Source organism: Nocardia sp. NPDC058114 (assembly GCF_042884695.1).
In the GTDB taxonomy this organism is placed as follows: domain Bacteria; phylum Actinomycetota; class Actinomycetes; order Mycobacteriales; family Mycobacteriaceae; genus Nocardia.
This window is the reverse complement of record NZ_JBHVTK010000005.1, coordinates 453760-555051: the sequence shown is the minus strand read 5'-3', so window position 1 is coordinate 555051 and position 101292 is coordinate 453760. Positions and strand designations below refer to the sequence as shown.

Genomic DNA, 101292 nt, shown 5'->3' with positions numbered 1-101292 from the left:
GGACAAAGTGCCGAAGGCACGAGTCCCGCCCCGTTTTTCGGGTGGCCCCTCAGGGGCCGCGCTCGAGCGCGCCAGCGCTCCAATAACTCAGCTCCTAGAAATCAGCGAAACCGTCGCCGACCTTGCCGTCGGCCTCGAGCGCGCGGTTCAGCGCGGACTCGACCTGAGCGGCGAGCTTGTCGAGCTTGTCGAGCGTGTCGGTCAGCTCGGTGGTGACGTTCTTGTGTGCGGTGTCGAAGGTCGAGATCGCCTGGTCACCCTGCAGGTTGTTGCGGAAATCCGAAGCGGCGCCCTCGAGTTCGTCGATTTCGCCCTTCATCTTCCCACCGTAGGTCTGCAGGTCGCTGAACAGCTCGTTCATCGCCGCGGGATCATAAAGAATGGTCATAGCTCAGTTCCTGTTCGTGTCTGAATCGCGGTCAGAGGTTGGTGTAGCCGCCGCCACCGCCGGTGGAACCGCCACCGGACAGGCCTTGGCCGTCCATGTTCACCAGGGTGGACTTGCCGGAGCTGACCGCTTCGGTGAGCCGGTCGAACTTCTTGTTCAGTGCATCGGACTCGTCGTGCCAGGCCTGGGCGACCTTCACGAACTCGTCGGAGGCGTCACCCTTCCAGCCGCGGAGCACGGCCTGGGCGGCGTCATCGATCTGCCCGACCGACGTGCGGAGGTTGCCGATGCTGCTTTCGAGCTTGGAGACGACGCCGTCTACGCCGCCTGCTTCTACACCTACTGGTCCCTGAGGGGGCATGTGCCGAACCTTTCCTACTTGATGGTTGAAACGAGAGATGGCTTAATCTGGCCGCCACCCCCCACCGGGAAGCCCCTCGAGGAGCGCACCGATCGCCTGCGTGAGGCGGTGATCGGTGCCCGGCGTGATGGTCGACCACACCTGCCCGTCGGGCGCCGTCATCGGCGCTACGACGATCCGGCCGCGCGCGGTGTCGTACACCGCGACCGCGCCAGGGGCTCGGGTGGTCAGCCCGTCGTGGTGGACTACGGCGACGATCTCGGTGTAGCCATGGCAGGTGCCGAAGGCCGCGCCGAGCACGGTCGCCTGGTGCGCGTCGATACCGAGCGCATACATCGCGTCCACGTACTGGGAAGTTGTGTCGGCCGCGTCGAGGCGCGCCGCCAGGTCGTCGGCAGCGACGCTCACCGGCGCTACTTCGGCGGGCGCGCAGGTCGGCAGCGCGGCCAGTAGCAGGCGGGCGAGTTCGCGGTCGGATCCGTCGATGGCATCGGTGGCGATCTCGAAGGTCTCGCCGGTGCGTACCGCGCTGGCGTGGCCGGAACCACGGCGGGCCAGGCAGATTCGCCGCCTGCCGTCGTCACCGTAGCCACGGGCGACGAGTTCGGCGTCGGGTTGGGCCAGGGTGTGCAGCGCGCCCGCCAACTCGGGTTCGACATCGCCGTAGCTGTCGAAGATACCGGTGGCCGTGAGTTCGGTGACCGCGGCGTCGCGGGCCGCGCGCCAGGCGTCGAAGGTGTCCTGCTGCGGGCCGACGGCGAGCACCAGCGGCAGGGTCTGCACACCGAGCCGGTCGGCGACGGCGAGCAGCGCGTCGTTGGTGAGCGTGGTCATGGCCGTCCCTCCGCGGTGGCGGTGCCGCCGGTCTGCGCGGCGGCGCGCTCGGCGACGCCGAGCACCGCGGGCGCGGCCTGGATCTCGCCTTCGGCGACCAGCTGGTCGGACTCCTCGTAGGCCAGGCCCGCGCGCGGGAAGCGGGCAGCCGAGTCCTGGCCGCCGCCTTGCGCCATCGCGCCGGGGACGAGCGGCGCCGACTGCCCGGCCGGGGTGGTGGTGACCGGCGCCGCCTGTGCCGTGGTTCCGACCGTGGTCGCTGGCTGAACGAAAGTCGGTGCGCGGTACGCGGTTTGGACCGGAGTCGGCATCGACGGCAGCGCGCCGAGGCCGATCGCGCCGATCCCGGGCATCGCCCCGGCGCTCGGCGTCGGCGACGCGCTCTGACCCGACTTCTCGCCGGTGAGCGCGGCTTCCGGGGCGATCGGCGGTGGCGGTGCGTGCAACCACGGCGTCGCCAGCGGTTCGGTGGCCGCCTCGTAGCTGCGCATCACCCGGGAGGCAACGGCTTTGGCCATGTCGGCATCGGCGTCGGTCTGCGCCGCGATGGCCTTGATCGGCGCACCGAGGGCGGCGCCGACCTGTTCCAGTGCCTGCTGCATCGCCGTGATCGCGGCGATGTCGGCGGTATTGGGCATGGCGATGGCCGCCACCTCGTAGGCGAGGACCTGGGCTTGCATCCTGGCCGCGTTGGCGGTAGCGGCCGCCGCGGTCTCGAGCAACCACTCGCGCAGCGTCGAGATCCGTTCCCACACGAGCTCGCTGCTCCCGGACTTCCAGGAACCACGCAAGGTCTGCAGCACCTGCTCGTAGTCGAGCACGGCCGCGCCGAAGGCCGCGGCGAGCCGCGTCCAGGCGGCGGCCGCGTCGGCCATCGGCATCGGTCCGGCACCGGCGGTGAGGTCGGTGGCGAGCTTGTCTGGCTCGCGCGCCTCCCACACCACTCCGGTGAAGCCGGGCTGCGGTGGTTCGATCATTATCCGTTGAAGCCGCTGGTGTTGTCGGTTTCCATCTGGTCGAACTCGCTCACCTGCGCGCGCAAGGTGGCGGCGAGCTTGTTCATCTCGTGCGCACCCGCCTCGGCGCCGGTCAGGTAGTCGTCGGCGACGCCGTTGGCCGTGTTCGCGGCGCGCACCGACACCTCCTCGGTACCGGCCGGTGCCACGTGCAGCGCCGGTGCCACGGCGGTCAGTTCGGTGGTGAGCCGGTCGGCGATGCCGTCCAGCGCTGCCGCGGCTTTGCTCGCCGCGGCCGAATCGAATTCGAAGGTGTTACTCATCTGCCACTCCTGTCATGGTCGTGCCGCGTCACAGTGAGAGTTCTTTGTCCGGCGGAGCATCGGTGACCACCGGTTCGGCGGCGCCGACGACCGGGGTCGCCACCCCCGCGATCTGGCCGACGACTTCGTCGCCGTGGTTTCCGGTGACCAGCTGCGAGTGCACGGCCTCATTGCCGCCGCCCTCCACCGCGCGCGCCATCGGCATGCCCGCGCCGGCACCGCCCATCGGCATCATTCCCGGCGACGAGCCGCCTGCCGATGCCGTGGTCGTGTTCGCGCCGCCGGAGGTGGTGCCGCCCGCGCCGCCGACCGCACCGGTGGCACCCACAGTGGACAGACCACTGGCGCGACCGCCCTGCCACGGACTCAGTGGTGACGACGACGACCCGACGCCGCCGATCGCACCGACCCCACCGATCGCACCGCCTCCGCCGCCACCGCCACTCGCGGCGGCCAGCTCCTCGGCGGATTCCTCACCGGTCGCGGAGATCTCGGTACCGGTGGTCGTCGAGCCGGTGGTACTGGTCGACAGCGAACTCACCTGTTCGGCAAGCGAACCGAGCGAGGAGACCGCGGTGCTCGCGGTACTGATCAACGGCGTGATCAGGCTCATCAGCTGGCTCAGCGACTCGCTGCCCGCGTCGACGCCGGACGGTGCGTTGGTCACCTCGACCTTCTCACCCGCCTGCACCATCTCGCCGCTGCGCGCCACCATCTCGGCCTTGGTCTCGGCCGTGATCGCCAGACCCTCCGCCATCGCCTCCATGGTCGCCGCGATCAGCACCGCCTGACCACCCGGTGTGAGCACGTAGAGCGGAGCGAGCGCCAGGGTGGCCGAGTACCGGGCGATCACCGCGGCCAGCTTCGCGCCGCCGACCGCGACATTGCCCGCCGCCTGGGCGAGCACCGCCTTCTCCTGGGTGCTCTGGGTGGCGAGCTTGGCGCCGTCGGACTGCGCCGCGGTCGCCTTGGTGGTCGCCTCCGTCGCCGCGGCGCTCTGCCACAGCTGCATCACCGTCTGTAGCGCGGTCGAGCCGAGCGACATCACGGTCTCGAGCACCGAGGAGATATTCGTCAGTGCCTCAGCGGGATTGCTCGACGTACCGGTGCCCGAGGTCGCGCCGGTACTGCCGAGCGCACCGGTGCCGAACGCGGAGGCCAGCTCGGTGAGTGGCTGCATCAGCGCCGTCAGATCGATCGTCGGCAGCGCGGGCATTTCCGGCAGCTGGATGAACTCGGGCAGCTGCGGCAGCTGCGGCAACCCCATCGAGCCGAGCACCTGGCTCACCGGCTGATCGAGCATCGGCGCAAACGAACTACCGCGCAGCACCTCGAGCACAGTCGGATCGACCGACGCTGCCACGCCGGCCGAATCTCCCCCTGGATACGTCATCGCTACTGATCGACCGCCGAGATACCCAGCTTGGACGCGCCGTCGGCGCCCTCATAGGTAGCGGCGGCCTGGGTGGCGGTCAACGCGGTACCCGCGTGCACCGCGGCCAGCTGGGCCACCGAGGTGAGGTGGTTGGCCTGCGCGTACGCGAACGACATCAGGAATTCCTGGCCGATCAGACCGAACACGGGCACCGCGGCGGCCATCGTGGCGACCTGGTCGACCGCGCCTGCCTGGGCGACCCCCGCCGCCATCGTGGCCGAGGCACCCGCGTACGCACGAACTGCGTCCGGAACTACCGCAACATGGTTCATGGCTATCGTCCAATCTCGAAACAGCCCATGGTGTTTCGTTACTTTATCTACCCGTCCGGCCCTGACACCACACAAATCTGCGGTGAAGATCAGTTGAATCTCACGTACCGGCCCGGTTGTACGCCGTTACCAGCTCGGCTCGCTCACCGAAGGCGCGGTGCGCGGCGGCCTGCGCGGTCTGTACCAGCACCCGCTCGAAATCCGCCGGTGACAACTTGGCGATCGCCGCGCTGAACTCGAGCCCTACCAGCGCGCCCGCACCGTCGACCGTCACCGTCACCGCGCCGTCGGGCGAAACTTCCTGCGCCCGGATGCCATTGGTGGCATCGGCCAGATCCTGCAACCGATAGAGCTGACCCTGCACCTTCGCGATCAGCTCGTCCATGGTCTCGACCATCGCCTTGTCCTCCCCTCTTCGCTCGCTAGACCGACCGCAGCCAGCTGTCCGGCTCGGTGTCGTATTCCTGCTCCTCGACGATCTCCGCCGCCGCGACCTCGGTCTCGGTGGGCAGTCCCGTCGCCGCCAGCAGCGCCGGGTCGAACCCAGCCTCCGCCAGCTGATTACGCCGTGCCAGACCCGCCCGCTTGGCCGACTTCTGGCACAACCGCAGAATCTCGGCGGCCAGCTCGGCGGGGTCGCGGCGGACCTGTTCGCGATCCACCGTGATCCCCACCGGCAACCCCTGCTCGGTGGTACGCACCACGATCGCGCCCGTCACCGACGACGCGCTGAACTCGGTCGGAAACTCGTCCACGACTCCCCCTTCCGTCTGGCCCGGCATCATTACGCCCGATCGTCCCTGATGGCTCTGACAACTTCGGCGATCTGAGTGTTGATCAGCGACACCACCCGCCTGCGATCGGCACCGACCGCCACCCGCGGCGTGCCGGGCACCAGCACGTAGCGACCGTCGTCGGTCAGGTCGCGCCAGCCCAGCCGCAAGCGCACGATGCCGCGCGGACCGAATCGCGACCAGCCCTGCTCGATGTCGATGAAACCGTCGCGGTCGAGCGGCGCCTGCTGAAAGGTCAGCGTCCGCACCGCGGCATCGTCGTCGTAGTGCTGAACCAGCGAGCGGCCGTAGGAGTGATCGAGCTGGTCGTCGGCCGGTTCGTCGAGGCGGATCTCCTGGCCGCGCCCCGCTTCCGCCGGGGGCAGGTGGCCTGCGACGACGTCACCGAGAGACAGCGCATCATGGCGGGTGATCACGAATCCCTCAGCGTGGTACAGGGTGCGGCCGGGGCGCTGGCGCACCAGATAGCCCACGTCGCCCTTGCGCGCCGCGAGCATGCGCACCGAGAACGCGGGATCGGTGAGTCGCTCGCCGCCGCCGTAGCCGCGCACGATCAGCCGGATATCGGGATGGGTGAGCACGTCGATGATGTCGTCGAGCTCGTGCCCCCAGCGCTGCTTGATCGTCATCCAGTTGTGTTTCAGCGTGAACTCCGCCGCATCGGAGGTGCTCGGCTCACTGCTGTGGATGAACGGGTCCGGCATGTACTCCTCGTCGATGCCTGCCCACAGCGCATCGAACTCGTCGCCGGTGAATTCCCAGGTGGGCGTCACTGTTCCACCACCGGCCTCGCGACGATCGGCGCGTCACCGAGCGCTTCGTCCAAGTGGGTCGTCGAGTCGAGGTAGTCGGCCCGCTTGTGTTCCTTCTGCTGGCCCTGACCACCGCCGGCCCCACCCATCGGCGACATCGGCATACCACCCATCGGCGAACCGGCCGCCGACGACGCGACGCCCGTGCGGAAGCCCTCCATCCCTGTGGTGGCCGAAGCCCGCGGGAACAGCTTGGACGCGCTGTCCAGGCTGGGCGACAGCGGCGCGGCGCCCGCACCGGCGCCACCACCGCCGGAACCCGAGCCACCGCCGCCACCGCCGCCCTTGCTCGCCGCGCTGAGCGCCTTCTTGGCCTGGTCCTGCAGGGAACCGAGCGCCGCGGAGCTCGGAATACCCGCCAGGGCACTCTGTTCCGCGGCCGAGGTCGCCTGTTCCACGGCCGACTGCGCGGCGGAACTGGCCTGTTCGAGACCGGATTGCAGGGCCGAGGTCAGCTGATCGGTCGAGGACGACCCCGTCGATCCCGTCGAACCGGTCGACCCCGGCGAGCCGTTGCCCGTGGTATCCCCGCTGCCATTACCCAGCTGGCTACCGGACTTCTGTTCCTGCAGCTCCGCCATGGCCTTCTTGAACGCGGCGGAGGTGTCGCCCGAACCCGATCCGCTCCCCGAACCGGAGCCGCTCCCGCTGCCGTTTCCGGAGCCGTTCCCATTTCCGTTCCCGTTGCCGTTTCCGTTCCCGTTGCCGGTTCCGTCCCCGGAGGACGGCGCGGTCGGATCGGGCAGCGTGGGAATGTGGCTCGTGGTGCTGTTGAGTCCGGGAACGTAGGTGTTCCACATGACCTGGCGGCCGTTCTTCGCGCAGGCTTCCTTGTCGGCCTGTGCCTGCGAGCCGTTGGGATCGGAGTAGCACCGGGGCAACATGAGCGCGGTCGCCAGCCCCTTGGAGGTGGCGTTGATCCAGCCGACGGTGTAATCGAGTGCGGCGGCCACCTGTTTGGTCTGATCGACCAGCAGTCCGTTGGCCTCGTGATAGGCCGACATCGCCGACATGGCGCGCGTGGCGCCGCCCGGGCTGGTCCAGCTCTTCTTGCTCGCTTCGACTTTGGCGTTCAGGTCGTCGAAACCCGTTTTGAGCCAGCCTGCCAATCTGCCCCAATACAACGCGGTGTGAGCCAGATTCCCGGGAACCGTCGACAGGGAATTCATGATCGCCTGAAGTTCGTTGTAGTTGTAGCCGCCGGGGCCCTCCGCCTTCATTCCGGCCGGATCGAAGGTTTTGCCGTCGGACAGGATCTTCGGCAGGTTGACCGCGGTCGCCACCGCCGGAAACTGGACGACCGTGGGCGGCAGCGGCGTCTTGGCCATGCCTGCGCTTCTACCCTGCTCGATCTTGGTGCGCAGCGCGTCCAGATCCACCTTGCTGCCGTCCTCGGCGCCCTTGTAATGCCGGGCCGCGTCGAGAAAGGTGTTGGCGACATTGTCGAGTACCGTCTCGTGCTTGCCGAGCACGGTCTGCAGCTGACCGGCCTTCCCTTCGAACTGCTTCGACAGCTGTTTGCCCGACTCCAGCGAGGAGAACTCGGGCAGGTTCGAGACCATGTCCACCTGGGATTTCACCGAGTTGACCCAGTAGCGCGCGTTGTTGGCCGCTTCGACCAGGTTCGGCAGCGCCGACGGCTCGAGCATCAGCGATCCGTCCGAGGCTGCCGAACGCAGCCCCGCCCACTGATCCTGCGCCGATGGTCCCGTCATGAAGTCGACCCTCCCTGTCCGTACCGGTGTCGCCTCGCGCCCCGCCTGGCACCGCTACCACGACACCGCCGATTCGCACGGCTTGCTAACGATTCTACGGTCTGTCACATGAATTACGCATGTACAGCAGCGATCTCACTGGTGGCGATGGTTCGACCATCTCCGACCATCGCGATCACCAGCCCGCGTCGGTAGCGGGCCGCGACGGATCACGGGATCCGTCTTCTTCGTCGGTCGAGAGTCGTTCCCGCTCCGGCGAGTTGGGCGGCTCCAGCGAGGCTTCCACCGGCTGCGGAATCGCGAAACCGTCCATGTCGTCGACCAATTCGGTGATCTTCGGCAGGCGGGCGCGTTCGCTCTGGATCGGCGCCATCAGCGCCTGCGTCTTGCGGGCCACCTCGACCGAGGCCTGCTGCGCGGCCTCGGTGACGGCCTTGGCGATCTCGGTGTAGGTGAGGTCGTCGATGTCGGGGGTGAACTTCGTCTCGATGACCTTGTAGTCGGCGTTGACCGTCACCGTCACCCGTTTGCGCACGGTGGCGCTGGCGATGATCTTGGCGCGGTCCTGCTGGACCTGCGCGATCGCACGCATCTGGGTCTGGACAGTCTCGAGGATGTCCGCCATCTGTGCCTTGGCGTGCTCGTTGGCCATTCCCGGTTCCCTCCGACTCGCGGGCCGTCGCGCCCAGCCCGTCGGTTAGCGAGCACACCACAACTGCCACACCCACGCAACAGCACGACGCCGTACGTCAGGTCGCCAGGCCGACGGTGTGGGTGCCCGCCGAACCGGCGAGATTCAGCTGGAACCAGGCGGAATCGACGTTGTAGACATCGTCGGGAAAGACGCGGGTGAACGCCTCCCTGGCCACGGCCCCACGCTCGGCGGCCTCGACCAGGCCGGGGACCGCTTCCTTCTGCGCCTGACCCGCTTTCGCGCCGAGCAAGCCGGTCAGCACGTCGACAACGGTCCTGGTGTCCCACATCCCGGGGACGGCGGACGTCAGCGCGTCGGCGCCGGCCGACGCGCCCCGATACCAGCGGCCGCCCTCCCACCAATAGCAGAAACTCAGCAGACCGTTCTCGGCGCGGCGGTTGATCACCGGCTCGGCGACCCAATCGGGCGCCCCGAGGAAGAACTGCGGCATCGGGAGGTCTTTGTTGTAGACGGCGTCGAGTTCCGGTGCGTCCCACACCCCGCCGGAGAGCACCGCACGATCGCCCGGGAGCAGACACAGGGTGGAGCCGCTGTGTTTCGAGCCCTCGAAGACGTGGAAGGCCGGCGTCACCCGCGGTCCCCACTTGGAGCCGATCGCCACGAACGCGGCGGCGATCAGCGCCCACCGGCGGGCCAGGAGATCGAGCGGCGGGAATTCCACGTCCGGCGCCGACCCGATGGCGGTGCGGCCCGCCGCGGTATCGGCGCGCGCCTGCTCGGCCGCGGCCAGCGGCGTGCGGATCTGCCGGTTGCCGTGACCGATGTAGGCGGCCAGCCAGATCGGCAGCCGGTCGCGCGGATAGATCTCGATGTCGGTGCGGTACACCGTCGGCGGGAAGAGCTGGTCGTCCGGGAACGGGTCGTCGCCGTAGTCGTATTCGACGTTCATCCGGCCCGCGTTGCTCAGGGTGAGCAGGTAGCGCCACCACGGCCCGTCGCCCATCGACGCGGAGAGGTGCCGGTGCTCACGCAGCAGATCCAGCAGTTCCGGGCTCGGGAACACCCGGGCGAAACGCTCCTGCTCATCGTGGAACACGACCATCGACACCTCGGCCGCCGCCGTCAGCGCGAAGGAAGCCTCGACCTTGGTCCAGCCCGGCGGACCCAGCGCCGCCAGCGTTTTCGCGATGCGATGACTCAGGGCGGCGGCCCGATCCGTGATCCCGTCGTCGTCGGCCACCACCGTGGTGAGGGTGAATCCGACATCGGGATCCCCGGCCAGCTCGTCAGCCACTGCGCACTCCTGTTGCCTAGTCCTGGTTCTCGCCGTACCGCGCCGTCACGGTGCCTGCCTCGTCCCACACAGTCCGGGTGAGCAACGCGCCGCCGGGGGCGAAAACGGTTTCTTCCTTGCGATTCCCGGTGGGGAACCAGGTGCACCATCGGCCCACCTCGTGCCGATCGGCGTACTCGCCGGTGTAGCGCGGGGTGCCGTCGAGGTACCAGCCGCGCGTCGGACCGTCGGGGTAGCCGTCGGTGTAGCCGGCCAGGTCGGTGATGGGGCTGCTCGGTGCCGGGCGGCGGAACTGCCTGCCGGTGAACGGCTCGGCACCGTAGTACATGCGGCCTTCCTCGTCGTCCCAGCGGAACGCGGGATCGTCCGCGGGCACCGCGTCGGCCGCGATGCCCTTGCGGGTGCGCTCGTCCTCGAATTCGATCACCTCACCCGCCTGGTTCCAGACCGAGTGGGTGAGCAGCGTGCCCTCGATGTCGTAGACGTCCTCCAGGCGGCGGGCGCCGTCGGGATACCACTCCTGCCAGGTGCCCACGGGCCGGTTGCGGTAGAACTCGCCGTTGTAGCGCATGGTGCCGTCGGGGTACCAGCCCGTCCAGTCACCGTCGCGGTCGCCATCGTCGTAGCTCCAGTACTCGCGCCAGGTGCCGTCGGGGCGGGTCTGGGTCACCGCACCGCTGTAGGGCTCACCCCGATACGACAACCTGCCGGTCGCCGCGTCGATCACCACATCCGGATCGCTCAGTTCGATCGGATCGTCACTCACCTTCGAAACCTCTCCGATCGCATCAGACTCGGTCGCTGAAGATTGTCATCCGGCCCGCCGGATCGGCAACCACGTTACGGATCAGCAGGCCGAGGTCCAGCTCCGGCGGCAGCGAACGGTAGATCAGCTCACCCATCGGCCTGCCGTCGACCGCGACCGTGAACCGCGTCATCCGCTGCCGTGAACGCTCCCAGCCCACGTGCGCGGCCCAGGTGAGCTCGATCGGCTGAGCACCGACCTGCACCATCAGCCGATCGGCGAGCCGATAGAAGATCACCGTCACCCCACCGAGATCGGCGTACAGGCCGTCGGCGCCGAGCTGTCCCGGCGCCGCGGGCCGCAACGAACCGGACCGCGGATCGAACTCGGCCAGCACGCCACCGCCGTACGGACGGACGAGCAGCACGATGTGCTCGGTCGGCGGCTGATACTCCGGCCGATAAGGCCTGCGGGTATCGCCCTGCCCGCCGGCAGGCGGCATCGCGGGCGGCGGATACATCGGCGCACCACCCTGCGGATTGCCGGTACCCGGCTGCTGCCAACCGGATTGGTCGAGGGCCGGGTTTCCGCTCACCGGAGGGTAGAGCTGGCCATTGCCCGGCGGGTGACCATTACCCGGCACGTACGGCTGACCGTTACCGGGTGGGTACGGGTGACCACTTCCAGGCGCGTACGGCTGACCGTTGCCGGGGTACGGCTGACCGCTACCGGGGAACGGCTGACCGTTACCCGGCTGGTACTGCTGCCCACTTCCAGGCGGGAACGGCTGACCATTACCCGGCTGGTACGGCTGACCATTACCCGGCTGGTACGGCTGGCCACTACCCGGCGGGAACGGCTGACCACTACCCGGCGGATAGGGCTGACCATTGCCTGGCGGGAACGGCTGACCGCCTCCCGGCTGATCCGGCATGCCCGAGCCAGGGGGTTGCGTTCCCCACGGCGGAAGAGACGGCAGACTTGGATTTCCGCCCGGCGGTGTCGGCTGGACCGGCCACGACGGCACCGTCGGTTCGTTCGGAGCCGGCTCAGTCGGCGTCGGCTCAGTCGGCCACGGCGGCACAGGTGGCAGCGGCGGCTCAGTCGGTACCGGCGGCAGCGGCGGTACCGGCGGCAGCGTCGGCGCAGGCGGAAGCGTCGGCGCAGGCGGAAGCGTCGGTACCGGCGGCGCGGGCGGCAACGGTGGCACGGGTGGAACCGGCGGCAGCGGTTCGCCCGGCGGCAGCGGTTCGCCCGGCGGCAGCGGTTCGCCCGGCGGCAGAGGAGGTTTCGGTGGCACGAACGGATTCGGCTGATCCGGCGGGCACGGCGGATTTGGCTGGCTCGGCGGGCGCGGCGATTCCGGCTGGCTCGGCGGTTCCGGCGGCAGCGGTGTCTCCGGCGTCAGAGGAGGTTTCGGTGGCACGAACGGATTCGGCTGATCCGGCGGGCACGGCGGATTTGGCTGGCTCGGCGGGCGCGGCGGTTCCGGCTGGCTCGGCGGTTCCGGCGGCAGCGGTGTCTCCGGCGTCAGCACCAGCGGCGGCACCGGCCATTGGACGGCGTCGAACACCGGCACGTCGAGCTCGACCTCGTACTCGTGCGGTGGATGCGGAATGTGCGAACGCATCGCCGACCCCGGCAATTGCCTGCGCACCCCCGGCTGCCCCTCGCCATCGGGCGACCGCGGCGGACCCTGGCTGTCCCTGTCGGAACCACCGTCCCGATCCAGGTCGAAGCTCTTGTCGGGATCCCCCGAATCAGCGTTGTCCCCACCCTTGTCCGAGTCTCCGGCCGTGGTCGGCTCACCGTCATCGACACCCGAATCCGGATCGTCCACCGACGGCCGACGCGCACCCTGGCCCGCCTCCGAACCTTCTTGTTCGGCCCGGCCGGTGTCGCCCCGGTCAACGCCCGATGTCGGCTTGCTCGGATCAGCTTCGCCCACCACTACATTCGCACCAGTACCCACTGGATCGGGCTCACGCGGGATGACCTGCCCAGCCGCACTGCCGTCGCCGGTCCGACCCGTGCCGACGTCTCCGCTCGGATCGACTTCGCCCGCAACGACATCCGGGTCTGCGCCCACCGGTCCGGCCCTACGCGGAGTCGGCGAATTCGCCGGGTCACCAAAGTCGCCGCGCTCTCTCGGGCCCACTCGTTCGTTCGGATCCGGCGATCCCGGCCTCCGTGTCGGCAGCCCGGAGTCAGCGTTCTCGGCAGCCGGGTCGGAGCCCGGATCCTGCCGCGAACCAGCACCCGGCTGAACCTCGTTCTCACCGTCAACATCCGGACCGGCGGACACACTCGGTGGAACCTTGTTGTTGCCGTTGCCATCCGGCCCCACACCCAATGCCGACGGAACCTGGTTGTTGCCGTCAGCATCCCGCCCCGCAGACAGCCCTGGCGGAACCTCGTTGTTGCCATCGGAATCCGAACCAGCAGGCAACGCCGGCGGAACCTGGTTGTTGCCGTTGACATCCGGACCCGCAGACAATGCCGGCGGCGCGGGTGTACCGGGGCGCGCAGGCGTGGCGGGATCAGGTGTGGGCAGTGCGGGGGAATCCGGAGTGGGGGCACCCTGGGTCGGCCCACCGTTTACCGCGGGCGGGGACGTGGGCGCGTCGATCTCGGGGTCGGTGACGAACGGTTCGTTGAGGAGCTCGCGCAGGCGGGCGATGTCGGCGGCACGCTGCCGGATCTCGTCGCGGATCTCCTCGTGCACCCGCGCCAGCTGTTCGAGGGTCAGGCGTTCGTGCTTGTCGATGCGGCCGTCGCGGAACCACTCGTAAACCTGTGCCACCCGCTTGTCGTCGGCGTCGGTGAGGTCGACGCCGAGCAGACGCGCGTGGTCGCGGCTCGGTCCGGGGACGGCGTCCTCGGGGGCGGCGGGTAGCGGCGACCGGTTGCCGAGGTCGTCGGCGCCCACTTCGCGCAGGAAGTCGAGGGCGTCGCGTGGGTGCACCGGAGGGTCGTCGCCGATGGCGCGCGGGTCGGTGTCCGGGTCGTAGACCAGGTTGTCGGCGTACGGATCGACCTTCGCGAGCGCCCGCACGTAGTCGGCGAGCGGCCCGACGAGATCGTCGATGTCACCGCGCGCGGCCCGGTTGGACAGCGCCTCGGCCAGCGCCGCCGCGTCGAGCGGCAGCGCACCGCGCGGCAGGCCCAGATGGGGGGCGAGCGCGTCACGGGCGGCGTCGACGGCCGCCGGGTCGAGTGCGCGCAGCAGCTTCGCGTAATCGGTGAGATTCGCCGACCGCTGACGGTGCAGCTCCACCCGCGTCGCCGGATCGGCGAGCCCACGGGCGATCACGTCAGGGCCGAGCGCCTCCGGCGTGACACCGAAGCGCAGCGCCAACGCACTGCGCGCATTGTGCAGCGCGTTGAAGTTGTCGATCGCGTCGGCGCTGCGCGCGTAGTCGACCAGGCCCTCCACCTGCCTGGCCCGCACCTGATTGGCGCGTTCCTGCTCGGCGAGCAGCGTGTCGAGCTGCTCCCCCGCCAGGTTCGACGGATCGTCGATGCCGAGCCGCTGCGCCACCTCGGCGATGTCGGCCCGGAGCTCGGCCAGCGAACGCGGTTCCGGCACAGGCTGATTCGTGTCATCCGCCACGGCGGGAAGACCGGCATCCGGCTCGGCGCCCGTGGGCGGCCGCTCGATCATCCGCCACGGCTGCGTCCCGTCGCGCACCATCGTCGCGTCGACCGTGCGCCCGTCCACCTCGGTGCGCAGGTGCCGCACCTCGGGCGCGTCGACCTCGAGGATGTGCACGCGGCCGCCGTCATCGATCCCGACCACCCGGATCTCGATGTCGACCTCGCCACGGTTGAGCCGGTCGATGAAGTCGGCATCGGCATCGGCGAGCGCACGGGCCAGCGCGGCCTCGTGTCCGGCCCCGGTGTCGACGATCGCGATCTTGCCGTTCTCGGGGTCGACGACGAGCCGATCGCCGCTGTCGCTGTCGTTGAAATCGGCTACTCGCTGGGTGAGTTCACCGAGTACTCCGACGTTGTCGTCCAGCTGCCCGCGCAGCCTCGCGATCTCGCCGTCGAGATTGTTGACCAGCGCCTCCAGGTCCGCCCCGGCCAGGTGTGCCCAGGTGGACCGTTCGTCACGCAGTCCGGCGCGGCGCAGCGCGTCGTCGAAGATCTTGCGTGCGTCCTCGGCGTGCACGGTCGGATCGCCACCGTCGTCGCTGAGATCGCCCCAGATGTTGACCCATTCGCCGCCGTTGTTCACCCCGCGCCAGTTGAGCATTCGCAAGCTGAACTCGTCGCCCTTGGCCGCGACGACTTCCTTGAGGTAGGCGCCGAGCGGGTCGTTGCTGTGGAAGTTGGCGGGCCGGAACGGGATGTCCGCGTGCTCGGCGTTGAAGAATCGCGCGGCCGCTTCCAGCGCCTGGATCACACCGTCGCGGCGCAGCAACCGGTATTCGGCCTCGGCGACAGCCTTGCGCAGCCCTTCTTCACTGAAATCGGTGAGCTGGACCCCGAGTTCGCGGGCCAGCGCTTCGAGCACGGTCGCATCGGCGATTCGCCCGTTGACCGCGTCGACCACATCCCGCAGCCACGGCGGCAGCGGTTCGGCAACGGCGGGAACTTCCTCGCCCTTGCTCGAAATCTGCACCGGCTCATCAGAATCCGCGAGTTCCTTCAGCTCCCGCGCAGCCAGCTCCCCGGGCGACAAGCTCTCCGGTTCGAGCAGATGCTCCAGCCCCGCGTCGCGCAGGTCCTGCTCGATCTGACGGCGCAGCTGCGGGTCGGCATCGGAGATCCACGGCTTGTACTCGCTGCCGTCGAGATTGCGCAGCGGCAGGAATTCGCCCGCCTGATCGGCGATCCGCGAGGACAGGTGCTTGAGGATCGGCACCAGCTCGCGGTTCTGCCACATGAGCACACCCTCTTTGAGGATGCGCGCCGGATTGAACTTGATCTGCAGCTGGTCGTATTCGCCACCTGGCTGGCCTGGCGTCGAGTCCTTCACCGTGGTCAACGGCAGCCCGGCACTGTGGCCGAGCATCGACTGACCGGCACCGTCCATGCTCGATCCGGACGGGTACTTCGGATTGTCGCCGTAGTAGCCGCGATTGACGAGCCGGTCCCACAGCTTGCGCAGCCAGTTCTTCTTCGGCGGCACCTCGACCGCCTTGTCCGCGGTCGAGGTGAACGGCTTCGGTTCGATGCGCGCGAGTGGTTCGAGATGCCAGGCGTCGGGCCCGTCGGCCACCAGCCGCACCAGCATCTTGTCGCCGTCGACGTCGAGCGACAGCACGCGGTCGTCGAGCTCGGTGCGCACCATCTGATACAGGTGCGCCATATCACCGGCGTCGCGCGTCACCCCTGCGCGCAACCGGTTGAGGTCGTCGGCGGCGCGGACGAGACCGGGGTCGGCAGGCAGTCCCAGCCGGGCCGCCCAGCGCCGAGCGATGGCCTCGCGCAGCGCCCGCTGCTGCGGATCGGTGGCGGCCTCGGCATGCCGGACCGCGGCGGCGAACGCCTCGACCGCACCCGCCCGCAGCAACTGGCGGTACCGGGCGGCGTCGAGGGAACCCGCATCGGTGAGATCCACACCGAACCTGGCGGCCAGGCGATCCATCGCCTGCTGCGCGGGCTCGATCCTCGGCCCGCCGGGCCGGCGCGCACCGTCTTCCGGCGGCAGTATCGCGGACGGGTGCAGCGGCGTGGCCTGCGGGTTCGGCTCCGGATCGGCGCCGACGGAGGGTCGGGCGTCGTCGAGCCCGGCCAGCCGCAGTTCCTCGGCCATCTCGGCACGCACCTGCGGATCGCCCTCGACCCGCCAGTGGTCGAGCCCGTCCTGCAACTCGTCGACGTCGAGCGGCTCGTAGTCGTCCGGATACCGCATGGGTGTGCCGAGTTCGGCGTCGGGATCCAGTGCGCTGTCGAGGAATCCGCGGGCCCGCGCCATATCGGCGATCTCGGCGAGCGCTCCGAGCGGATCACGCTGACCGGTGAGCGCGTCACCGAGGCCGAGCGCTTCGGCGAGTACGCGGACCTGCTCGGCTTGCTCCGGGGTGAGCGGTGGCGTGTCGGCGGTGGCCGAGGGCGGCAGATCGCTGAGTTCCTGCAGGAACTGGTGGACATCGTTGAGGAAGTCTCTGCGCTGGTACGCGCGCTGGGGTGCATCGCCGGCGTCGGCACCGTCGGTGACCGGCTGATCCAGCACGGCGTCGCCGGGTACGGCCAGTTCGGCGGGCGTCTTGGGCAGACCGAAGTCCAGTGGCGACGAATTCTGCGCCGGCTCTTCGGGTTCCGGGCTCGGCGCGGTCGGCGGACGCGACGGCGGCTTGGACGGCGGGCCGCCGGGCGCCGTCTGCGCCGCGGGCGGATCCCCCGAATCGTCGTCATCGCCACGCGAACCGTCGTTGTCGCGGGAGCCGTCGTTGTCGCGGGAACCGCCCTCAGAACGCGAACCGTTGCCGCTCTCGCTTGTCGACCCGTCCCCACTGTCCGGCGTCGTGGCACCACCCTGCCGTTCGACCGCGGCGGCGAACCGGGCGGCCATTTCCGCACGGGCAGCGTCGAATTCCTGCTGTGCCCGCAGATACGACTCGAGGGCCTGCGCGTCGGCCAACGCCTCGGCGTCGAGCTCGTCGGGCCGTGTCTGCGCGGCCTCGGCGAGTTCGGCACGCAGCGCGTCGAACTGCTGCTGCGCGGCGAGGTAGGACTCGAGCGCGGCCAGGTCGGCCGCGCGCACGGCGAAATCCGCGTCGGCGTCATCGCCGCGCTGCGCGGCGGTCTCCGCGTCCCTGGCCGCCAGTTCCTCGAACCTGGCGGCGATGTCCGCCTGCGCGGCGTCGAAATCCCGTTGGGCGCGCAGGTACGACTCCAACGCGGCCAGATCCGCGTCGACACCGTCGAGATCACGCAGCGTGTCCTCCAGGGCGGCATCGGCGCCGTCGGCGCGTCGCTCGTCCGCCTGGTCGTGCAGCTTGTTCTGGCGTTCGACGGCGTCGTCGATCATCGCCAGCGGATCGACCGGCTCACCCGGTCCGACCAGATCGTCCAGCGAGGGAATCGGTTCGGCCAGTTCGCCGGCGACCTCGTCCAGCTTGCGCATGGTCTGGTCGAGCTTCGCGTCGGCCCGATCGTCGAGGTCGCGGCCGCGTTCGGGCGGCACCTCGGAATCGGGTCGGCCCGAATCCGGTTGCGGGCCAACCGGTCGCGGACCCCCGCCCGGCTTGCCACCCTCCGGCGCCGCGGGCAGCCCGCGCCGCCCCTCGGGCAACGCGTCGGGCTGCGAGCCGGGGTGCTCTCTGGTCGGCGTTCCCTCGGCGGCCGGCAGGTCGGCCACCGGCCGGTAGAACTCGTCGGTGAGCGCCTTCAGCTGCTCGAGCTGCTCGGTTCTGAGGCGGATCTCCTCGCGGATGGCCGCGATCTCGGCGGCCAGCTTCTCTGGGCTCAGACCCTCGTGCTTCTCGATCTTGCCGTCGCGGTAGGCCTCGTAGATCTCGACGAACTTCGCACCGTCGGCGGTGGACACATCCACTCCGACCAAGCGTGCCCAGTCCCGATTCGGCTGTGGCCGTGGATCATTCGGGCCGACCGGCTCGTCCGCGCCATAGGAGCGGGCGATGTTGCCTGCGACCTGGGCGGCGAAATCGGCGGGATTCGCACCGGGCTCGGCGGCGCCGACCACATCACGCAGGCCGTGGATCGCGTCGCGGTCGTAGATGTGCGGGTCGCCGGTGGTGCGCGGATCAGCCGCTCTGGTGCCCGCGGGATGATCGGTGTAGGGGTCGATGCGCATCAGCGCGTCGGCGTAGGCGGCCAGCGCCTCCCGCGCATGGTCGCCCGCGCCGAGCCGGTGCATCCGCGTGACGAGTTTGCGCAGCTTGGCCGGATCGATGCCGCTCTCGGCCGGGCCGACCTTCGACCGGCCGGTGCGCGGGTCGGTCTTGCTGACCTTCGGGCGCAGCGCCTCCGGATTCCCCGGGCTCAGTGCCTTGATCAGCGCTTCCTGCGCCGCCTTGACCGCGGCCGCGTCGACGTTGCGCAGCTGCTGGGAGTAACCGGCGGTCTTGCTCGGTTCGCGCTGCTGCCCGTCGAGCAGGTCCTCGAACTGCTGCTGGCGTTTACCGCGCCGCTGTTTCGGATCAGTGAGGACCTCGGCGATCCGTCTCGGCGTGAGCTCGCTCTCCGCGATACCGAGCCGCGATGTCAGCTGATCGCGCGCGTCACCGATCAGGTAGAAGGTCTCGATGTCGGCCATCGTGCGGGCGTAATCGAACAGCGCCTCGGCCTGCCCCGCGCGTACCGCGTTGTCCAGGTGCAGCGCACGGATGGTGGCGTCGATATTGTCCGGGTGCAGCGCGGCCGGACCCAGACCGAGTTGCCGTGCCAGATCGACGATTTCGCGCACCATGTCCGCACGGTCGCGCGAGGCGGGCGGGGGTTCCGGTGTCGCCTGGACCGGGCGCCACTCGCCGTCCTCGCCGCGCATCATCGTCACCTGCAGTTCGGCGCCGTCCACGGTGCGCCGAATGTGCTGCACCTCCGGTGTGGCCACCGGATCGAGGAACTGTCTGCCCGCGCCGTCGGCGTGCACGGCCCGGAAGTCGGGCCGCAGTACCCCGTTGTCGATGTCGATCGCCAGCTCCGGGTTGTCCCGCAGCGCGCGGGCCAGCGCCTCCTCACGGTCGAGCGCACCGTCGACAACCAGCAACCGGTCCGGCCCGCCGTCGGCATCGGGCACCCGCGCGACCTGATCACCGTAGGACTTGCCCACCGGTTCGGCGCCGTCACCCTGCAGGATCGGCTGCGCGGCGGCGATGAAATCGGCGAGGTTCTGTGCCCGCTGCCGTGCCGCGTCACGCAGCTCGTTGAGCGTCGGTTCCATGCGATCGCCGGACAGATCGCTGAGGTCACGGCCGAACATCGCCGCCCAGCCGGACAATTCGTCACGCAGCTGGTCGCGGCGCAGCGCGTGTTCGAAGAACTCGCGGGCCCGCGCCTCGTCCCGGCCCGGCTCCCGATCATCGGAGAAGCTGGCCCATTCGGGCAGCCGGTCCGCGCCGTTGCCGACCCGGTCGTAGTCGCGCAGCGAGGTGACGCCCTCGAAGGCGACGATCAGGTCGCGCAGGAACCGGCCGAGCGGATCCTTGTCGAGGAAGCTGACCTCCCGCGAGAACGGCACCGGGCGTGGGGCGCTGGTGTCGCCCCAGTGACTCCGCGATGGGTCGGCGCCGCCCGGTTCGTCGTCGTCGTAATAGTCGGCGTCGTCGCGTGGTTCGTCCGACTCGAGCTCGCGCAGACGGTCCGGTCCGTGCAGTGTCCGGTCGTCAGGGGCAGGTGCCGGATCGGCGGGATGATCCGCGCGCCGGTACGGGCGGGTCTGTTCCTCGTCGGCTCGGCGTGCCGCGTCGGCCAGGCCCTCGATCGCGCCGATCTCGCGCAGCAGCCGGTGACTCTGGAGATCGATCGCCCGGCGCACATCCCGAGCTCCCTCACCGTCGAGATCGATACCGAGCCGCTCGGCCATCTCGGCCAGCGTCTCGCCCTCGGGCGGCGGACCCTGCTGTTCCGGCGGCGTCTCGACGGGCGGAACGGGTGTGTCCTCCATCGCCCGCGCTTCGTCGGTGTCGATGAGTCCGTTGAATTCCAGATCGTCGATCAGGTCTTGGCGCAGCCGCGGATCGCGAGCATCGGCGAACAGTTGCTTCAGGATGTCGCGGACCTCGTCGGCGTCCATCCGGTTGGCCCGCAGCTCGCTGAGCACGGTGTCGCGCACCGCATTCGGATCGGCGTCGGAGATCCATGGCCGGTATTCGGTGCCGTCGGGGAAGTACACCGGGCGGTAATCGCCTGCCGAATCCGCCTCGCGTCCCAGTATCCCGCCGATAACCGGAATGTGCTCACGGTTGTGGTACCAGGTGAGCCCCTCCTTGCCGATCCGCGCCACGTTCAACGCGGGATCGCCTGCGCCGGGCGGCGGTTCGCTGATCATCGGACCGTCCACCGGCGGCGCGGGATGCGCGGGTGCCGGCGACGCGGGCGGGTCGGTCAGCAGATGCGCGCCGCCACTGACGCCGTCGCGCAGCGCGGTCTGTCCGCGCCCGTCGAGACCCGATCCGGACGGGTACTTGAGATTCAGCCCCTGATACCCGGCATTGAGATCGTCGACCAGTTTCCGCAGGGCATTCCGGTTGTCGACTTCGGGAATGTCGGCGTCGTTGCGCGCGGGCACATGCTGCGTGGCCTCGTCGCCGTCGTTCCGCGCGACTACCCACTGCCCGTCGGCCAGCTGGATGTGCAGCGCGACGACTTCTCCGTTCGCACCCAGCTCGACGCGGACCTCGCGCTGCGTCGGTTCAGGCTCCGGGTCAGCGAAATCCGGTTTCCGGTTCCGTGTTTCGCCGTCTTCGTCACCCATGAAGTCGGTTTCGGCCCGCAGCGCACCGTCCCAAGAGACAAGGGGTGGCTTCCTCGGCGTGCCATCCGGATTCGCCGAGCCTTCGAGGTCGGCGCGGAGTTCGGCGTCGACAATGTCTTGCGGCACACCCTCGGCGTGCCTGCGGGAGAAGCCCTCGGCGCTCTCCGTCCCGGAAACCATTCGGGTGCAGTTCGCACAGCACACGACGCCTTCGGCCGACTTGAGATTCGTGGGTGCGTGAACGAGCGCCGCCATCGAGGCGCGATCGGTGCGCTCACCGTTTCGTTCGCGATCGTGCAGCGCTTCGTTGGTCGTGCGAACCTCGGCATGGCGAAGCGGATCGTCGCCGTGATCCCACACCGTCGCGTCCTTGTTGCCCTTGGCCAGCTCGGCCATATCTTGACCGGTCGCTTCGGCGTTTTCGTACAACCTCGGGTGCAGGTCAGCGACGCGGAGGCCGGATTCCGGCGCGCCATTCGCCGCTTCATAGACACGCCCGGTCAGACGATCGATCGTGACGGCCACCACGGGTCCGATCGGGTTCGCCCGCCCATTCGCCTCACCGTACGAGGATTTCGCCGCCGCGGCCTTCTTCTCCAAGGCTTCGAACTTTTCATTCGCCTGGTCGCGAATCTCGGTCAAGGTACTGAGATCCTCGGGCGCCGCACCTTTCAGATTGCGATTCGCGATGCCTCGCGCACGCTTGGCGGCGTCCAATTCATCAGCGAGACGGGCCTTTTCCGGCTTGGTCGCCGCGATATCGGCAGCCTTCTGCCGGTCCGCCGTTTCGCTGACCGCCGCGTACAAAGGCAACCGCTCGGCAGCCACCCGGCGCACGAGTTCGTCGACGTACTCACCGTCGACCTTGGTGATGTAACCGTCGGCATCCCGGACTATGTCGCCGGTCAGCTCGCCGAGCAGGTGCGCCTTCGCGGCGGGCACATCGCTCGAACCCAGCTCTTCGCCGACGGCGGGCACCGGTTGGACCTTCGACATCGCGGGGGCCAGCTCAGGCGGATCGCTGTCCCGTGTATCCGGTGTATCGCTGGGCGGCAGATCGTCGTCATCCATGAAATCGATGTCGTCGTCGCGCGAGTCATCGCCACGGTCGAGCGCATTCGGATCGGCGCCGAACGGCAACGGAACATCGGCGAGCACATTCACGCCGTCGCGCTGGAGCAGCAGCTCGGTGACGGTGATCGTTCCGTCGGCGGCAGTATGTACCAGCCGGTACTCGACCTGCAGGGTCCCGTCTTCCATCGCTTGCCGCAGGTCGGCGACGGCGTCGGTCAGCGCGCGCCCCTCGGCGCTGTCGGGGTCGATGCCCCGGGCCACCATCTGGTCGGGAGTCTCGTTGAGGATCTGCGCGAGATTGCGATCCATGTCCAAAGTGCGCCGCAGGTATTCCGGCGAACCCTGTTCCGCCTGCGCGATTTTGGAGCCGCCCAGGACCGAGCCCACGCCCTTGGCCTCGACGACGACCAGGGTCGGCGCCGAGTCGGCGTCCGCGCGCGGGACGTAGGCAGCGATGTCGACCACACCGGCGCCGTCGAATGCCCCTTCGAACGGCGTCAGCAGCACGGCCCGCGGGCGGGCGTCCGGATCGAGCGCGAAGTCGATTCCGGCTACCTCGCCGAGCGTCTTGGACACCTCGATCATCTCGCGACCGAGGTCGTTGTAGTCGGTGGCGGTGTCTTCCAGATCGCCGAGCAGCTCGAGCCTGGCGGTCCGTTCGTCCGGGCTCAGGGTGGCATCGGACCGGATTTCCTGGCGCAGGTTCTGGATCGCTTCGGAAAGACGCTTGGGAGCGAGCTCTTTCGCCTCTTTGATCTCGAACTCGGCCATGAGCTTTTTGAGCTCGGTCCGAACGCCGTCACGTTCGGTTTGCAGTTCGAGGCGCCGCTCCGACGCGGCTTCCAGCTCGGCCGCCCGGTCCGGATCGCGCATCTCGTGCGAGTCCGAATCACCCTTCATCGCGTCGTACAGGTAGTCGGCGCTACTCAGGTGGTCCTTGATGAACGAACCATCGGGACCGTACAACCCGAACTTCACATTGCGCTTGGTGTCCGCCGGGTCATCGACGTGATGCCAGGTCCCATCCGGATCCCGATAACTGTCTGTTCGATCACCGGGCCGGTGCAACAGCCCATCTTCCCCACGGAACATCCCCGGCGGCACCGAATCGTCGGACCCGCGATCCGAACCGGCGACATCATCGTCGTCGCCCATGAAGTCGGTCTCCGGATATTCGGGTGAGACCAAGCGGGGTTCGATGGGATTGCCGTCCCTGGCCGCCTGTTCGAGATCGGCGTGCCGCAGCGGGTCGACCCGGGGTGCCCCTTCGTCGATGATGTGGCCCGCGGTGCTCTCGGTGCCCTGCACCACCCGGGTGCAGTTGGCGCAGCAGGGCGCTTCGACGCCGCGACTGGGGACGAACGGCGAGTTGAGAATGGAGGCCAGGCCGTCGAAATCGGTCGGCAGCTGGTCGTCCGGCCCACGCTGCTGGTTGAGCAGTTCCCGGTCGTGCAGCGCGGCGTTGGTGCCGCGCACTTCGGCGTGGCCCAGCGGGTTGTCCGTGTGCGGGAAATGGGCCGGGTCGCGCCCGTTGTGGTAGGCGTCGGTGGGGTCCTGGTAGCGGGCGACGTTGTCGTGCAGCGTCGGGTGCAGCTCGCTGGGGTGGATGCGCTGCTCGGAGGTGCCGTTGGCGGCCTCGTACACGCGACCGGTCAGGCGGTCGATGGTGATGGATGTGACGTGGCCCCGCCGCTTGCCGGGCAGCCGCTCGGCTTCGGCCTTCTCCAAGCGCTTGGCGGGCGAATTGCCTGCCTCGGCTTCGGCCGCGTCGGCGGCCAGGAAGTTGTCGAGGGCGGTCTTGGCCGCCGCGGCCTGCTGCTTGGCGTCCGCGACGCCTGCTTCCGCGCGTTGCACCCCGTCCGCGGCGTCCTCGGCGGCGCGGTCGAGCGCGTCAGCGTCCGCGGCGCCACGGTTGCGTGCGTCCGCGGCGGCCTCGACCGCGCGGGTGTGTGCTGCCCGGGCGTCCTTGAGGGCCATCGCGGCATCGCGCACCGCCCGGCCCTTGTCGGACTTCGCGGTTTCCAGCGCCTGCTGCTGGGCCTTGTGCTGCTCGTAGTCGGCGACCAGGGCCGCGTCCGGCGTGGACGCGTCGACGAACGCCTGGCCACGCTCCTCGCTGAGCCGGTGGGAGAACTCGTCGATCGGCTCCCCGCCGACATGGGTGATCCGGGGTGGGTCGCCCGCGGTCTGCACCATCGGGTCGTTCGGATCCAGCACGCCCAGCAGATGCGCGTCGACACCGGGCGTTCGGCTGAACGGTGCGTTGACGGTCCCGGGTTCGGGTTGCAGGAACGACATCGCGGTCGGGCGGGTCGGCGGGTCCTGGTCGCTCATGAAGTCGACGAGGTCGCGATCCAGTGGTGGGCCGTCGCCGTCGAGAGTGTCACGATCGCGAGGATCGGACGGATCGGAATCCGTTCTGGGCGAAGGTGTATCGCTCGGTGCCGTCGCGGACTCCGGGCTGAACGTGCGCCACTTGCCACCGCGATCGATCACCGGGTCCGAGCCCGGCTCGCGCCGCACACCGACGCGATCGGTCGGCGCGGTGACGTCGACGCCGAGCTGGTCGGCGATGTACTGCGCCCAGCCCTTGCTGTTGCCCGCATGGCAGGAGAGCAGCCGGATCGGCGTTCCTGGAACGTAATTCGGGTTGCTGCGGATCGCGTCGACGATGTCGCGCGGGTGGACCGGGTCCCCGTTGCTCGGCGTCACCGAACCGTCGCGCCGCCCGTGCACGACCACGTCGTGGGAGCCGTCGTTGCGGACGTTCTCGCTCACCCGGTGTGTGCGGGCGTCCTCACCGATGGCCGTGCCGGTCGGATGGTGCACGACGCCTTGGCCATTGGGCAGCTGGGTGTCGTAGACGGGGCCGCTGTCGTTGTCGTCGGGCTGCGGTTGCCTGCGATCATCGCCGGAGTCGGCGCGGTCCCTCGGCGACGCGGCGTCGTCGGCGCCCGGTCGCCCGGGACGACCTGTCTCCGGGCCCGGCCGGGCCGGGCTCGCGCCCGGATCCGCACCGACGATAGGCACCACCGGCGGAATATCAGCCAGCGGGTCGGACTCCGGGCGAACCTCCGAATCCCCGGCACGAGTCCGGTCGGCGATTGCCTCGGGCTCGCCCGCGCGGGTCGGCGGCGCTTCGCCCGGCGCGGCCTGCAACCCCTGCAGCGGCGTCTCTGCCACACCGGCGCCGCGCTGTTCACCGACACCCGCGCGACTCTCACCATCGGGTCGACTCGTCGCACCGGGATCTTCGGCGGTGCCCTGCGGGTCCGCCACCCTCGACTCATCGACAGTCGGGTTGTCGGTTCTGACTTCCGGTGCGCCGGAACGAATGTCGGATCCGGGCTGCACACCGTCGGTCAGCCCCGCGCGGACTTCCGGAGCGCCGGGGCGGGCCGCCGGCTGCGAACCCTGCGCGGGCGCCTGCTGGCCCGGCGTGGACTGCTGCGGCGTCGACTGCGTTGGCGCAGTGGGCGATTGAGCGGGGCTCGCGGCGGGCTGACCGGTCGTCGGCGTCGCGGCCTGATTGGTGACCGGCGCCTGACCGGTCGCGGCAGGCGAGGGCCCCGCCGTCGCCGCGGGCCCGGCACCTGCCATACCCGCGCCGACCGGCGCCCCGGCCTGCGTCGCGGTGTCACGGTTGGTCGCCGGAGTGTCGTTGACCTGGGTGACCGGCTGACCACCCGACTGCGCGTCGGTGCGCGTGCCCTCGCCGACGCTCGCGCCGTCGGCCTGCTCGGCCTCGCCCGCCCGAGACTTGTCCTGCCCGGAATCCGACTGTGCCGCAGGGCTTTCCCCTTCGGCACGGCCGCTGCCGTCCTGACGACCGCCGTCGCCCGCCTGCGATTCACCGCCCTGCACCTCGGGCTTGGACTCCTGTCGCCCAGCGCCCGCGCCGCCCTCTGCCGAGGACTGTCCGTCGTCGCCGGACTGCTGATTCGCCCGTCCCTCTTCGGAATTCGTCGGCCCTTGGGCTTCGCCTTCGGGCGACTGCGTGCTACCGGCGGGGCGCATCGACTGGCCGTCGTCACCCGCGCCGGCCCGCGACTCACCCGAGCCCTGGTCGCCCATGGTGTCGTCGCCCGCACCCGCGCGCACGCCGTCGTCACCACCGGCACCGGTCGCCTCGTCGTCGGCTCCGGCCCGGTTCTCGCCCTCGCCGCCGGGACGGTTGGACGACCCGTCGCCGCCCGCACCGTCGTTCTGCCCGAACGTTCCGAGGTCGTGGCCGGGCATGGCATCGCGAACCTGCGAGCTGAAGCTGGGGCGCTCGAACAACCCGGGCTTCATCGCCGACCACGCGGAATTCGCCCCGGCCTTGTTCAGCCCCGAAAGCCCGCCGTTGGTGGCACCCGCACTCCACATGAGCGGGTCGGACGCCGCGGTCTTCAGGTTGTTCCAGGCCTGATCCCACCCCTGGGTCATGCCCTCGTACCCGAATTGGCCGAGCATGCCGCCGCCCGCGCCGACCAGGCCGGCACCGGTGCCGGTGATCGCACCCTTGAGCCAGGGCGACATCCCGTCGCCGAGCCGCTTGCCGAGGAAGTGGCCGAACGGCCCGGCCGCCAGACCACCGGCGGCGGAGGAGACCGCGGCCGCCTTGACCTGGTTCCAGTCGACCTCCTTGCGGTGGCCCTGATCCACCTGCCACTGCTGGACGCCGAGTTCCTGCAGGGTGCCCAGCGCCGTGTCGATCGCGACGTGCTGGCCGATGAACTTCAGGACCCGGGTGATCACGGCCTTCGCGCCGTGTCGCAGGATCGCGGCCAGCACGCGCCCGAAGATTCCCCGCGCCACCACGCGGGTCACGCCGATCGCGGCGGCCTCCACCGCGGGCGCTGTCGGCGGAAAGATCCACGCCGCAGCGATTTCCAGCGCCAGCAAGCCCAGCGAGGACAGGAACATGATCTTGGTGTATTCGATCTCGGTGCCGGTCTGATACACCGAGTCGCCGAGGATGTCGAACAGTTCGCCCAGCTTGGTCACCGACTGGTCGCCGCGGGCCATCCCCTCGAAAGCCTTGAGCATGTCCTCGACGCCGTCGCCCTGCGGATATGCCTTGAACGCAGCATCTTTGGCGGCGTCGACGTCGTCTACCAGGCCACGAAGACCATCTGCGGCCGTGCGCCAGTCCTCGGCCATGGCCCACATCTCGTCTTCATTGCCCTCCGGCCACTCCATGCCGGCAAGAATCGAGAGCCAATGCAGCCCAGATGGGAGATCTATCATGGAGCGCTACGTCACCAACTCGAGTCCGTGAACGTCGCCATCGCCCCTCATCCCTCAATAGTGATGCCCGGTCGAGCACACCACAACTCGTTCGCCTGCGCAACAGAGTGACAGCTACCCACGAATCCGTGGTGACGACAGAATGAACGCCAGGCAGCCGGAACGAACCCCGTGCGGGCGACTTGACGACCAGCCGGTGCGGGCGAAGGATCGGGGTCGGGGCACGCCGAAGCGCTCGCACGACGGGGCGCCCCAAGCCGACGAGCACGCCGAGCCGGACACAGACTCCATGATATCGAGAACGGGACGCACGCAATGGAATTGAAGCCGGTGGCCATGTACCGCGAGATGTACGAGCGCGGGCACGACGAGCTGCCCTCGGTCTTCGACGCGCCCACCGGTACCGTCGAGGGCGACCGCGACCGGATTCTGAACTACATGCGCAAGGTTCGCGCGATCTTCGACGTCATGGGCGAATCCCCCGACCTGTTCATCAGAGACGCCGACATCGAGGGCGGCCCCTCCCTGTACTCCGACGGCGTCTGGATCTGGCGCGAGGACTCGCTGAAGTACCTCGCCGAGCAGGCCCTCGTCCTGCCCACCGAGTTCGTAGAGCACGTCCGCGCCCAGGACTACGTCCCCCAGAACTTCGACACCCGCGACCCCGATTTCGACGCGGCGTTCCTGTCCTATTTCTGAGAAGCGAACGAGCGGGAAGGAACGTCGCGTGTCGCTGTTCATCGACATCAACGACCCCGAACTGACCACGGTGGACGGACGGGTCTACTACCGCAGCGAACCATTCACCGGTGAAACAGTCGAATACCTGCCCGACTTCACCGAAATCGAAAACACTTCCTACGAGAACGGCTACCGCGAACAAAGCTGCACCGCCTGGTACCCGGACGGAACACGGCGGCACTCAGGCTGGTACAGGCGCGGATTCAAGTACGACGACTGGCGCTACTGGTCCCCCGACGGCACGCTCATCCAAGAAGACAACTACGACACGAGCGGCTATCTCCAACACCGTAAACGCTGGGACTCCGCCGGAGTTCTCATCGAAGACTTCGACGCCGCAGCCCTTGCCAAACCCCTCCTCCCGAGCGCCGTCAACCACAAAGACCCCGGACTCGTCTACGACAAGAACCACGACGGCCTCAACACCTACCACGGCCGACCATTCACCGGCCAAGCCGTCGGATACGGCTACAACTACGCGGACGGGCCCATAGTAGAAATCGAATGGCACCTCGACGGCTACCGCGACGGGCCTGAATTCGCCTGGCACTGGGACGGCGCACGCGACCACGCCTGGGTCAACGACCGGGGAAACCCCATCGGTCTCCAGATCACCTGGAACCAGGACGGCACACCACAACACCGCGAAATCGCCGACGACTCCGGGAAGACTCTCCGCCAACAGCGCCGAGACGACAACGGCGAGCTCACCACCTACCCCGCCGAGACACACCCCGACCTGGCCCACGACGATCCCACGCTCACAGCCGCCGAATCCGGTGCCCTCCAGCACAACGGTCGCCCCTTCACCGGACGAGTCCACACCCCCACATACATCCAGGACTATCGCGACGGCTATCCCGACGGCCTCTATACCGAATCAGTCAGGGGGAAGGTCAGCCACGAAGGTGTCAACAGCCCCACCGGCCCCATCGGATCCTGGTACCGGTACCGCCCCGACGGCCGGATCAGCGAAGAACACCACTACGACAGACACCACCGGCTGTTACTCCGACGTCAATGGGATGAGGATGGCGCACTCGCGGCTCCCATGACCGGCCTCGCGCTCCAAGACAACAGGAAGGCAAGCGAATGACCACATGGCGAACGATGCCATCCGCCGACGCCGCCGATCTCTCCGGCAGACTGGCCGCCCTCGACTGGTCATGGAACATCGACGATGCCCCCTCGATTGTCGAACAATTCGGCTGGCAGACCATCTCCAGCCGACCGCGCCGAATCATGCTCGACACCGGATTCGGCCCCGACAGCGGGACCATCCAAGCCAAAAGTGGCGATGTAACCCGCATCGAGCTGCAGCTCACCGACTACGCCGAGGCGAGCGAAAAGCCCGCAGTGAAAACAGCTTTCGCCGACTACGCGCAGGCGATCAGCGAGCGCCTCGGTGAGCCGACCGCACAGGTCACAGCACCGACCCCGCAAATTCGATGGGCAGGCGCCGAAACGACCGTCGTCCTCATCCTCTCCGCCGCGTCGATCTGGCTGAACCTGGTCACCAATACCCGCCTCGCCGCAGACGACCGCAACCTCCAACTCGACAACCAGGGCCTACTGTGACCGACTGGGAAGAATTCGCCCGTGGGTTGGCAAACGAGCTCGCCGCCGCCCCCGACACCACCGTTCTGGTGATCGCCGAAGCGGCACCATCCGGTTCGCGCCGCTTCGCACAATTTCGCAAGACGAGCGAATCGGTCCTGGCCGAACTCCCCGGAAACGCTTGGCTCGACCCGGCATCCCGCCCCGACGACGCAGGCTGGCGAGCTATCACCCGGGCCGGCTGGCGCCAACCCGACCAGGACCACTGCGACAACTGGTGGGCCGAATTCCCCTGGCCGGTCGACACCGACGCCTACCGTCGGCTCGCCGCGATCACCGTCACCGGACTCCGTGACGGCTTCGGCATCGACTCCCCGCTGGCGCTGGGCTACCAGGGCTGGGTCGAGCGTGCCGGAAACAGCAGCCTGCATCTGCCGGGCCTCGGTATCCCGGACGCGAGTTGACCGACTGCCTGACTACGTCAAGCCGTCGCGGTTGCCCTTTTCCATCTTGTCGATGTAGTCGGCGCTTTCGGTCTGGCCGTCGGCGAACTCGCCCATGGACTTCGCCATCGTCTTGACGTTGTCGCTGGTGTTGGTCCACGACGAGTCGTAACCGTCGTTGCCGCCGGGGCCGTCATTGAAGCTCTGACCGAGTTTGTCGTTGCCCCAGACGTTTCCGCGGCCGTTGAGCGAGCTGTTCAGCGTATTGATGATGCCGGTGAGTTGCGTGCTGACGTTGCGCGATTTTCCGGCCGCGGTCCGGAAATCGTCGGCGTCGTACTCGAAGGTGCCCATCGCCCTCATCCCTCCACGAGTGGTGGCTCTGAGCACACCACAACTCTTTCGCGTGCGCAACAGCCTCGCACGACGGAACGAACCCGAGATGAAAGCGCTGTGAACGGTGGGTACCTCGCGGCCCCTATGCGCTTGCTTCCCAATGTGATTCCACGCGCGACATCATGCGCTGGATGGACGTGTTGACCTTCTCGGTCAGGTCCGATCGCGACATCGGGGTGGCGATGGGATTCTCGCTGGGGAGTTCGATGACATAGCGCCCATCATCGGGAAGATCACGCCACACCAGGATGTCGCGATGCATCCCCCGCGAGCCGAACATGGACTGATTCTGCAGGATATTGATGGTTCCGGTGCGGTCGGCGGAACGGCTGAAGAACTCGGTGCTGCGCTCGACGATCGAGGTGTCGGCTTCCTCGAAGAACATCGAGGACCGCTGCCCGTACTCGTCGCCGGCTCCGGCGCTCGCGTCGGTGACAAGCGGGATCATCCCGCCCGTGCCCGCACCGGTGGCCGGCATCAGGTCGACGATGGCGTCGGCCAGGCCGTGGGGACCGATGTCGACCACCGTGTAACCCCCACTGTGCGTGGGAGTTTCACCGGGGAGTTGGTAGACCAGGTATCCGTTGGCGCCGGCTCGTGCGGCCCTGGCCTTGAGCCACTGGTCGGCGTCGTCTCGCGCACGATCGTTCCAACCACGCAGCCGCACATACACTTCCGGCCGCTCCAGCACATCGAAGACCGAACGAAGCGTCGGATCGACCGTGTGTTGCAGACGCTGCCAGACCTGGTACTTCTCTTCCTCGTAGTCCTCGTGCAGGCGAGTCCTGGTCTGGAAGGTGAGCGGACGCGGCAGATCGGTGCCGACGAATCGCTGCCACAGCACCCGGAATTCGATGTCGGTGAGCTCCCACTTCCGCGTCACGCCTGCGCCTCCGGCCGTGCGTGCGCGAGCGAGCCGGCGGCGCCGACTTCCACGGATTCGACCGGCGCTTCCACAACCTGTGCGGGGGCTTCGGTCGCCATCGACTCGGCGAGCAAGCCGGTGAGCGGGGTGACGACCTCGCCCAGACCCGAGAGGTTGGAGAAGTCGGGCAGCGAGGCGCGCGGGAATGCCTCGCCCGCAGCCGTTTCGGCGCTCTCCTCCGGCACTCCCGCCCCGTCGACGGTCGTCGTCACGGTGTCGATGCCGAGCAACTCCGCCAGCGGCGAGAGGGCGGGGTTGTCCGCGATCAGCTGGTTGAGCTCGGGCGACTGCGACAGCAGTTCGGTCAGGTCGGGGAACTGCCCGAACAGGTTGCCCAGCTGGGTGAAATCGGGCAGGCCCGAGGTGGCGCCGGTACCGCTGGTGTCGGCGGACACCTGCTGCAACGCGGTGGCCAGCGAGGGCAGCGCCTGGGTGAGTGAGGAGACCGCGGACGTCACCGCCGACATCACCGAGGACAGGATGCTGGACATGTCGCCCGATCCCGACCCACTCGACCCCGCCGACGACCCGGTGGATCCAGTTGATCCGATGGAACCCGCCGTCTGACCGTTCGCGCTCTGCTGCGAACCGTTGGTGCCGTTCTGCTGCAGCTCCGCGGCCGCCTGCTGGGCGGCTTGCTGCGCCGCTTGCTGGGCAGCCACCGCGGCCGGCGACGTCGCCTGCTGTTGGCTCCCACCCCCGGAATTACCACTGCCACCGGAATTTCCGCTACCACCGGAGTTGTTGCTACCACCGGCATTGTTATTGCCGTTGTTATTACTGTTGCCGTTATTGTTATTATTGTTGTTATTATTGTTGTTGTTGTTATTGTTCTCCGGCGGCTTCACCGGCCCCTTCGGCGCCGCGGGCTCCGCGGCCGCAGGGAAGAGCTTCTCGGTCTGCCCGACACCGTCGACGTAGTGGCGCTTGTACCGATCGCGGTTCTCCTGCAGATCGTCGTCACACTTGTCTTCTTTGTCGATCGGCATACACACCTTGGTCGCGTACAACCAGTTCGCGGTGTACTCGAGGTTCTGCTGCATCATCGTGAAGGAGTCGCTCGCGGTCATCGCCGACTTGCCGAACGTGGAGATCGCGGCGAACGCGGCGTCACCGCCCTGGCTCTCCCACCGGTCGCGGGTGATCTCACCGAGCTTCTGCTCGAGGTTGTAGGCGGCGCCGTGCACGGCATGGGCCATCGCCTCCCAGATCGGAGCGTCGTTGGCCACCTCCTGCCAGGACAGCCGCTGACCGAGGTCGTACATGTCCCGCCAGGACATGTTGTCCGCGGCGCGGACGGGTATCCGCACACCGACCGATTCCGCCGTCGCGGTGCCCGCGTGCTTGGGCACGTTCGCGGTCTCGATGTCGTAGTTGTGCTTCTCCATCTTGATTTCCATGCCGGTGCCCTGCCGCACCTTGACATCGACTTCCCAGTGAGCCGGCGTGTAACCACCGGCCTGGGAGACCTCGCCCTTCATATCCTTGGCACCCGGCGAGGAGTTCACATTCTTCAGATCGCCCTTGAGCGCGGCGATGTTGTCGCCGGAGCCCTTGTCGGTGTCGGTGTACGACTCACCCGCGGCCTTGAACATGGAGACCAGATCCTCGAGCGAGTCGATATAGCGCCCGAGCAGGTCCTTGGCCTGGGTGGCCTCGGAGATGAACTTGGTCCGCAGCGGCGGACCCGCGTCGACTTGGCTGCCGCCCAGCTTGGACTCGTCGTAGTTGTTGAGGTCGTGGTCGCGGAACAGGTTCTGGCAACCCTTGAACACCTCGATCGCCGTACTGCACGCCTTGGCCGCCTCGAGCGCAGCTCCCGTCTCGACCTTGACTTTTGCCTTGCTGGCCAGTCCTGACCAGGGAGAATCGCCCACGCTAACCGCTCCTCGAAGCACCCCACCGCCGACCCTCGCAGCCGACTCGATCGCATCGCATTCTAGTGAGCAATGCGAAATATGCACAGCACCAAGGAAACACCGGCACCGATGCCGGATGAACAGCCGGTTCCGGCGAACGATCCGGCAGCCGACACCGATCTGTGACAGACTCGATCAAAGCGCTAGCGGCCGCCGGACGGCCATGAACGAACGAACGATGGGTGCCCAGCTTGACGTCGCGATGGAACTGCTCATGACCGATCTGAGCGGCCTCGAACGGCGCGTGGCAGCCAATCGCGCCAACACCCGCAGCCAGCACGCCGACGACTACCTACGCTTGGCCGGATCGCTGACCGAATTCGCCCAGGGTCTGCTCACGACCAGGGATGATCCGTCGGGGCGTGACCGCACGGCGGAGGCGCTGGAACCCGCGCAGGAAGCGGTGGCGATCCGGCTGCACTGGCTGGTCGGCGGGTACGTCTCCTACGAGTACGCGGGTGCGTTGCAGGACGCGTTGCGGTTGTTCGAGCAGGCGACGCGGCTGGTCGGGCACCGGCAGCTCGCGACCAACACCATTCGCAGTGCCTGTTCGGCGTATCGGCAGGTCGCGCAGGACTACCCGGATGTTTCGGCCATGTGCGCCGACGGGTTGTCCAAGTGCGGCGTGTGGTTGATGCGGCTCGATCACGACGCGGCGGTGGCGGCCAGTGAGTCGGCGGTCCGGATTCGGGCGGCGATGTACGCGCGCGCTTCCGAACAACCGGGCAAGTACCTGGCGAGTCTGAGCACTCTGCTGCGCACCCTGATGGTGGGGCGCTCACGCAAACAGGCCATCGCGACCTATCGCACCCTGTATTCCGAGGTGACCACCACCGCGAGCACGGCGAAACTGCGCGAAACCCGGGTCGAGGAGCTCGACCTCACGGTCAAGACCACGCAGGCGCTGGTGAAGCTGGGCGCACCGACCCTCGAACGCGCGGGACGGCTCACGCAGCAGCAGATCCTGTACCAGTCGGGTGGCGACCTGGCCACGATCGACGAGATCAATTGGCGGCTGGCCCTGGTGGGTCTCAAACCCCTTGCGGCAGGGGCGATGCCGGAGCCGCCGTCGCGACCGGTCGAGATCTCCGCGACCTACGGCGCGATCGCCGTCCGGTGCTCGGCGCCGGACGCGCTGGAGCAGGTACGCGCCGCGATCGTCGCCGCGTACGCCCAGGACGGCGCGAATCCGGTCGACGCGGGCCGCTTCGCCGGGGTGCACGACAAGCACTGGGGTGTCAAAGAACCCAAGACCAACCTCGAGACCGAGCTCGGCGCCGATGTGGTGCTCGTCGAAAAGTCCTCGGGCAGCTGGATTTCGGTGAAGAGTCTCAACTGGGAGATCGGCGCACTCGGCAAACACCCACTCGCCGTGGCCCTCTCGATGAAATGGCCGGTCCTCACCGTCGCCACGATCGAGAAGATCTCCTACGAACTATGCCTCTACGACAACGGCGTCGCCACCCAGTACGCCGCCCTCGGCAGGCCGGCGGGCCAGGCACCCCTCGACACCCCACTGGCGCCCCTGGACTTCGCGACCCTGGCCGACTACGGCGCCGACTACGCCTCCGAAACCCAGGTCAGAGCCGCCTTCGGCAATGCCGAGATGTTCGCCAAGGTCACCGAGCTCCCCGGCGCGGGCATCCGCCAGTCCGCGGAGAAGGCCCCACTCACCGACTACGGCCCGAATATCCTCTTCTTCGGCAAGGATTGAATCGTCACCGCGAAAAGCCACGGTGCCCACCAGACCCGTGGTGATCGCACCGACAGATGAGTCGCCCCCCGAACGCCGCACAGCGCGGTCACCCGGCATGATCGGAGCTGTGCGAGTACTGCTGCAACGTGTGACCAGCGCCCAGGTGAGCGTCGGCGATCAGGTCGTCGGCCGCATCGACCCGGCGGCGACGGGAGTCCCCCACGGCCTCCTCGCTCTCGTCGGCGCTACCCACACCGACACCGCGGCCAACGCGAAAGCTCTGGCCGACAAGGCCTATCGCCTGCGCATCCTCGACGGTGAACGCTCCGCCGCCGACCTGGACGCCCCCATCCTGGTGGTCAGCCAGTTCACCCTCTACGCCAACACCGCCAAGGGCCGGCGCCCCTCCTGGAACGCCGCCGCCCCCGGTTCCCTCGCCGAACCCCTCGTCGACACCTTCGCCGAGGCACTCCGCGAACTGGGCGCCACCGTCGCCACCGGAAAATTCGGCGCCCACATGCAGATCGAACTCACCAACGACGGCCCGGTCACCGTCCTGCTCGAAGGCTGACTACTTGTCGCCCGGCCGGTACGGGATGCCGTCGGCGGCGGGCGCGACCGCCTTTCCGATGAATCCGGCGACCACGACCAGGGTGACCACGTAGGGCAGCATGCCGAGGAATTCGGTGGGGATCGGGTTGCCCGGCATGGTGTTGAGGAAGCGTTGCAGGGCGCTGGAGAAACCGAACAGCAGGGCGGCCAGCAGCGCGCCGACCGGCTTCCAGCGGCCGACGATCATCACCGCTAGGGCCACGAAGCCGAGCGCGGCGGTCATGTTCTTGCTGAAGGCCACATTGTTGGCGATGGTGAAGAAGGCGCCGCCGAAACCCGACAGGGCACCGGCACAGGTGACGTTCCAGAAGCGCAGGCGGTTCACGTCGATGCCCGCGGCGTCGGCCGCGGCCGGATGTTCGCCGACGGCGCGGGTGCGCAGGCCCCAGCGGGTCTGGAACAGCAGATACGACAGCCCGAACACGCAGGCCAGCGCCACATAGACGAACAGGTTCTGGTCGAACAGCACCGGCCCGAGCACCGGGATGCCGGTCAGGAAGCCGAGGCCGATGTCGTGGAGGAACCCGCCGATGCGCGGCACCGTGCTCGGCTGGTTGAGCGAATGGTCCATGCGCATGAGCCGTTCGAACAGGAAGCCGGTGAGCCCCAGCGCGAGCAGATTGAGGATGACACCGGTCACCAGCTGGTTCACCTCGAAGCGGGTCGCGAGCCAGGCCAGCAGCAGCGTCGACAGCATGCCGCTGATCACCGCGGCCACAATCCCGGCGTAGGGGCTGCCGGTGATCGAGGAGAACAGCACCGCGGTGAACGCGCCCGCCAGGAACTGGCCCTCGATGCCGAGGTTGATCACGCCCGACCGTTCACAGACCACGCCGGACAGCGCACCGAAGATGAACGGCAGCGCCAGGAACAGCGTCGACGCCAGCACGAACTCCACCGGGAAGCCGACGCCCGGCGTCACCACCCACGACAGCGCCGCGATCACCAGGGCCGCCACCGCGATGCCGACGATCGCCCCGTGCGCGCGCCGCGAAAGCGGCCGCGCCGCCAGCACCCCACCGAGCACCGCCGTCACCACGCCAAGGATCAGCACGATCGTGAGAGTGTTGACAGTCCAGCCACTTTCGACGGTCTGATCCAGCCGGAACGTGGTCGTCCGCCCACCGTCGACGAACAGCAGCCCGAGAACGCCGAGACCGATGCCGAGCACGATGAGCACCACCCCGGCCACACCGTGCCTGGCTGATTCGGCCGTGACGACCGGTGACGCGGTGGTGGTACTCACCAGCCCCTCGCTTCCAGAGTGTTGAGACCACCGCGCGGTGTGCGCAGGTGCAGCAGGGTTTTCACCAGCGCGGGCGCGGCGACGAACAGCACGATCACCGCCTGCAACAGCGTGGACATCTCGACCGGAATGGCGGGCTACATGTGCAGCGTGCCCGATTTCAGCGCACCGAACAGCAGTGCGGCGGCGGCGATACCGCCGGGATGCGCCCGCCCGAGCAGCGCGACGGTGATCCCGTCGAACCCGAATTCGGCGACCGTGCCCGGATTCACCGTGTACGGGTTGAGCCCCAACACCAGTGCGGCGCCACCCAACCCGGCCAGCCCGCCCGACACCGCCATCGTGGTGACGAACGTGCGCCCGATATCGATACCCGCCGTTTCCGCCGCGTGCGTATTGGCACCGACCGCGCGGATCCGGTACCCGAAGGTGGATTTGCGCAGCAGCCACCAGATTCCGGCCGCGAGCGCCAGCCCGAGCAACAGCCCCGCGCTGACCCGCAGGCCCGAGCCCGCCCAGCCGAGCAGCCGGGGCAGCCGGCCGGAGAAGTCCACCTGCTTGGAGACCAGTTCCTGCGAGGTCGTCGAGTGGATGAACGTGGTGCTCAACGCCCAGAGCAGAAAATAGGTGGCGATATTGTTCAGCATGATCGACGAGATCACCTCGTGCGCGCCGGTTTTGGCCTTGAGCACGCCGGGGATGGTGCCGAGCAGACCGCCCGCGAGCGCACCCGCGAGCAGGGCCAGCGGAACATGCAGCAGGGGCGGCAGGTCGAGCGCGAACCCGACCACCACGCCGCCGAGCAAGCCGAAGATGAACTGTCCGTGCCCGCCGATATTGAACAGTCCGGCCCGGAAGGCCAGGCCGACGGCGAGTCCGGTGAAGATCAGCGGGGTCGCGTAGGTGAGCGTCTCCGAGATCGGGCGCAGCACCTGGGCCAGGGTGGCGTCACCGTCGACATACTGCTGAACACGCCCGAAGTCGATGATCGCGCCCTCGAACATGTCGCGATAGCCCGCGCTCACCGCCTGCCACGAGAAACTCAGCGCATCGGCGGGCCGGTTGAAGAAGTAGCCCCAGGCACCCCGCACCGCCGCGTCGGAGACGATGATCAACAGGGCCCCGATCGCGAAGGCCAGCAACAACGAATAGATCGTCACCATCACGCTGTTGGCTTCGGTCAGGTACCCGATGAATGTGCGGCCGACGTCGCGCCTGTCCGGTTTACGCTCGCCGGGTTGGTCGATGTCCGGCTCGATGGTCGTACTCGGCATGGGTTTCCTCAGCTCGCGGGTGCTGGATCGGCGGGACGGTGGCCCGCCATCAGCTGACCGATGATCTCGCGCGGTGTATCCGGGGCCAGGACACCTACGATCTGCCCGTTGTGGATCACCGCGATGCGGTCGGACAGGGCCAGGATCTCGTCCAGCTCAGCGGAGATGAGCAGGACGGCGGTTCCCGTGTCGCGTTCGGCGACCAGACGGCGATGGATGAACTCGATCGCGCCGACATCCACTCCTCGCGTCGGTTGCGCGGCGACCAGAACCGAACGCGGCCTGGAGAATTCGCGGGCGATCACCACCTTCTGCTGATTGCCGCCCGACAGCGCCGACACCAGCTCCCCCGGCCCCCTGGTGCGGATGTCGAAATCGGCGATCGCCTTGTCGGCCAGCTTTCGTACCGCCGCCGCGTCGACCACGCCGCGATTCGACAGGGGTCTGTCGCGGTACTGGTTGAGGACGAGGTTCTCGGCGACGGTGAAATCGGCGGCCAGCCCGTCGCGGCCGCGATCCTCCGGGATATAGCCGAGCCCGGCCACGATCCGCCGGTACGGGTTCCACCCGGTGACCGGGATACCGCCCATCTCGATCGAGCCGCTCTCGGGCGTGACGGTCCCGAGCACCGCCCTGGCCAGTTCGGTCTGCCCGTTGCCCTCGACCCCGGCCAACCCGACGATCTCACCGGCCCGCACAGCCAGACTCAGTCCGTCGAGCATCGGCGTCCCGCGCTCGCCCAGCACGGTCAGATCCTTGATGTCCAGGGCGATCTCGCCCGGCTGCGCCTGCGGTCGATCCACGGTCAGCACGACCGACCGCCCGACCATCGCCGCCGCCAACTCGGCCTCGCTGTCCTGCGGCGACGCCTCGGCCACGACCCGCCCACGCCGCAGAACGGTGATCGTGTCCGCGATCGCCTTCACCTCTTTGAGCTTGTGGCTGATGAAGATCACCGACATCCCCGAGGCCGTGAGATTGCGGATGATCCCGAGCAACTCGGCTACTTCGGGCGGGGTGAGCACCGCGGTCGGCTCGTCCAGGATCAGCAGATCGGTCCTGCCGGACAGCGCCTTCACGATCTCGACCCGCTGCTGCACACCGACCGGCAGGTCCTCGCAGACAGCGTCGGGATCCAGCGCCAGACCGTACCGCTCGGACACCTCGCGCACCGCCCGCCGCGCGGTCGCCCGATCGAGGCCGCCCCGCTTGACGTGTTCGCGACCCAGCTGCACGTTGTCGGCGACACTGAACGGCCCGACGAGCTTGAAATGCTGATGCACCATGCCGATTCCGGCAGCGATGGCGTCGCCCGGCGATCGCAGCCGTACCGGCTCGCCGTCGATCAGGATCTGGCCGCTGGTCGGTTCGAGGATGCCGTACAGCATGTTCATCAGGGTCGACTTGCCCGCGCCGTTCTCGCCGAGGATCGCGTGCACCTGGCCGGGTTCGACCACCAGGTCGACGCTGTCGTCGGCGAGAAACGTTCCGAAGGCCTTGGTCAAGCCCTGTGCTTCGAGTCGCATGCGCCTGTCCTCTACAGCTTCGGGGCGGCCGGGGAATTGATCACGATCTTGCCGTCGACGATGTCGCGCCGAAGAGTGGTGAGCTCCCGCTTCAGCGGCTCCGGCACCTTCGCGTCGAAATCATGGAACGGCGCGAGCCCGACCCCGGCATTACTCAGGGTGCCCACGTACCGTCCGTCTGTGACGCCGTCGCCGAAGGCATTGTCGATCGCCACCCGTACCGCGGCGGAGATGTCCTTCATCGACGAGGACAACATGATGTCCTGGTACTCCGGAACCGCCTCGTAGCCATCGGAATCCACCCAGATCATGGAAACGTTCGACGAGTCCTGCACGGCGGAGGCCCCGCCCATGCCGACCGGTCCCGCGACCGGGTGGATCACGTCGGCGCCCTGGGCGATGAAGTTCTCGGTGAGCGAGCGGCCCGCGCTCGTATCGTCGAAATTGCCGGTGAACGAACCGTTCTGGTCCTCGACATCCCAGCCGAGCACGGCGATCGAGGTCCCGTGCGCCGCATTGTACCCGGCCACTCCGGCGGCGAACCCGTCCATGAAGATGGTCACCGCGGGGATCTGCATGCCGCCCCAGGTCGCGACCCGGCCGGTCTTGGACACTCCCGCCGCGAGATAGCCTGCCAGATAAGAGGATTGGGCGGCGTTGAACTCCATCGAGTAGACATTGTCCAGCTCGACGTGTGCGTCGACGATCGCGAAACGCTGATCGGGGTACTCCGCGGCCACCTGTGCCACCGCCTCGGCCATCAGGCCGCCGACGCCGATCACCAGATCGCAGTCGTCGTCGGCCGAGGCTCGCAGGTTGGGTTCGTAGTCGGCGGAACTGTTGGACTGACGGTAGGAGCCGTAGACGCCGGGGTTGGCGTCGATCGCGGCTTTCACCCCGTTCCAGCCGGATTCGTTGAACGACTTGTCGTCGACGCCGCCCGCGTCGGTCACCATGCAGGTCTCGAAACCCGCGTTCGCGGTGCCGTAGGTGTTGCCCGATCCCGTATAGCGCGCGTCCGGCGGCGGCTCACCGCAGCCGACGAGCAAGGCCGAGGCCGCGCAACCGACGGCGACCAGCGCGATCCGGGATCTCATCACTCAGAGATACAGGATCGCGCAGGCGACCAGACAGATTAGAACGATTACTTCACCGAAAAGCCGTCGGTGAACTACTCAGGGCGCAGCGTGAGAATGCGCGGCCCATCCTCGGTGACGGCGACGCTGTGCTCCCAATGCGCCGCGCGCGTCCCGTCGGTGGTGACCACGGTCCAGTCGTCGTCGAGCGTCTTGGTCTCGGTGGTACCGAGCGTCAGCATCGGCTCGATCGCCAGCACCGACCCGACCACCAGGCGCGGGCCCTTACCGGGCGCGCCCTCGTTGGGCAGGAACGGATCCATGTGCATCTCGCGCCCGATGGCATGGCCACCGTAACCGTCGACGATGCCGTACTGCCGGCCGTGCGCCTGCTCGGCCGCGCGCGTACCCAGCTCGATGGCGTGCGAGACATCGGTCAGCCGGTTGCCCGGCAGCATCGCCGCGATGCCGGTCTCCATGGAGAGCCTGGTGGCCTCGCTCAGCAACTCATCGGCCTCGATGATGGTGCCGATGCCGAACGTCCACGCCGAGTCGCCGTGCCAGCCGTCGAGGATGGCGCCGCAGTCGATGGACACGAGATCGCCCTCGACGAGAATGTCACTCGCCGAGGGGATCCCGTGGACCACACGATCGTTGACCGAAGAACAGATCGAGCCGGGGAACCCGTGATAGCCCTTGAACGACGGAACAGCGCCCGCGTCGCGGATCGTCGCCTCGGCGACCTCGTCGAGCTCCAGCGTCGAGACGCCGGGCTTGGCCGCCGCGCGAACGGCGACCAGCGTCGCACCGACGATCGCACCGGCCGCCTGCATGGCATCCAGCTCGCCCGCCGAACGGAACGGCACGACCTTCTTCTTACGGTTGAAGACCATCCGGCCTCAGTACTCCGATCCGCTGATTACTGACCGAGCGCCTTCAGCGCCCGCGCGTTGACCTCATCGACTTCGCCGATGCCGTCGACGGTCACGACCAGACCGTCGTAGTGCTCGAGCAGCGGCTCGGTTTCCTCACGGTAGACCCGCAGCCGGTTGCGGATGACGTCCTCGGTGTCGTCCGCGCGCCCACGGGCGAGCATGCGCTCGACCACGGTGTCCTCGGCGACCACGAAGCACAGCACCGCGTCGAGCGTGGTGCCGTTGTGCTCGAGGATCTTCTTCAACGCGTCGGCCTGATCGACCGTGCGCGGGTAACCGTCGAGCACGAAACCGTTCGCGGCGTCGGGCTCGCCGACACGCGCCTCGACCATGCGGTTGGTGACGTCGCTGGGGACCAGGTCGCCCGCGTCCATGTACTTCTGCGCCTCGCGACCGAGGGCGGTCTGCTGGCTGATATTCGCGCGGAAGAGGTCTCCGGTGGAGATGTGCGGAACGCCCAGCTTCTCTGACAGCAGGACGGCCTGAGTACCTTTGCCGGCACCCGGCGGACCGAGCAGAACAACTCTCACTTGAGGAACCCTTCGTAATTTCGATTCATCAGCTGGCTCTCGATCTGCTTGACCGTGTCGAGACCCACGCTGACCATGATGAGCACCGCGGTACCGCCGAACGGCAGGTTGGCCGCTCCACCGTTGGCACCCATGTCCAGGAACAGGTTCGGGAGAACGGCGACCAAACCGAGATAGATCGAGCCAGGCAGGGTGATGCGGCTCAGAACGTAGTTGAGGTAGTCGGCGGTCGGCTTACCGGGCCGGTAGCCCGGGATGAAGCCACCGAACTTCTTCATCTCGTCCGCGCGTTCCTCCGGGTTGAAGGTGATCGCGACGTAGAAGTAGGTGAAGAACACGATCAGACCGAAGTAGATCGCGATGTAGACCGGGTTGCCCGGATTCACCAGGTATTTCTGGATGATCTCCTGCCACCAGCTCGGATCCGTCGCCGTATTCGAGTTGGTGAGCTGCGCGATCAGGTTGGGCAGGTAGAGCAGCGAGGACGCGAAGATCACCGGGATGACACCGGCCTGGTTGACCTTCAACGGCAGGTACGTCGATGAACCGCCGTACATCTTGCGACCGACCACGCGCTTGGCGTACTGCACCGGGATCCGGCGCTGACCCTGTTCGACAAAGATCACGGCCACCAGGATCACCAGTACGGCGACACACACCGCACCGAAGATCAGGCCACCGTCGGTGTCGAGGATCCGCTTGCCGTCGAGCGGCAGTCGAGCGGCGATACCGGCGAAGATGAGCAGCGACATGCCGTTGCCGACACCGCGCTCGGTGATCTGCTCGCCGAACCACATGACCAGCGAAGCACCCGCGGTCATCACGAGGACGATGATGATCATGCCGAAGATGCTGGTATCGGCGAGAATCGGCTCGTTACAGCCCTGCAACAGCTGACCGCGCGAGGCCAGCGCGACCAGACCGGTGGCCTGCAGGATCGCCAACGCGACCGACAGGTACCTGGTGTACTGCGTCATCTTGGTCTGGCCGGATTGGCCTTCCTTGCGCAGTTCCTCGAACCGCGGGATGACGACGGTCAGCAGCTGGATGATGATGCTCGCGGTGATGTACGGCATGATGCCGATCGCGAACACCGACAGCTGTAGCAGCGCCCCGCCGGAGAACAGGTTGATGAGCTGGTAGATGCCGGCGGATTCACCGCCGGAGACCACCTTCACGCATTCCTGAACGTTCTGGTAGTCGACACCGGGGGACGGCAGCGCGGCACCCAACCGGTACAGCGCGATCAACCCCAGCGTGAAGAGAATCTTCCGCCGTAAGTCCGGAGTCCGGAAGGCCGATACGAAGGCGGAAAGCACAAATCCTCCTGGCGAACGACATGGTCATGCCATGCGACTGAACCACTGGACAGCATGTGGAATCGTCAGCCGATGACGAGCTTGGCAGACAACACTTGGAACTCTAACAGTGACACCGGACGAGCTCGCGACTCGTCCGGTGTCAGCTGCTGACTACAGTACCGTCAGGCCAGTTCGGTGACAGTGCCACCGGCGGCGGTGATCTTCTCCTTGGCGGAGCCGGTCACCTTGTCGGCGGTCACCTGGATGGCGACACCGATCTCGCCGTCGCCGAGAACCTTGACGAGCTCGTTCTTGCGAACGGCGCCTGCCTCGACGAGTTCTGCCTTACCGATGACGCCGCCCTGAGGGAACAGCTCGGCAATGCGGCCAACGTTGACGACCTGGTACTCGACCCGGAAGCGGTTGGTGAAGCCGCGAAGCTTCGGCAGACGCATGTGCAGCGGCATCTGGCCACCCTCGAACGCCGCGGGGACGTTCTTGCGTGCCTTGGTGCCCTTGGTACCGCGACCGGCGGTCTTACCCTTGGAACCCTCACCGCGACCCACACGGGTCTTCTCGGTCTTGGAGCCAGGGGCGGGACGCAGGTGGTGCAATTTGATGGTCATGTCTAGACCTCCTCAACTGTTACGAGGTGGCGCACGACGTTGATCAGACCGCGGTTCTGAGCGTTGTCCTCACGAACCACCGACTGGCGGATCTTCCGCAGACCAAGCGTCCGCAGGCTGTCGCGCTGGTTCGACTTGGCACCGATCGTGCTCTTGATCTGAGTCACCTTGAGATCAGCCATGTCAGGCTCCCTGTCCTGCACGCGCACGCAGCATGCCCGCCGGAGCGACATCCTCGATCGGCAGACCGCGACGAGCGGCAACCTCTTCGGGACGCTGGAGCATCTTGAGCGCGGCAACCGTCGCGTGAACGACGTTGATCGCATTGTCGCTACCGAGCGACTTGGCCAGAATGTCGTGAATGCCTGCGCATTCGAGCACGGCGCGAGCCGCGCCGCCCGCGATCACACCGGTACCGGGCGAAGCCGGACGCAGCATGACCACACCGGCCGCCGCCTCACCCTGAACGGGGTGAGTGATGGTCGAGCCGATCATCGGGACGCGGAAGAAGCTCTTGCGAGCCTCCTCGACACCCTTCTGGATGGCCGCGGGAACTTCCTTGGCCTTGCCGTAGCCGACGCCGACCAGACCGTTGCCGTCACCGACGATCACGAGGGCGGTGAAGCTGAAGCGACGACCACCCTTCACGACCTTGGAGACACGGTTGATCGCGACGACGCGCTCGAGCTGGTTCTTCTCGGCCGCGTTGTCACGACGGTCGCCGCCACCGCGACGATCGCCACCGCCACGACGGTTGCCCTCGGGGCCTCCGGCGTTGCTGTTGGAGTTGCTGTTGGGTCCGGCGGGTCCGTTGCCGCCGTCACGCCGCTGACGTCCCGGCATCAGACGTTCCTTCCGTTCGAAATAACAGTCATCAGAACTTCAGCCCACCTTCACGAGCGGCATCGGCCAGCGCCGCGATACGGCCGTGGTAGTCGTGACCACCACGGTCGAACACGACCGCCTCGATACCGGCAGCCTTGGCACGCTCGGCGATCAGCTGACCGACCTTCGCGCCCTTGGCGGACTTGTCGCCCTCGAGCGCACGCACGTCGGCCTCGATCGAGGAAGCGGCGGCAATGGTCTTGCCCACCGAGTCGTCGATCAGCTGAGCGTGCAGGTGCCGCGCGGAGCGGTTGACCACCAGGCGCGGACGCTCGGTGGTGCCTTCGACCTTCTTACGAAGACGGAAGTGACGGCGGGTCTTCGACAGGCGACGCTTCGTGGAAGCGTCCTTGCCCAGCGGAATCCGCTTCGCCTTCTGGTTAGCAGTTTGCGCCATGATCACTTACCCGTCTTTCCGACCTTGCGGCGAACGACCTCGCCGGCGTAGCGGATGCCCTTGCCCTTGTACGGGTCGGGCTTACGCAGTCCGTGGATGACAGCGGAGATCTGACCGACCTTCTGCTTGTCGATTCCGGACACCGAGAACTTGGTGGGCGATTCCACCGCGAAGGTGATGCCTGCCGGGGCCTCGATCGGCACCGGGTGGCTGTAACCGAGGGCGAACTCGAGGTTCGAACCCTTGGCCTGAACGCGGTAACCGACGCCGAAGATTTCCATCTTCTTCTCGTAGCCCTTGGTGACACCCTCGACCATGTTGGCGATCAGGGTGCGGGAAAGGCCGTGCAGCGAACGGTTCGCGCGCTCGTCGTTGGGACGAGCAACCTCGAGCTCATTACCTTCACCCTTGGTGACGATGATGGGCTCGGCCACGGTGTGCGAGAGGGTGCCCTTGGGCCCCTTGACCGTGACAACCTGGCCGTCGATGTTGACGTCGACGCCGGCCGGAATCTCGATGGGCTTCTTACCAATACGCGACATTTGTCCTGACCTCCCTTACCAGACGTAGGCGAGGACTTCGCCCCCGACGCCCTGCTTGGCCGCCTGACGGTCGGTGAGCAGACCGGTCGACGTGGAAATGATCGCCACGCCGAGGCCGCCGAGGACCTTGGGCAGGTTGGTGGACTTCGCGTACACACGCAGACCCGGCTTCGAGACGCGACGCAGGCCCTGCAGGCTGCGCTCACGGCTGGGGCCGTACTTCAGATCGACGACGATGGCCTTGCCAACGGTCGCGTCTTCGGTGCGGTAATCGGCGATGTAGCCCTCACGCTTGAGGATCTCGGCGATGTTCACCTTGATCTTCGAGTGGGGCGCCTTCACCTGATCGTGGTACGCCGAGTTGGCGTTGCGCAGACGCGTCAAGAAGTCTGCGATCGGATCAGTCATGGTCATGGTTAGACCTCGACACCTTTCTCGCTGCGGTTCCCATGCAACATCTCCCGCACTCTCACGCGGTCGACCGTGGGCCTACAACAATTCGGCTGGTCCGGTCGGCACTTACCGACCGGATGAGTTCTCTTGCGAGCTCTCGGCGCCTGGCACGGTCCCACCCGCGCCGAAGCGCGCAGCGGACACAGATCTGCCCAGGCAACCGCTCTAGTGTAGGCAACGCCGTGGTCAGGACCAAACTCGGGGGCCGACGGACCGGGGCGATCTCCGTCACGCGGCGGTGTGGCCGGCCCTCCCACCCGTCTTGTAGGTGATCAGGATCGCCACGGCCGAGACACCGGCGGCGACGATCAGCATCATCTCACCACCCACCACCGTGCTCATCAAGCCGCCGAGCAGGGCGCCGACGGCGAACGCCGCGTACTGCATGCCGTAGCCGAGCCAATCGCGCGCACTACCCCCGCTGACATGGCTTTCGATGCCCTGGCTCAGTTTCACGACTGTTCCGGTGGCATAGCTGAGCGGAACGCTGGTCTCGCCGTTCTTGACGAACGCGGTGTTGAGCGCGCCCACCGCGAACGCGACGAACGCGATCGGGATGAACCCCACCTCCTGGCCGCCGGTGCGGTCGAGGGCGAAGTCGACCACCGCGGCCACGGCGAGCGCCACGGTGGTCACCACGGACGCGCCGTAGTGACCGCGCCGCCACAGCCGCCGTCGCAGCAGCGAGGCGACGAACACACCGAGGCCGAACGAGAAAAGCAGCGTGATCGCCCCGGTGGCCAGCAGCTGATCATTGTCGAACCAGCCGAGAACGGCGCGCTCGGTATTACCGGTCATAAATGTCACGAAATATCCGGCGGAATGCGTATAAGCGGCCGCTCCGATAAATCCGGCCAAAATAGAAAGAAACGCGACCATCGGCATCGCGCCGGCCGGAATTCCACGCAGAGACACCCGGTGGGCCACGTCACGTGGCTTGTTTACTGTGGTCGGGGTCACGAACTCACATCCTCTGCATTCACTCGGCAAGGGATCGACATTGACACCCATCTGCTCGCTGCATTGTCACGCAACGACCTCGACAGTAGCCACGAAATTAATTGCCGACCAGCAGGGAGATCACATTCTCGGGAAAGACACAGAATTATGAGGAGCCGGTAATGCCGCGGTAACCCAGAAATCCGAGGACAATTCTGTGGACGACCACATCCACCGCCGCGCGAAGGAACCCGACGACCTGCGGCGATGCCGTCCGATCTGCATCGTCGATCGAATTGTGTTCGATACCAACCACTTTGCGTTAGTAAGCGCCGCTCACGAATGTGGTAGCTTCGCGTGGTTCGTCGGAACCGCGCAGGAGGCTCGGCCGTTGTCTTCCCACTGTGCACGCCGCCGGGGCTCGGCTTATCTGCTCGCCGTACTGCTCGGGATCGGCGCGCTCGTCACGCCCGCGCGCGCTTCGGCCGATTCCTACATCGACCAGCTCGCCGAGGGTGCCGCCACCCCGACACTGGCGTGGGAGTCCTGCGCGGACGGGTTCGAATGCGCGCTGGCTCAGGTGCCGATGGACTACAACAGCCCGCAGGCCACGCAGATCGACCTGGCTGTCATCAAGTTGCCCGCGTCCGATCCCGCGCGCCGCGTCGGCACGTTGTTCGTCAACTTCGGCGGACCCGGCCCCTCCGGCGTCGACCGCTTGCGCGAGCGGGCCCGCTGGCCGTGGCTGTTCTCCGACGAACTGCGCGCCCGCTTCGACCTGGTCTCCTGGGATCCGCGCGCGGTCTCGCGCAGCGCGGGCACGCAGTGCTTCCCGAGCGCCGATGAGCAGGCCGCGTATCTCGGTTCCTTCCCCGGCACACCGACCGATCCGGGCGACGAGCCCGCGTTCTTCGCCGCCTCGGCCGATATCGCGACCCGCTGCGCGCAGCACGCGGGGCCGATCCTGCGCCACGCCTCCACCGCCAACACCGCCCGCGACCTGGACCTACTGCGCCGCGCGGTGGGCGATGAGGCGCTGACCTACCACGGCATCTCCTATGGCACCCAGGTCGGCGCGGTTTACGCCAACATGTTCCCCGGCCGGGTCCGCGCGATGGCGTTCGACGGTTCGCTCGACTTCGAGGGCAATGTGAACGGCCACGGCGCCGACGGCGTGAATCTGCCGCTCGACACCCGCCAGGGCGTGGCCGCCGGCATCGCCGAAACCTTCGACACCTTCCTGCGCGACTGCTCCGCCGCGGGTCCACGCTGCGCGTTCGCCGCGGGCGATCCGAAACTCAAGTGGATCGCGCTGGCCGAGCGGGCCCGCCTCGCGCCGATCACGGTCGCGGGCACGCCGTGGACCTTTTCCCAGATCGTGAGCGCCGCGGGCAGTCTCTCCCGCCCCGACACCTACCCCGACCTGGCGATCCTGCTCCAGAACCTCTTCGACGCGGCAACAGTCCTGCCCGCCAGAGTCCCCGACGCCCTCTTCGCGGAGAACCACCCCGCCAATCGAGTCGAGGCCTTCTACACCATCCAATGCTCCGACAGCACCGTCCCCACCGACCCCGCCGTCTACAGCCGGGTGGCCGCCGCCGAAGACCTCCAGTCCCGCTACTTCGGCCGGATCGCCGTCTTCAACGCCACCCCCTGCGCCTTCTGGCAGGCCGAGGACCGGGACCGCTACACCGGCCCGTGGAACCGCGAAACCGCCGCCCCGATCCTCGTCCTCAACAGCCGATACGATCCCGCCACCCCACTACGGGGAGCCAAAGCCGGTGCGGCCCAACTGAACCGGGCCCAGGTAGTCGTGATCGAAGGCGCGGGCCACAGCTCCATGTACGTCCAGAGCACCTGCGCCGAACACCTCAAACGCGACTACCTGTTCACCGGCCAGCTCCCGCCCGCCGGCGTCAGCTGCGGAATCGACCGCTCCCCGTTCAGCTGAGCAGGCAGAGCAGGTCGTAGAGCGGCGGCTTCTCCACACTCCCCGTGGCGAACAACAACTGCGCGATCGGCGAACAGATCAACTCCGTCTCCGACGACCCCGACCCACCCCCGGACCCGGAACCGGCGCTGGGGGCGGCGGATGCAACAGCGGGCGCCCCGAGGAGCGCGACGGAAAGAACAGCGACTGTGGCGAACTTCTTCATGCGCCAAGAGAACACATCAGCCCTCACCCCTGGAGTGAAATGCATATATTTCATCCAGTGCTGGTGACAGCTCACAACGTGGAAATGCGCGAAGGCACGGACTTCACTGAAGTAGTCCGTGCCCTCCCGAGAAGAACTGGTCGCCGACTGATCCGAGGACAGTGGCGTCAGCTCGACCCGCCTAATTGATCACGGGTGGTACATGGATCTCCGCGCAATCCGAGTGCGTGAAGTTGCCGAACGCGTCGACGTGATTGTGCAGCGTGCACCCCATGAAGCCGTCGCGGCCCGGAGGCCCTGACTCGCCCCGATCCCCTTGGTGCCCTCTGGGGCCACGCTCCCCCTGCGCGCCCTGCTGTCCCGCCGGTCCCGCCGGTCCGACACGACCCCGCTCCCCCTGCTGGCCGCGCGGCCCCTTGGGGCCCGGTACCAGCCCCGAGGCTTCGTTCACGACCGCGTTGGTGAAGTTGGCCCGGGTCACGTCGGCGAATCGCAGGTCGGCGCCAGTCAGATTCGCGTTTTCCAGATTCGCCGTGACCAGGTTCGCGAGCCCCAGGTTCGCCCCGGACAGCTTCGCACCGGTCAGGTTCGCACTGGTCAAGTTCGTCATGAACAGGTCCACGTCACGCAGATCCGCGCCGGACAAGTTCGCACCGGACAGGTCGGCGAAGGAAAGGTTGTGACCGCGCAGATCCTCGCCGGACAGGTTCGCACCGTGGCAGGACGTCTTGCGTCCCGCCAACTCAGGGTTGGCAACGATTGTGCACGTGCCGTGTTTCGGCGCGGCGCTCGCCATCGCGGCGCTCGTCCCGAGCCCCATGGCGGCCAACACCACACTCAACACGAGCACAGCGGGCCGACGGGCGGCAGAAACTCGCAGCGCTGCCTTCTTGTCCACATTCTTTGTCATGACCTTCTCCTCGAGATGTGCCGCCCGATGGTGGCGGTTCGACGTGCCACCAGTCAGTAACACACTTCAAAAATAGGTTCTGTACAGCAGTTTTCTCGTCCGGGCAGGTACTGAGATCCCTACGGGGGAGCACGGTTGTGCTGTGCTGCGCTCGGGACATTCGGTCGCTGATCAGCGCAGTTCCGGCGCGGATCGAGTGGATAGTTGTGTGCGGGTTTCCGGCAGAGGATCCTGAAGAGGTCGGGTAGTTGGAGGCTGTTCGATGACACCTCGTTCGATCGCGCTCATCGGTGGTGTGACGGCCAGTGCCGCCGCGTTGAGCGTCGCCGTGGTGTTGTCGGTGGACTGGTCGGAGGTAGCGCTCTACGACCCGGCCAGAATCCTGTTGCTCGGCCCGCGCGAAGCCTTCTCGGCGGCTCAGCATTCGCCGAAGTTCGGGCAGGTCGAGCTCGTGCTGTTCCTGCTGACCGGGGCATCGTTCGTGGCGTCGGGACTGTTCACCTGGACCAAGCGGCCACACGAGCTGGCCGGTCCACTGTTCGTGGTGGCGGGATTGGTGTGGTTGGCCTGCGGCGTCCGCCGGTCCAGTGACCCGGTGTTGTTCACCGCTGGTGCTGTCCTGACGAATATCTATCTGCCGGTGATGATTCCGGTGCTACTCGGCTTCCCGTCGGGTCGGCTGCGTCAACCGTGGGAACGCCGGTACGTCCGGCTGTGCTGGGCGCTGGCCGTGTTCGGTGTGTCGGCCGAGTGGATGTTCTTCGACCCGCGGGAGGTGCCCGCACCGCACCGATCGACCTCGGTCAACCTATTGCTGATTCGCCACGATCCGGTGCTCGCCGATCGAATCCAGCTCATCGTCGGTGCATTCGCCTTCCTGATCGCCGTCACTGCCATCGTCGTCGTGATCAAGCGGTGGCGATCCGGCACCGCGGCGTATCGATCGGGCTTCGCCCCCATCATGGTGCTCGCGACGGTCGCCGGAGTGAGCGTCCTGTGGCTCATGTTGACTGCGATCCGATTCCCCGGTTCGCTGCACGGTTGGACGCTGAATCTGCGCTACATCCCGATGGTGCTACTACCGATGGCCATCGCGTTCGGGCAGGTCCGGTATCGCATGGCCAGGACCGCGGTCGGTGACGCCATGGTCGAAATCGGCGCGACCCCGATCAGTTCGGGTTTCGTCGAGGCACTGCGGCGCGCACTGCACGATCCCACCCTGGCACTGTGGAACTTCGACGCCGATCGACGCGGCTACGTCGACGACCAGGGCATCGCCAGGGTACTGCCGCGCGGCACAGGTCACCGGGTGGCGACGATCCTCGAACGGGACGGCGCCCCGGCTGCCGCCCTTGTCTATGACAAGCATTTACAGACCGAACCCGAACTGCTGGCCGCTGTACGCGGCGCGACCGAACTCGCCCTCGATCACGAACGGCTGCGCAACGATCTGCAGGCCCAGCTCGCCGAGGTACGTCGCTCGCGCGAGCGCATCGTGGCAGCCGGCGACGCCGAGCGACGCCGGGTCGAACGCGATCTGCACGACGGTGCGCAACAACGTCTGGTCGCCGCGGCCCTCCTGCTGCGTCGAGCTCAGCGCACAGCGGACACCGAAACCCGGGGTGATCTGGTGACGCTCGGCGCCGCCGAACTGGACACCGCGCTCAGCGAGCTCCGCGAGCTGGCAAGGGGCGTGTTCCCACCGATCCTCGCCGAACGCGGTCTGACGGCGGCGCTGACCTCACTCGCCGAACGCGCCCCGATCGCCGTAAGGATCCACGGCACACTGGTTCCGAGGCCACCGGCCGGGGTGGAGCTGGCCGCGTACTTCATCGCCGCCGAGGCCGTCACCAACGCGGCGAAACATTCCGACGGCACGCACGTCGATATCCAGGTCGGCATCGTCGACGAGGCCGTGCGGCTCGTGATCGCCGACGACGGTCGCGGCGGAGCCCAGGTCGGACCCGGCGGCGGCCTGAGTGGCTTGGGTGATCGAGCCGCGGCGCTCGGTGGGCACCTGCGGGTGGACAGCTCGTCCGGCGCGGGCACAGTCCTCACCGCCACCCTTCCACTTCGCGGGGGTGACGCATGAGAGGGTGCGACCTGGAAGCAGGCACGGTGTTCGCGGGCTACACCATCGAGCAGGTGCTGGGCGCGGGCGGCATGGGCTGTGTCTACGCGGCTCGGCACCCCACACTGCCACGCACTGTCGCACTCAAAATCCTGCATCCCTCGCTGACCACGGACGACTACGTCCGTACGCGATTCGAGTTCGAAGCCGACCACGCCGCCCGGCTGGAGCACCCCGCCATCGTGGCGGTCTACGACCGTGGCCGCGAGGGCGATCGCCTCTGGATCGCGATGCAGCTGGTGCCGGGGACCGATGCGGCGCGCCTGGTGCGGGACGGGCCGGTAGCGCCGGAGCGGGCCGTGCGCATTGCTGAAACGGTCGCGGCGGGCCTGGACTACGCGCATCGGACAGGTGTGTACCACCGCGATGTCAACCCGTCGAACATCCTGCTGGCCGCGCCCGACCAGCCGGGCGAGCCCGAACGGGTGCTGCTGACGGATTTCGGCATCGCCAAAGCGCTCGACGACACCGTGCACCTCACCAGCGCCGGGATGATGGTCGCCACCATCCGCTACGCGGCCCCCGAACAGATCGAAGGACGAACCATCGATCATCGGGCCGATGAATACTCGCTGGGCTGCACACTGTTTCATCTGCTCACCGGCCGCCCGCCCTATCCAGGACCGAGTCGAGCGGCCATTCTGAACGGCCACCTCAACGCCCCGATTCCACGACCGAGCGCGCTGCTGGACACCCTGCCGAGGGCATTCGACGCGGTAATCGCGCGGGCGATGGCCAAGCTCCCTGGCGACCGCTATCCGGACTGCGGCACGTTCGCGGCCGCCGCGCGGGCGGTACTCACCGCGGCAGCCGACGCCACCGCCGAACATGCGACGGTCCGCCACCACCAGGCGCCGACCGCACCTTGCCTGCGCGTGGTGCTCGCCGACGACTCGGCGCTGCTCCGGCAGGGAATCGCCCGATTGCTCGAGGACGAGGGCATGGAGGTGACCGGGCAGGCCGGCGATGCCGCGGCGCTGCTGGGCCTGGTCCGCGCGCACCGCCCCGACGTCGCGGTCGTCGACATCCGGATGCCACCGACCTGCACCACCGAGGGCATCGATGCCGCCGTAGTCATCCGTCGCGACTTTCCCGAGACGGCGGTGCTGCTGCTGTCGCAGTACATCGAAACCGAGAGCGTTCTCGACCTGCTCTCGGGCGGCGCGCGCAGCCTCGGCTATCTGCTCAAAGACCGGGTTTCCGATATCGACGAGTTCGTGACGGCCCTCCAGCGGGTCGCCGCGGGCGGCTCGGCGATCGATCCCGACCTGGTCGGCCGCTTGGTCTCGCGACCGCACCACGGCGCCCTCCCACTCGACGCGCTCTCCACCCGCGAACGAGAAGTCCTGCGACTCATGGCCGAAGGCCGCTCCAACCGCGCGATCGGCGCCACCCTGTTCCTCGGCGAACGCACCATCGAAACCCACGTCCGCAGCATCTTCGTCAAACTCGGCCTACAGCCGGAACCCGACGACCACCGCCGCGTCCTAGCGGTACTGACCCACCTCCGGGTCTGCAACTGAACGCGCGAAGGCGGTAGGTACTTCATCCATCAACGTTGGTTCCAGAGAACCAACAGCAGTGCGTCAGCGCCGAGGACCACCACGGGAACGAAGTACTGCCATGGCCAACTCCACCGCGAACGCAACACGATGAAGACCAGCGCTGCCCCGGCCCCTCCAGCCGCTACCAGCCCGAATCTCCATGCGGGATTCTCGGTGTCGAATACTCCAAACGCCGCGACGATCACCGAGAAAAGTACGGCGCCCTGCTGCAAAGCCTCCCTGACCCAGTGCGCGACAACCATTGCCAGCCCATATCCGAGGACCGGTGCAAGCTTCTTTCTCCGCTGTCCGCTATCGGCGTCGTCGTAGGCCGCCGCCGCCTCGAGACCTTTGCGATACAGCGGATCAGCTTCCCGCTCTTCCTCGTTCACCGGTTCACCCCCACACAGTTCTCACTCGGTATCGAGAATGCCGACGACGGAGTGGGCGATCGCGGTGACGTCATCGCAGACATTCGACGTGTTCTTCGATGAATCGACCAGGGTGATGTCCAAGACACCGTCCTCGGATTTGACGGCGATCGCACAGGTCCGCCCGGCCTGGGGCGACTGATAGACCGCCGCGCCCCGCCCGCCGACCACTTCGTTCGCCAGAACAGGCCAATTCTTGTCGGCACGAACCTCGTCGATGGTCCGGTTGCTCGATCGGACCGAGAGGAGACCGACCGGAATCATCGTTCCGTCGACCCCCTCGTTCCGTATGAAGTCGCACCCGATGGTTGTCAGACCCGCCGTGACGACGCCGCCGGACCTGGCCCGGGTGGCAGGATCGAAGCCGATCCGGGTGACGACGTCGTCGCCCAGCCGAGTACACGGATCGAGTCGCACCTGCCCCGGGCCGCTCTGGGAGGGTGGCGCGGCGACCGTCACCGCGATCGGCGGGGGCACGAAGGTCGTAGGAGTTGGCCCGCCAGAGGCAGATTCACCGGCACCACAGCCCGCGACAAATGCTCCGCAGGCCACGACGCAGACTGAGCCGACTAGCTTTCCGATCACCGGTACAGCTCGGCGGGCATGCCGTTCGGCCCGACCCCCGCGCGTGCCGCGGCGCCGTGCTCGGCCTGCATCGCATCCAGATGAGAAATAACCAGATCCGAATTGCTGGACTGCCCGGAGAACAGGGAATCCCAGGTCTCGCCTCCGCCGGACACCAGCCCGGCGGCCGCTTGCATATCGGCGCCCAGTTCGCCACTGGCGGCCTTTTCCTGCAGGCCCTGCCACACCTCGGCGGGAACCTGGCAGGAGGCTTTGAAACTGGCGAGTTGCCGCTCGAGCTCACCGAGCGCGGTGTCGATGGCCGACACGGCAGCCTTGATCTTCGAAGCGTGGTCTACGGTTGCCATCGTCTGTCACGACACCTTTGCGGGTTCGGCCGGAAGTGCGTCCCGGGAGAGTACGTCCTGTGCTGCGATGATGGAATCCTTGATCAGCCTCAGCAGCGACCAGAACAACATCAGAACCTTGCGGGCCTGATTGAGGACCGACACTGCCTCCATGGCGGTTCGCACCATCTTGACCTGGCCCCAGAGCGGGACCACAGCGGCTCCCCACCCTGCGCCCGCCAAGGCGATCACGGTTTTGATCACGTCGACCACGACCTGCGCGAGCTTGACTGCCTCGTTGACGGCGTCTCGCAGATGACTTCCCATCTGAGTCATCGCACTCCGCTGGCTGGTCCAGACGGTGTCCCAGTTCCCGAACAGCGTGGCCTGCGCGGTGGCAGCCTGACCCGTCCAGGTCTTCGCGATATTGGTTTGCCCGTGCTTGATGTTGGTCTGGATGTTCTCGAGATATTCCTCCAGCCGATCCCACGACGCGCTCTGCGTCCCGGCCTCGGCGATATCGCCGGCGATCCAGGTGGTGATGTGCTCACGCGGGTCCGGACCGCCGACCAGCTCGAGGAGGTCACAGACCTTGTCCATCATTCTGCCGAGCGAAATCTCCGGCAGGGTTCGCGTATCACGCGTCGGCATATTCATGCCAGGAACTACACCGTCGTTGAATCCGGCGGCCTCGCCGTCATCGGTGCGGTTCATCGTCTGCCCGTTGTCGAGCTTCGCGATCTCACCGGCCCAGTTGCTGTCTACACGGACATATTCCTGACCTGCGAACGCCAGCGCCTGCTGGGTGGTCGCCAGCCGCTTCGAAGCAGTAGCCAACGCATCATGAAACTTGGGCAGGAGTGCGGCGTAGTCGGCCGTGATGATCTCGAGGATCCTTCCGAAGTCCGTCGACGTCATCCCGATGAGCGAGCAGGTGTACGTGTTATCCATATATTCGCTGTTCCGGCCGACTTGGGCCGCCCACCCGTTCAGATCGGAAATCTCCACAGAGAATGACGTCACGGCTCCCCCGAACTATCGAGATGAAATTTCAAAGTTTCGCTGCGCGTGAGGATTTCACTCTGATTGACCCCCCGCCACGCGCCCCGACCTTATTCACCCGGCCGAGCCCGAGTCAAGATGTCCGAATCATCCGATTCATTCCATATCGACCGCCCCCTGAACGCGCGAAGGCACGGACTCCCGTCGGGAGTCCGTGCCTTCGTCGATATTTCGCCTAGGCGGCGGGTGCGCTCACGAGGAGCGCAAGCTCACCAGGAGCTCTTGTGCACGCCCGGAAGCTCACCGCGGTGCGCCATTTCGCGGACGCAGATACGGCACAGGCCGAACTTGCGGTAGACCGCGTGCGGGCGACCGCAACGCTGGCAGCGGGTGTACGCGCGGACGGCGAACTTAGGCTTGGCCTCCGCCTTGATGCGCAGTGCTTTCTTAGCCATGTGCTCAGTTCTCCTTGAACGGGAAGCCGAGGTGCTTCAGCAGCGCGCGGCCTTCTTCGTTGTTGGTCGCGGTGGTGACCACGGTGATGTCCATACCGCGCGGGCGGTCGATGGAATCCACGTCGATCTCGTGGAACATCGACTGCTCGCTGAGGCCGAACGTGTAGTTGCCGTTGCCGTCGAACTGCTTCGGCGACAGGCCGCGGAAGTCGCGGATACGGGGCAGCGCGATGGACACGAGACGGTCCAGGAACTCCCACATACGGTCGCCACGAAGGGTGACCTTCGCGCCGATCGGCATGCCCTCACGCAGCTTGAACTGCGCGATCGACTTGGTGGCCTTACGGATTTCGGGCTTCTGGCCGGTGATCAGCTCGAGGTCCTTGACGGCACCGTTGATCAGCTTCGCGTCACGGGCGGCGTCGCCGACACCCATGTTCACGACGACCTTGACGACGCCGGGGATCTGCATCACGTTGGCGTATTCGAACTCGCCGTTGAGCGCGTCCTTGATCTCGGCGCGGTAGCGCGCCTTCAGCCGGGGCTGAGTCTGCTCAGAGGTGGTCATGTCAGATGTCCTTCCCGTTTTTACGGGAGATCCGGACGCGCTTGCCGGACTCTTCGTCGGTGCGGTAGCCGACGCGAGTCGGGTTACCGTCGGAGTCGACGACCATCACGTTGGAAACCTGGATGGGGGCTTCCTGGGTGACGATGCCACCCGAGGACGCGCCACGCTGGTTCGCGGAATCCGCGACGTGCTTCTTGATGCGGTTCACGCCTTCGACGAGAACCTTGCCGGTCGCCGGGAAGGCCTGAATGACCTTGCCCTTGGCGCCCTTGTCCTTGCCCGAAATGACGAGCACGGTGTCACCCTTGTGCACCTTCATAGTCAGAGCACCTCCGGGGCCAGCGAAACGATCTTCATGAAGCGCTTGTCACGCAGCTCGCGGCCGACAGGGCCGAAGATGCGGGTGCCACGAGGATCGTTGTCCGGCTTGATCAGCACGGCAGCGTTCTCGTCGAACTTGATGTAGGAACCGTCCGGACGACGACGCTCCTTGGTCGTGCGAACGACGACAGCCTTGACGACGTCGCCCTTCTTCACGTTGGCGCCGGGGATGGCGTCCTTCACGGTGGCGACGATGATGTCGCCGATACCGGCATAGCGACGCGACGAGCCACCGAGCACGCGGATGCAAAGGATTTCCTTCGCTCCGGTGTTGTCGGCGACGCGCAGTCGCGACTCCTGCTGAATCACTTCAGCACCTCCTGGACCTGGATGTATACGTACGCCGGATTGCCGACCCGACGCACATGGTCAGTCACCCTCCGGACGCGCGCCTGCCAGCGGAAATACCTTCCACTGGGGGTTCACTGCCGGATTGCGAGGGCATAGCTCCCGCAGGCAACCGTTCTAGTGTAGGTGAACCCCCAGCACGAACCGAATCGGGGTGCGTCGACCAATCTGAAGTAGATATGTTTCAAACTGGCTTCGTCGCGCACGGCCCGTTGCTAACGTCCCGCCATGAACATCACCCTGCCGATGAGGCGCCGGCTCGCGACCACGGCCGCCGCGTTCGCCGCCGTCGTCACCATGGTGGCACCGCACGCGAGCGCGGGCCCCGTCATCGACATGCTCACCGACACGCTCACCGTCGGCTGCACCTCCAAGATCGACGTCGTCGGCCTCGACAACTATGTCGGCGCACAGGTCGACTTCCTCGCCAACGGCAAGTTCTTCGCCAGCGACACCGTCGACCTCGAGGTGAACGTGGCGGGCGTCACCGTCGCCAAGGCCACGGCGTTCTACCACGTCGAAACCGAGGTCGAGGTGCAGCTGTCCCTGCTGCTGCACGCCACCGGAACACCGCTGGTGACCAAGCGCGTGCCGACGGTCATGCGAATCGTGAACGCGGGCAGCGGACTCGCCTGCGACCTGGCGACAGGCAGCTCGAGCCTGTCTTCCTAGCCACCACTCCACCGAGACGGCGTCGCGCCGGTAGCCTGTGCGAGCTAGCTGGATCGCAACAAGCAGGGTGCGGCTGCCGCATCGGGGAAGGAAGTCCTGTGACATCGTCCGGTCGTCCGTCGGTGGTCGACCGCCGCGCATTCCTGATCGCCATGGGCTTGGTGCCCGTGGCCGCCGCGCTGGCGTCGTGCTCGCCCGAACCCACCGAAATCCAGCTCACGGGCGTCGACCTGGGCGGCGGCGACCCCACCATCCGCCCGCAGGACGATCTGTACCGCCACGTCAACGGCACCTGGCTGCGCGATTACCAGCTCCCGCCCGACAAGGCCTCGGTCGGCGCGATCACCGACGCCAACGACCGGACCCTGGATCAGCTGCGCGCGATCATCGAGGGCATCAGGGATCCGAAGCACGGCTCGGAGGCGCAGCAGATCAAGGATCTCTACGACGCGCGCCTGGACCTCGACGAGATCGAGCGACTCGGCATCACGCCGCTCAACAGCCTGTTCGCCGCGATCGACAAGGCCGCGGGCAAGCCGGAGCTGGCGAAGGTGATGGCCGAGGCGCCCATCGCCGGGCTGATCGGGATGGGCATCGGGATCGACCGCAAGAACTCCAAGGCCTATATCCCCAGCGTCGGCCAGTCCGGGCTCACCCTGGGCGAGCAGTACTACCGCAAGCCCGAGTTCGCCGCCCAGCTCGCGGGCTATCAGATCTACCTCGAGCAACTGGCCGCGGGCCTCGGCCTGCCCGACCCGGCCGGGGTGGCGCAGCGGACGGTCGATCTGGAGAAGCGCATCGCCGCCGGGCATTGGGACAGCGTGCGCCTGCGCAACACCGATGCCACCTACAACCTGATGAGCTGGCAGGAACTGACCGCGCTCGGCCCACAGTTCGATTGGGATCCGTGGCTGGCGGGCATGACCGACCGGCCCAAGTCGCTGTTCGACAAGATGGTGGTCGGCCAGCCGTCCTTCGTCACCGCGGCCGCTCAGCTGTGGGGCGAGGTCGATATCGCCCAGTGGCGCGACTACCTCAAGCTGCATGTCGCCAACAGCTACGCGCGCTTCCTGCCCAAGGCCATCGCCGACGCGCGCTTCGAGTTCGTCGGCCGGGTGCTCAGCGGTATCGAGGAGAAGCCGGAGATGTGGCGCTCCGCGGTGGGTGTGGTCGACGACAATCTCGGCGAACCGCTGGGAAAGCTGTACGTGGACAAGCACTTCCCGCCCGCGGCCAAGGAACGCGCGTTGGAGATGGTCGCCGACCTCACCGCCGCCTACCGCGACAACTTCACCAATTCGACCTGGATGACCCAGCCGACCCGTGACGCCTCGATCGCCAAGCTGGACAAGATCGTCGCCCAGATCGGCTACCCCGACAAGTGGGTCGACTACTCGTCGGTGCCGGTCACCCGCGGCAAGCTGATCGAATCCCTGTTGGCCATCAACACTTTCGAGTCCAAGCGCGCGTTCGCCCGCCTCGGCACCGAGGTGGACAAGATGGAGTGGAGCATGTCGCCGCAGACGGTGAATGCCTACTACAGCCCGACCACCAACCAGATCGTCTTCCCGGCCGCCTACCTACAGCCCCCGTTCTTCGACAAGGACGCCCAGGCCGCGGTCAACTACGGCGCGGTGGGTTCCACGATCGGCCACGAGATCGGGCACGGCTTCGACGACCAGGGCTCCAAGTACGACGGCGACGGCAACCGTCGCGACTGGTGGACGCCCGAGGATCTCGCGGCGTTCGACGCCAAGACCCAGCAGATCATCGCCCAGTACGACGTGCTCGTTCCCGAGGGCGCGCCCGAGGGGCAGCACGTGAACGGCGCGCTGACCGTCGGCGAGAACCTGGCCGACCTGCGCGGCCTGCAGATCGCATTGGCCGCCTATCAGAAGGTGGCCCAGCGCTCCGGCGAGCAACCCGATTTCCGGACGATGTTCCTGTCGTGGGCGCGGCAGTGGCGCGACAAGCAGACCGAGGAAGCGACGCTGCAGGGGCTGCAGGACACCCACTCCCCCAACGAGTTCCGCTGCAACCAGGTGGTTCGCAATATCGGCGAGTTCTACACCACCTTCGAGGTGAAGGACGGCGACAAGCTGTTCATGCCGCAGGACCAGCGCGTCACGCTATAAGGGCACAGCTTCCCGCCGAAAAGCGACGTAGGTTAGCCTAGGCTGACTTACGCTGGAACTTGCTCTACGGAGGGTGTACCCATGACGACTGTTCGGACTTCGCGCGGCTGGCGGCGCGCGGCGGTGGCCGCGCTCGCCGGTGTCCTCGCCTTCGGTGTCGTGGCCTGCGGTTCCAGCGAGGACGAGGCCGCCTCGGGCGAAGCGGTGACCATCACCCACGCCCGTGGCGAGACCACCGTCCCCGGCACCCCGAAGAAGATCGTCGCCCTGGGTAACCAGTGGCTCGACAGCTCCCTCGCCCTCGGCGTGGTTCCCGTCGGCTACATCGACAACGTCTCCGCGGTGTCCAAGAGCACCCCGCCGTGGACGCCGGAGTCCTTGAAGGCGGCCACCGCCCTCAACACCACCGGCAATATCGCCGAGCAGGTCGCGGCGCTCGAGCCGGACCTGATCCTGGCCGACCCGTTCATCGCCGATCAGAAGACCTACGACGACCTGTCCAAGGTTGCCCCGACCCTGCCCGCGCTGACCAAGGACGCTGTCACCCCGTGGCAGGACCAGGTCACCGCGCTGGGCAAGGTGCTGCACAAAGAGTCCGACGCGAGCGCGGTGATCAAGAAGGTCGACGACAAGGTCGCCGCCATCGCCACCGCCAACCCCGGCCTGAAGGGCAAGACCTTCGCCAGCACCTGGCTCGCCAGCCCCGCGCAGCTGATGGTGCTCACCGACCCCAACGACGGTTCGGCCAAGGTGTTCACCGCACTCGGCATGGGCATTCCGGCCAACCTCACCGCGCTGCCCGCCAACCAGGGCCGCCTGGCGCTGTCGCCGGAGAAGGTCGACGAGCTCACCGCAGACCTGCTGCTGGCCGGCTACTCCCCCGGCCTCGACGAGAAGTACCGGCAGCTGCCGGGTTACGCCGATCTGCCGTCGGTGCGCAAGGGTTCGGTCGTGTTCTTGACCACGCAGGAGATCAGCGCGATCAACCAGCCCAGCGCACTGTCGGTGCCGTACATGCTGGACAAGCTCGAGCCCGCGTTCGCCGCCGCCGCGAAATAGGCTCTGCCCCAGACCGGTTCTACCCCCGAGGATTTCACCGTGCTCGCCTCCGCTTACCCCGCCCAGACCCGATTCGCCCTGCGCGCGGGCGTCACCTGCCTGACGACTCCCGTCGGCGCGGTGCTGCTCAATCCGCCGCGCAACGAGAAGCTGACCGGTCTGGGCGCGGGGGCGCTGCAAGCGCTGAAAACCCTGAACCAGGGCCCGGCGACCGCGGCGGAAATGGCGACCGCGGCAGCCGGTGACGACATCACCGCACTGATGCGCAAGCTCACCGACGGCGGCTGGCTGTCGGTGACAGTCCGCGACGGCGGCCGTGACCTCTACAGCATCCGTCCCTTCGCCGACCCCGCCCCGCGCCCCACGGTGGCCCTGCCCACCTGGTCGGCGACCCTGTCGAAATTCGCTGTCCTGCACCGCGACAACCAGGGCTTCGTCCTCGAACACCCGCAGGCGTGGTGCGACCTGCGCATCCACGACCCGCGCCTGCTCGCCCTGCTCGACGGCCCCCTCGCCGCCGATTCGCCGGTGCCCGCCACCGTGAAGACCCAGTTCATGGCCGACCTGCAGTGGTGCGGCTTCCTGGTCGACGGCGACGAGGAGGAGCGCGAGTTCACCACTCGCTCCTGGAACACCCCCGACCTGTGGTTCCACCGCCGCAGCACCCTCGGCGCCCGCACGGTGACCTGGGACGATTTCGGCCCCACCCGCTGGGCCGACGGCCAGTTCCCCGAATTGCCCTTGCGCCGCGCGTCGTTCGACGGCGAGCCGGTCGCTTTGGCGACGCCGGATCTGGTGTCGCTGCGTGTGTCCGATCCGAGTCTGGCCGCCACCATCGAAGACCGGGTCTCCACCCGCGCCTTCGACGACGCCGCCCCCATCACCTCGATCCAGCTGGGCGAATTGCTGTTCCGCACCGCCCGCACCCGCGAGGACGGCTCCCGCCCCTACCCCTCCGGCGGCGGCGCCTACGAACTCGAGATCTACCCCGTGGTGCGCAATGTCGCGGGCCTGGAAAACGGCATGTACCACTACGATTCGGCCGACCACGCTCTGCGCCCGGTCGCGCCCGCCGACGCCCCCGCCGTCCAGAAGCTCCTCAAATCCACCTCGGCGACCCTGGCCGGCGGCGCGCAACCCCAAGTCCTGCTGCTGGTTTCGGCCCGCGCGGGCCGCGTCATGTGGAGCTACGAACAGGTCGCCTACGCCAACATCCTCAAACACGTCGGCGTCCTCATGCAGACCGTCTACCTGGCCGCCACCGCCATGCACCTCGGCGTCGTGGCCCAGGGCTTCAGCGACACCTCCGCCTTCGCCGCGGCCACCGGCCTCGACGAACTCGAAGAGTGCAACGTCGGCAGCATCATCGTGGGCTCACCGACCCGCTAGCGGTAGAGATCTACGTCACACCATGCAACCCTCGACGGGTCTCGCGCGTCCAACCATATGACGTGCATTCCGACAGATCGAGGGTCTCATGAACGAGGACTGGTCGGCGCCGACACAGGCGTCGAACAACGCTTTACGTGCGCAGATCGATTCGATGCTCGATACCTTCACTGCTGAGAAGTCGGCTCTACTCGACGCCCGGTCCCAGGCCACCCAGCTCGTGACCGCCTGGTCGGCGGACGGGTTGGTCCGCGCCTCGGGGACCATCGCGGGGATCTCGGAGGTCCACCTCGAGCCGGATGCCTTCAAAAGGTCGACCCCGGAGTCCCTCGGCCGATCGGTCACCGAGGCGATCGCCGAGGTGGCCGCCCAGGCGGCCCAGACCCAGCAGCAAGCCCTCGCCCCCTTGTCGGACCTGAGCGCGAATATGCCGGACCTTCCCGACCTGATCCCGGGCGCTCCCAGCATGAAAGACCTCATCGCCCAGCTGACCCCGCCACCGCCACCGGATCCCGAACCGGTCACGGACTCACCACACAGTCTCGTCGATGACACCGACGACGAAGAAGGCGAATACTTCCGCAATCGCGGATACCTCCGATGAGCTCGCTGAAAGCCGACCCGCAAGCGCTGCGCGGCACTCAACCGTCGTTCACCTCGGTCGCCGACACGATCACCACCGGCGCCCAGAAGCTGGCGGCGGTGATCGCGGCCGAGGGTGAGTGCTGGGGCAGCGACGAGATCGGTCAGTCGTTCGCCAAGAACTACACCCCGGGCGTCGAGCCCGGCCAGAAGGCGGTGACCGGCCTGGCGACGGTGATGACCCAACTCGGCGAGAACATGGTCAAGGTCGCCGAAGCACTACAGACCCAGGACACGACGCGCGCCGGTGAAATCGACAAGGCCACGGGGTCGCTGTAGTGGGCATCGAAATCCCCGACGAGCTCGCCTGGGTCGCCAAGTACATTCTCGGCGCGGGTGATTGGCCCGAAGGTGACGAAACGGCGATGCGCCGGGTCGCCGACGGGTGGACCGCCATGGCCAACACCCTCGACACGGTCGACGACAACGCCGCCCTCGCACTGAACGCCGCCCTGACAGCGCTGTCCGAAGGCGAAACCCACACCGCCATCACCGCTTACCGCGACAAGCTGCTGTCGGGCGACGAAGCGACCTTCACCGCTGTTCGTAAGTGGTGTGCGAAACAGGCCGAACTACTCGAAGACGGCGCCAACGATATCGAGCACACCAAACTGGTGATCATCGCGACGATGGTCATCGCCGCGGTGGAGATCGGTGCGGCGATCGCAACCTCGTGGACAGGTGTCGGCGCCGTCGCCGGTGTGGCCGCCCGGGTGGCCGCCCAGGTCGCGGTGCGGGTGGCGATCAAGCAGCTCATCGCCCGTATGCTCACCCGCGGCGCCGCGAAGGCGGCCGCCCGGTTAGCGCTGCGCGGCGCCGCGTTCGAAGCACTCGAGGAAGGCGGCACCGATCTCGGCGCACGGCTGATCCAGGTAGCCAAGGGCGACCGCTCCACCGACAAGTTCGGCTGGACCGATCTGGGCCTGGCCACCTTCGGCGGCGCGGTCGGCGGCGCGGCAGGCGGCCTACTCGGCGGCGGCACCGGTGCGCTCGGCGATGTCGCGTCCTCTACCGCGGGCAAACTCGCGGGCAAGGTCGTCGGCGGCACCGTCACCGAACTGGGCGCCGACCTCTCCGCCCAGGTCGCCACCGCAGGAGTCGGCGCGGCCTTCCTCGGCCAGGAATTCAAACTGGATGTCGGCGTCGACACCTTCACCAGCGCTGGAGCGGGTGGCGTCCAGAGCGCGCTGGAATCCAGTAGCCACGGTGGAAACAGCACGGCCCCCACCGTTCCCGATCTGGGCACCGACGTTCCCGGGTCCACCACGCCCGCGGGGACCGATACCCCCTCCGGTGATCAGAGCCCGAACGCATCCGACAACACCGGCCCGAATGCGCCGGCAACGCCGAGCAACGGCGACACCGGCGGATCAACGAACCCAGCATCCACCGCTCCCACCGGGGACGGCGCAACCCCACAAGATGGTTCGCCCAACACCTCGGCACCGGGAGAATCCACACCTTCGAGCCCAAGTGGCAACGGCGCGACCGACACTCCACCCACTGGCGACTCCACACCGTCGAGCCCGAACAACAACGGATCCACCGACGCCGGGCAAACCGCACCCTCGTCCAACGGATCCCCCTCCCCTGGCGACACGGCACCGTCCAGCCCGAACGGCAACGGGTCCAACCCGACCCCGCCGCCCGGCGACACCACACCATCGACCCCGAACAGCGACACCCCCACCGCGACACCCCAGACCGGCGAGTCGCCATCGACCCCGAACAGCAACGCCCCCACCGAAACACCGTCGACCGGCGACACCTCGCCCTCGAACAACCCCACGAACACATCGCCCACAGGCGACACCTCGACGCCCAACCTCACAGGCTCGTCGCTGGACCTCCCGACCCAGGATTCCTCGACCCAGCCCAACACCCCCACCGATACGGCCCCGAATACCAATAGCGGGCAACAGAACCCGACTCCGAGCGACAACGGACACGCCGCCACCACTCCCACGACACCGGCGAATCCCCAACCCACGACACCAGCCCCCACCAACACACCGGATTCGACCACCCAACAACCGACCACATCAACACCCACGCAGGAGTCGGCCACACAGCAATCACCGACTTCGACTCCCGCCGCAACCACCGGTTCGCCGCTGTCCACAACCTCCCAACCGGCAACTCCGTCGAACAACCCCACCCACACCCCTGCCGACACCACTCGTCCGTCCTCCACGGACACATCGACAGCGACCGCCACCACCGCGACAGCGCCCCAAACCACGAACCCCACAACAACACCCACCACGTCGACCCCGGCGCCCACTGCCACACCGACGTCCACGTCGACGCCCCCGATCAGCCAGATCCCACCATCAGCACCGCCGTCGCCCAGATCGATTACGACGCCCCCAGCAACCGCTGGAACCCCACAACCCACGCCCCCACCAACCTCACCGACAGCCTCCGAAACGCGCCCGGCGACGGGCCTCGACAGCCGGCCGAGCACCACCCCCACCAACGCTGCCCAAACGACACCGCAAAACATCACGTCCACAACAACTTCGACTCCGACGCCTGCTCCGACAAACGGATCACCCGACCCGGGTTACAGTCCCGATGCCCGCCCCTTGCGCGACGCACTACGCCATCAACCGCCGCACGACGGCCGAACAACCACCGTCGGCGCGAACCAGAATCCGACCCAACCGCGCCCCTCCTACCGGATTCGCCGCTTCCAGGTCGGCAACCGATGGGTCTCGGTGGCCACGATCCGCGCCCACATCCCCAACGCGCACCTGATGTCTCCAGCCGAACTGAGCCAGGAGATCGAATTCGCCCAGCGCGCAGTCGATGCCGCCTTCAATCATGCGCAGGACCTTCACAGCGGCGACCAGTTCCTCGTCGACCTCGAGCTGACGACCGACCCGGCTGCCGCCGACCTGCGGCTGAATTTGCAGCAACACCCGTTCGACCTGTCCAACGACCTCCGCGAGCACATGGGCTTGCCGCGGAGCACACCGGACACGCCGCTGAGCCCCGACGACCTTCGCTCGATCAGCAACGACATCGCCCGAGCCAACACGCCGTCGCCCCTGGCCGACATGCCCGGGACGCGAGTGTTCGCCCCCGGCTACCTGCGCGGCGTCGAAATCCCCCAGCACCAGCACGCGGTCGAAGACGCCCTACGCGACGGCAACCGGTTCATGGTCGGTGCCGATCCGAGAACAAATCCCTACGGGCGGTTGATCAACGACGGCGGACCACACGTCACCGGGCGAAATATCAACTGCCTCGACGCCTCGCTTGCCGCGCTGGCGTCGTTCAACGGCCGACCAGAAGTCTCCGCACCTCGAACGGTGGATTTGCTTCCCGACGGAACTGTCAGCCGACAAGGAGAACGGAACGGCCCAGATCGCGCCGCAGCATGGCTCGGTGGCCAATGGCAGACCTTCGCGAATCCCAACCAGTCCGTCCCGGACCGGTTTCAGGCCCTGCACGACTGGATCAGCCAGATGGGACCCGGTTCGTCGGCACTGGTCCTCAACGACTGGCAGGGTGGCGGCGGGCACGCAACCGCTATCGTCTACCCGATCGGTGCGAGCGGTCCAGTCTGGTGGGACCCACAACAGCGGACGTTCTCGGATTCTCCACCGGCGAGCCTGACGTCTCAATCCTCTTCGTTCAGATTCATGACGGTTGACCAGCAGGGAGCAGCGAATGGAGCCGCCACAACTCCGAACAGCGGAACAAGTGCGGGACTACCTGGCTCAGATATTCCCGGCGCGGGAGTTCAGTCTCCTTCAGAGCCGACACGCCTGGATCTGCCGCGAGATTCTGACCCCGGCGGAGATCGCGGAGGGGACGGGTCTAGGCCTGGCGAGCTACGCGGTGGACAAGGAGACCGGAGTGGTCACCACACAGTCGAGCCTGGCACTGACGACGATCGGCGAGATGTACGACGCAGCGATCGAGACCGGGACTCCGATCCAAGCCGAACAGATCTATCCCCCACTGAATCGACTGACGCTCCAACAGATCCGGCAAGACCCGGAGACGATCGAGTACCTGGTGACGGTCGAATCGCTGGCGACAACCCCGCCGACCAGAGAAGACCTCAATCTGACCATCGACAAGGTGACCCTGGAAGCCACTCCGTACACACCGTTGGCCCCGATGGTGGCCGCGAGGGCGGCGTGGAGTCGGCAGCGCAACGGCACGTGGCCGACAACGGAGACATTCGAGGTGTAGTCGATACGTCGGACGCGAGCCGCCCGGCCGATGCAGGAATCGACGCAACGGTAGCGAGGGACACCGGAGTCACCCCTGCACTGTCCGGTTCGACTGCGCCGTCAGATGGCAGTCCGAGCACGACGAACGGTCCGGCTGATCAGGCCCGCCGCGCACGCGAACTGTTGCGCACGGAGACCCCCGAGATCGGACGGTCCGTCACAGTCAGAGCACCCAGCGGGGGCCGCAGGTATCAAATCGACCGCTACCCCGATGCGCTCGGCCAGCCGGTCACAGTCGCACGCATCAACGTCAACGTCGCATCTGGGCCAGGTGTCGGATCCCAGTCGTTGGCGGACCTCGGCGAACAGCTACAACAAGCAACCGACACCACGTTCAACCAGGGCAGCCAGTTCCCCAACGGGGAATGGTTCATGGTCGACCTCGTTCCCGTGGATAACCCGGCCGATGCCGAGATGCAGGTAAGGGTGGACGACACGGGGCGACCCGGCACCACTCACCCGAACGCAGACGTCACAGCTCTGACGTCACAGCTGCGCGGTCAGCTCGGGTTGGCTCCGAGTTCCGCCGGCACTCTCTCGCCGAGCGATCTTCAACAGCTCAGCAACGAGATCGACCGTGCCACGCTCGTCCCGACTTCCCTCCCACCTTGGCTCGCACACGCGGCTGAATCCACCACCGACATCGACGCACAGGCGACCGACTACCGAACGACCTCGACTCTGGACTCGGACAACGCGTCGGTAGCAGGCCACGACACCAGCGACACGTCGCTGCCCGTCGCCGATTACTTTCAACCCAACGGACTACCGGTAACTACCGACGAGCTCGTCCATCCAGACATGGACGAGGCCGAACTTCAACAACTACGAGCCCTCGACAGCCAACTGTCGGCCATCGCGAGGGATCACCGCACCAGGACGGGAGCCTTTCCGGATCCACCGCCCGGCGTCGGCCGCGGCAATCCCGCTGTGGACGCGCTGCTGCCCGACGGCTGGGACCCATTTCACGGAGTTGGCCGCGACGCCTGGATGCGGTCGATCGCTGGCCCGAACGGCGATCCCGCTTGGGCGGACGGCAATCTATATCCGCAGGGCTTCTCCAGCCCGACCGACCGTCACCCGGCCGTGCTCCAACCGGGCGAGGTCATCGACCGATTCGGTGGGCCTTCTGGCAGGTTCACATCACCTGCGGGTGTTCCGTACCCGCAACGAGCGCTGCCGCCGACCAACCTCGACGGTGAGTCGTACCACCAATACGAGGTCCTACGGCCATTGCCTGTGTGGCAGGGCGGCATTGCTCCCCAGATGGGAGAACCTGGGCTCGGATCGCAGCACCATCTTCCGGTCAGCGTGCAGGCACTTATCGATGCCGGATATCTGAGAGAAGTCGATCCCCTTCCTCACGCACCTACTTCCGGTTCTGACGTCGATGTCCCGACTGCCGAAGGCTTGGAAGAACGTGGCAACCCCGCGGCGTCTCCCACTACTCATCCGTTCGCGGACGACCGCCCAGGGTTCTCGATCATGTCCGCGAACGATCGCTTCTACCAGGACGTACAGAGTGTTCCGCCACTTGCGGGGCACTACGATGTTGTTGCGCATGGGCGGCCGGACAGCGTGAACATGGACTCGACCGGAGGAGGAACAATGTCTGCGCGAGAGCTGGCTAATTTGATCCGCCATCGATCGGACTATGTACCCGGCACTCCCATCCGGTTGTTGTCCTGCAATACCGGACGGCTCGACGGCAATTTCGCACGAAGTCTTGCCCAAGCGCTCGGCACGCCGGTGGTAGCGCCGGATGGATACCTCTATACGTCCCGAGGCAGACTCGGCGTTGATGCCAGACTGCGGAGTATCAGCCCATGGCAAGTACCACGACTGCCTGACACATGCCATCGATTCCACCCCGACGGCAGAGTCGAGGAATTGGACCGTTCCGAGTGGGAAGGCTGAGTGTTGAAACTACTGCCCAATTTTTCGGAGGACCCTCGCGAAGGCATCGACGGGTGGCCGGAAGTCAGCTTGGCCGACCTCGTCGGACGCCTGGACAACGAACTCCGCGAACCGCTTTCGCATTACCTGCTGGAGTGTCAATCGTTGGTCACGACCCAGTCGATGGCCGACCCGCTCGACCCGGCACGTGACCACGGCGTACCGACCGGAATGTCGAGCGACGGCACGTGGGTGTGGTCCACATACTGGGGATACTTCGTGCGGGAGTACGGAATCGCGGTTCCCGCCGAGTTCATCGACCATGCCCGATCGCGTAATTTTGAGCCGGTCCTGCTCGACGATACCGAGCAGGAACGTATCGACAGCGAGCTCGAAGCAGCGTTCTCCGACTGAGCTAGAAGAGGTTTCATCGTGAACATCGACGAACTCACCATGATCTTGCGGGGACTTGGTGTGCCCGACTCAGTTGCCTCGGTCGGGAGACTTCGCGACGACCATTATTGCTTGGTACCAGGCCGAGACGGCTCGTTCGAAGCCTTTTGGTACGAACGTGGCGGCCCACACGACCTGTGCATATACGACACCGAAGCCGCTGCGTGTTACGGCTTCCTCGGGTTGATCGGCGGAGCGCTCGACGGGTCACAGCCACTGGCACCGGGTCGCGGTACTGCCGGATCTGTCGGCGGTGCGCCGATCAGCAGTCCGGCTGTTCAGTCGATTCTCGATGACGGTGATCTGTTCGGCGGTATGCGTGAAGCGCAATGGGCGCGGGAGTTCGTGGCTCCTGATGACGTCGGAGCCTCGGCGGGCAGACGGCTACTGCGCTGGCCCGATCCGATACTCCATCCAGATGGCTTCGCGACCCCCACCGACCGGACACCAACTCGGCTCGCCCCGGGTCGGATCATGGACTCGTTCGGCACCACCTTCACTCGACTGCTCTACGACATCGGAACCCCCTTCGGCGCGCGTTCGCTTCCGATCGACTACGCCGAATCCGGATACCGACGGTGGAAAGTCCTGACACCGACGCCAGTGTGGTCCGGCCCCGTCGCTCCGTGGTTTGCCAGGCCAGGTGGCGGCAACCAATACTTCACCGTGATGCCGGTCGTGGATCTGGTCGGCTCGGGATTCATCGAGGAGATTGCGGTATGACTCCGAACGACGATGTGTTCTCCCCGAATCCGATCAGCCAACTCGCTCGGTTCTCCCATGTCGATGCGCCCGCGTCCCTTGTCTCGGAAGGTGAACTGCGCGAACAAGCTTGGTGCCTGATCGAGGGAGATGACGGGTGGTGGGACGTCTTCTACTACGAACGCGGCGCCCGAACCACCAAACTCGGCCGTGCCAAATCCCGTCTCGCTGCCCTCCGGCTACTCGGCGGGCGCCTGCTCTACACCGACATCCTCAATCGAGCCACCTCGTAAGCTACCGCTGTGTCCGGACTCGAATGCGCTGCTGACCAACGACATTCGACTGCCGAAAGGAGGAGCCTGTGGCGATCTACGTGGTTTTTCGGAAGTCTTCGGAAGACTCGATGGGGGTGACCTATGAGTTCGGTGGGGCGGATCACCGGTTCGATCGGGTGCTGAGGGTCAATGCTGTGGATTATTCGGTCAGGGTGGAGGACGGGCGGAACGACCACATGACGGTGCGGGTGGCGGGGATGGCGATACGGGGGCATCGGGTCGATGGGGTCTGGCCCAAGGCTGGTGTTCATCAGGCGTGAGGCGTCAGGTGCGGGCGTAGGGTCGCCTCATGGCTTGCAAGATCACCGAACTCGTCATCGATTGCGCCGACCCGGAACTGCTGGCGGGCTTCTGGTGCGAAGTGCTCGGCTATGTCGTGCTCGATCGGGACGAGGGTGATGTCCAGATCGGCGCGCCGGGAACCGAATTCGGTGGGCCGCAGCCCACTTTGCTGTTCAGCGTCAGCACCGACCCCAGGCGGGGGAAATTGCCGATGCACCTCGATGTGAACGCTACCGACCGCGATCAGGACGAAGAACTCGAGCGTCTGCTCGGTGCGGGTGCCCGCAAGGTCGACATCGGACAGACCGGCGACGAAACCTGGCACGTGCTGGCCGACCCCGAGGGCAACGAATTCTGCCTGCTGCGGCGGCGAGTGGGGACAGCCTGAGCCACTCGGCGGTCGAGTCTGCCGACCGGATCCGGCCGACGACCATCGCTCAGGCGGGGGGCGGTTCGGATCCGTCGAAGGGTGGGTAGGTGTCGCCGGTGGTGCGTTCGGCGGCGGCGATGTAGACGGCCAGGGCTTCGCGGGATTGCGTGAGGCGGTCGATGTGGTCGTCGATGCGGTTCAGGCGGGTTCGCATGGCGGACAGCAGGTCTGGGCAGGCGGGGAGGGTGGGGGTTTCGCCTTCCGCGCAGGGCAGGAGGTAGGCGATGTCTTCGGAGGACAGGCCGGCGCCGAGCAGGTGGCGGATCTGCTTCACGCGTAGCGGGGCGGTGTCGTCGTATTCGCGGTAGCCGTTCGGGCTGCGGTCGGCGACCATCAGGCCCTGGGCTTCGTAGTAGCGCAGTTGGTGGGCGTTGACGCCCGTGCGGGTACTCAGTTCGCCGATTCGCATCGCAACCTCACTTGACCTTCATACCGGTATGAACGTTGATGATGCTGCCATGCACAACGCAACCGAAACACCTGTGACTGTCATCGGACTCGGCCTCATGGGTCGATCGCTCGCCGGCGCGTTCCTCGCGGCCGGGCATCCCACCACCGTCTGGAATCGGACGCCCGCCAAGGCCGACCGCCTGGTGGCCGAGGGCGCGCGACTCGCGTCGGCCATCGGTGACGCCCTGCGGGCGAGCGCGATCACGATCGTCTGCGTCACCGACTACCCGGCCGTGCGCGATCTGTTCGCCGCGAGCGATGTCGACGGCACGACCCTGCTCAATCTCACCTCGGGCGACTCCGCCCAGGCCCGCGAAACGGCCCACTGGTTCGAACAGCGCGGCGCCCGCTACCTCGACGGCGCGATCATGGCCATCCCGCAGGCGATCGGAACTCCCGACGCGGTGATTTTGCACAGCGGTCCACAGGCCGAGTTCGACGCACACCGGAAAACCCTCGAAGTACTCGGCACCGTCACCTATCTCGGCGCCGACCACGGCCTGGCCTCCCTGTACGACGTGGCGGGTCTGACCATGATGTGGAGCGTCCTCAACGCCTGGCTCCAGGGCACCGCCATGCTCCGGACCGCCGGTGTCGACGCCGCGACGTACGCCCCGTTCGCGCAGATGATGGCGACCGGGGTGGCCACCTGGCTGCCCGGCTACGCCGAGCAGATCGACAGTGGTTCCTATCCCGCCGAGGTGGCGGCCCTGGAGACCGACGCGCGAACGATGGCGCACCTGATCGAGGAGTGCGAGGCGCTCGGCGTCAACGCCGAGCTGCCGAAGTTGTTCAAGGCCCTGGCAGATCGGTCTATCGCCGCAGGTCACGGCGGTGAACAGTATCCCGTGCTGATCGAGGAGTTCGCCAAGCCACACAGCGACTGACCTGCCCCGCGTGAGCGAGGGGTAGCCCGCGTGCCAGACACGACGATGCGGACACACAGCACCGACATCGCCCAGCGATCGGCGCCCTACCCGTGCACGACGTCGGCGAGCGTGATGATCGCCTGCTCCCAGAGTTCAGCGAAGCGCGCGGCCTGGTCTTCGGTGAACAGGGACGCGCTCCAGCGGAAGTTGGTGGTCAGGGCCGGCCCGTCGGGGGTGGTGCCGATGCCCGCGATGACGTCGATCGCGTACCGCAGGGGAAGGTCGGGTTCAGGGTCGAGAGGTAGGGCTTGGTCGTGCTCACCGACGAGCAACGACCAGGGATCGGATTCGTTGCCGCTGAGGTCGATTCGGCCGAGGTAGTTGAATTCGACCTGGGGTTCGGCGGCGGAGCGGAGTTCCGCCGCGCGGTTGACGTAGCGCAGCAGACCGTAATCCAGTCCCTGGCTGGGGATTTCGCGCAGATGCGTCGAGACGGAGTCGAGCAGAGTACGGGCGGCAGCCGGGTCCGCTTGCGCGCGTGCGATATCCACCGCGTTGTCGCCGACGCCGAGGCGGACGGGGAAGACGCTGGTGAACCAGCCGAGGGTGTTGGCCGTGTCGGTGTCGAGGGTGGTGTCGGCGCGGCCGTGACCCTCCATGGCGATCAAGGCACCTGCGGCCGGGTCGTTTCCGTTGTCGGCGTGCAGCGAGGCCATGGTCATGGTGAGGGCGGTGAGCAGGAGCTCGCGGACGCCCTCGTCCTTGCCGACACGATCGAGGAGTCGGTCGGTGACCGCCACCGGCGTCGCGACCGTGCTGACGCGCAGGCTCGACCAGGTGTCGGTGGCCGGTGCGGGATGCCGGGAGCCGAGGGCGGCGTCGGGCTCGCAGACCTGTGCGGTCCAGTAGTCGCGCTGGGCCAGGACTTCCGGTGCGGACGCACGCTGCCACATGGCCTCGGACCACTGCCGGTAGGAGGTGAACTCGGGCAGCATCTTCGGCGTCACGCCTGCTTGGACCTGCTGCCAGGCAGCGGCGAGGGCATCGAGCATGATGTGCCAGGACACGACGTCGACCGCGAGGTGGTGCACGGCGAGCAGCAGGATGCCGGCACCGGCGCCGGAGCCCGGCACGTCTTCGACAGCAGACTCGGTTCCCGCGAACCACACGGCCCGAACCATTTCCCCGGCCCGTGGGTCGATCGCGTCGTTCGCGATTCGCGCGTATTTCGTGATGGCCGTGTCGAGTTCGGTGCCGCTGAGCCCTCGCGGTGCTTCGATGACGAGCTCGCCCGCGTTCACCACGCCGGGCGCGCGCGTGACCATGCGCGGGCCGTCCGGTGTATCGGTGAGCACCGCGCGCAGGGTGTCGTGCGCGTCGATCAGCGCCTGGAGGGTGGATTCCAATGCCGCACGGTCGATTCCGGCAGGCAGACGCAGCAGCGCGGCCTGGGTGAAGCGGCGGTAGTTGCCGTATTCGTACATCCAGGAGACCACCGGCAGCGGCGGGACCACACCGTAGGCGTCGGCACCGGACTGAGCGGCGGCGGCCGGCGCGTCATCGACGGCGGCGGCGAGTTCGCGAATGGTCGGGCAGGCCAGCACCATGCGCGGATTGAGGGCGAGTCCACGGCGGCGGGCCTTGTTGACCAGCGAGATCGCGACGATGCTGTCGACGCCGAGTTCGTAGAAGTCGGCGTCGATGCCGGGCGCGCGGCCGTCGAAGAGTTCGGCGAACAGCTCGCTGAGCGCGATCTCGGTGGGCGTCTCGGCGGCCGCGTTACTGTCGGCGACCGACAGCGACTGCTCGGCGAGCTCGTTCAGCGCGGGACCGTCGAGCTTGCCGTTGACGTTCACCGGCAGCTGGTCCAGCACGACTATTCGCGCGGGAATCATGTACGCGGGCAGGCGTTGCGCGAGATCGGCACGCACCCGGCTGACGATCACGGCCCGTCCGGCCTTGCCGACGACGAAGCCGACCAGCGACGCGCCCCCGGCACGGCGGACCACGGTCACCGCGGCGGTGTCGATATCGGCCGAACGCCGCAGCGCGGTCTCGATCTCACCGACCTCGATGCGATAGCCACGCACCTTCACCTGGGCGTCGGCGCGGCCGAGATAACCGAAGCGGCCACCCGGGAGCCGGCGCACGAGGTCGCCGGTGCGGTACATGCGCGCACCGGGGCACGTCGGGTCGGCGACGAAACGGTCCGCGGTGATGGCGGGCTTGCCGAGGTAGCCGCGGGCCAGCTGCACGCCCGACAGGTAGAGCTCGCCGACGATGCCCTGCGGGACCGGTCGCAGCCGGGAGTCGAGCACGTAGCCGACCATGCCGCCGTTGGCGGTGCCGATCGTGGGGATCTCCGAGGTGGCCACGGGCGCGACCACCGCTTCGACCGTCGTCTCGGTGGGCCCGTAGCAGTTGTACACAGCCGTCGCGGGGAGCGCGCGCAACCGCGCCCACAGGGCGGTGTCGATCGCCTCGCCGCCGAGGGCCAGCACCGGCAGGTCACGATCGAGCAGGCCCGCTGCCGCCAGCTGAGCGAGCATCGACGGGGTGGTGTCGATCATGTCGATGTCGAATTCGGCCATGCCGGCGACGATGCGGTGCGCGTCGCGCATCTCCTCGGCGTCGAACAGGTGCAGCGCCTGCCCGGCGAGGAACCCGACCATCGGCTGCCAGGAGGCATCGAAGCCGAGCGACCAGGCGTGCGCGATCCGCAGGGGGCGGCCGAGCTTGTCCATGGCCGGACGGTAGAAGCGCGCGAGGTGATCGGCGAAGTAACCCGCCAGAGCGGCGTTCGTGCCGACGACACCCTTGGGTTCGCCGGTCGAGCCGGAGGTGAAGATGATGTAGGCGCTGTGGTCGAGTTCGCGATTCACCGCAGGGGCCTGTGCGGGCCGGGCCGCGACCCGTGCGATGACGGCAGGATCGTCGAGCGCCAACACGGGCACCGATCGGTGATCGGCTGTGGTCTCGGTGACGCCGTCGAGCAGCGTCCGATCTCCGTCGAAGACGACGGCGAGGACCGGATTCGACTGGCGCAGAATAGAGGCGATCCGGGCGGCCGGGAGCGTGATGTCGACCGGGACGTAAGCAGCGCCCGCGGCGAACGTCGCCAGGATGGTGATGATCGAGCGCGGGCTACGCGGGAGCATCAGGGCGACAACGGTTTCCGGGGCGACGCCGTGCGCGGCGAACTCCCCGGCCAACCGGCAGGCTTCGTCGTGCAGCGCCCGGTAGGTGAACACCTCACCCGCGGTGGTGGTGAGGGCGATCGCGTCCGGAGTAGCGGTGGTCTGCTGCTCGAACAGTTCCCACGGGGTGGCGGTCGGCGACGGAGTCGTATTCGTTGCGGCGCTGCGGAGTTCGGCGTGCTCGGCCTCGGTGAGCAGGTCGATCGCATCGGTGGTCGCGGTGGCGTCGAGGGTCGGCAGGGTGCGCAGGACGGTCAGCATCCGGGCGCCGAGGTCGGCGGGGTCGAGGTGTCCGAGGAGCGCGGGAATCGCTTCGACGAGGACGAGGAGTTCGCCGTCGCTCAGGTGGGAGACGACCGTGAGCGGGTAGTGCGCGAGGCTTTCCATCTCGATCGGCCGGAACCGGGCGCCGTCGGGGGCGGTGACCGTCTGGATGGCGTCGTCGATGGGGGCGTTCTCGAAGACGAACAAGGTGTCGAACAGGGCACCGTGACCGGCCGCGCGTTGCAGGGTCGACAGGCTGAGATACCCGATGTCGCGCATGGTCGCCGAATCGCGTTGCAGGCGTGCGCATTGCGCGACGACCGGCTCGGCGGAGTCGAGGCGGTGCACGACCGGGACGGTGTTGATGAACAGCCCGACCATGCCTTCGACGCCCGCGAGTTTCTCGGGGCGGCCGGAGATGGTGGTGCCGTAGACCACGTCTCGGCGGTCGGTGATGCGGCCGAGCAGCAGCGTCCAGGCGAACTGGACGGCGGTGTTCAGCGTCATCCCGTTGGTGCGCGCCCACTGCTGCAATTGCTCGGTTTCTTCGGCGGACAACCGGAGTCGCGTGGTCTCCGGGACTGCGGAGCCACGATCACCGGTGCCGTCGGCCAGCACCAGGGGCGCGCTGACCTGCTGGAGGTACTCGGCCCAGCGGCGGGCCGCGGCGTCGTGGTCCTGCGCGCCGAGCCAGCCGATGTAGTCACGGTAGGGACGGGGCGCGGGCAGTCCGTCGAGGGTGCCACCCGCTCGATAGACGGCGAGCAGCTCGGTGAAGAACACCGCGACAGCCCAGCCGTCCATCAGGATGTGGTGCGCGGTGAGGATCATCCGCTTGCGCGGCTCGGGCGCGTCGGTGACGTCGAGCAGCAGCACACGCAGCGCGGGACCACGGCTCAGCACGAACGGGACGCGGCGCTCGGATTCGGCGATCGCCTCGAATTCCGTGGTGCGCGCGTGTCGTTCGGCCCACGGCAATTCCGCGCGTGAGGGGATGATCTGCACCGGTTTGGGCACGTCGGTGTCCCAGAACGCGGCACGCAGGTTCGGATGGCGGTCCAGCATCGCCTGCGCGCTGCGACGCAGCAGGTCGGTGTCGACCGGGCCGTCGATATCGACCACGAACTGCATCGTGTACAGGTCGATCTCGGTACCCGTCAGCCGGGAGAGCGAGAAGAGCCCCTCCTGCAACGGGCTCAGCGCGAGTACGTCTTCGATCTGCGGCGCACTCATGCTGCGTCCCTTCCTAACTGCTCGTTCATCCCGACGTTCGTGCTCATCCCTGCGCGGACCAGGCGGCCGTCAGCGCGGACAGGGCGTCGGATTCCAGGCCCGACGCGCTCATCGGCGCGTGCGAAACCTGTTCGGGCTCATCGGCGTGCGTCGCGTCACCGGCGGCGGCGTCGACGGCGGCGGCCAGTTCGGTGATCGTGGCGCATTCGAACACCAGCTGCGGCGACAGCGGCAGGCCGAGGGCATCGGCGCGGGCCGACCACTGGATGGAGATGACGCTGTCACCACCGAGGGCGAAGAAGTTGTCCTCGCCGACGACGTCGTCGATTTCCAGCAGTTCCTCGATCAGCGCGATCAGGGTGCGCTCGGTGTCGGAGTCGGCCGCCGCACCGGTGGCCACGGCGCTCGCGGCCACCGGGGCGGGGGTGGCCAGCAGACGCTCGAGATCGGCGGCGGGCAGCACACGCAGGTCGGCCACCGGCAGGTCCGGCGTTTCGGCGAAGGCGCGCAGCGTGGCGGCGAGCGCGTCGGCGATCAGCGCGGCCGTGGCCGGTTCGTACAGATCGGCGTTGACGACGACGCGGACGTCCATGCCGCCCTCGGCGGTCACGTTCAGGCTCAGGTTCAGATCCAGGAACGAGACGTCGAAGTCGGCGGGCAGCACGGTGACGGTGCTCTCCCCCGAGGTCGCGAACGGGAGCGTGGTGGGCGCCCAGTCGGCGCCACGGAAGTGGATCATGCTCTGGAACAACGGGTTCCGCGAGCGCGAGCGACGCGGGTTGAGCGCTTCCACCAGGCGCTCGATCGGCAGCTCCTGGTGGGCGTTGGCGTCGAGCACCACATTGCGTGCCCGAACCACGGTGTCGCGCAACGTCGGTGCGTTCGACAGGTCGTTGCGCAGCACGACCATGTTGGCGAACAGCCCGATCAGGGCGGTCGTCGCCGGATCGGTGCGCGCCGCGACGGGAGTGCCGAGGGTGATGTCGGTGCCACCACCGAGGGTGTGCAGCAGGGTGGCGACCGCGGCCTGGCACACCATGAACTCGGTGGCGCCGCTGCGGACCGCGAGCGATTCGAGCCCGGAGCGCACGGCGGCGGGCAGCGAGAAGCTCACCACTTCACCGCGCTTGCCGAGCACCGGCGGACGCTGCCGATCGTGGGCGACCGCGATCTCCTCGGGAACACCGGCGAGCGTGGACCGCCAGTACTCGATCTGGTCGGTGGCGAACGCGCTCGGTGCGGCCTGGTCGAACAGTTCGCGTTGCCACAGCGCGTAGTCGGCGAACTGGACCGGCAGCGGCGCCCAGTTCGGGGCGCCACCCTGTTCGCTGCGAGCCCGGTAGGCGGCGGTGAGGTCGTCGAGCAGCACGCCGAAGGACGCGTGATCGGCGACGATGTGGTGCACCAGCAGCGAGAGCACGTGCGCGCCCGCGTCGAGCACGAGCAGTTCGGCGCGGATCAGCGGCTCACCGTCGAGGGTGAAGTGGTAGCAGGCGATCTCGGCGAGTGCCTCGGTGAGCTGCCCGGCGGCGAGCTCGCGCACCGGCAGCGGGACCGGTGCGGCGGGGTGCACCACCTGGTAGGGCACGCCGTCGTGTTCGGGGAAGGTGGTGCGCAGCGACTCGTGCCGGGCGACCACGTCATCGAGCGCGGCACGCAGAGCCGCGATGTCGAGTGCGCCGTCGAAGCGCAGGGCCAGCGGCAGGTTGCCGACCGAGCCCGCACCTTCCATCCGGTACTGGAACCACATCGCCACCTGCGAGTACGACAGCGGAACGCGCTCGCCGCGCGGGCGCCCACCGATCGCCGGGCGGCTGGACCGCCCCGGTCCGGCGGTCGCGGTATCCGCCGTCACGGTTTCGGCCGGGTCGGTGGTCGTGCTCTCGGCGGGGGCGTCGTCGAAGTCGTTGTCGACGGCGTCGAGGTCGATATCGAATTCCGCCAGGAAGCGGGCGACCAGGTCGGCGGCCAGGGCGGCGGGCGTCGGGCTGTCGAACACGACGCGCACGTCGAGCTCGATGCCGAACTCCGCACGGACCTGCGCCACCAGGCGCGCCGCGAGCAGGGAGTGCCCGCCGAGTTCGAAGAACGAGTCCTCCGCGCTGACCTCGTCGAGGTTGAACAGGGCGCCGAACAGGGCGCACACCTTGCGTTCGGTGGCCGTGGCCGGAGCGCGGTGGGTGCGTACCACGGCGGGGGACGCCGCGGGCAGGGCGCGCTTGTCGAGCTTGCCGTTGACGGTGAGCGGGATCTCGGGGATCACCGCGAACGCGCTGGGCACCATGTATTCCGGCAGCCCACCTGCCGCGAACGCGTGGACCTGTTCGAGGTCGACCGTGCCCTCGGCGGGCACCACATAGGCGGCGAGCATCGCGCCGATGGCGGGGTCCTCGGTCACCACGACCACGCAGTGGGCGACGGCGGGATGCGCGGCGATCGCGGCCTCGACCTCGCCGAGCTCGATGCGGAAACCACGCACCTTCACCTGTTCGTCGGCGCGGCCGACGAACTCGAGCTCACCGAAGGCGTTGCGGCGCACCAGGTCACCGGAGCGGTACATGCGGGCGCCCATCGCGGGGCCGCCCTCGGCCGCCGCGAACGGGTCGGCGACGAAACGCTGCGCGCTCAGCGCGGGACGGTCCAGGTAGCCGCGGGCGAGCTGATCGCCACCGAGGTAGAGCTCACCGACGACGCCGTCGGGCACCAGCTGCAATGCCTCGTCGAGGACATAGGTGTAGACGTTGCGGTTGGGGACGCCGATCGGCACCACGCCGGTACCCTGCGGACCCGCGACCGGCATATGGGTCGAGCAGACCACGGCCTCGGTCGGTCCGTAGTGATTGCGGAGTTCGGCCTCGAGGGTGTTGAAGAACCGGTCGGCGACTTCGCCGGGCAGCGCCTCGCCGCCGACGGGGATCTGGCGCAGCGACTGCCATTCGCTGATCTCGGGCAGCAGCAGGAACGTACTCAGCATCGACGGCACCATGTGCAGCACCGTCACCTGGCGGCGGGTTATCAGGTCGGCGACGTAGCGGATATCGCGGAAAGCGTTGGGCTTGGGCACGATCAGTTGCGCGCCGACCGTGAGGGTGATCGCGATGTCGACCAGCGAGGCGTCGAAACTCACCGACGACGACTGCATCAGGCGGTCGGCGGCGGTCATGTTCCAGTCGGCGGTGAAGCAGACGATGTGTTCGGCGATCGCGTTGTGCGGCACCGGAACACCCTTGGGCTTGCCGGTGGAGCCGGAGGTGTAGATGACGTAGGCCAGGTTCGCGGGGAGCAGCGGACGCAGGCGCTCGGCATCGGTGGGCGCGGTCGCGGGGAGACCGGCGGCCATCTCTTCGGCAGCGGCCAATTCGACTGCGCCGAGCAACAATCGAGGGTTCGCGTCCTCGATCAGGTACTCGATGCGATCCTGCGGGTAGGCCGGATCGATCGGGAGATAGGCGCCACCGGCCTTGAGGACGGCGAGCACGGCGACGATGAACTCCACCGAGGTGCCGAAGCGAAGGCCGACGAGGTCCTCGGTGCCGACGCCCTGCCCGATCAGCCAGTGGGCCAGGCGATTCGCGCGCGCGTGCAGCGCGGCGTAGGTGAGCTCGGTGTCGTCGGAGAGCAGTGCGAGCGCGTCGGGGGCGGCGGCCGCGGCCGATTCCAGCAGGGCGACAAGGGTGGTCGCCGGTTCATCGACGAGGGCGCCGTGCGAGCGATCCAGCAGGGTCGCGCGGTCGGTGGCACCGAGCATGTCGAGGTTGGCGAGTCTGCGTCGCGGCTCGCGCAACGCACTGTCGAGGAGCTGACCGAAGTGCGCGAGCAACTGGTCGACGAGGGCCTCGGCCAGCACATCGGTCTGGTACTCGGCTTCCACCACCGCGGTGCCGTCGGCGTCGAGCACGATGGCCAGCGCCAACGGCACCTGCGCGCTCGCCGCGCCGAGTTCGAGCTGGGTGGAGCTCACGCCGTCGAGGGCGAAACCGTCGGCGCTCTTGCGCACCGAGAAACCGAGGCGGACCAGCTGATCCAAGCCGTCGCGCCCGGCCACCCGATCCGGGTTCGCCTCGCGGACGACACGATCGATGCCGACGCCCCGATGCGCGAAGGCGCCGGTGCAGGTGTCGCGGACCGCGGCGACGAGCTGGGTGAAGTCGGCGTGGGCGCCCATGGTGGCGCGCAGCAGCAGCGTGTTGCCGAAGTAGCCGATGAGCTGTTCGGTGCCCGCGGGGCGATCGGTCACCGGGATGGAGACAAGGAAGTCGTCGGCGGCGGTGTAGCGGTGGATCAGCGCGTCGAAACCGGCGAGCAGCACCATGAACGGGGTCGCGGCCTGTTCGCGGGCGAACTGTTCGGTGCGGGTGACGAGCTCGGCAGGCAGACGGTGGGTGCGGCGCTGGGCGTTGCGGCCGGGGGTGGCCGAGGCGGAGCCGGGCAGTTCGAGGGGTTCGGGCAGCGGGCGCAGGGCCTCGCGCCAGAACGCCACGTCGGCCTCGGCGGGTTCCGCGGTCGACGCGATGGCCGCGAATTGCACGGTGTCACGGCCGAGCGCCGAATCGCCGTGGCCTACCGCGTTCGCTTCGTCGGGTGAGGCGGCCGGGGCGCTCGGTGTGGACGATCCCGCAGTGCTCGACCCGGCGGCGGCGCTCGGCTGCCCGGCCCGGTACGCGGCGTTCAGTTCGGCGAAGAACACCGCCCAGGAGTCGTCGTCCCAGGCGATGTGGTGGATGGTGAGGAGCACGACGTGCTCGTCGGTCCCGGTGCGGATCAGCGTGGCGCGCAGCGGGAGTTCAGTGCCGAGCGCGAACGGACGACCGAACTCACGCTGGGCCAGCACCTCCACCCGCAGGTCACGACCCGACTCCGCGAGCTCGGTGAGGTCGTGGGTCGACCATTCGGCCGGTGCGTCGGCGGCGAACACCTGATACGGCGTGCCGTCGACGTCCGCGCCGTAGGTGGTGCGGAGGATGTCGTGGCGAGCCACCACCTGGTCGAACGCCGCGTGCAGGCGATCGGCGTCGAGCGGGCCGGTGAGACGGTAGGCGACGCAGATGTTGAGGGCGGTGTCGTCGGCGTCGCGGGTCTGCAGGAACCACATGCGGCGCTGGCCGGGGGTGAGCGGGCGCCGCTCCCCCACCGGAATACGCGGTACGGCAACGGGTTCGGCGTTCACTACGGCCATGCCGCGTTCGCGCAGCTTCTGCTGGAGCAGCAGTTTGCGGCGCTCGGCGACGGACAGGGTGGCTTCGGTGTCAGACATGTTCTTCGGCCCCTCAGCCCTGGTTGGTGTTCTGTGCCATGAGCAGCACGACATCGTCGAGCGATGCGCCGCCGAGAATCGCCGCGACCGGCAGATCGCGATCCAGTTCCGCTCGCACGCGCTTGCGGAAGTCCAAGGCCTGCAAGGAATCGAGGCCGAGTGCGACCAAGGGCATGGTGGCGTCGATGGATTCGGCGCTGTCACCGCCGATCACCTTGAGCAGTTCGGTGCGCATGCGCAGGTCGAGCGGGAAATTATCGGTGGGCGCCGCGGGCGCCGCAGCGGCAACGTCCGCCGGAACCGCACTCACCGTGGCGGCGGGCGCCGGTGCCACCTGCGGTGCGGGCGTGGCGGATTCGAGACCGGTGAGCACGCTGGCCTGGCCGAACGCGCCGAGCACCTCGCGCAGGAAGTCCCAGTCGGCGGCGATGATCATGCCGTCGCGCACCGGCGCGGCGAGCCCTGCCTCGATCGCGTCCGCGGGCACCATCGGGAACACGCCTGCCTCCTCGACCCGGGCGAATCCGGCGTCGTCGAGCGGGCCGGCCACGCTCCACAATCCCCACTGCAGGCTCGCGGCGGCGATGCCACGGGCGCGCAGCCTGCGGGCCGCCACGTCGAGCATGCGGTTGGTCACCGCGTACAGGACCTGTCCGCGTCCGCCCAGCGTCGCCGCCATCGACGAGCACAGCAGAACCCGGCAGTCCACGGTCAGCGCGACCGCGTCGATCAGGTTGTCCAGGCCGCGCAGCTTCGCGGCGGCGGCGGTGCGCACGGCGTCGCCGGTGATCTGGTCGAGTTCGGCGTCCACGTAGTTGACCGCGGCGTGAATCACCAGGTCGACCGGGCGATCGGCGATCTCGGCACCGAACGCCTTGGCGGCGTCGACATCGCTGACATCACACGACCGCACTACGATCTCGGTCGCGCCGATACCGCGCAGCCGAGCCAGTTCCGGTGCCAGCGCCTCGGTTTCGCCGCTGCGGCTCAGCAGCGTGACGCGGCCCGCTCCGGTGCGCGCCAGCTGATCGGCGAACCGCAGACCCAGCTGACCGGTACCACCGACGATCACCACGTGATCGAGATCTGTTCCGAGCGAAGCGGTTTCATTGGTGGTATCGACGACCAGGCGCTTGACGAACAGCTTGCCGGCGCGCAGCGCCAACTCGGCTTCCCCGCTGGAGTGCACCGCACCGACGATCTTGGCGGCCTGGGCGGGAGCGGATTCGGTCGCGGCGAGATCGAGGTGCCGGAAGAGGATTCCCGGGTTCTCGATACCCACACTGCGGAATCCGGCGCTGACACCCGACTGGAACAGCCCGGGAATCGGGTCGCCGTCGTGGACGGTCTCGCCGCCGACGGTCAGCAGCCAGCACTCGCCACCGGGGCGCAGCGCGGACAATGCCGGGGCCCAGGCGCGTTCGGCGTAGAACCGCACCAGCGCGTCGATCGCACCGGCGCTGTCGTCGTCGCCGGCAGCGGGCAACAGCACGACCACGGAGTCGGCGGTGCCCACAGCGTGGTCCCGGGCGTCCTGGCCCGAAGGCGCGTCGGCGGCTCCGATCACGCGCGCGTCGGCGCCGTGGCGGTCCGCGGCGGCCACCAGGGCGGCGGCCAGCTCGGCGCATTCGCCGGTGTGGTCGACGACGAGGAGACTGCGCGGCGCGGTCAGCGCGCGACGCTGCACCGGAATCCACTGTTCCACCAGCCGTTGCGGTTTCGGGGTGGAGACCACGAGTTCGGCGGGGGTCTCATGGGCGCCGAGGGGAGCCCACAGTCGCTTGGCGTTGGTGACGGTGTGCGGGAAGTCGCGCAGCGGGAGGCTGACGGTGTCGTCGACTCGCAGTGCGTCCCAGCGGTAGTCGATGTCGAGGACAGCGACCTGGGCGAGATTGCGGGTGAACTCCGAGAGCCCGTCCGCGGTGCGCAGCGACGTGCCGAGGACGCGGAAATCCCGCGCGGGCAGGCCGGGACGGTTCGGGACCAGGCTGAGGTTTTCCTGGATGGCCAGTTGCAGCACAGGGTGTTCGGCGACCTCGATCAGCAGGTCGACGCCGTCACTGCCCGCGCTGACCACGGCGCGGTCGAACCGGACGCGGTTGCGCAGGTTCCAGTACCAGTACTCCTCCTGCTTGAGGTCGGGCGTGATCATCTCGCCGAGAGTCGCTCCGTAACACGGGATCTCGGAGGCGGAGAAGTTCGGTGCGCTCATCTCGTCACCGAGGAAGCCTTCGAACTCGGCCCGTACCTCGGCGACGATGGAGGTGTGTGCCGGGAAGGCGACCCGGATCTCCCGCGCGAACTGGCCGCGCGCGGTAGCGGCGGCCACCAGATCGACGACGGCGCCGCGTTCACCGGAGATGGCGATGATGTGCGGCGAGTTGACGACCGCGAGCTCGGCCCACCCCGAGTGCCGCGCCATCAGCGCTTCCACGCTCTCGCGGTCCATCCCGAAGACCGCCATCGAATAGCCGCGCGGGGACAGCCGGTCCGCGAGCAGGGCGCGATGGGTCACCGCGAGCACCGAGTCACGCAGCGTCATCACGCCGGAGACCGCGCCCGCGGCGAGTTCGCCCTGGCTGTGGCCGATGGTCGCGTGCGGATCCACCCCCGCGGCTCGCCACACCGCGGCCAGGCCCGTCATGTGGAACATCAACGCGGGCTGCACTTCCCACACCGTGTCCTCGTACTGCCCCTCGTTACCGAGCAGGTAGTGCAGCGGCTGGGAATGCCCGAAGCGTTCGGCGTGAACGGCGGCGCATTCGTCGACCACCGCGCGGTAGTCGGCCGACAGCTCATAGAACGTCGCGCCCATGCCGGGCCGCTGACTGCCCTGGCCGGGGAAGACGAACCCGATCCGGCGCGCGCTCGCCGGCACGTCGCCGTGCACGACGAGTGCGTGCTCGGAGCCGGTCGCGATCGCGTCGAGTGCGGACAACAGCTCATCGGTCGCCCCCGTCGGCGACGCCAGGATCAGCGCCCGGCGACGACGGGGCACGCGGGTGCGCAACAGCATGTCCGACAATCGTTGCGCGCTCGCCTCGGGATGCGCGGCAACATAGGCACGCAGGGCGGCCGCCTCGGCGCGCAGTCCGTCGACACTGTCGGAGGACAGCAGGACGGGAACGCTGCCGTCCGGTAAGCGGTACTCAGCCATGGTTGGTCTCCTCCAGCACCGGCAGGCCGACGATGGCGTGCGCGTTGGTTCCCGCGACGCCGAACGAGGACACCGCGGCATAGCGCAGGCCGTCCGCGCGCGGCGCCCAGTCGGTGAGTTCGGCGGCCAGGCGCAAACTGGTCGCGTCCCAGTCGATCTCGGTGTTGGGCGCGTCTGCCCACAGGCTCGGTGCGATGGCGCCGTGCGCACCGCACAGCAGCACCTTGATGAGCCCGAGCATCCCCGACGCCGCCTGGGCGTGGCCGGTGTTGGACTTCACCGAGCCGAGCAGAGGTCCGTCGGTGCGGTCCGGGTTGCCGTAAGTCGCTGCCAGCGCGGTCAATTCGAGCGGGTCGCCGACGGCGGTGCCGGTGCCGTGGCCTTCGATCAGGCCGATGTCGTCGGCGCTGATCCCGGCCGCGGCGACCGTGTCCTCGATCAGCCGCTGCTGAGCGCCCGCGCTCGGCACCGCGATCGGGGCGCCGGAACCGTTGTGGTTGACCCGCGAACCGAGCAGCTGCCCGTAGATCCGGTGCCCCAGCGCCTTCGCCCGCGATTCCCGTTCCAGCACGATGACTCCCGCGCCCTCTGCCCAGAGGGTGCCGGTGGGGTCGGCGGCGTAGGAACGGCAGTGGCCGTCGGTGGCGAGGGCGTTGTTCTTGGAGAACTCGTAGAACGCGCCGGGCGAACCCATCACGCACACTCCGCCGGCCAGCGCCCATTCGCACTCGCCCGCGCGGATCGCCGAAGCCGCCTGGTGCACGGCGGTCAGCGACGACGCGCACGCGGTGTCCACACTGATCGAGGGACCGACCAGGCCGAGGCCGTGGGAGATGCGCCCGGCGACCGCGCCGAGCGCCGTCCCTGTGGCGCGATAGCCGCTGTACTCGTTCACCGAGCCCACCCGTGGCCCGTATTCGACGGTCGAGACGCCCATCCACACACCGGCCGAATCACCGTCCAGCGCACCGGGATTGATGCCCGCGTGCTCGAGCGCACGCCACGCGACCCGCATGGCCACGCGCTGCTGCGGATCCATCGCCACCGCTTCGCGCGGGGTGATGCCGAAGAACTGCGCGTCGAAGTCGGTCGCGCCGTCGAGGAACCCGCCCGCGTCACGGACCGGCGCCCAGCCTTCGAGCCTGCCGAGGGCGAACAGCTCGTCGAGCGGCCAGTCACGGTCGCGCGGGAACGGGCCGATCAGCTCACGCCCGGAAGCGAGGGCGGACCAGAAGTCGGGCAGGGTCTCGACGCCGCCGGGGGCTTCGACACCCATCCCGACGATCACGATGGGATCGGAGTTCATCGCGCGAGCGCCTTGCCGACGAGCGCCTCGGCGATACCGTCGATGTTCTCGTCGAGGTAGAAGTGACCGCCCTCGAACAGGTTGACCTCGATCTCGGCGGTGGTGCTCTGGTCCCAGCCGTAGAGGTCGCGCGGCCCGACGAACGGGTCGTCATCGCCACCGAGCACCAGCACGGGTGTCGCGACAGCCACGTCGGGACCACAGGAATAGGCGTCGAAGGCGCGGTAATCGGCCTTCAGGACCGGCAGCGCCATCCGCATCACCTCACGGCTGGCCATCACGTCGGCGCCGGTGCCGTTGAGCGTGGCCATGTGGTCGAGCAATTCGTCGTCCTCGGTGGGATGTGCGGGGAGCTCGGCGATTCGGTGCGGTGCGGCGGCAGCGGAGACCACCAGCAAACGCACGGACAACCCCGCGGCCTCGGCCAGCCGGACGAATTCGAACGCGACGATGGAGCCCATGCTGTGGCCGAAGACGGTGAGCGATGCGCCGGTGTTGTGCGCGGAGTCGCGGAACGCCTCGAAGGCGCCGGCGGCCAGCTCGGGCAGAGTCTGCGCGGCGGCTTCGCGCGCGCGGTCCTGACGGCCGGGGTACTGGACGATCGCGGTGTCGAAGTCGGCGGCCATACGCTTGGCGAACACCCGATATGCCGAGGCGCCCGCGCCCGCGTGCGGGAAGACGATCAGCGGCGGTAGGGAATCGGTCCTGGGGGCCTGAAATTGCCTGATCCAGCCGAGTTCTCTTGCCATGTCGCTCTCCCTCACCGGCCGCGCAAAGCTGCGCGGCCGTTTCGCACTATCCAAACGCCGCGCTCACGCACGGGCCCGCCCGGCGCTGTCGTCCGGGACGGGGCGAATCCTGTTGCATCCGAATCCGACCCGAATCGGGAACGGCCCGGCTATCACCGGGCGATCGGTCGGGCAACAGTAACACCCAGCCATTAGTATAGGCTAGCCTTACCAATCGAGGTGACCAAGGTTACGATTGAACGGAGCACCGAGTAGATGAACCCCGCCGGGACCCCCACCGCGCTGCCCCGCGAGCAGACCGATCTGCCCGCCGAGGTGGCCGCCGCGCCCGCACCCGTGCTGCCGGTCTTCGCGGCGCCGTTCAGCCTGCGCCTGGCCGATCCCGACGGCACCGATCCCGAGCTGCTCGCCGAATGGATGGCCCGCCCACACCTGCTCGAATCCTGGGAACAGGACTGGGACGCCGACCGCCGCCGCGAGAACTTCCGCGCCCAGCTGGCCGGAACCTATTCCCGCCCGTGCATTCTCAGCCTGGACTTCACCGTCCTCGGCGAGCCCGAACTCGGTGTGCGCGACATCGCCTACCTGGAGTTCTACCGCGCCGCCAAGGACGAGATCGGTCGCTTCTACGACAGCGACCCCAGCGATACCGGCTTCCACATCGCCACCGCCGACACCGCGGTGATCGGCAAGGGCATCATGTCCGCCTGGATCTCCACCATGACCACCGCCGTCTTCGCGGCCGATCCCGCTTGCCGCCGCGTGTTGGCCGACCCCGACCACCGCAACGTGGCGATCGCCCGCAGCCTGGCCAAGGCCGGGTTCCAGCCGATCGGCGAGATCGACGTCCGTCCCGACCGGCGGATCGCGTTGCAGTACGTCCCGCGCACTCCGGAAGACATCATCGCGCCGCGTTGAGCGCAAGAAAGCCGAACACAAAAGAGCCCCCTCTCGACGAGAGGGGGCTCTTTTGTGTGCACTCAGCGCGCGATGGCGGCAGCCCGCGCCCGAGCAGGCACCGTTTGCAGCACCCGGTCCGAAAGTTCGCCGAGGCAACTGAGGTTCGGGAACCCCGGCCCCTGCGCCATCGCGGCCATATTGGGCAGATAGAGCTTGCCGCCGAGCCCGGTGACCGCCAGGTCGTAGCCGATCGACGACTCGATCCGCGACTGCGTCAACGCACCGCCAACGGCGAGCTCGAGCCGATCCGCGGTCCGCTGATCGAACATCTCGAGGAACCACAGCGGCTGACCACCGGTGGCATCCACCACCAGGTCGAAGTTGTGGACCTGGTCGGCGCGCAACTCGTTGCTCAGCGTCAAGGCCAGTGATTCGCCCTGCGGCGCGATCTTGGTGACCCGCCCCTGCAGGTGATGAACGCGGTTGTCGCCCAACAGACTTTCCTGCACACGCACCGAGAACACCCCGCGGTCGGTGCGCCGGATCACGTCGCGCCGTTCCTGGATGCTCAGCGCCGCCCACTTCACAGGGTCGCTGAACAGCGAGTTCTCGAAGAAGCTCTCGCCACGGGTGTAGAGGGTGGCCAGCGGCGAGATCACCGAGATGGTGAGCATCTCGTGGCGAACCAGCTCGTCCAGCGCCGAACCGCCGGTCTCGCCGCCACCGATCACCGCGGCGCGGGAGGCGGCGGGCAGCGTGCGTTTGCCTGCCCGGTCCCAGAATTCGGCGATGCTGAGCACACGGGGATGGTCGAGGAGAGCGCGGCTGCTGCGGCCGGGGCCGGTGATCATCAGGCCGTCGGCGGTGAGCCGGCTCTGCGCGCCGTCGGCGTCGACCACGTCGACCTGCCACTGCTCACCGTCGCCGTGACCGATCTTGTCCACCCGACCGAGCACCAGCTCTAGGTCGATGGACTTCGCGACCCACTGCAGGTACTTGGCCCACACATGGTGTTGCGGACTCGGCCTGCCGCGGTCGATCCACTCGGCATAGGTGCCGTGTTCGATCAGGAACGTGGTCCAGCTGAACGCGGCCATCGCGTGATCGATATCGCGGTTGCGCCCGCGCGCCCAGGTGGAGTGGTACGGGAAGCCGACGTCCTTCTCGGGGCTGGTGCCCAGCCGGTGCTGCCCGTCGGTCCAGCCGCCGGTGGGCAGCCAGTTGCCGCCGACGGCATGCGCCTCGACCACGACCACGCGCGGAGCGGGCATCCCGAGGGAGCGCAGAACGTGTGATTTAGTCGCCACCGCAAGGGCTTTCGGCCCAGCACCGACTACCAGGAGGGTATCCACCGGTTCGTTCTCCACTCTCTCACGCACCAGCCCATATTTGCATAGGCTTACCTTATTTAACCACCGGAGCAGACAAACAAGTGTCGTTAGGCTAACCTAACGAACATGGGTAAGGGATTGAACGGTCTGATAACCAAGGCCTGGGGCGGCGCCGACTACCGGCTGACAGTGACCTCCAACGAGGAGATCACCGACAAGTTCATCCGCATCGGCTTCACCGCGGGCGGCCTGCTCGCCGACCACCCGGTGCACCCCACCCAGTGGATCCGCCTGTGGATCCCCGACGCGACCAGCGACAAGCTGCACCACCGCGGCTACACGCTGGTCGACCAGAACCCCGACGAAGACACGATGAGCATAGATTTCGCTCTGCACAACGGTCCGGCGGCCGACTGGGCCCGCCGCGCGAAGCCGGGCGACCTGCTCGACGCCACCGTGCTCGGCTCGGACTTCCAGCTCCCGGAGCAGACCCCGAGCGAGTACGTCATCTTCGGCGACACCGCCTCGCTGCCCGCCATCAACTCGCTGCTCGACGCCATCGGCGACACCCCCGCGCGAGTCTGGCTGGAATGGCAGTACGAGTCCGACAAGACCATCCCGGTCAACAACAAGCCCCACCACACCCTCACCTGGCTCCAGCGCGTCGACGACGGCCGCCTGCTGCGCGAGGCCGCGCAGGAAATCACCTGCGTCCCTGGCACTTACGGCTGGGTCACCTGCGACGGCCACACCACCCGCTCGATCGTGAAGTCCCTCAAGACCCAGCACGCCCTGCCCAAGACCTCGATCAAGGCGCAGGCCTACTGGAAGTAAGCGAACCGGTTCCGCGACAGCCCGCGAGGCGGGTGGCGGGCCGACAGGATTTCGGCGAGGGTGGGGGTGGAAGTTGTCCCCTGCCTGCGAGGAGAGCACCGTGTCCATTCTCGATGCCGCTACCCCCTTCGGCGAAGAGGTCGGCAAGCGACTGGCCGAGGAACACGTGATCTGGTTGACCACCATCGGCGCGGACACCACCCCGCAGCCGAACCCGGTGTGGTTTCACTGGGAGAACGACGAGTTCCTCATCTTCACCATGCCCGAGGCCAAGAAGCTGCGGCACCTCGCGCACAATCCGCGGGTCGCGCTCAACTTCAACGCCACCGACAGCGGTGGCGAGGTCGCCGTCTTCACCGGCACGGCACGCGTGAACGAAGCGCCCACCGAAGACGAGATCGCCCACTACGCAAGGAAATACACCAGGGGCTTCGTCGACATCAAGATGACCCAATCGGAATTCTTCGAAGCCTACTCGGTGCCGATCCGTGTCGCCCCGGACCGCCTGCGCGGCTTCTGAACTGCCGCGGTGCGTGCGCCGGAACCCGGCGAGTACTGTGGCGAGCTCCGTCCGTATCACGGTGGGGAGCCGACATGCAGTTCAAACAGTCGAGCAAGCTCGCGAATGTTTCCTATGAGATCCGCGGCCCGATAGCCGAGCACGCCGCTCGACTCGAGGTCGAGGGACACCGGGTGATCAAACTCAATACCGGTAACCCGATGCAGTTCGGCTTCGACGCACCATCGGAGCTGCTGCGCGACATCATCGCCAACCTGCCGTCGTCGGCGGGCTACGCGACCTCCAAGGGGTTGCTGCCCGCCCGGCGCGCGGTGGTGCAGTACTACGAGGGCCGCGGCGTCGACGACCTCGATATCGAAAACGTCTTCCTCGGCAACGGCGCGTCCGAACTCATCATGATGGCGATGACCGCGCTCATCGAGAACGGCGACGAAGTCCTCGTCCCCGCACCCGATTTCCCGCTGTGGACCGCCGCCGTGCATCTCAACGGCGGTAAGGCGGTGCACTACCTGTGCGACGAGAGCGCCGACTGGTATCCCGACATCGCCGACATCGCCGCCAAGATCACCGACCGCACGCGCGCCATCGTGATCATCAACCCGAACAATCCGACGGGCGCGGTGTATCCGACCGAGGTGCTCGAGCAGATGCTCGAACTCGCCCGCCAGCACAATCTGATCGTCTGCTCCGACGAGATCTACGACAAGATCCTCTACGACGACGTCGCCCACACCGTCACCGCCTCGCTCGCGCCCGACCTGCTGTGTCTGACGTTCAACGGCTTGTCCAAGGCCTACCGGCTCGCCGGTTTCCGGTCCGGCTGGCTCACCGTCTCCGGCCCGACCCGCCATGCCGAGAGCTACCTCGAGGGCCTGACGATGCTGTCGGGACTGCGGCTGTGCGCGAATGTTCCCGCACAGCAGGCTGTGCAGGCGGCGCTGGGCGGGCACCAGAGCATCCACGAACTCACCCTGCCCGGTGGTCGACTACTCGAACAGCGCGATCGGGCGTGGACCGCCCTCAACGCGATTCCGGGCGTGTCCTGTGTGAAGCCGAAGGGCGCGCTCTACGCCTTCCCCAAGCTCGACCGCGCGACCTACCGGATCGACAACGACGAGAAGTTCGTGCTGGACCTGTTGCTGGCCACCAAGATTCACGTCGTGCAGGGCACCGGCTTCAACTGGCCCTCCCCCGACCACTTCCGCATCGTCACCCTGCCGCAAGCCGATGAGCTCGACCAGATCATCGGCAGGATCGGCGAATTCCTCTCCACCTACCACCAGTAACACAAGCGGCTGGCGCCGCACTTCTCGGCCCTGTTCCCCACCTCTTCCCTCCCTCCGGGCACTCCTTCGTCGCACCCTCCACTCAGTCCAGAGGCGGGCGGGCCGAGAAGCCTCGGCGGTGTCGCGACACCGCCGAGGCCCTGGCGTTTACGCGGAGACCGGCTCCAGACGCCAGCCGGTTGCCCGCTCGCGCTCGTTCCAGAACGCGGCGTAGCGACCGTTCAGCGCGAGCAGTTCCGCGTGCGTACCACGTTCGGCGATCCGGCCCCTGTCCAGGAAGAGGATCTGGTCGGCATGGGCGATCGTCGAGAGACGGTGCGCCACGACGAGAACCGTCTTGTCCCTGGTGAGTTCGTGGATGCCACGAACCACCACGGCCTCGCTGTGCGGGTCCAGCGCACTGGTCGCCTCGTCGAGCAGGACGATCGGGGCGTCCTTGAGCAGGGCGCGAGCGATCGAAACCCGTTGACGCTCACCGCCCGACAGCGAGGTGCCGCCTTCGCCGACGGTGGTGTCGAAACCGTCCGGGAGGCGATCGACGATCTCGTCGACCCTGGCCGCCACCGCCGCGCGGTGCAGCTCGTCGTCGGTGGCGTCGGGCTTGCCGATGCGGATGTTGTCGGCGACCGAGCGGTTGAACAGGTAGACGTTCTGGAAGACCAGCGAGAGCTGGTCGAGCAGGGTGTCCGAAGGTTGCCTGCGCACATCGTGTTCGCCCACCGAGACCGCGCCGGAATCGACATCGTAGAAGCGGGCGGCCAAGCGCAGCAGGGTGGTCTTGCCGGAACCACTGGGTCCGACGATGGCGGTGGTGGTGCCGGCGGGGACGGTGAAGGTCAGGTCCGACAGGACCGGTTCGCCGGGGCGGTAGCCGAAGCTCACCTCGTCGAAGACCACCGCGGGCGCACCGGGAGTGACCGGTTCGGTCGCGGCGGGCAGGGGTGATTCGGCGAGCAGGTCGGTGATGCGGTCGGCGGCCGCGGCGGCCGAGCGCAGGGCCGTACCCAACTGGGCGGCCTGGTTCACCGGTTCGATGAAGCGCGCGCTCACCGCGATCAGCGCGATGGCCGCGGCGGCCGAGATCGCGCCATCGGTCACCTGGACGACCGCGATATACGCGAGCACCAGGAACACGGCCTGCACGAACAGCGCGAACACGGTCAGCCCCGGCACGGTCGCGACCATCATCTTCAGCACGGCCGAACGTTGCCGCACCAGTGCCGAATCCAGCTTCTTGTTCCCCGCGCCGACCGCACCGAACGCGCGCAGCACCGGCTGGGCCTGCGCGAACTCCACCACCCGCGAGTCGGCCTCGGCCGCGGCGGCGTGCAGCCGGGCGTCGGCGCCGGTGTAGGCGCGATTGGCGAGATTGTTCACCAGGTAGAGCACCGGTGCGGCGAGCAACATCGCCACGCCCACGCGCCAGTCGATGAACAGCATCCCGATCGCGACGACCAGCGGCACGATGACGCCGGTGAGCACCTTGGTGAGCAGATAGGCGATCAGGCCCTGCATTTCGCGCACCTGCTCGACCATCACCCGCGAGAGTGGGCCCGCGTCACGATCTTCGAACCAGCCCAGCGGCAACGCGTTGAGCTGATCGCCGAGCCGGGTCTGCAGACCGCGCTGCATGCCGAGGCCGATCCGCAGACCGATCACGGCCTGCAGGTAACCGAAGACGACCACACCGGCCACGGCGACGGCCATGCCGAGCGCCCACAGCCACGCGCCGCTGAGATCGTCACCGAACAGCGCTTCCAGCACCGGAACCAGCAGCAGATACGCGATGGCCTGGCACAGCGCCTGCACTACGATCACGCCGAGCAGCCGCGAGATCAGGGGGGCGAACTCGTCGGGGACGAGCCGGAAAACCTTGCGAATCATCGTGTTTCCTCCACCAGGGCGAGCGCGCCGAGGGCAGCTTCGTTGATCTCCCACAGCCGCTGATACAGGCCACCGCCGGCCCGCAGTTCCGCGTGCGTGCCCTGTTCGACCAGGGTTCCGTTGTCCAGCACCAGGATTCGATCGACTCCGGTGATGGTGTGCAGGCGGTGCGCGATGACCAGCACCGTGCGCCCGGCGACCAGGGCCGCCAGTGCGTCCTGGACCGCGGCCTCGGATTCGGGATCGGCGAACGCGGTCGCCTCGTCGAGGACGAGGACCGGGGTGTCGGCCAGCAGTGCGCGGGCGATCGACAGCCGCTGTGCCTCGCCGCCCGACAGCGTGGCGTCGACGCCGATCTCGGAGTCGTAGCCGCGGGGCAGCGCCAGGATCCGGTCGTGGATCTGAGCGGCCCTGGTGGCGCGTTCGATGGCCTCGGTGTCCGCGCCGGGGCGGGCCAGCAGGAGGTTCTCGCGAATGGTGCCGCGGATCAGGCGCACGTCCTGGAACACGAATCCGACCGTGCGATAGAGCTCTTCGCTGGTGAATTCGCGAATATCGCGGCCGTCGATGGTGATTCGCCCCGCACCCACGTCGTAGAAGCGCGGCAGCAGCTTCGCCAGGGTCGACTTGCCGGAACCGCTCGGGCCGACCAGCGCGGTGATGGTGCCGGGGGTCAGTTCGAGGTCGATGCCGCGCAGCACGTCGTGGCCGGTGCGGTAGGCGAACTCGACGCCTTCGAAACCCACGATGCCGGTCTGCGCGCCCGCGGGCGTTTCGGCGATCTCCAGTTCCGGGGTCTGCAGGAGTTCGTGCAGGCGCAGGGCCGCGGCGCCACCGGCGCGCAGGGCCTGCGAACCGTAGCCGAGGCCGAGCAGCGAACTACCGATACCCAGCCCGACCAGCAGGAACGGCAGCAGATCGAGCGGGTCCACCCAGCCGAATCCCACACCGGCGAGACCACCGAGGACCACCACCAGCATGACGAACACGGGCATCACCACGATGTCGGAGGCCGCCTGCACGCGAATGATCGGCGTCTTCATCCGATGCGCTGCCTGGACCTGACCTTCGACGGCGTCCTGGAACTCCCTGTGCGCCTTGCCCGCCTGACCGAACGCCCGGACCACCTGGATACCGTCGACGAACTCGACCGTGGCGGCGGACAGGCGGCGCTCCCACCGGGTGTACACCGCGAGGCGATCGCGGCCGTCGCGGTCCATGATCTTGCTGAACAGGATCATGTAGGCGATCAGCGGAATCATCAGTACCAGCGTGAGTCGCCAGTCGACGGTGAACAGGTAGCCGAGGGTGACCAGCGGGACCACCAGCGCGCCGATGAAATCGAGGCGGGCGTGCGCGACCAGGAAATGCAGGGCGTCGACATCGTCGCGCAGATAGCCTTTGACCTCACCGGAGCTGCGCTCGCCGAACCAGCCGAGCGGCACCCGGGTGAGCTTGGCCGCGAGCAGCCTGCGCAGGGTGAGCTGGTAGCCGGCGTCGACCGCGTGCGACCAGCTCAGTGCCACGACCTGGAGCAACGCCCGTACGACGAGCACGATCACGGCCGCGCCGAACAGCCACCACACCCGGTCGGTGTCGACCGGGGAGTTCAGCAGTTCACGGCAGGCCGCCACGATCAGCAGGAACGGGACCACCGAGCACACCGAGGCGAGCGCGACGATCAGGCTCGCCACCGTCAGCATCCCCGATACCGGTGCCAGAATATCCTTGCGCGCCAGCGCTTCCCGCTGCTTCTGCGCTTTCGCTGCCGCCTTGGGCAGCCGGTTCCCCGACTCCGCCCCCGGCGGCGGCGCTACCTGCACCGTCATATCGTTCTCGCCTCTCGACCTGTCCGCGGCAACTCCGCCAAAGGTAGGTTAGCCTAAGTTGAGTGCTTGTGGACGATCGGGGAAGGTTGTGTGAACTGCCCGTCAACCCGTCGGCAATTCACTCTTTCGGGCGTAATTTCCTCCCTACCTCTTGATCTCGTGTAGCGGTGGGAGAACGAAAATGTTTGTCACGTCAATCATTTCAGCAATCGCCGATTGCCATTCCGACCCTGGAAAGCTGTCGCCCGAACAGGCGCATCGGGCGATGCAGATACATCTCGAATGCAGCGTCGACCTGTGCCGGGTGCGACGGCGTGCGCGTCAAGTCCTCGTCGAAGCGAAACTGATGGTGCTCGATCAGCGGGCAGGTTAGCGATTGAGCGACGGAATTGCGGGAATGCGTTTCCCATGTTCACTCCGCTGCCCTCTTCGGCCGCCTGGTTACACCGGGACGCGCGTACCGGATTCGAGGTCACGTATTTCCGTGACGATGCGCGCGGAGTTCTCGTCGAAGGGTGCGCGACGGCGGTCGAGGACGGGATCACCTGGGTGATCGACTACCGGCTGCGGCTCGACGGGAGCTGGCACACCCGGTCGGCGCAGATCGTCGGACGGTATCCCGAGGGCAGGCGGTCGGTGACCGTGCAGTCCGATGGGCTGGGGCGCTGGCAGGTCGACGGCACGGTCGCGCCCGAGCTCGACGGGTGTCTCGATATCGATCTCGAGGCGTCGGCGTTCACCAATGCCTTGCCGGTGCACCGCCTCGGGCTCGCGGTCGGCGACGGTGCCGACGCGCCCGCCGCCTATGTGCGCGCCGCCGACCTCACCGCGGCCCGATTACCGCAACACTATCGCCGGATCGCCGACGGGGTAGGTCAGCGCTACGACTACCGCGCTCCCGAATTCGACTTCCACGCCACCCTGGACTACGACGAGTCGGGTCTGATCATCGACTACCCCGGGCTGGCCACACGCACCGCGTGATCGACGACGTCGAGCAGGTTCCGAGGGGCCGAGAGCAGCCGGCTCCACCGGCTCGACAACACTTCTTCCTATGCGACGTAGGCAGCAGCCGCCGCTGCCGAAACGGCACGGCCTCGATCCCGCCCGACTCCGGCTCCCGGAGGACGGGCAGTGGACGACCGTGCGCGATCACCTCGTCGAGCGGTTGCCGCGGGTGGATCCGGCCAGGATCGACGCGATGCTGGTGGCGGGCGAGATCGTGGATCTGGAAGGTCCGCTGAGACCCGACGCGCCGTTCGTGCCGGGCGGCGCCGTCTGGTTCCACCGCGATCTGCCCGTCGAGACCGAGGTGCCGTTCGAGATCGGGATCGTGCACCGCGACGACGACATCCTCGTGATCGACAAGCCGCACTTCCTGGCGACGATCCCGCGCGGTCAGCACATTCTCCAAACGGCGCTGGTGCGGTTGCGCAACGAGCTCGAACTGCCCGACCTGATCCCGGCGCACCGACTGGACCGGGTCACCGCGGGCCTGCTGCTGTTCGTGGTGAATCCGGCCCGGCGCGGCGCCTATCAGACGATGTTCCACCGCAAGACCGTGCGCAAGGAGTACGAGGCCATCGCGCCCTACGATCCCGCGCTCGCGCTGCCGCGGACCGTGCGCAGCCGGATCATCAAGGAGAAGCAGGTGCTCGCCGCTTTCGAGGTGGACGGCGAGCCCAATGCCGAGACCGAGGTCGAACTGGTCGAACACCGCGACGGGCTCGGGCGCTACCGCCTTCGCCCGCACACCGGGCGAACCCATCAGCTGCGCCTGCATATGAACGGGCTCGGCGTGCCGATTCTCGGCGACGATTTCTACCCCGTGATCACCGATAAGTCGGTCGACGATTACACGCGGCCGTTGCAATTGCTGGCGGCCTCGCTCGAATTCACGGATCCGATCAGCGGGGCCACGCGACGGTTCGAGACGCGGCGCGAGTTGCAGGCCTGGACCGATATGGCCGGATGGTCCGGGTCGGCTGTCGAGTAGCTCACAGCACCGCGCCGACTGTCGATCTTGGTGGGCTCATTCCGGGCCGCTCAACGCGGGGGTAGCGGGTTTTCGCGCATTCACCGGACCGTTTTCGTTTCGTGATATTTCCGTACACTCGGTCGGGTGCCCGTACCCGCCGTCGCCGATTCCCCGCCGAAGCTCCATGCCTACATCGATATCGCGGTGGTCGTCGTCGTGCTGGCAGGCACCAATCTGATCGCTCACTTCACGACCGCGTGGGCCAATATCGTCACCGTTCCCGTCGCGGCGTTCGCGCTCTTGGCGCTGATGCGCAGGCGGGGGCTGGGCTGGGCGGAACTCGGGCTGTCACCCAGGCACTGGAAGCGCGGCACGGTGTACGCGCTCGGTGCCGTCGGGATCGTGCTCACCGCGGTCGCGATCGGCGCTCTCTTGCCGCTCACCAGGCCGTTCTTCCTCGCCGATCGCTACGCCACGATCTCGGGCGCACTGATCGCGTCGATGATCGTGATCCCGCTGCAGACGGTGATCCCCGAAGAACTCGCCTTCCGCGGGGTACTGCACGGCACACTCGACCGGGTCCTCGGTGTCCGCGGTCTCTTCGCCGCCGGCTCGCTGATGTTCGGCCTCTGGCACATCGCGTCTTCGTTCGGCCTCACCTCCGGCAACAAGGGACTGTCCAGCATCGTCGGCGGCGGCGTGCTCGGCCAAATGGCCGGGATAGCACTCGCCGTAGCGGCCACGGCCGCCGCGGGCGTCGTGTTCACCTGGCTGCGCCGCCGCAGCGGTAGCCTTCTCGCACCCATCGCCCTGCACTGGTCGCTCAACGGCGCGGGCGCACTCGCCGCCGCCGTCGTCTGGCACACAGCCCTGCGCTGAAGCCGACCCGAGCTGGGCAGTTGAGCGCCGCGCTGTCAGCCGAGTGTTGTGCATCAGTCGAACGCAGCAGGCGCCTGGTGATCGAGTGTCCAGAAGTCAGCGCTGAGGCTATCGCCGCGTTGTGATGGCGTGGAATACTGGCGACAATTTCTGGCATGACAACATGCCAGATGTAGCGGTTTCCACCGAGAGGGCATGTCCGCCATGAAACGTACGCACACCGGCAGGGTCGTCGCGGTGACCGGCGGTGCCGCTGGGATCGGGCTGGAGATCGCGCGGCAGTTCGCAGGCGCGGGGGCTCGGGTGTGTCTCGGTGACCTGTCGGGCAGCGCGGCGCGCGCGGCCGCGGCCGGGCTGCCGGGAACTGTGCACGGGTGCGAACTCGATGTGACCGACGAGCGGTCGTTTCATGACTTTCTCGCCGTCACCGAGGCGATCCTCGGACCGATCGACGTGCTCGTCAACAATGCCGGGGTGATGTGGGTCGGGTCGTTCGATGCCGAACCCGACAGCGCGACCGCGCGCATGCTCGCGGTGAATCTGCACGGAGTGATCCGCGGGGTGCGACTGGCGGCGCCTGCAATGCGGACACGCGGGCGCGGGCACATCGTCACCATCGCGTCGATCGCGTCCAAGGTCTCCCCCGCCGGTGAAGCGACCTACGCCGCGACCAAACACGGAGTGCTCGGGTATCTGACAGCGGTTCGCGAGGAATTGCGCGGGAGCGGCGTGCGGTTGACGGCGATCATGCCCGGGGTGGTCGAAACCGAATTGGCGGTCGGAACCGATACCGGCGCAGCACAATTGCTTCAGCCCAGCGATGTCGCCACGGCAGTGCTCGAGGTTGTCGCACGGCCGCGATTCGAGGTGACATTGCCCGCGCATCTCGGGCCGCTACTCGGTCTGTCCGGTGCGCTGCCACAGTGGTTGCGCGACTTCGTCTTGCGGCGAACGGTACCGAATCAGGTTGCGGCGGTGGCCGGATCGTCGA

General features: G+C 67.6%; 82 protein-coding genes (1 of these 82 only partly in view). 30 read left to right on the top strand and 52 right to left on the bottom strand.

The genetic code is table 11. The annotated features are described in order from the left end of the window. Nucleotides 1-94: 94 nt before the first annotated feature. From ACFVVI_RS21930 to ACFVVI_RS21860, 15 genes are all read right to left on the bottom strand, one after another. On the bottom strand, nt 95-388 hold the full coding sequence (locus tag ACFVVI_RS21930; protein WP_378632332.1) for a WXG100 family type VII secretion target: 294 nt from the start codon (nt 386-388) through the stop codon (nt 95-97). A gap of 31 nt (nt 389-419) precedes the next feature. Beyond that, nucleotides 420-749: a WXG100 family type VII secretion target gene (locus ACFVVI_RS21925; protein WP_378993625.1), complete on the bottom strand. Its 330-nt coding sequence runs from the start codon at nt 747-749 to the stop codon at nt 420-422. 42 nt (nt 750-791) lie between these two features. Next, a complete protein-coding gene (locus ACFVVI_RS21920) occupies nt 792-1583 on the bottom strand; it encodes an ESX secretion-associated protein EspG (RefSeq protein ID WP_387446530.1) in 792 nt (263 codons plus the stop codon). Further along, nucleotides 1580-2560 carry a PPE domain-containing protein gene (locus ACFVVI_RS21915; protein WP_387446528.1) on the bottom strand — a complete coding sequence of 327 codons (981 nt, stop codon included), beginning with the start codon at nt 2558-2560 and terminating at the stop codon, nt 1580-1582. The genes ACFVVI_RS21920 and ACFVVI_RS21915 overlap by 4 nt, the downstream gene beginning before the upstream one ends. After that, nucleotides 2560-2862 carry a PE family protein gene (locus ACFVVI_RS21910; RefSeq protein WP_358062216.1) on the bottom strand — a complete coding sequence of 101 codons (303 nt, stop codon included), beginning with the start codon at nt 2860-2862 and terminating at the stop codon, nt 2560-2562. Before ACFVVI_RS21910 ends, ACFVVI_RS21915 begins: the two co-directional genes overlap by 1 nt. Before the next feature lie 28 nt (nt 2863-2890). Beyond that, nucleotides 2891-4225: a hypothetical protein gene (locus ACFVVI_RS21905; RefSeq protein ID WP_387446527.1), complete on the bottom strand. Its 1335-nt coding sequence runs from the start codon at nt 4223-4225 to the stop codon at nt 2891-2893. Between the two features lie 32 nt (nt 4226-4257). Beyond that, nucleotides 4258-4569 carry a type VII secretion target gene (locus ACFVVI_RS21900; protein ID WP_378632320.1) on the bottom strand — a complete coding sequence of 104 codons (312 nt, stop codon included), beginning with the start codon at nt 4567-4569 and terminating at the stop codon, nt 4258-4260. A 100-nt stretch (nt 4570-4669) separates the two neighbouring features. Beyond that, nucleotides 4670-4966 (bottom strand): YbaB/EbfC family nucleoid-associated protein, encoded by a 297-nt coding sequence (locus ACFVVI_RS21895; protein ID WP_378993629.1) that lies wholly within the window; start codon nt 4964-4966, stop codon nt 4670-4672. Between the two features lie 25 nt (nt 4967-4991). After that, nucleotides 4992-5324, bottom strand: a complete 333-nt coding sequence (locus ACFVVI_RS21890) for a hypothetical protein (protein WP_378993630.1) — start codon at nt 5322-5324, stop codon at nt 4992-4994. Nucleotides 5325-5353: 29 nt separating this feature from the next. Continuing rightward, nucleotides 5354-6136, bottom strand: coding sequence for an ESX secretion-associated protein EspG (locus ACFVVI_RS21885; RefSeq protein ID WP_378993631.1), 783 nt, complete (start codon nt 6134-6136; stop codon nt 5354-5356). Continuing rightward, nucleotides 6133-7890, bottom strand: coding sequence for a hypothetical protein (locus tag ACFVVI_RS21880; RefSeq protein WP_378993632.1), 1758 nt, complete (start codon nt 7888-7890; stop codon nt 6133-6135). Before ACFVVI_RS21880 ends, ACFVVI_RS21885 begins: the two co-directional genes overlap by 4 nt. A gap of 175 nt (nt 7891-8065) precedes the next feature. After that, nucleotides 8066-8542 (bottom strand): YbaB/EbfC family nucleoid-associated protein, encoded by a 477-nt coding sequence (locus ACFVVI_RS21875; protein ID WP_101464408.1) that lies wholly within the window; start codon nt 8540-8542, stop codon nt 8066-8068. 97 nt (nt 8543-8639) lie between these two features. After that, nucleotides 8640-9839, bottom strand: coding sequence for a hypothetical protein (locus ACFVVI_RS21870; protein WP_378993633.1), 1200 nt, complete (start codon nt 9837-9839; stop codon nt 8640-8642). 16 nt (nt 9840-9855) lie between these two features. Then, the gene (locus ACFVVI_RS21865; RefSeq protein ID WP_387446524.1) at nt 9856-10605 is read right to left on the bottom strand and encodes a toxin-antitoxin system YwqK family antitoxin; all 750 of its coding nucleotides are present in this window, start codon (nt 10603-10605) and stop codon (nt 9856-9858) included. A 22-nt stretch (nt 10606-10627) separates the two neighbouring features. Then, nucleotides 10628-27232, bottom strand: a complete 16605-nt coding sequence (locus tag ACFVVI_RS21860; RefSeq protein WP_387446522.1) for a hypothetical protein — start codon at nt 27230-27232, stop codon at nt 10628-10630. 363 nt (nt 27233-27595) lie between these two features. Between ACFVVI_RS21860 and ACFVVI_RS21855 the strand changes: the two genes are divergently transcribed. The 4 genes from ACFVVI_RS21855 to ACFVVI_RS21840 are packed head-to-tail and all read left to right on the top strand — an operon-like array spanning nt 27596 to nt 30042. After that, nucleotides 27596-27979: a hypothetical protein gene (locus ACFVVI_RS21855; protein ID WP_379313163.1), complete on the top strand. Its 384-nt coding sequence runs from the start codon at nt 27596-27598 to the stop codon at nt 27977-27979. Between the two features lie 28 nt (nt 27980-28007). Further along, nucleotides 28008-29117 carry a toxin-antitoxin system YwqK family antitoxin gene (locus ACFVVI_RS21850; RefSeq protein ID WP_387446521.1) on the top strand — a complete coding sequence of 370 codons (1110 nt, stop codon included), beginning with the start codon at nt 28008-28010 and terminating at the stop codon, nt 29115-29117. Further along, complete coding sequence (locus ACFVVI_RS21845) at nt 29114-29599, top strand: DUF6301 family protein (RefSeq protein WP_379313166.1); 486 nt, start codon at nt 29114-29116, stop codon at nt 29597-29599. Before ACFVVI_RS21850 ends, ACFVVI_RS21845 begins: the two co-directional genes overlap by 4 nt. Beyond that, on the top strand, nt 29596-30042 hold the full coding sequence (locus ACFVVI_RS21840) for a hypothetical protein (protein WP_387446519.1): 447 nt from the start codon (nt 29596-29598) through the stop codon (nt 30040-30042). The genes ACFVVI_RS21845 and ACFVVI_RS21840 overlap by 4 nt, the downstream gene beginning before the upstream one ends. A 12-nt stretch (nt 30043-30054) precedes the next feature. Here ACFVVI_RS21840 and ACFVVI_RS21835 read toward each other — a convergent pair whose 3' ends face one another. From ACFVVI_RS21835 to ACFVVI_RS21825, 3 genes are all read right to left on the bottom strand, one after another. Further along, nucleotides 30055-30375: a WXG100 family type VII secretion target gene (locus tag ACFVVI_RS21835; RefSeq protein ID WP_301904962.1), complete on the bottom strand. Its 321-nt coding sequence runs from the start codon at nt 30373-30375 to the stop codon at nt 30055-30057. Nucleotides 30376-30499: 124 nt separating this feature from the next. Continuing rightward, entirely contained in the window at nt 30500-31300 is an 801-nt protein-coding gene (locus tag ACFVVI_RS21830) for an ESX secretion-associated protein EspG (protein WP_387446517.1), read from the bottom strand. Continuing rightward, nucleotides 31297-33219, bottom strand: coding sequence for a hypothetical protein (locus ACFVVI_RS21825; protein ID WP_387446515.1), 1923 nt, complete (start codon nt 33217-33219; stop codon nt 31297-31299). The genes ACFVVI_RS21830 and ACFVVI_RS21825 overlap by 4 nt, the downstream gene beginning before the upstream one ends. A 220-nt stretch (nt 33220-33439) precedes the next feature. On the opposite strand from ACFVVI_RS21825, the gene ACFVVI_RS21820 reads away from it, so the two are divergent. Then, nucleotides 33440-34975, top strand: a complete 1536-nt coding sequence (locus tag ACFVVI_RS21820; RefSeq protein ID WP_378993642.1) for a hypothetical protein — start codon at nt 33440-33442, stop codon at nt 34973-34975. A 109-nt stretch (nt 34976-35084) separates the two neighbouring features. Beyond that, nucleotides 35085-35528 carry a D-aminoacyl-tRNA deacylase gene (gene dtd, locus ACFVVI_RS21815; RefSeq protein ID WP_387446513.1) on the top strand — a complete coding sequence of 148 codons (444 nt, stop codon included), beginning with the start codon at nt 35085-35087 and terminating at the stop codon, nt 35526-35528. Here the strand turns inward: dtd and ACFVVI_RS21810 are convergent, their stop codons facing one another. The 15 genes from ACFVVI_RS21810 to ACFVVI_RS21740 form a co-directional block, all read right to left on the bottom strand. Then, on the bottom strand, nt 35529-36815 hold the full coding sequence (locus ACFVVI_RS21810) for an ABC transporter permease (RefSeq protein WP_378993644.1): 1287 nt from the start codon (nt 36813-36815) through the stop codon (nt 35529-35531). Further along, nucleotides 36812-36934, bottom strand: a complete 123-nt coding sequence (locus tag ACFVVI_RS21805) for a hypothetical protein (RefSeq protein ID WP_387446511.1) — start codon at nt 36932-36934, stop codon at nt 36812-36814. Before ACFVVI_RS21805 ends, ACFVVI_RS21810 begins: the two co-directional genes overlap by 4 nt. Before the next feature lie 18 nt (nt 36935-36952). After that, nucleotides 36953-38089 carry an ABC transporter permease gene (locus ACFVVI_RS21800; protein ID WP_387446510.1) on the bottom strand — a complete coding sequence of 379 codons (1137 nt, stop codon included), beginning with the start codon at nt 38087-38089 and terminating at the stop codon, nt 36953-36955. 8 nt (nt 38090-38097) lie between these two features. Beyond that, complete coding sequence (locus tag ACFVVI_RS21795; RefSeq protein WP_387446508.1) at nt 38098-39615, bottom strand: ABC transporter ATP-binding protein; 1518 nt, start codon at nt 39613-39615, stop codon at nt 38098-38100. Between the two features lie 11 nt (nt 39616-39626). Beyond that, the gene (locus ACFVVI_RS21790; RefSeq protein WP_378993647.1) at nt 39627-40712 is read right to left on the bottom strand and encodes a BMP family protein; all 1086 of its coding nucleotides are present in this window, start codon (nt 40710-40712) and stop codon (nt 39627-39629) included. A gap of 74 nt (nt 40713-40786) precedes the next feature. Continuing rightward, complete coding sequence (gene map / locus ACFVVI_RS21785; protein WP_378632268.1) at nt 40787-41584, bottom strand: type I methionyl aminopeptidase; 798 nt, start codon at nt 41582-41584, stop codon at nt 40787-40789. 26 nt (nt 41585-41610) lie between these two features. Then, nucleotides 41611-42156 carry an adenylate kinase gene (locus ACFVVI_RS21780; protein WP_378632266.1) on the bottom strand — a complete coding sequence of 182 codons (546 nt, stop codon included), beginning with the start codon at nt 42154-42156 and terminating at the stop codon, nt 41611-41613. Then, a complete protein-coding gene (gene secY / locus ACFVVI_RS21775; protein ID WP_378993648.1) occupies nt 42153-43475 on the bottom strand; it encodes a preprotein translocase subunit SecY in 1323 nt (440 codons plus the stop codon). Before secY ends, ACFVVI_RS21780 begins: the two co-directional genes overlap by 4 nt. 164 nt (nt 43476-43639) lie before the next feature. Beyond that, nucleotides 43640-44083 carry a 50S ribosomal protein L15 gene (gene rplO / locus ACFVVI_RS21770; protein WP_101464424.1) on the bottom strand — a complete coding sequence of 148 codons (444 nt, stop codon included), beginning with the start codon at nt 44081-44083 and terminating at the stop codon, nt 43640-43642. A 2-nt stretch (nt 44084-44085) separates the two neighbouring features. Continuing rightward, the gene (gene rpmD / locus ACFVVI_RS21765) at nt 44086-44265 is read right to left on the bottom strand and encodes a 50S ribosomal protein L30 (protein WP_056819257.1); all 180 of its coding nucleotides are present in this window, start codon (nt 44263-44265) and stop codon (nt 44086-44088) included. Nucleotide 44266: 1 nt separating this feature from the next. Beyond that, complete coding sequence (gene rpsE, locus ACFVVI_RS21760) at nt 44267-44926, bottom strand: 30S ribosomal protein S5 (protein ID WP_378632262.1); 660 nt, start codon at nt 44924-44926, stop codon at nt 44267-44269. A 31-nt stretch (nt 44927-44957) separates the two neighbouring features. Continuing rightward, nucleotides 44958-45365: a 50S ribosomal protein L18 gene (gene rplR, locus ACFVVI_RS21755; RefSeq protein ID WP_266296784.1), complete on the bottom strand. Its 408-nt coding sequence runs from the start codon at nt 45363-45365 to the stop codon at nt 44958-44960. 2 nt (nt 45366-45367) lie between these two features. Next, entirely contained in the window at nt 45368-45907 is a 540-nt protein-coding gene (rplF, locus tag ACFVVI_RS21750; RefSeq protein WP_378993649.1) for a 50S ribosomal protein L6, read from the bottom strand. Nucleotides 45908-45922: 15 nt separating this feature from the next. After that, complete coding sequence (gene rpsH / locus ACFVVI_RS21745) at nt 45923-46321, bottom strand: 30S ribosomal protein S8 (protein WP_056818383.1); 399 nt, start codon at nt 46319-46321, stop codon at nt 45923-45925. Between the two features lie 267 nt (nt 46322-46588). Next, nucleotides 46589-47371 (bottom strand): YoaK family protein, encoded by a 783-nt coding sequence (locus ACFVVI_RS21740; protein WP_387446504.1) that lies wholly within the window; start codon nt 47369-47371, stop codon nt 46589-46591. A gap of 319 nt (nt 47372-47690) precedes the next feature. Here ACFVVI_RS21740 and ACFVVI_RS21735 point away from each other — a divergent pair, with 319 nt between their 5' ends. Continuing rightward, nucleotides 47691-49250 carry an alpha/beta hydrolase gene (locus ACFVVI_RS21735; protein ID WP_387446503.1) on the top strand — a complete coding sequence of 520 codons (1560 nt, stop codon included), beginning with the start codon at nt 47691-47693 and terminating at the stop codon, nt 49248-49250. On the opposite strand, the gene ACFVVI_RS21730 is transcribed toward ACFVVI_RS21735, so the two are convergent. After that, on the bottom strand, nt 49243-49455 hold the full coding sequence (locus tag ACFVVI_RS21730; protein ID WP_378632256.1) for a hypothetical protein: 213 nt from the start codon (nt 49453-49455) through the stop codon (nt 49243-49245). The genes ACFVVI_RS21735 and ACFVVI_RS21730 overlap by 8 nt on opposite strands. 181 nt (nt 49456-49636) lie before the next feature. Beyond that, entirely contained in the window at nt 49637-50428 is a 792-nt protein-coding gene (locus tag ACFVVI_RS21725; protein ID WP_387446501.1) for a pentapeptide repeat-containing protein, read from the bottom strand. A gap of 199 nt (nt 50429-50627) precedes the next feature. Between ACFVVI_RS21725 and ACFVVI_RS21720 the strand changes: the two genes are divergently transcribed. Further along, nucleotides 50628-52457, top strand: coding sequence for a sensor histidine kinase (locus tag ACFVVI_RS21720; protein WP_387446500.1), 1830 nt, complete (start codon nt 50628-50630; stop codon nt 52455-52457). Next, nucleotides 52454-54019, top strand: a complete 1566-nt coding sequence (locus ACFVVI_RS21715) for a protein kinase (RefSeq protein ID WP_379311868.1) — start codon at nt 52454-52456, stop codon at nt 54017-54019. Before ACFVVI_RS21720 ends, ACFVVI_RS21715 begins: the two co-directional genes overlap by 4 nt. Before the next feature lie 29 nt (nt 54020-54048). Here the strand turns inward: ACFVVI_RS21715 and ACFVVI_RS21710 are convergent, their stop codons facing one another. The 8 genes from ACFVVI_RS21710 to rplN form a co-directional block, all read right to left on the bottom strand. Next, nucleotides 54049-54432 (bottom strand): hypothetical protein, encoded by a 384-nt coding sequence (locus tag ACFVVI_RS21710; protein WP_387446499.1) that lies wholly within the window; start codon nt 54430-54432, stop codon nt 54049-54051. A gap of 21 nt (nt 54433-54453) precedes the next feature. After that, the gene (locus tag ACFVVI_RS21705; RefSeq protein WP_387446497.1) at nt 54454-55023 is read right to left on the bottom strand and encodes a DUF3558 domain-containing protein; all 570 of its coding nucleotides are present in this window, start codon (nt 55021-55023) and stop codon (nt 54454-54456) included. A 29-nt stretch (nt 55024-55052) separates the two neighbouring features. Next, entirely contained in the window at nt 55053-55403 is a 351-nt protein-coding gene (locus ACFVVI_RS21700) for a hypothetical protein (protein ID WP_387446496.1), read from the bottom strand. A gap of 6 nt (nt 55404-55409) precedes the next feature. Beyond that, the gene (locus tag ACFVVI_RS21695; RefSeq protein ID WP_387446494.1) at nt 55410-56390 is read right to left on the bottom strand and encodes a hypothetical protein; all 981 of its coding nucleotides are present in this window, start codon (nt 56388-56390) and stop codon (nt 55410-55412) included. A gap of 263 nt (nt 56391-56653) precedes the next feature. Beyond that, entirely contained in the window at nt 56654-56839 is a 186-nt protein-coding gene (locus ACFVVI_RS21690) for a type Z 30S ribosomal protein S14 (protein WP_056818387.1), read from the bottom strand. A 4-nt stretch (nt 56840-56843) separates the two neighbouring features. Next, the gene (gene rplE / locus ACFVVI_RS21685) at nt 56844-57407 is read right to left on the bottom strand and encodes a 50S ribosomal protein L5 (protein WP_056818389.1); all 564 of its coding nucleotides are present in this window, start codon (nt 57405-57407) and stop codon (nt 56844-56846) included. Between the two features lies 1 nt (nt 57408). Continuing rightward, on the bottom strand, nt 57409-57726 hold the full coding sequence (gene rplX, locus ACFVVI_RS21680; RefSeq protein WP_056818391.1) for a 50S ribosomal protein L24: 318 nt from the start codon (nt 57724-57726) through the stop codon (nt 57409-57411). Nucleotides 57727-57728: 2 nt separating this feature from the next. Continuing rightward, nucleotides 57729-58097 carry a 50S ribosomal protein L14 gene (gene rplN / locus ACFVVI_RS21675; protein ID WP_056818394.1) on the bottom strand — a complete coding sequence of 123 codons (369 nt, stop codon included), beginning with the start codon at nt 58095-58097 and terminating at the stop codon, nt 57729-57731. 267 nt (nt 58098-58364) lie between these two features. On the opposite strand from rplN, the gene ACFVVI_RS21670 reads away from it, so the two are divergent. The 12 genes from ACFVVI_RS21670 to ACFVVI_RS21615 all read left to right on the top strand — a co-directional run bounded on the left by ACFVVI_RS21670 (nt 58365) and on the right by ACFVVI_RS21615 (nt 72339). Next, nucleotides 58365-58808: a hypothetical protein gene (locus ACFVVI_RS21670; protein ID WP_378993655.1), complete on the top strand. Its 444-nt coding sequence runs from the start codon at nt 58365-58367 to the stop codon at nt 58806-58808. Nucleotides 58809-58906: 98 nt separating this feature from the next. Beyond that, complete coding sequence (locus ACFVVI_RS21665; RefSeq protein WP_378993656.1) at nt 58907-60943, top strand: M13 family metallopeptidase; 2037 nt, start codon at nt 58907-58909, stop codon at nt 60941-60943. Between the two features lie 81 nt (nt 60944-61024). After that, nucleotides 61025-62002, top strand: a complete 978-nt coding sequence (locus ACFVVI_RS21660; protein ID WP_387446490.1) for an ABC transporter substrate-binding protein — start codon at nt 61025-61027, stop codon at nt 62000-62002. Between the two features lie 39 nt (nt 62003-62041). Further along, nucleotides 62042-63391 (top strand): SagB family peptide dehydrogenase, encoded by a 1350-nt coding sequence (locus ACFVVI_RS21655; RefSeq protein ID WP_387446489.1) that lies wholly within the window; start codon nt 62042-62044, stop codon nt 63389-63391. Between the two features lie 88 nt (nt 63392-63479). Continuing rightward, nucleotides 63480-63995, top strand: coding sequence for a YbaB/EbfC family DNA-binding protein (locus ACFVVI_RS21650; RefSeq protein WP_387446488.1), 516 nt, complete (start codon nt 63480-63482; stop codon nt 63993-63995). Further along, nucleotides 63992-64312 carry a hypothetical protein gene (locus ACFVVI_RS21645; RefSeq protein WP_378656646.1) on the top strand — a complete coding sequence of 107 codons (321 nt, stop codon included), beginning with the start codon at nt 63992-63994 and terminating at the stop codon, nt 64310-64312. The genes ACFVVI_RS21650 and ACFVVI_RS21645 overlap by 4 nt, the downstream gene beginning before the upstream one ends. A gap of 116 nt (nt 64313-64428) precedes the next feature. Beyond that, on the top strand, nt 64429-70200 hold the full coding sequence (locus ACFVVI_RS21640; protein ID WP_387446487.1) for a glycohydrolase toxin TNT-related protein: 5772 nt from the start codon (nt 64429-64431) through the stop codon (nt 70198-70200). Between the two features lie 69 nt (nt 70201-70269). Continuing rightward, nucleotides 70270-70593, top strand: a complete 324-nt coding sequence (locus ACFVVI_RS21635) for a hypothetical protein (protein WP_387446485.1) — start codon at nt 70270-70272, stop codon at nt 70591-70593. A 111-nt stretch (nt 70594-70704) separates the two neighbouring features. Next, nucleotides 70705-71355, top strand: coding sequence for a TNT domain-containing protein (locus tag ACFVVI_RS21630; protein ID WP_387446484.1), 651 nt, complete (start codon nt 70705-70707; stop codon nt 71353-71355). Then, nucleotides 71352-71627 carry a hypothetical protein gene (locus ACFVVI_RS21625; protein ID WP_378632220.1) on the top strand — a complete coding sequence of 92 codons (276 nt, stop codon included), beginning with the start codon at nt 71352-71354 and terminating at the stop codon, nt 71625-71627. The genes ACFVVI_RS21630 and ACFVVI_RS21625 overlap by 4 nt, the downstream gene beginning before the upstream one ends. A 68-nt stretch (nt 71628-71695) precedes the next feature. After that, on the top strand, nt 71696-71929 hold the full coding sequence (locus tag ACFVVI_RS21620) for a hypothetical protein (protein WP_387446482.1): 234 nt from the start codon (nt 71696-71698) through the stop codon (nt 71927-71929). Between the two features lie 29 nt (nt 71930-71958). Next, a complete protein-coding gene (locus tag ACFVVI_RS21615; RefSeq protein WP_387446481.1) occupies nt 71959-72339 on the top strand; it encodes a VOC family protein in 381 nt (126 codons plus the stop codon). A 49-nt stretch (nt 72340-72388) separates the two neighbouring features. Here ACFVVI_RS21615 and ACFVVI_RS21610 read toward each other — a convergent pair whose 3' ends face one another. Beyond that, nucleotides 72389-72790 (bottom strand): MerR family transcriptional regulator, encoded by a 402-nt coding sequence (locus ACFVVI_RS21610; RefSeq protein ID WP_387446480.1) that lies wholly within the window; start codon nt 72788-72790, stop codon nt 72389-72391. Between the two features lie 73 nt (nt 72791-72863). On the opposite strand from ACFVVI_RS21610, the gene ACFVVI_RS21605 reads away from it, so the two are divergent. Next, the gene (locus tag ACFVVI_RS21605) at nt 72864-73718 is read left to right on the top strand and encodes an NAD(P)-dependent oxidoreductase (RefSeq protein ID WP_387446479.1); all 855 of its coding nucleotides are present in this window, start codon (nt 72864-72866) and stop codon (nt 73716-73718) included. Between the two features lie 86 nt (nt 73719-73804). Here the strand turns inward: ACFVVI_RS21605 and ACFVVI_RS21600 are convergent, their stop codons facing one another. The 5 genes from ACFVVI_RS21600 to ACFVVI_RS21580 are packed head-to-tail and all read right to left on the bottom strand — an operon-like array spanning nt 73805 to nt 88860. Next, complete coding sequence (locus ACFVVI_RS21600; RefSeq protein WP_387446477.1) at nt 73805-78394, bottom strand: amino acid adenylation domain-containing protein; 4590 nt, start codon at nt 78392-78394, stop codon at nt 73805-73807. A 43-nt stretch (nt 78395-78437) separates the two neighbouring features. Continuing rightward, entirely contained in the window at nt 78438-83648 is a 5211-nt protein-coding gene (locus tag ACFVVI_RS21595) for an amino acid adenylation domain-containing protein (protein ID WP_387446476.1), read from the bottom strand. Nucleotides 83649-83661: 13 nt separating this feature from the next. Beyond that, nucleotides 83662-86805 (bottom strand): nocobactin polyketide synthase NbtC, encoded by a 3144-nt coding sequence (gene nbtC, locus ACFVVI_RS21590; protein WP_387446474.1) that lies wholly within the window; start codon nt 86803-86805, stop codon nt 83662-83664. Then, a complete protein-coding gene (locus ACFVVI_RS21585; RefSeq protein ID WP_378993669.1) occupies nt 86798-88111 on the bottom strand; it encodes a polyketide synthase in 1314 nt (437 codons plus the stop codon). The genes nbtC and ACFVVI_RS21585 overlap by 8 nt, the downstream gene beginning before the upstream one ends. Beyond that, nucleotides 88108-88860, bottom strand: coding sequence for a thioesterase II family protein (locus ACFVVI_RS21580; protein WP_387446473.1), 753 nt, complete (start codon nt 88858-88860; stop codon nt 88108-88110). Before ACFVVI_RS21580 ends, ACFVVI_RS21585 begins: the two co-directional genes overlap by 4 nt. A gap of 255 nt (nt 88861-89115) precedes the next feature. Between ACFVVI_RS21580 and ACFVVI_RS21575 the strand changes: the two genes are divergently transcribed. Continuing rightward, nucleotides 89116-89778: a GNAT family N-acetyltransferase gene (locus ACFVVI_RS21575; protein WP_387446472.1), complete on the top strand. Its 663-nt coding sequence runs from the start codon at nt 89116-89118 to the stop codon at nt 89776-89778. A 62-nt stretch (nt 89779-89840) separates the two neighbouring features. On the opposite strand, the gene ACFVVI_RS21570 is transcribed toward ACFVVI_RS21575, so the two are convergent. Next, a complete protein-coding gene (locus ACFVVI_RS21570) occupies nt 89841-91112 on the bottom strand; it encodes a SidA/IucD/PvdA family monooxygenase (RefSeq protein WP_378993673.1) in 1272 nt (423 codons plus the stop codon). Nucleotides 91113-91217: 105 nt separating this feature from the next. Here ACFVVI_RS21570 and ACFVVI_RS21565 point away from each other — a divergent pair, with 105 nt between their 5' ends. From ACFVVI_RS21565 to ACFVVI_RS21555, 3 genes are all read left to right on the top strand, one after another. Further along, complete coding sequence (locus ACFVVI_RS21565; RefSeq protein WP_379316193.1) at nt 91218-91925, top strand: siderophore-interacting protein; 708 nt, start codon at nt 91218-91220, stop codon at nt 91923-91925. Between the two features lie 100 nt (nt 91926-92025). After that, nucleotides 92026-92445: a TIGR03667 family PPOX class F420-dependent oxidoreductase gene (locus tag ACFVVI_RS21560; protein ID WP_387446470.1), complete on the top strand. Its 420-nt coding sequence runs from the start codon at nt 92026-92028 to the stop codon at nt 92443-92445. 74 nt (nt 92446-92519) lie between these two features. Further along, a complete protein-coding gene (locus ACFVVI_RS21555) occupies nt 92520-93731 on the top strand; it encodes a pyridoxal phosphate-dependent aminotransferase (RefSeq protein ID WP_378632188.1) in 1212 nt (403 codons plus the stop codon). Nucleotides 93732-93878: 147 nt separating this feature from the next. On the opposite strand, the gene ACFVVI_RS21550 is transcribed toward ACFVVI_RS21555, so the two are convergent. Together ACFVVI_RS21550 and ACFVVI_RS21545 are read right to left on the bottom strand one after the other, a co-directional pair. Next, nucleotides 93879-95615, bottom strand: a complete 1737-nt coding sequence (locus tag ACFVVI_RS21550) for an ABC transporter ATP-binding protein (RefSeq protein ID WP_387446469.1) — start codon at nt 95613-95615, stop codon at nt 93879-93881. After that, nucleotides 95612-97444 (bottom strand): ABC transporter ATP-binding protein, encoded by a 1833-nt coding sequence (locus tag ACFVVI_RS21545; RefSeq protein ID WP_387446468.1) that lies wholly within the window; start codon nt 97442-97444, stop codon nt 95612-95614. The genes ACFVVI_RS21550 and ACFVVI_RS21545 overlap by 4 nt, the downstream gene beginning before the upstream one ends. A gap of 408 nt (nt 97445-97852) precedes the next feature. Here ACFVVI_RS21545 and ACFVVI_RS21540 point away from each other — a divergent pair, with 408 nt between their 5' ends. From ACFVVI_RS21540 to ACFVVI_RS21525, 4 genes are all read left to right on the top strand, one after another. Continuing rightward, nucleotides 97853-98428: a putative glycolipid-binding domain-containing protein gene (locus tag ACFVVI_RS21540; RefSeq protein WP_378993683.1), complete on the top strand. Its 576-nt coding sequence runs from the start codon at nt 97853-97855 to the stop codon at nt 98426-98428. A 70-nt stretch (nt 98429-98498) separates the two neighbouring features. After that, nucleotides 98499-99440 (top strand): RluA family pseudouridine synthase, encoded by a 942-nt coding sequence (locus tag ACFVVI_RS21535; protein WP_387446466.1) that lies wholly within the window; start codon nt 98499-98501, stop codon nt 99438-99440. A gap of 126 nt (nt 99441-99566) precedes the next feature. Then, complete coding sequence (locus ACFVVI_RS21530; protein WP_378993687.1) at nt 99567-100301, top strand: type II CAAX prenyl endopeptidase Rce1 family protein; 735 nt, start codon at nt 99567-99569, stop codon at nt 100299-100301. A 204-nt stretch (nt 100302-100505) separates the two neighbouring features. Next, nucleotides 100506-101292, top strand: partial view of an SDR family oxidoreductase gene (locus ACFVVI_RS21525; protein WP_378993721.1) — the 5' portion only. 50 nt of this gene lie beyond the right edge of the window; the window shows 787 of its 837 coding nt (coding positions 1-787); the start codon lies at nt 100506-100508; the stop codon falls past the right edge of the window.

Coding starts and splice junctions, on each gene's coding strand:
- ACFVVI_RS21930 (WP_378632332.1), bottom strand. CDS start 388: ATGACCATTCTTTATGATCCCGCGGCGATGAACGAGCTGTTCAGCGAC.
- ACFVVI_RS21925 (WP_378993625.1), bottom strand. CDS start 749: ATGCCCCCTCAGGGACCAGTAGGTGTAGAAGCAGGCGGCGTAGACGGC.
- ACFVVI_RS21920 (WP_387446530.1), bottom strand. CDS start 1,583: ATGACCACGCTCACCAACGACGCGCTGCTCGCCGTCGCCGACCGGCTC.
- ACFVVI_RS21915 (WP_387446528.1), bottom strand. CDS start 2,560: ATGATCGAACCACCGCAGCCCGGCTTCACCGGAGTGGTGTGGGAGGCG.
- ACFVVI_RS21910 (WP_358062216.1), bottom strand. CDS start 2,862: ATGAGTAACACCTTCGAATTCGATTCGGCCGCGGCGAGCAAAGCCGCG.
- ACFVVI_RS21900 (WP_378632320.1), bottom strand. CDS start 4,569: ATGAACCATGTTGCGGTAGTTCCGGACGCAGTTCGTGCGTACGCGGGT.
- ACFVVI_RS21895 (WP_378993629.1), bottom strand. CDS start 4,966: ATGGTCGAGACCATGGACGAGCTGATCGCGAAGGTGCAGGGTCAGCTC.
- ACFVVI_RS21880 (WP_378993632.1), bottom strand. CDS start 7,890: ATGACGGGACCATCGGCGCAGGATCAGTGGGCGGGGCTGCGTTCGGCA.
- ACFVVI_RS21875 (WP_101464408.1), bottom strand. CDS start 8,542: ATGGCCAACGAGCACGCCAAGGCACAGATGGCGGACATCCTCGAGACT.
- ACFVVI_RS21860 (WP_387446522.1), bottom strand. CDS start 27,232: ATGGAGTGGCCGGAGGGCAATGAAGACGAGATGTGGGCCATGGCCGAG.
- ACFVVI_RS21855 (WP_379313163.1), top strand. CDS start 27,596: ATGGAATTGAAGCCGGTGGCCATGTACCGCGAGATGTACGAGCGCGGG.
- ACFVVI_RS21845 (WP_379313166.1), top strand. CDS start 29,114: ATGACCACATGGCGAACGATGCCATCCGCCGACGCCGCCGATCTCTCC.
- ACFVVI_RS21835 (WP_301904962.1), bottom strand. CDS start 30,375: ATGGGCACCTTCGAGTACGACGCCGACGATTTCCGGACCGCGGCCGGA.
- ACFVVI_RS21820 (WP_378993642.1), top strand. CDS start 33,440: ATGGGTGCCCAGCTTGACGTCGCGATGGAACTGCTCATGACCGATCTG.
- ACFVVI_RS21805 (WP_387446511.1), bottom strand. CDS start 36,934: ATGTCCACGCTGTTGCAGGCGGTGATCGTGCTGTTCGTCGCCGCGCCC.
- ACFVVI_RS21800 (WP_387446510.1), bottom strand. CDS start 38,089: ATGCCGAGTACGACCATCGAGCCGGACATCGACCAACCCGGCGAGCGT.
- ACFVVI_RS21795 (WP_387446508.1), bottom strand. CDS start 39,615: ATGCGACTCGAAGCACAGGGCTTGACCAAGGCCTTCGGAACGTTTCTC.
- ACFVVI_RS21790 (WP_378993647.1), bottom strand. CDS start 40,712: ATGAGATCCCGGATCGCGCTGGTCGCCGTCGGTTGCGCGGCCTCGGCC.
- map (WP_378632268.1), bottom strand. CDS start 41,584: ATGGTCTTCAACCGTAAGAAGAAGGTCGTGCCGTTCCGTTCGGCGGGC.
- rplO (WP_101464424.1), bottom strand. CDS start 44,083: ATGACCATCAAATTGCACCACCTGCGTCCCGCCCCTGGCTCCAAGACC.
- rpmD (WP_056819257.1), bottom strand. CDS start 44,265: ATGGCTGATCTCAAGGTGACTCAGATCAAGAGCACGATCGGTGCCAAG.
- rpsE (WP_378632262.1), bottom strand. CDS start 44,926: ATGCCGGGACGTCAGCGGCGTGACGGCGGCAACGGACCCGCCGGACCC.
- rplR (WP_266296784.1), bottom strand. CDS start 45,365: ATGGCGCAAACTGCTAACCAGAAGGCGAAGCGGATTCCGCTGGGCAAG.
- rplF (WP_378993649.1), bottom strand. CDS start 45,907: ATGTCGCGTATTGGTAAGAAGCCCATCGAGATTCCGGCCGGCGTCGAC.
- rpsH (WP_056818383.1), bottom strand. CDS start 46,321: ATGACCATGACTGATCCGATCGCAGACTTCTTGACGCGTCTGCGCAAC.
- ACFVVI_RS21740 (WP_387446504.1), bottom strand. CDS start 47,371: ATGGGTGTCAATGTCGATCCCTTGCCGAGTGAATGCAGAGGATGTGAG.
- ACFVVI_RS21730 (WP_378632256.1), bottom strand. CDS start 49,455: ATGAAGAAGTTCGCCACAGTCGCTGTTCTTTCCGTCGCGCTCCTCGGG.
- ACFVVI_RS21720 (WP_387446500.1), top strand. CDS start 50,628: ATGACACCTCGTTCGATCGCGCTCATCGGTGGTGTGACGGCCAGTGCC.
- ACFVVI_RS21715 (WP_379311868.1), top strand. CDS start 52,454: ATGAGAGGGTGCGACCTGGAAGCAGGCACGGTGTTCGCGGGCTACACC.
- ACFVVI_RS21700 (WP_387446496.1), bottom strand. CDS start 55,403: ATGGCAACCGTAGACCACGCTTCGAAGATCAAGGCTGCCGTGTCGGCC.
- ACFVVI_RS21690 (WP_056818387.1), bottom strand. CDS start 56,839: ATGGCTAAGAAAGCACTGCGCATCAAGGCGGAGGCCAAGCCTAAGTTC.
- rplE (WP_056818389.1), bottom strand. CDS start 57,407: ATGACCACCTCTGAGCAGACTCAGCCCCGGCTGAAGGCGCGCTACCGC.
- rplX (WP_056818391.1), bottom strand. CDS start 57,726: ATGAAGGTGCACAAGGGTGACACCGTGCTCGTCATTTCGGGCAAGGAC.
- ACFVVI_RS21670 (WP_378993655.1), top strand. CDS start 58,365: ATGAACATCACCCTGCCGATGAGGCGCCGGCTCGCGACCACGGCCGCC.
- ACFVVI_RS21660 (WP_387446490.1), top strand. CDS start 61,025: ATGACGACTGTTCGGACTTCGCGCGGCTGGCGGCGCGCGGCGGTGGCC.
- ACFVVI_RS21650 (WP_387446488.1), top strand. CDS start 63,480: ATGAACGAGGACTGGTCGGCGCCGACACAGGCGTCGAACAACGCTTTA.
- ACFVVI_RS21645 (WP_378656646.1), top strand. CDS start 63,992: ATGAGCTCGCTGAAAGCCGACCCGCAAGCGCTGCGCGGCACTCAACCG.
- ACFVVI_RS21640 (WP_387446487.1), top strand. CDS start 64,429: ATGGCCAACACCCTCGACACGGTCGACGACAACGCCGCCCTCGCACTG.
- ACFVVI_RS21625 (WP_378632220.1), top strand. CDS start 71,352: ATGACTCCGAACGACGATGTGTTCTCCCCGAATCCGATCAGCCAACTC.
- ACFVVI_RS21615 (WP_387446481.1), top strand. CDS start 71,959: ATGGCTTGCAAGATCACCGAACTCGTCATCGATTGCGCCGACCCGGAA.
- ACFVVI_RS21610 (WP_387446480.1), bottom strand. CDS start 72,790: ATGCGAATCGGCGAACTGAGTACCCGCACGGGCGTCAACGCCCACCAA.
- ACFVVI_RS21600 (WP_387446477.1), bottom strand. CDS start 78,394: ATGAGTGCGCCGCAGATCGAAGACGTACTCGCGCTGAGCCCGTTGCAG.
- ACFVVI_RS21595 (WP_387446476.1), bottom strand. CDS start 83,648: ATGTCTGACACCGAAGCCACCCTGTCCGTCGCCGAGCGCCGCAAACTG.
- nbtC (WP_387446474.1), bottom strand. CDS start 86,805: ATGGCTGAGTACCGCTTACCGGACGGCAGCGTTCCCGTCCTGCTGTCC.
- ACFVVI_RS21585 (WP_378993669.1), bottom strand. CDS start 88,111: ATGAACTCCGATCCCATCGTGATCGTCGGGATGGGTGTCGAAGCCCCC.
- ACFVVI_RS21580 (WP_387446473.1), bottom strand. CDS start 88,860: ATGGCAAGAGAACTCGGCTGGATCAGGCAATTTCAGGCCCCCAGGACC.
- ACFVVI_RS21575 (WP_387446472.1), top strand. CDS start 89,116: ATGAACCCCGCCGGGACCCCCACCGCGCTGCCCCGCGAGCAGACCGAT.
- ACFVVI_RS21565 (WP_379316193.1), top strand. CDS start 91,218: ATGGGTAAGGGATTGAACGGTCTGATAACCAAGGCCTGGGGCGGCGCC.
- ACFVVI_RS21555 (WP_378632188.1), top strand. CDS start 92,520: ATGCAGTTCAAACAGTCGAGCAAGCTCGCGAATGTTTCCTATGAGATC.
- ACFVVI_RS21550 (WP_387446469.1), bottom strand. CDS start 95,615: ATGATTCGCAAGGTTTTCCGGCTCGTCCCCGACGAGTTCGCCCCCCTG.
- ACFVVI_RS21545 (WP_387446468.1), bottom strand. CDS start 97,444: ATGACGGTGCAGGTAGCGCCGCCGCCGGGGGCGGAGTCGGGGAACCGG.
- ACFVVI_RS21540 (WP_378993683.1), top strand. CDS start 97,853: ATGTTCACTCCGCTGCCCTCTTCGGCCGCCTGGTTACACCGGGACGCG.
- ACFVVI_RS21535 (WP_387446466.1), top strand. CDS start 98,499: ATGCGACGTAGGCAGCAGCCGCCGCTGCCGAAACGGCACGGCCTCGAT.